Source organism: Bradyrhizobium sp. CCGUVB14 (genome assembly GCF_024199935.1).
GTDB lineage: Bacteria > Pseudomonadota > Alphaproteobacteria > Rhizobiales > Xanthobacteraceae > Bradyrhizobium.
Genome location: NZ_JANADS010000001.1, coordinates 3,020,789 through 3,130,794 on the forward strand (window position 1 = coordinate 3,020,789; position 110,006 = coordinate 3,130,794).

116 protein-coding genes, 1 tRNA gene and 1 riboswitch (2 of these 118 running past the window's edge) are annotated in these 110,006 nt (G+C 63.3%); of the genes, 59 read left to right on the forward strand and 58 right to left on the reverse strand.

The genetic code is table 11. From position 1 onward, the window contains the following. The 6 genes from NLM32_RS13840 to NLM32_RS13865 form a co-directional block, all read left to right on the forward strand. Positions 1–403 carry the 3' end of a form I ribulose bisphosphate carboxylase large subunit gene (locus NLM32_RS13840; RefSeq protein WP_254129526.1) on the forward strand. 1,058 nt of this gene lie to the left of the window's left edge, so only the last 403 of its 1,461 coding nucleotides appear in the window; its start codon lies off the left edge, out of view; its stop codon occupies positions 401–403. Positions 404–414: 11 nt separating this feature from the next. Next, entirely contained in the window at positions 415–822 is a 408-nt protein-coding gene (locus NLM32_RS13845; protein WP_254129527.1) for a ribulose bisphosphate carboxylase small subunit, read from the forward strand. A gap of 99 nt (positions 823–921) precedes the next feature. Next, positions 922–1,854, forward strand: a complete 933-nt coding sequence (gene cbbX, locus NLM32_RS13850) for a CbbX protein (RefSeq protein ID WP_254129528.1) — start codon at positions 922–924, stop codon at positions 1,852–1,854. Beyond that, positions 1,851–2,588 (forward strand): ribulose-phosphate 3-epimerase, encoded by a 738-nt coding sequence (rpe, locus tag NLM32_RS13855; protein ID WP_254129529.1) that lies wholly within the window; start codon positions 1,851–1,853, stop codon positions 2,586–2,588. Before cbbX ends, rpe begins: the two co-directional genes overlap by 4 nt. A 267-nt stretch (positions 2,589–2,855) precedes the next feature. Then, positions 2,856–4,712, forward strand: coding sequence for a bifunctional diguanylate cyclase/phosphodiesterase (locus NLM32_RS13860; RefSeq protein ID WP_254129530.1), 1,857 nt, complete (start codon positions 2,856–2,858; stop codon positions 4,710–4,712). Between the two features lie 176 nt (positions 4,713–4,888). Then, entirely contained in the window at positions 4,889–5,101 is a 213-nt protein-coding gene (locus NLM32_RS13865) for a hypothetical protein (RefSeq protein ID WP_254129531.1), read from the forward strand. Between the two features lie 22 nt (positions 5,102–5,123). Here the strand turns inward: NLM32_RS13865 and NLM32_RS13870 are convergent, their stop codons facing one another. Further along, positions 5,124–5,960 carry a universal stress protein gene (locus NLM32_RS13870; protein WP_254129532.1) on the reverse strand — a complete coding sequence of 279 codons (837 nt, stop codon included), beginning with the start codon at positions 5,958–5,960 and terminating at the stop codon, positions 5,124–5,126. A 212-nt stretch (positions 5,961–6,172) separates the two neighbouring features. On the opposite strand from NLM32_RS13870, the gene NLM32_RS13875 reads away from it, so the two are divergent. Both NLM32_RS13875 and NLM32_RS13880 read left to right on the forward strand, forming a co-directional pair. Continuing rightward, on the forward strand, positions 6,173–7,720 hold the full coding sequence (locus tag NLM32_RS13875; RefSeq protein ID WP_254129533.1) for a Do family serine endopeptidase: 1,548 nt from the start codon (positions 6,173–6,175) through the stop codon (positions 7,718–7,720). 276 nt (positions 7,721–7,996) lie between these two features. Further along, positions 7,997–8,359: a hypothetical protein gene (locus NLM32_RS13880; RefSeq protein ID WP_254135299.1), complete on the forward strand. Its 363-nt coding sequence runs from the start codon at positions 7,997–7,999 to the stop codon at positions 8,357–8,359. A 12-nt stretch (positions 8,360–8,371) separates the two neighbouring features. Here the strand turns inward: NLM32_RS13880 and NLM32_RS13885 are convergent, their stop codons facing one another. Further along, on the reverse strand, positions 8,372–8,647 hold the full coding sequence (locus NLM32_RS13885) for a DUF6496 domain-containing protein (RefSeq protein WP_254129534.1): 276 nt from the start codon (positions 8,645–8,647) through the stop codon (positions 8,372–8,374). Between the two features lie 72 nt (positions 8,648–8,719). Beyond that, positions 8,720–8,914: a DUF3072 domain-containing protein gene (locus NLM32_RS13890; protein ID WP_200472691.1), complete on the reverse strand. Its 195-nt coding sequence runs from the start codon at positions 8,912–8,914 to the stop codon at positions 8,720–8,722. A 115-nt stretch (positions 8,915–9,029) separates the two neighbouring features. Here NLM32_RS13890 and NLM32_RS13895 point away from each other — a divergent pair, with 115 nt between their 5' ends. The 3 genes from NLM32_RS13895 to NLM32_RS13905 are packed head-to-tail and all read left to right on the forward strand — an operon-like array spanning position 9,030 to position 9,719. Continuing rightward, positions 9,030–9,239, forward strand: a complete 210-nt coding sequence (locus NLM32_RS13895) for a hypothetical protein (protein ID WP_254129535.1) — start codon at positions 9,030–9,032, stop codon at positions 9,237–9,239. Between the two features lie 34 nt (positions 9,240–9,273). Further along, positions 9,274–9,483: a hypothetical protein gene (locus tag NLM32_RS13900; RefSeq protein ID WP_254129536.1), complete on the forward strand. Its 210-nt coding sequence runs from the start codon at positions 9,274–9,276 to the stop codon at positions 9,481–9,483. 35 nt (positions 9,484–9,518) lie between these two features. Beyond that, a complete protein-coding gene (locus NLM32_RS13905) occupies positions 9,519–9,719 on the forward strand; it encodes a hypothetical protein (protein ID WP_254129537.1) in 201 nt (66 codons plus the stop codon). Positions 9,720–9,821: 102 nt separating this feature from the next. Here NLM32_RS13905 and NLM32_RS13910 read toward each other — a convergent pair whose 3' ends face one another. Then, positions 9,822–10,061: a hypothetical protein gene (locus NLM32_RS13910; RefSeq protein WP_254129538.1), complete on the reverse strand. Its 240-nt coding sequence runs from the start codon at positions 10,059–10,061 to the stop codon at positions 9,822–9,824. A gap of 98 nt (positions 10,062–10,159) precedes the next feature. Then, complete coding sequence (locus NLM32_RS13915) at positions 10,160–10,363, reverse strand: hypothetical protein (RefSeq protein WP_254129539.1); 204 nt, start codon at positions 10,361–10,363, stop codon at positions 10,160–10,162. A gap of 7 nt (positions 10,364–10,370) precedes the next feature. On the opposite strand from NLM32_RS13915, the gene NLM32_RS13920 reads away from it, so the two are divergent. Next, entirely contained in the window at positions 10,371–10,805 is a 435-nt protein-coding gene (locus NLM32_RS13920; protein WP_254135300.1) for a hypothetical protein, read from the forward strand. On the opposite strand, the gene NLM32_RS13925 is transcribed toward NLM32_RS13920, so the two are convergent. The 3 genes from NLM32_RS13925 to NLM32_RS13935 all read right to left on the reverse strand — a co-directional run bounded on the left by NLM32_RS13925 (position 10,802) and on the right by NLM32_RS13935 (position 19,443). Next, complete coding sequence (locus NLM32_RS13925; protein WP_254129540.1) at positions 10,802–12,295, reverse strand: sensor histidine kinase; 1,494 nt, start codon at positions 12,293–12,295, stop codon at positions 10,802–10,804. The two genes, NLM32_RS13920 and NLM32_RS13925, sit on opposite strands and share 4 nt — an antisense overlap. Positions 12,296–12,308: 13 nt before the next feature. Next, positions 12,309–18,605, reverse strand: coding sequence for a HAMP domain-containing protein (locus NLM32_RS13930; protein ID WP_254129541.1), 6,297 nt, complete (start codon positions 18,603–18,605; stop codon positions 12,309–12,311). A gap of 325 nt (positions 18,606–18,930) precedes the next feature. Next, positions 18,931–19,443, reverse strand: coding sequence for a DUF4142 domain-containing protein (locus NLM32_RS13935; protein ID WP_254129542.1), 513 nt, complete (start codon positions 19,441–19,443; stop codon positions 18,931–18,933). A gap of 95 nt (positions 19,444–19,538) precedes the next feature. On the opposite strand from NLM32_RS13935, the gene NLM32_RS13940 reads away from it, so the two are divergent. The 3 genes from NLM32_RS13940 to NLM32_RS13945 all read left to right on the forward strand — a co-directional run bounded on the left by NLM32_RS13940 (position 19,539) and on the right by NLM32_RS13945 (position 20,274). Then, a complete protein-coding gene (locus NLM32_RS13940) occupies positions 19,539–19,733 on the forward strand; it encodes a hypothetical protein (protein ID WP_254129543.1) in 195 nt (64 codons plus the stop codon). 119 nt (positions 19,734–19,852) lie between these two features. Further along, entirely contained in the window at positions 19,853–19,984 is a 132-nt protein-coding gene (locus NLM32_RS45810) for a hypothetical protein (protein ID WP_256561251.1), read from the forward strand. A gap of 83 nt (positions 19,985–20,067) precedes the next feature. Beyond that, a complete protein-coding gene (locus NLM32_RS13945) occupies positions 20,068–20,274 on the forward strand; it encodes a hypothetical protein (RefSeq protein WP_254129544.1) in 207 nt (68 codons plus the stop codon). 212 nt (positions 20,275–20,486) lie between these two features. Here NLM32_RS13945 and NLM32_RS13950 read toward each other — a convergent pair whose 3' ends face one another. Continuing rightward, entirely contained in the window at positions 20,487–20,723 is a 237-nt protein-coding gene (locus NLM32_RS13950) for a hypothetical protein (RefSeq protein WP_254129545.1), read from the reverse strand. Positions 20,724–20,896: 173 nt separating this feature from the next. Here NLM32_RS13950 and NLM32_RS13955 point away from each other — a divergent pair, with 173 nt between their 5' ends. The 3 genes from NLM32_RS13955 to NLM32_RS13965 all read left to right on the forward strand — a co-directional run bounded on the left by NLM32_RS13955 (position 20,897) and on the right by NLM32_RS13965 (position 21,700). Beyond that, the gene (locus NLM32_RS13955) at positions 20,897–21,055 is read left to right on the forward strand and encodes a hypothetical protein (protein ID WP_254129546.1); all 159 of its coding nucleotides are present in this window, start codon (positions 20,897–20,899) and stop codon (positions 21,053–21,055) included. Then, entirely contained in the window at positions 21,039–21,233 is a 195-nt protein-coding gene (locus tag NLM32_RS13960; protein ID WP_254129547.1) for a hypothetical protein, read from the forward strand. The genes NLM32_RS13955 and NLM32_RS13960 overlap by 17 nt, the downstream gene beginning before the upstream one ends. Before the next feature lie 92 nt (positions 21,234–21,325). Continuing rightward, positions 21,326–21,700, forward strand: coding sequence for a PRC-barrel domain-containing protein (locus NLM32_RS13965; protein ID WP_254129548.1), 375 nt, complete (start codon positions 21,326–21,328; stop codon positions 21,698–21,700). Between the two features lie 74 nt (positions 21,701–21,774). Here NLM32_RS13965 and NLM32_RS13970 read toward each other — a convergent pair whose 3' ends face one another. Beyond that, on the reverse strand, positions 21,775–22,242 hold the full coding sequence (locus NLM32_RS13970; protein ID WP_254129549.1) for a helix-turn-helix domain-containing protein: 468 nt from the start codon (positions 22,240–22,242) through the stop codon (positions 21,775–21,777). Positions 22,243–22,399: 157 nt separating this feature from the next. Between NLM32_RS13970 and NLM32_RS13975 the strand changes: the two genes are divergently transcribed. From NLM32_RS13975 to NLM32_RS14000, 6 genes are all read left to right on the forward strand, one after another. Next, positions 22,400–23,137 carry an SDR family oxidoreductase gene (locus NLM32_RS13975; RefSeq protein ID WP_254129550.1) on the forward strand — a complete coding sequence of 246 codons (738 nt, stop codon included), beginning with the start codon at positions 22,400–22,402 and terminating at the stop codon, positions 23,135–23,137. Positions 23,138–23,200: 63 nt separating this feature from the next. Further along, positions 23,201–24,202, forward strand: a complete 1,002-nt coding sequence (locus NLM32_RS13980) for a nitronate monooxygenase family protein (RefSeq protein ID WP_254129551.1) — start codon at positions 23,201–23,203, stop codon at positions 24,200–24,202. Positions 24,203–24,310: 108 nt separating this feature from the next. Then, the gene (locus tag NLM32_RS13985; protein ID WP_254129552.1) at positions 24,311–24,730 is read left to right on the forward strand and encodes a hypothetical protein; all 420 of its coding nucleotides are present in this window, start codon (positions 24,311–24,313) and stop codon (positions 24,728–24,730) included. A 336-nt stretch (positions 24,731–25,066) separates the two neighbouring features. Next, on the forward strand, positions 25,067–25,999 hold the full coding sequence (locus tag NLM32_RS13990) for a transposase (RefSeq protein WP_254127844.1): 933 nt from the start codon (positions 25,067–25,069) through the stop codon (positions 25,997–25,999). A 247-nt stretch (positions 26,000–26,246) separates the two neighbouring features. Further along, positions 26,247–27,812, forward strand: a complete 1,566-nt coding sequence (locus NLM32_RS13995) for an alkaline phosphatase (RefSeq protein ID WP_254129553.1) — start codon at positions 26,247–26,249, stop codon at positions 27,810–27,812. 344 nt (positions 27,813–28,156) lie between these two features. Further along, positions 28,157–28,975, forward strand: coding sequence for an aldo/keto reductase (locus NLM32_RS14000; RefSeq protein WP_254129554.1), 819 nt, complete (start codon positions 28,157–28,159; stop codon positions 28,973–28,975). Positions 28,976–29,230: 255 nt separating this feature from the next. Here the strand turns inward: NLM32_RS14000 and NLM32_RS14005 are convergent, their stop codons facing one another. Further along, positions 29,231–29,449: a hypothetical protein gene (locus NLM32_RS14005; protein ID WP_254129555.1), complete on the reverse strand. Its 219-nt coding sequence runs from the start codon at positions 29,447–29,449 to the stop codon at positions 29,231–29,233. A gap of 178 nt (positions 29,450–29,627) precedes the next feature. Then, positions 29,628–30,080 (reverse strand): hypothetical protein, encoded by a 453-nt coding sequence (locus NLM32_RS14010; RefSeq protein WP_254129556.1) that lies wholly within the window; start codon positions 30,078–30,080, stop codon positions 29,628–29,630. A gap of 158 nt (positions 30,081–30,238) precedes the next feature. Here NLM32_RS14010 and NLM32_RS14015 point away from each other — a divergent pair, with 158 nt between their 5' ends. Continuing rightward, positions 30,239–30,511, forward strand: a complete 273-nt coding sequence (locus NLM32_RS14015) for a helix-turn-helix domain-containing protein (RefSeq protein ID WP_254129557.1) — start codon at positions 30,239–30,241, stop codon at positions 30,509–30,511. Between the two features lie 7 nt (positions 30,512–30,518). On the opposite strand, the gene NLM32_RS14020 is transcribed toward NLM32_RS14015, so the two are convergent. Both NLM32_RS14020 and NLM32_RS14025 read right to left on the reverse strand, forming a co-directional pair. Continuing rightward, positions 30,519–31,751 (reverse strand): PLP-dependent aminotransferase family protein, encoded by a 1,233-nt coding sequence (locus tag NLM32_RS14020; protein ID WP_254129558.1) that lies wholly within the window; start codon positions 31,749–31,751, stop codon positions 30,519–30,521. A gap of 228 nt (positions 31,752–31,979) precedes the next feature. Continuing rightward, positions 31,980–32,507: a DUF3124 domain-containing protein gene (locus tag NLM32_RS14025; protein WP_254129559.1), complete on the reverse strand. Its 528-nt coding sequence runs from the start codon at positions 32,505–32,507 to the stop codon at positions 31,980–31,982. Positions 32,508–32,574: 67 nt separating this feature from the next. Between NLM32_RS14025 and NLM32_RS14030 the strand changes: the two genes are divergently transcribed. From NLM32_RS14030 to NLM32_RS14045, 4 genes are all read left to right on the forward strand, one after another. Beyond that, positions 32,575–34,305 carry a cation:proton antiporter gene (locus tag NLM32_RS14030; protein ID WP_254129560.1) on the forward strand — a complete coding sequence of 577 codons (1,731 nt, stop codon included), beginning with the start codon at positions 32,575–32,577 and terminating at the stop codon, positions 34,303–34,305. 186 nt (positions 34,306–34,491) lie between these two features. Continuing rightward, positions 34,492–35,568 carry a 3,4-dihydroxy-2-butanone-4-phosphate synthase gene (gene ribB / locus NLM32_RS14035; protein WP_254129561.1) on the forward strand — a complete coding sequence of 359 codons (1,077 nt, stop codon included), beginning with the start codon at positions 34,492–34,494 and terminating at the stop codon, positions 35,566–35,568. A gap of 161 nt (positions 35,569–35,729) precedes the next feature. After that, positions 35,730–36,944 carry an acyl-CoA dehydrogenase gene (locus NLM32_RS14040; RefSeq protein ID WP_254129562.1) on the forward strand — a complete coding sequence of 405 codons (1,215 nt, stop codon included), beginning with the start codon at positions 35,730–35,732 and terminating at the stop codon, positions 36,942–36,944. 158 nt (positions 36,945–37,102) lie between these two features. Beyond that, positions 37,103–38,026, forward strand: coding sequence for an MBL fold metallo-hydrolase (locus NLM32_RS14045; protein ID WP_254129563.1), 924 nt, complete (start codon positions 37,103–37,105; stop codon positions 38,024–38,026). 7 nt (positions 38,027–38,033) lie between these two features. Here NLM32_RS14045 and NLM32_RS14050 read toward each other — a convergent pair whose 3' ends face one another. Both NLM32_RS14050 and NLM32_RS14055 read right to left on the reverse strand, forming a co-directional pair. Further along, positions 38,034–38,888 (reverse strand): DUF1499 domain-containing protein, encoded by an 855-nt coding sequence (locus NLM32_RS14050; RefSeq protein WP_254129564.1) that lies wholly within the window; start codon positions 38,886–38,888, stop codon positions 38,034–38,036. 214 nt (positions 38,889–39,102) lie between these two features. Continuing rightward, positions 39,103–40,731, reverse strand: coding sequence for a fatty-acid--CoA ligase (locus tag NLM32_RS14055; protein WP_254129565.1), 1,629 nt, complete (start codon positions 40,729–40,731; stop codon positions 39,103–39,105). A 65-nt stretch (positions 40,732–40,796) separates the two neighbouring features. Between NLM32_RS14055 and NLM32_RS14060 the strand changes: the two genes are divergently transcribed. Then, positions 40,797–41,918 (forward strand): extensin family protein, encoded by a 1,122-nt coding sequence (locus NLM32_RS14060; protein WP_254129566.1) that lies wholly within the window; start codon positions 40,797–40,799, stop codon positions 41,916–41,918. 38 nt (positions 41,919–41,956) lie between these two features. Here the strand turns inward: NLM32_RS14060 and NLM32_RS14065 are convergent, their stop codons facing one another. Further along, the gene (locus NLM32_RS14065; protein ID WP_254129567.1) at positions 41,957–42,640 is read right to left on the reverse strand and encodes a L,D-transpeptidase; all 684 of its coding nucleotides are present in this window, start codon (positions 42,638–42,640) and stop codon (positions 41,957–41,959) included. A gap of 326 nt (positions 42,641–42,966) precedes the next feature. Between NLM32_RS14065 and NLM32_RS14070 the strand changes: the two genes are divergently transcribed. Beyond that, complete coding sequence (locus NLM32_RS14070; RefSeq protein ID WP_254129568.1) at positions 42,967–43,944, forward strand: magnesium transporter CorA family protein; 978 nt, start codon at positions 42,967–42,969, stop codon at positions 43,942–43,944. Between the two features lie 206 nt (positions 43,945–44,150). Further along, positions 44,151–44,387 (forward strand): hypothetical protein, encoded by a 237-nt coding sequence (locus NLM32_RS14075; RefSeq protein WP_254129569.1) that lies wholly within the window; start codon positions 44,151–44,153, stop codon positions 44,385–44,387. 82 nt (positions 44,388–44,469) lie between these two features. On the opposite strand, the gene NLM32_RS14080 is transcribed toward NLM32_RS14075, so the two are convergent. From NLM32_RS14080 to pdxH, 3 genes are read right to left on the reverse strand one after another with little or no spacing between them, the layout of a single operon-like run. After that, positions 44,470–45,240, reverse strand: a complete 771-nt coding sequence (locus NLM32_RS14080) for a class I SAM-dependent methyltransferase (protein ID WP_254129570.1) — start codon at positions 45,238–45,240, stop codon at positions 44,470–44,472. 24 nt (positions 45,241–45,264) lie between these two features. Continuing rightward, on the reverse strand, positions 45,265–46,017 hold the full coding sequence (locus tag NLM32_RS14085; protein ID WP_254129571.1) for an SDR family NAD(P)-dependent oxidoreductase: 753 nt from the start codon (positions 46,015–46,017) through the stop codon (positions 45,265–45,267). A gap of 26 nt (positions 46,018–46,043) precedes the next feature. Continuing rightward, a complete protein-coding gene (pdxH, locus tag NLM32_RS14090) occupies positions 46,044–46,685 on the reverse strand; it encodes a pyridoxamine 5'-phosphate oxidase (RefSeq protein ID WP_254129572.1) in 642 nt (213 codons plus the stop codon). 113 nt (positions 46,686–46,798) lie between these two features. On the opposite strand from pdxH, the gene NLM32_RS14095 reads away from it, so the two are divergent. After that, positions 46,799–47,206, forward strand: coding sequence for an RT0821/Lpp0805 family surface protein (locus NLM32_RS14095; RefSeq protein WP_309144843.1), 408 nt, complete (start codon positions 46,799–46,801; stop codon positions 47,204–47,206). Positions 47,207–47,365: 159 nt separating this feature from the next. Beyond that, entirely contained in the window at positions 47,366–48,331 is a 966-nt protein-coding gene (locus NLM32_RS14100) for a DnaJ C-terminal domain-containing protein (RefSeq protein WP_254129574.1), read from the forward strand. A 318-nt stretch (positions 48,332–48,649) separates the two neighbouring features. On the opposite strand, the gene NLM32_RS14105 is transcribed toward NLM32_RS14100, so the two are convergent. Continuing rightward, positions 48,650–49,423: an anti-sigma factor gene (locus NLM32_RS14105; RefSeq protein WP_254129575.1), complete on the reverse strand. Its 774-nt coding sequence runs from the start codon at positions 49,421–49,423 to the stop codon at positions 48,650–48,652. A gap of 106 nt (positions 49,424–49,529) precedes the next feature. After that, the gene (locus NLM32_RS14110; RefSeq protein ID WP_128953175.1) at positions 49,530–50,018 is read right to left on the reverse strand and encodes a sigma-70 family RNA polymerase sigma factor; all 489 of its coding nucleotides are present in this window, start codon (positions 50,016–50,018) and stop codon (positions 49,530–49,532) included. Positions 50,019–50,189: 171 nt separating this feature from the next. Here NLM32_RS14110 and fabI point away from each other — a divergent pair, with 171 nt between their 5' ends. From fabI to NLM32_RS14135, 5 genes are all read left to right on the forward strand, one after another. Then, complete coding sequence (fabI, locus tag NLM32_RS14115) at positions 50,190–51,011, forward strand: enoyl-ACP reductase FabI (protein ID WP_254129576.1); 822 nt, start codon at positions 50,190–50,192, stop codon at positions 51,009–51,011. 12 nt (positions 51,012–51,023) lie between these two features. Beyond that, a complete protein-coding gene (locus tag NLM32_RS14120) occupies positions 51,024–51,623 on the forward strand; it encodes a histidine phosphatase family protein (protein ID WP_254129577.1) in 600 nt (199 codons plus the stop codon). Positions 51,624–51,711: 88 nt separating this feature from the next. Further along, entirely contained in the window at positions 51,712–52,800 is a 1,089-nt protein-coding gene (gene aroC, locus NLM32_RS14125; protein ID WP_254129578.1) for a chorismate synthase, read from the forward strand. Positions 52,801–52,940: 140 nt separating this feature from the next. Continuing rightward, complete coding sequence (locus NLM32_RS14130; protein ID WP_254129579.1) at positions 52,941–54,131, forward strand: adenylate/guanylate cyclase domain-containing protein; 1,191 nt, start codon at positions 52,941–52,943, stop codon at positions 54,129–54,131. A 16-nt stretch (positions 54,132–54,147) separates the two neighbouring features. After that, positions 54,148–54,642, forward strand: a complete 495-nt coding sequence (locus NLM32_RS14135; RefSeq protein WP_254129580.1) for a GNAT family N-acetyltransferase — start codon at positions 54,148–54,150, stop codon at positions 54,640–54,642. A gap of 2 nt (positions 54,643–54,644) precedes the next feature. On the opposite strand, the gene NLM32_RS14140 is transcribed toward NLM32_RS14135, so the two are convergent. The 3 genes from NLM32_RS14140 to leuC form a co-directional block, all read right to left on the reverse strand. Continuing rightward, positions 54,645–55,958: a 2-hydroxycarboxylate transporter family protein gene (locus NLM32_RS14140; RefSeq protein WP_254129581.1), complete on the reverse strand. Its 1,314-nt coding sequence runs from the start codon at positions 55,956–55,958 to the stop codon at positions 54,645–54,647. Between the two features lie 61 nt (positions 55,959–56,019). Beyond that, a complete protein-coding gene (leuD, locus tag NLM32_RS14145) occupies positions 56,020–56,622 on the reverse strand; it encodes a 3-isopropylmalate dehydratase small subunit (protein ID WP_254129582.1) in 603 nt (200 codons plus the stop codon). Beyond that, the gene (gene leuC / locus NLM32_RS14150; RefSeq protein ID WP_254129583.1) at positions 56,619–58,043 is read right to left on the reverse strand and encodes a 3-isopropylmalate dehydratase large subunit; all 1,425 of its coding nucleotides are present in this window, start codon (positions 58,041–58,043) and stop codon (positions 56,619–56,621) included. Before leuC ends, leuD begins: the two co-directional genes overlap by 4 nt. Before the next feature lie 112 nt (positions 58,044–58,155). On the opposite strand from leuC, the gene NLM32_RS14155 reads away from it, so the two are divergent. After that, positions 58,156–59,115: a LysR family transcriptional regulator gene (locus tag NLM32_RS14155; protein ID WP_254129584.1), complete on the forward strand. Its 960-nt coding sequence runs from the start codon at positions 58,156–58,158 to the stop codon at positions 59,113–59,115. A gap of 3 nt (positions 59,116–59,118) precedes the next feature. On the opposite strand, the gene clpS is transcribed toward NLM32_RS14155, so the two are convergent. The 5 genes from clpS to NLM32_RS14180 are packed head-to-tail and all read right to left on the reverse strand — an operon-like array spanning position 59,119 to position 61,862. Continuing rightward, the gene (gene clpS, locus NLM32_RS14160) at positions 59,119–59,424 is read right to left on the reverse strand and encodes an ATP-dependent Clp protease adapter ClpS (protein ID WP_148752581.1); all 306 of its coding nucleotides are present in this window, start codon (positions 59,422–59,424) and stop codon (positions 59,119–59,121) included. Positions 59,425–59,468: 44 nt separating this feature from the next. Further along, positions 59,469–59,810 carry a DUF190 domain-containing protein gene (locus NLM32_RS14165; protein WP_254129585.1) on the reverse strand — a complete coding sequence of 114 codons (342 nt, stop codon included), beginning with the start codon at positions 59,808–59,810 and terminating at the stop codon, positions 59,469–59,471. Between the two features lie 2 nt (positions 59,811–59,812). Next, positions 59,813–60,238, reverse strand: coding sequence for a fluoride efflux transporter CrcB (gene crcB, locus NLM32_RS14170; RefSeq protein ID WP_254129586.1), 426 nt, complete (start codon positions 60,236–60,238; stop codon positions 59,813–59,815). A gap of 6 nt (positions 60,239–60,244) precedes the next feature. Further along, the gene (crcB, locus tag NLM32_RS14175; protein WP_375143556.1) at positions 60,245–60,634 is read right to left on the reverse strand and encodes a fluoride efflux transporter CrcB; all 390 of its coding nucleotides are present in this window, start codon (positions 60,632–60,634) and stop codon (positions 60,245–60,247) included. Positions 60,635–60,650: 16 nt separating this feature from the next. Beyond that, entirely contained in the window at positions 60,651–61,862 is a 1,212-nt protein-coding gene (locus NLM32_RS14180) for an MFS transporter (protein WP_254129587.1), read from the reverse strand. An 87-nt stretch (positions 61,863–61,949) separates the two neighbouring features. Continuing rightward, positions 61,950–62,028, reverse strand: a riboswitch (Fluoride riboswitch). A gap of 221 nt (positions 62,029–62,249) precedes the next feature. On the opposite strand from NLM32_RS14180, the gene NLM32_RS14185 reads away from it, so the two are divergent. Further along, a complete protein-coding gene (locus NLM32_RS14185) occupies positions 62,250–63,128 on the forward strand; it encodes a DUF1194 domain-containing protein (RefSeq protein ID WP_254129588.1) in 879 nt (292 codons plus the stop codon). Between the two features lie 126 nt (positions 63,129–63,254). Beyond that, positions 63,255–63,890 (forward strand): hypothetical protein, encoded by a 636-nt coding sequence (locus NLM32_RS14190; protein ID WP_254129589.1) that lies wholly within the window; start codon positions 63,255–63,257, stop codon positions 63,888–63,890. Between the two features lie 4 nt (positions 63,891–63,894). Here the strand turns inward: NLM32_RS14190 and NLM32_RS14195 are convergent, their stop codons facing one another. Together NLM32_RS14195 and NLM32_RS14200 are read right to left on the reverse strand one after the other, a co-directional pair. Then, a complete protein-coding gene (locus tag NLM32_RS14195; RefSeq protein ID WP_254129590.1) occupies positions 63,895–64,740 on the reverse strand; it encodes a nucleotidyltransferase domain-containing protein in 846 nt (281 codons plus the stop codon). Between the two features lie 16 nt (positions 64,741–64,756). Next, entirely contained in the window at positions 64,757–65,404 is a 648-nt protein-coding gene (locus NLM32_RS14200) for a carboxymuconolactone decarboxylase family protein (protein ID WP_254129591.1), read from the reverse strand. Positions 65,405–65,533: 129 nt separating this feature from the next. Here NLM32_RS14200 and NLM32_RS14205 point away from each other — a divergent pair, with 129 nt between their 5' ends. Continuing rightward, positions 65,534–65,917: a glyoxalase superfamily protein gene (locus tag NLM32_RS14205; protein ID WP_254129592.1), complete on the forward strand. Its 384-nt coding sequence runs from the start codon at positions 65,534–65,536 to the stop codon at positions 65,915–65,917. Positions 65,918–65,945: 28 nt separating this feature from the next. Here NLM32_RS14205 and NLM32_RS14210 read toward each other — a convergent pair whose 3' ends face one another. Further along, the gene (locus NLM32_RS14210; RefSeq protein WP_254129593.1) at positions 65,946–67,004 is read right to left on the reverse strand and encodes a methyltransferase domain-containing protein; all 1,059 of its coding nucleotides are present in this window, start codon (positions 67,002–67,004) and stop codon (positions 65,946–65,948) included. 253 nt (positions 67,005–67,257) lie between these two features. On the opposite strand from NLM32_RS14210, the gene NLM32_RS14215 reads away from it, so the two are divergent. After that, complete coding sequence (locus NLM32_RS14215) at positions 67,258–67,845, forward strand: hypothetical protein (RefSeq protein WP_254129594.1); 588 nt, start codon at positions 67,258–67,260, stop codon at positions 67,843–67,845. 4 nt (positions 67,846–67,849) lie between these two features. Here NLM32_RS14215 and NLM32_RS14220 read toward each other — a convergent pair whose 3' ends face one another. From NLM32_RS14220 to NLM32_RS14255, 8 genes are all read right to left on the reverse strand, one after another. Continuing rightward, on the reverse strand, positions 67,850–69,094 hold the full coding sequence (locus NLM32_RS14220) for a methyltransferase (RefSeq protein ID WP_254129595.1): 1,245 nt from the start codon (positions 69,092–69,094) through the stop codon (positions 67,850–67,852). Beyond that, on the reverse strand, positions 69,087–69,821 hold the full coding sequence (locus NLM32_RS14225; RefSeq protein WP_254129596.1) for a TlyA family RNA methyltransferase: 735 nt from the start codon (positions 69,819–69,821) through the stop codon (positions 69,087–69,089). The genes NLM32_RS14220 and NLM32_RS14225 overlap by 8 nt, the downstream gene beginning before the upstream one ends. Before the next feature lie 27 nt (positions 69,822–69,848). Continuing rightward, positions 69,849–70,403 (reverse strand): nucleoside 2-deoxyribosyltransferase, encoded by a 555-nt coding sequence (locus NLM32_RS14230; RefSeq protein ID WP_254129597.1) that lies wholly within the window; start codon positions 70,401–70,403, stop codon positions 69,849–69,851. A 38-nt stretch (positions 70,404–70,441) separates the two neighbouring features. After that, a complete protein-coding gene (gene dxs / locus NLM32_RS14235) occupies positions 70,442–72,370 on the reverse strand; it encodes a 1-deoxy-D-xylulose-5-phosphate synthase (RefSeq protein ID WP_254129598.1) in 1,929 nt (642 codons plus the stop codon). A gap of 596 nt (positions 72,371–72,966) precedes the next feature. Next, a complete protein-coding gene (locus tag NLM32_RS14240; protein ID WP_254129599.1) occupies positions 72,967–73,218 on the reverse strand; it encodes an exodeoxyribonuclease VII small subunit in 252 nt (83 codons plus the stop codon). Between the two features lie 74 nt (positions 73,219–73,292). Next, positions 73,293–74,222 (reverse strand): histone deacetylase family protein, encoded by a 930-nt coding sequence (locus tag NLM32_RS14245; protein WP_254129600.1) that lies wholly within the window; start codon positions 74,220–74,222, stop codon positions 73,293–73,295. Between the two features lie 135 nt (positions 74,223–74,357). Beyond that, positions 74,358–76,013, reverse strand: coding sequence for a bifunctional UDP-sugar hydrolase/5'-nucleotidase (locus NLM32_RS14250; protein ID WP_254129601.1), 1,656 nt, complete (start codon positions 76,011–76,013; stop codon positions 74,358–74,360). Between the two features lie 62 nt (positions 76,014–76,075). Beyond that, a complete protein-coding gene (locus tag NLM32_RS14255) occupies positions 76,076–76,834 on the reverse strand; it encodes an enoyl-CoA hydratase-related protein (protein ID WP_254135302.1) in 759 nt (252 codons plus the stop codon). 298 nt (positions 76,835–77,132) lie between these two features. Here NLM32_RS14255 and NLM32_RS14260 point away from each other — a divergent pair, with 298 nt between their 5' ends. Continuing rightward, entirely contained in the window at positions 77,133–78,392 is a 1,260-nt protein-coding gene (locus NLM32_RS14260; protein ID WP_254129602.1) for an MFS transporter, read from the forward strand. 27 nt (positions 78,393–78,419) lie between these two features. Here the strand turns inward: NLM32_RS14260 and NLM32_RS14265 are convergent, their stop codons facing one another. Beyond that, complete coding sequence (locus tag NLM32_RS14265) at positions 78,420–80,198, reverse strand: acyl-CoA dehydrogenase (RefSeq protein WP_254129603.1); 1,779 nt, start codon at positions 80,196–80,198, stop codon at positions 78,420–78,422. 241 nt (positions 80,199–80,439) lie between these two features. On the opposite strand from NLM32_RS14265, the gene NLM32_RS14270 reads away from it, so the two are divergent. Continuing rightward, positions 80,440–80,514, forward strand: a tRNA-Gln gene (locus tag NLM32_RS14270). 287 nt (positions 80,515–80,801) lie between these two features. Here NLM32_RS14270 and NLM32_RS14275 read toward each other — a convergent pair. The 6 genes from NLM32_RS14275 to NLM32_RS14300 all read right to left on the reverse strand — a co-directional run bounded on the left by NLM32_RS14275 (position 80,802) and on the right by NLM32_RS14300 (position 87,451). Next, complete coding sequence (locus NLM32_RS14275; protein ID WP_254129604.1) at positions 80,802–82,127, reverse strand: hypothetical protein; 1,326 nt, start codon at positions 82,125–82,127, stop codon at positions 80,802–80,804. A 399-nt stretch (positions 82,128–82,526) separates the two neighbouring features. Continuing rightward, positions 82,527–83,126, reverse strand: a complete 600-nt coding sequence (locus NLM32_RS14280; RefSeq protein ID WP_254128703.1) for a UPF0149 family protein — start codon at positions 83,124–83,126, stop codon at positions 82,527–82,529. A gap of 41 nt (positions 83,127–83,167) precedes the next feature. Then, positions 83,168–84,718 (reverse strand): IS66 family transposase, encoded by a 1,551-nt coding sequence (locus NLM32_RS14285; protein WP_254128702.1) that lies wholly within the window; start codon positions 84,716–84,718, stop codon positions 83,168–83,170. Between the two features lie 50 nt (positions 84,719–84,768). Further along, positions 84,769–85,125, reverse strand: coding sequence for an IS66 family insertion sequence element accessory protein TnpB (gene tnpB / locus NLM32_RS14290; protein WP_254128701.1), 357 nt, complete (start codon positions 85,123–85,125; stop codon positions 84,769–84,771). Further along, entirely contained in the window at positions 85,122–85,544 is a 423-nt protein-coding gene (locus tag NLM32_RS45815; RefSeq protein WP_256568227.1) for a transposase, read from the reverse strand. The genes tnpB and NLM32_RS45815 overlap by 4 nt, the downstream gene beginning before the upstream one ends. Positions 85,545–85,936: 392 nt before the next feature. Further along, positions 85,937–87,451: a DUF2235 domain-containing protein gene (locus tag NLM32_RS14300; RefSeq protein WP_254129605.1), complete on the reverse strand. Its 1,515-nt coding sequence runs from the start codon at positions 87,449–87,451 to the stop codon at positions 85,937–85,939. A gap of 648 nt (positions 87,452–88,099) precedes the next feature. Between NLM32_RS14300 and NLM32_RS14305 the strand changes: the two genes are divergently transcribed. Beyond that, complete coding sequence (locus NLM32_RS14305) at positions 88,100–88,864, forward strand: endonuclease domain-containing protein (RefSeq protein WP_254129606.1); 765 nt, start codon at positions 88,100–88,102, stop codon at positions 88,862–88,864. Between the two features lie 26 nt (positions 88,865–88,890). On the opposite strand, the gene NLM32_RS14310 is transcribed toward NLM32_RS14305, so the two are convergent. Further along, positions 88,891–90,729, reverse strand: coding sequence for an ATP-binding protein (locus NLM32_RS14310; RefSeq protein WP_254129607.1), 1,839 nt, complete (start codon positions 90,727–90,729; stop codon positions 88,891–88,893). 427 nt (positions 90,730–91,156) lie between these two features. Between NLM32_RS14310 and NLM32_RS14315 the strand changes: the two genes are divergently transcribed. From NLM32_RS14315 to NLM32_RS14330, 4 genes are all read left to right on the forward strand, one after another. Further along, positions 91,157–91,816 (forward strand): hypothetical protein, encoded by a 660-nt coding sequence (locus NLM32_RS14315; RefSeq protein ID WP_254129608.1) that lies wholly within the window; start codon positions 91,157–91,159, stop codon positions 91,814–91,816. 86 nt (positions 91,817–91,902) lie between these two features. Beyond that, positions 91,903–92,553 (forward strand): hypothetical protein, encoded by a 651-nt coding sequence (locus NLM32_RS14320; RefSeq protein ID WP_254129609.1) that lies wholly within the window; start codon positions 91,903–91,905, stop codon positions 92,551–92,553. Beyond that, positions 92,550–93,329 (forward strand): hypothetical protein, encoded by a 780-nt coding sequence (locus NLM32_RS14325; protein ID WP_254129610.1) that lies wholly within the window; start codon positions 92,550–92,552, stop codon positions 93,327–93,329. Before NLM32_RS14320 ends, NLM32_RS14325 begins: the two co-directional genes overlap by 4 nt. A 7-nt stretch (positions 93,330–93,336) precedes the next feature. After that, the gene (locus tag NLM32_RS14330; protein ID WP_254129611.1) at positions 93,337–94,413 is read left to right on the forward strand and encodes a hypothetical protein; all 1,077 of its coding nucleotides are present in this window, start codon (positions 93,337–93,339) and stop codon (positions 94,411–94,413) included. Positions 94,414–94,596: 183 nt separating this feature from the next. Here the strand turns inward: NLM32_RS14330 and NLM32_RS14335 are convergent, their stop codons facing one another. Further along, positions 94,597–95,523, reverse strand: coding sequence for a DUF4238 domain-containing protein (locus NLM32_RS14335; RefSeq protein WP_254129612.1), 927 nt, complete (start codon positions 95,521–95,523; stop codon positions 94,597–94,599). A gap of 268 nt (positions 95,524–95,791) precedes the next feature. Between NLM32_RS14335 and NLM32_RS14340 the strand changes: the two genes are divergently transcribed. Next, entirely contained in the window at positions 95,792–96,238 is a 447-nt protein-coding gene (locus tag NLM32_RS14340; protein WP_254129613.1) for a hypothetical protein, read from the forward strand. A 22-nt stretch (positions 96,239–96,260) separates the two neighbouring features. Here the strand turns inward: NLM32_RS14340 and NLM32_RS14345 are convergent, their stop codons facing one another. Genes NLM32_RS14345 through NLM32_RS14355 form a run of 3 tightly spaced genes read right to left on the reverse strand, consistent with a single transcriptional unit; the run spans position 96,261 to position 98,991 of the window. Further along, positions 96,261–97,295: a CBASS cGAMP-activated phospholipase gene (locus NLM32_RS14345; protein WP_256568451.1), complete on the reverse strand. Its 1,035-nt coding sequence runs from the start codon at positions 97,293–97,295 to the stop codon at positions 96,261–96,263. After that, positions 97,292–97,744, reverse strand: coding sequence for a hypothetical protein (locus tag NLM32_RS14350; RefSeq protein WP_254129615.1), 453 nt, complete (start codon positions 97,742–97,744; stop codon positions 97,292–97,294). Before NLM32_RS14350 ends, NLM32_RS14345 begins: the two co-directional genes overlap by 4 nt. Beyond that, on the reverse strand, positions 97,744–98,991 hold the full coding sequence (locus NLM32_RS14355; RefSeq protein ID WP_254129616.1) for a nucleotidyltransferase: 1,248 nt from the start codon (positions 98,989–98,991) through the stop codon (positions 97,744–97,746). Before NLM32_RS14355 ends, NLM32_RS14350 begins: the two co-directional genes overlap by 1 nt. Positions 98,992–99,178: 187 nt before the next feature. Here NLM32_RS14355 and NLM32_RS14360 point away from each other — a divergent pair, with 187 nt between their 5' ends. The 4 genes from NLM32_RS14360 to NLM32_RS14375 are packed head-to-tail and all read left to right on the forward strand — an operon-like array spanning position 99,179 to position 103,053. Beyond that, positions 99,179–99,499, forward strand: a complete 321-nt coding sequence (locus NLM32_RS14360; protein WP_254129617.1) for a helix-turn-helix domain-containing protein — start codon at positions 99,179–99,181, stop codon at positions 99,497–99,499. After that, positions 99,496–100,419: an ImmA/IrrE family metallo-endopeptidase gene (locus NLM32_RS14365; protein WP_254129618.1), complete on the forward strand. Its 924-nt coding sequence runs from the start codon at positions 99,496–99,498 to the stop codon at positions 100,417–100,419. The genes NLM32_RS14360 and NLM32_RS14365 overlap by 4 nt, the downstream gene beginning before the upstream one ends. 19 nt (positions 100,420–100,438) lie before the next feature. Further along, positions 100,439–101,071: a hypothetical protein gene (locus tag NLM32_RS14370; protein WP_254129619.1), complete on the forward strand. Its 633-nt coding sequence runs from the start codon at positions 100,439–100,441 to the stop codon at positions 101,069–101,071. Positions 101,072–101,073: 2 nt separating this feature from the next. After that, positions 101,074–103,053 carry a tetratricopeptide repeat protein gene (locus NLM32_RS14375; protein WP_254129620.1) on the forward strand — a complete coding sequence of 660 codons (1,980 nt, stop codon included), beginning with the start codon at positions 101,074–101,076 and terminating at the stop codon, positions 103,051–103,053. 18 nt (positions 103,054–103,071) lie between these two features. On the opposite strand, the gene NLM32_RS14380 is transcribed toward NLM32_RS14375, so the two are convergent. From NLM32_RS14380 to NLM32_RS14400, 5 genes are all read right to left on the reverse strand, one after another. Beyond that, complete coding sequence (locus NLM32_RS14380; protein WP_254129621.1) at positions 103,072–104,268, reverse strand: hypothetical protein; 1,197 nt, start codon at positions 104,266–104,268, stop codon at positions 103,072–103,074. Between the two features lie 56 nt (positions 104,269–104,324). Then, positions 104,325–105,464 carry a hypothetical protein gene (locus NLM32_RS14385; protein ID WP_254129622.1) on the reverse strand — a complete coding sequence of 380 codons (1,140 nt, stop codon included), beginning with the start codon at positions 105,462–105,464 and terminating at the stop codon, positions 104,325–104,327. 722 nt (positions 105,465–106,186) lie between these two features. Then, positions 106,187–106,912 (reverse strand): SOS response-associated peptidase, encoded by a 726-nt coding sequence (locus NLM32_RS14390; protein WP_254129623.1) that lies wholly within the window; start codon positions 106,910–106,912, stop codon positions 106,187–106,189. A 3-nt stretch (positions 106,913–106,915) separates the two neighbouring features. Beyond that, positions 106,916–107,365, reverse strand: a complete 450-nt coding sequence (locus NLM32_RS14395) for a hypothetical protein (protein WP_254129624.1) — start codon at positions 107,363–107,365, stop codon at positions 106,916–106,918. Between the two features lie 45 nt (positions 107,366–107,410). Then, positions 107,411–107,806: a hypothetical protein gene (locus NLM32_RS14400; RefSeq protein ID WP_254129625.1), complete on the reverse strand. Its 396-nt coding sequence runs from the start codon at positions 107,804–107,806 to the stop codon at positions 107,411–107,413. Between the two features lie 144 nt (positions 107,807–107,950). Between NLM32_RS14400 and NLM32_RS14405 the strand changes: the two genes are divergently transcribed. The 3 genes in view from NLM32_RS14405 to NLM32_RS14415 are tightly spaced (at most 45 nt apart) and all read left to right on the forward strand, a layout consistent with a single transcriptional unit that may run on beyond the window. After that, positions 107,951–108,883, forward strand: coding sequence for a Ku protein (locus NLM32_RS14405; protein ID WP_254129626.1), 933 nt, complete (start codon positions 107,951–107,953; stop codon positions 108,881–108,883). Between the two features lie 4 nt (positions 108,884–108,887). Continuing rightward, positions 108,888–109,556, forward strand: a complete 669-nt coding sequence (locus tag NLM32_RS14410) for an HAD family hydrolase (protein ID WP_254129627.1) — start codon at positions 108,888–108,890, stop codon at positions 109,554–109,556. A 45-nt stretch (positions 109,557–109,601) separates the two neighbouring features. Continuing rightward, positions 109,602–110,006, forward strand: partial view of a cell envelope biogenesis protein TolA gene (locus tag NLM32_RS14415; protein WP_254129628.1) — the 5' portion only. 213 nt of this gene lie beyond the right edge of the window; only the first 405 of its 618 coding nucleotides appear in the window; its start codon is at positions 109,602–109,604; the stop codon falls past the right edge of the window.

Genomic DNA, 110,006 nt, shown 5'->3' on the forward strand with positions numbered 1-110,006 from the left:
TTTCAATCCGACCAGGCTCGAGCACGGCATTTTCTTCGACCAGTCCTGGGCGAGCCTGAACAAGATGATGCCGGTGGCCTCCGGCGGCATTCATGCCGGCCAGATGCACCAGCTGCTCGATCTGCTCGGCGAGGACGTCGTGCTGCAATTCGGCGGCGGCACCATCGGCCATCCCATGGGCATTGCGGCAGGCGCGATCGCCAACCGCGTGGCGCTGGAGGCGATGATCCTCGCCCGCAACGAGGGGCGCGACTACGTCCACGAGGGTCCGGAGATTCTCGCCAAGGCCGCGCAGACCTGCACGCCGTTGAAGTCGGCGCTCGAAGTCTGGAAGGACGTGACCTTCAACTATCAATCCACCGACACGCCGGACTTCGTGCCCACGGCGCTGGAAACCGTCTGAGGAGAAAGAATATGAAACTGACCCAGGGCTGCTTCTCGTTCCTGCCCGATCTGACTGACGACCAGATCTATAAGCAGGTGCAGTACTGTCTTGCCAACGGCTGGGCGGTGAACATCGAGTTCACCGACGACCCGCATCCCCGCAGCACCTATTGGGAGATGTGGGGCCTGCCGATGTTCGATCTCCAGGACGCCGCCGGCGTGATGATGGAGTTGGCCGAATGCCGCAGGGTGTACGGCGATCGCTACATCCGTGTCAGCGGCTTCGATTCGAGCCACGGCTGGGAATCGGTGCGGATCTCCTTCCTCGTCAACCGTCCGCCGCAGGAAGCCGAGTTCGAGCTGGTGCGGCAGGAGGTCGGCGGCCGCGCGATCCGCTACACCACCGTGCGCAAGCCGGCCGCCCACGCCTCGCAATAGCCTCTCCCTTCCGCACGGAGCACTCCCTGCTCCGTTTCCTTGGCGGACCACTGCTTCGCCGCATCCCCCCGCGGCGAAGCTCTTTTCTTCGAGGTGCCCATGCTCGACGTTCCCCATGCAGCAGCCGCTGAAGGCGGTGAGACCCATTTCGATCTTCGCAAGGAGGCCGAAGCGGCCGGGATCACCGACACGCTGCAACAGCTCGAGCAGGAGCTGATCGGCCTGAAGCCGGTCAAGAGCCGGGTGCGCCAGATCGCGTCGCTCCTGCTGATCGAGCGCATCCGCCAGCGTGCCGGCCTCGCTTCGGCGCCACCGACGCTGCACATGTCGTTCACCGGCAATCCCGGCACTGGCAAGACCACTGTGGCGTTGCGCATGGCGAAAATCCTGCACGGCCTTGGTTTCGTGCGGCGCGGACAGGTGATCTCGGTGACGCGCGACGATCTCGTCGGGCAATATATCGGCCACACCGCGCCGAAGACCAAGGAGATCCTGAAGAAGGCGATGGGCGGCGTGCTCTTCATCGACGAGGCCTATTACCTGCACCGGCCCGACAACGAACGCGACTACGGCCAGGAGGCGATCGAGATCCTGCTCCAGGTGATGGAGAACCAGCGCGAGGACCTTGTGGTGATCCTCGCCGGCTATGGCGAGCGCATGACGAGTTTCTTTGCCTCGAATCCCGGCTTCCGCTCACGCATCGCCCATCACATCGAATTTCCGGATTATGCGGAAGCCGAGCTGCTGGTCATCGCCGAGCTGATGCTGAAGGAGCGTGGCTATCGCTTTTCGGCTGCGGCGCGCGAGGCGTTCGAGAAGTACATCGCGCTGCGCCAGACCCAGCCGTTCTTCTCCAATGCGCGCTCGATCCGCAACGCGGTCGATCGCATTCGTCTGCGGCAGGCCGATCGCCTCGTGTCTGATCTCAATCGTATGCTCGACGTCGCCGACCTCGAGACGATCGATCCCATAGACGTCCTGGCGAGCCGTGTCTTCAGCGGCGGAGCCGATGCGCGGAGTGCAAAGCCATGACCAAGGAGATCGTGATCGCCCCCTCGATCCTGGCGGCGGATTTCGCTCGCCTCGGCGACGAGATCGCGGCAATCGATGCGGCCGGCGCGGACTGGATCCATTGCGACGTCATGGACGGCCACTTCGTGCCGAACATCAGCTTCGGCGCAGATGTCATCAAGGCGATCCGGCCGGTGACGAAGAAGGTGTTCGACGTGCATCTGATGATCGCGCCTGTCGATCCCTATCTGGAGGCGTTCGCGAAGGCGGGCGCCGATGTCATCACCGTCCATGCCGAGGCGGGGGCGCATCTCGACCGTTCGCTCCAGGCCATCCGCGCACTCGGGAAGAAGGCCGGCGTCAGCCTGTGTCCGGCGACGCCCGAAAGCGCGATCGAATATGTGCTCGACCGTCTGGATCTCGTGCTGGTGATGACGGTCAATCCGGGTTTCGGCGGCCAGTCCTTTCTCGAATCCCAGCTCGAGAAGATCGCGCGGATTCGAAGCATGATCGGCGAGCGGCCGATCCGGCTCGAGGTCGACGGCGGCGTCACGCGTGACAATGCCGCTGCTGTCGCCGCTGCGGGGGCTGACACGCTGGTGGCCGGTTCCGCTGTGTTCCGCGGCAAAAGCAGTGCCGATTATGCCGCCAACATCGCGGCCATTCGCGTTGCCGCGGAATCCGGCCGGGTTCCGCAACGGCAGGATAATTCCGCGCTGCCGATGCGGGTCGGAGAGAGTGCGTTGATCCGGTAGACTACGGATGATGAGACCGGTGATGCCGCCGTCGCTGCTCCGGTTGCGCCGAGGCGTGCCACATTTCTCCGGGGTTCCACGGAGAGTGTTGAACAAGCCAATCAATCGTTTCAGGCCGGAGTAACCAACGCGCCCGAGACGAAGATTCGATTAACACCCACGCAATGCGAGGCATCGCAGTCTCCGGTTCGGGACTACGAGAGAGCGTGGGATGCTGATCCAGGATACCTGCAGGCATGAGGCCTGCACGCCGCAAGAGGCGATGGCATGAGCATGCATCGCTTGTTCGCCGAGCAGCTTCGCTGCGCCACGGACGCAACCGGACAGGTCGACGTCGTCAGGCTGGGCGAGCTCGTCAGCGCGGCCTATGAGGTGAGCGATCGCGAGCGGCAGCGCATGATCGATGCACGCGCGCAGACGCACGATGAGGTCGCGCTGGATCTGCTGCGGACCCAGGAGTTCCTCGATACCATCGTCGAGAACATCCCGATCGCCGTGTTCGCGAAGTGCGCAAAGGATTCGCGCTACATCCTGCTCAATCGCGCCGGCGAGGAGTATTACGGCGTGCCTCGCGAGCAGATGCTCGGCAGGACGCCCGAGGAGATTTTCCCGGCTGAGGTCGCCCGCATGGTCAACGAGCAGGACCGCCGCGTCGTCGCCAGCGGCATGCCGATGTTCCTCGAGGAGCACCTGCTCGAGATCGGCGTCAAGGGCCACGACCGCGTCGTCAATTCGCGCAAGATGCTGATCAGCGATGATGCCGGCGATCCGCAATATCTGGTCGGCGTGATCGAGGACGTCACCGAGCGCGTCAATACGCAGGAGCGCATCAGCCACCTTGCGCATCATGACGCACTGACCGACTTGCCGAACCGCAGCGCATTCAATGCGGCGCTGGGCGAGCGGCTGCAGCACGCGCAGCAGGCGTCGGCCGGTTTTGCGGTGCTCAGCCTCGATCTCGACCGCTTCAAGGATGTCAACGAATTGTTCGGCCATCCGGTCGGCGACATGATGATGCGCGCGGCGGCCGAGCGGCTCGCTGCGGAAGCAGATGGGGCCTTCGTCGCCCGTATCGGCGGCGACGAGTTCATGATCCTGATGCCGGACGATGTCTGCCGTGAAGAGGTTCTTGCAACCAGCGAGCGGCTGGTCGAGGCGATCGGCAACGAGCTCGAGGTCGACGACTATCTCTCCCATGTCGGCCTCAGCGTCGGTATCGCGCTCTATCCCAATGACGGCGTAGATGCGGCAACGCTGCTCGCCAATGCCGATTCCGCGCTGTATCGCGCCAAGCGCGAGGGCCGGGGCAGGGTGTGCTTCTTCGAATCCGAGATGGACCGGGAACTGCGCGATCGCAGGCTGCTGCTGCACGATCTGCGGCAGGCCGTCGAGCAGAACGAGCTCCTGCTCTACTTCCAGCCGCAGGCGCGGATGGACGGCGAGATCATCGGCTTCGAGGCGCTGTTGCGCTGGAATCATCCGACCCGCGGCATCGTGCAGCCGGACCAGTTCATCCCGCTGGCCGAAGAGAACGGGCTGATCATCCAGATCGGCGAATGGGTCTTGCGCGAGGCGTGCCGCGAGGCCGCGTCCTGGCCGCGGCCGCTGCAGGTCGCGGTCAATCTGTCGCCGGTTCAGTTCCAGACAGGCGACCTCGAACGGTCGATCCACCGGATCCTGTTGGAGACGGGACTTGCGCCGACACGGCTCGAGGTCGAGATCACCGAGGGCGTGCTGATCGGCGATTTCGCCCGCGCGCTCAATCTGCTGCGGCGGCTGAAGGCGCTCGGCATCCGTATCGCGATGGATGATTTCGGCACCGGGTACTCGTCGCTGTCCTATCTCCAGTCGTTCCCGTTCGACAAGATCAAGATCGACCGCAGCTTCATCTCCGATCTCGAGACGACGCCGAAGTCGGCCGAGATCGTTCGTGCGGTCCTGAGCCTGGCGCACGCCCTGCACATACCGGTCGTCGCGGAAGGGGTGGAGACGGAGGCGCAGCGTGCCTTCCTCGAGTGCGAGGCCTGCGAGGAAATGCAGGGTTATCTGATCGGCCGGCCCGAACCGATCGAACGCTATTTCGATTTGATCGGCATCAACGTCGAACGCCGCCGTTACGCCTAAACCCATCACGAGTTTCAGGCTCGGGTTCGCCCGATAGGAACCAATGTGCGTCGTCCGGTTTCCCTAGAGTTAACCAAGGTTAAGCCGGCTGTGTACGCAGAAAATGTTTTGCACAACCGCCATCGGCGTGACGCAAATCAGGATAATAAGCCCGTGTGAATGCGAGGGAGGGTCTCATGGAGAACGTACGTCGCTACCGCGCGCTGGCGTCCCTCTGTCGCCAGCAGGCGGCCTATCGGCCGCTCCAGAACTGGCAGCTGCTCGGCCAGGCCGAACATTTCGAATATCTTGCCGAGATCGCGCTGAAGGCGCATTTCGACGCGTGCAATGCGCAACGCGAAGACGACGCCATCGCAGCCGCAGCATGGGAGCGACCCGCGGCGGCGTGAGCGTGGGTCCGTTCCGCCCTCGCTAATGCGACATCAGCGTCGGGACCGTCATGGCTTCCAGCATGGCGCGGGTCACGCCGCCGAGAAAGCGCTCATGCAATCGGGAATGGCCGTAGCCGCCCATCACCAGCACATCGAGGCTCTCGTCCGCCGCCAATGACAGGATGGTCGGCTGGATATTGGCGCGCGTGGCCGAAAGGCTGTCCGTGCGCGTCGACAGGCCGCGCCGGCCCAGATGTCTCGCCAGATTGCTCGCGGAAGCCTCCTCGGGAGCGGTGTCGGACTCGTTGATCGCAATGATCACGATCTCCTCGGCGCGTGCCAGCAATGGCGCTGCGTCGCGCATCGCGCGGCTCGCAAGCCGGCTGCCATCCCAGCAGATGCCGACCCGCTTCGCCCTGAATGTCCCGCGGAAGGTGTGGGGAAGGAACAACACCGGACCGCCCGCCTGGAACAGGATTTCGCCCGGCACGTCGTTGTCGAACGACGCCAGCGCCGGATCGGGCTGCAGCACGATGCTGAGATCATGCAGCCGTGCCATTTCGCCGAGGGAGGCAGCTGCATCGACCGGGATCGCACCGAGCGGGTGGCAGGTATAGGAGATCCCGGCGATGGCCGCTCCGCTTTTGAATACCGCGAGCGCCGCCTCGGCCCGTTCCATCGCGCGCTCGCGTTCCATCTCGAACACGGCTGCCACGGCAGCACCACCCTCCATGGCATAAGCAGCCGTGCCCGCGACATAGCCAACGGCGACCGCGTCGATGTGGGCGTTGAGCTTGGCCGCAAGCGAGATCGAGCCGTCGATCAGGGCGCGCATCGGGCGCTCGGTCGGAATGTGGACGAGAATATCCTTGTACATGGTGCGCCTCCGATGGCCATCATCCAATGGGCGCAGTTTTTCACTGCGCGGGGGGCTCGCGTTGAGCTGCATCAAGTGCGCGGCGAGGAAATTTAGCCTGCGGCCGCCCGCCGCGCTTTCTTTGCCAAGATTTAATCGCGTGGACGGGACGCCGTAAGGTGACGGTGTCCATGTTGGGTGCAAGGCGACTTACCCAACATGGACATTTCGACATGATCGATCGCGTCAATTCCGACACCAAAAGCACCCGTACAATTCTCAGGCCGCGCCGGCTCGCGCTGCTCGGCACTGTGGCCGCGCTTGGCGTGGCCGTGCTGGCTGCGTCTCCGGCTTCGACGCCGTTCGGCGTGAACTCCCTGATTTCGCCGGCGCAGGCCGCTGAGAGCGCCGCGACGCCGCCGGGCTTCGGCGACCTCGTCAGCAAGGTCAAGCCCGCCGTTATCTCGGTGCGGGTGAAGATCGACCAGGATAACGACAAGAGCGCGATGCTGCAGCAGAACCGGATGGATCAGGACGAGGATTCTCCGTTCGACCAGTTCCAGCGGCAGTTCGGCTTCCGCGGCCAGGGTGGCATGAATGGCATGCCGCGCCAGCGCCACCAGGTGATCACGGGCGAGGGCTCCGGCTTCTTTATCTCGGCCGACGGCTATGCCGTGACCAACAACCATGTCGTCGACCACGCCGAGTCCGTGCAGGTGACGATGGATGATGGCACGATCTACACCGCGAAGGTGGTCGGCACCGATCCGAAGACCGACCTCGCGCTGATCAAGGTCGACGGCAAGAAGGACTTCCCGTTCGTGAAATTCTCCGACCAGAAGCCGCGGATCGGCGACTGGGTGGTCGCGGTCGGCAATCCCTTCGGCCTCGGCGGCACCGTGACGGCCGGTATCGTCTCGGCCAGCGGCCGCGACATCGGCAACGGTCCCTATGACGACTACATCCAGATCGATGCGCCGATCAACAAGGGCAATTCCGGCGGTCCGGCCTTCGACATGAACGGCAACGTGATCGGCGTGAACACCGCGATCTTCTCGCCCTCGGGCGGCTCGGTCGGCATCGGCTTCGATATTCCGTCCTCGACCGCCAAGCTCGTGGTCGCGCAGCTCAAGGACAAGGGTGCCGTCACCCGTGGCTGGCTCGGTGTGCAGGTGCAGCCGGTGACCGCGGAGATCGCCGACAGCCTCGGCCTGAAGGCGGCGCGCGGCGCCATCGTCGACAACCCGCAGGATGGCAGCCCGGCAGCGAAGGCCGGCATCGAGGCGGGCGACGTCATCACCGCCGTCAACGGGACCGAGATCAAGGACTCACGCGATCTCGCCCGCACCATCGCCACGCTGGCGCCGGGCACGTCCGTAAAGCTCGACGTCGTTCACAAGGGCGACACCAAGACGGTGACGCTCGCGCTCGGCGAACTGTCGAACGAGCGGCAGGCCAAAGGAGGCGATAGGTCTGGTGACGGCAAGGCGCAGCAGGCTCCCGGCACGCCGCGCCTCGGCCTCAGCCTGGCACCGGCCGGCGAGGTCCAGGGCGCAGGTCAGAAGGGCGTCGTGGTCACCGAGGTCGACCCGCAGGGACCGGCAGCGCAGCGCGGCATCCAGACCGGCGACGTCATCCTCAATGTCGGCGGCAAGGCGGTCTCCAATGTCGGTGACGTCCGTTCCGAGCTGGCGCAGGCCAAATCGTCCGGCAAGAACAGCGTGCTGCTGCAGGTGAAGAGCGCTGAGGCGACCCGCTTCGTCGCGGTGCCGCTCGCCTGATTTCCGGATCCAAACGGCAAATTCAAAAGGCGGCCTACGGGCCGCCTTTTTCGTGCATACCTCTCGAGATACCCACAGGCCGCCGATAACATTCTCGTTAACGGCAGCATTGGTGACGGGTTCGTCCGAAAAAGCCGCGTTCGCTCGTCAGACTTTGGAATCGCGTGTTGTGCCTTGGCGGCAATGACGGCGCCGAGGCAAATTGCTGGGGTGGAACTTCGGACGTCCGGCAGCTTTATGGAACCGGCCGGTGGTCCGCATTTGATCGGTGCCGACATGGATCGATTGAAGCTCTCGCTGAAGCTTGCGCTGCTGCTGGCGCCACTCGTGCTGTCGACCGGAAATGCCCTGGGGCGCGACGACGGCCGCTTCACCGACTCACCGCTAAAACCCTGGTTCGACAGCCTGCGCAGCCATCTCGGTCCATGCTGTTCGGACGCGGACGGCGTTGCCGTCGCCGATCCCGACTGGGACTCGCACAATGGACATTACCGGGTTCGTCTTGACGGGGAGTGGGTCGAGGTCCCCGACGAAGCCGTAATTACCGAGCCGAACCGCGCAGGCCGCACCATGGTCTGGCCGGTCAAAACAGCGTTCGGCGTTTCGATTCGCTGCTTCATGCCCGGCAGCATGATCTGACGCCGGGCGGCGTCAGCGCTTGGCGGATTTCCGCTTCGAGCTCTTCTTGGCCGTCTTCTTCTTTGACGTTTTCTTTGACGTTTTCTTGGATGCCTTCTTCGGCACCTTCTTGCCCTTTGCGCGTGCCTCCGACAGGCCGATTGCGATCGCCTGCTTGCGGCTCTTCACGCGACCGCCGCGGCCGCCGGGTCCGCTCTTCGCGGTCCCCTTCTTGTAGCGCCGCATCTCTCGTTCGACATCACTGCCGGCACTGCGTGAGTAGCGGCGTTTCTTTGCCTTGCGTGCCATCAACTCTCTCCCTTGGCCTCGGAAGAGAACAGGAGGGCTGACGCAACGTTCCAAAGGCGCCGGCCGCGGGCCTCAGAAGGAGTTCGCGAGCTCGATCTCCGCTTCAAGCACCTGGATGCGGCGTGCGGCTTCGGCCGAGGACAGGCCGCGATCGTATTGCGCGGGCTGGTAGGCCTCTTCGCTCAGCCGCTTCAGCCGCAGCCCTTGCGCCCGGGTCATCTGCTCCATGAGAAAAGCCTTGGCGTCGTATTTACCCTGAACCTGCATCTCTGCTCTCCACTCTGAATTCGTGACTTGACTATATGTTCTTATTTTGTTCTAACAAGCCATGGACAACAGAATTAATGAAATTCGACGCAAAATCAGCGCCTTGAGGCTGGAGATGGCCGACGTCGAGGCGTCCGTGCGCGATCTCGTCAATCGCGATCGCGACTGCACCGAGCGGGCTCTGACGCAGATGGAGCTGCGCCGGAAAATCAATCTGCTGATCGGCGAATGGAAGGCCGCCGGCGGTGGCGGGGTGTTGCCCGACATCCGCGACCGGGTGCGTCTTCGTGCGCAGAAGAGCGAGAGCAGGGCCGCGCGCCGTTGAGACATGCCACGTCGGTGGCGGATGGAGGCTGGCGGTGGAAGAAGACCCGGACGCCTACCGGATTCTGAAACTCCGCGCCGAGATCCTCGAATTGGGCTCCGCGATCCGGCAATTGCAGCGCGAGGGCCTCGACGATGCCGCGGCCCAGCTCCTGATCACGCGCAAGCGGGCGCGGCTCGACCACCTCGTGAAGACAGCTCCCACAGGCGGCCACCTTAACATCACTGACATTCGACGCAGCTAAAGCGGTCGCGCAACGCGACATGCCGGAGCTCGTCCGTGCTGGAAGCCGAAATGGCCGCCCTGCTGAGGGCGGTGCTCGATGAAGTCTGTGCCGACCTTGCGCCGTCCGAAATGGCGATGCGCGAACGAATTGCCGCACGACTGGGTGATCTTGCTCGGTCGGGGCAATGTTCGGTCGACGATTTGAAGCGCGCCGGCCGGAACGTGCTGACCCGCGCGCCGACGATGTGGCGCTGAGCTCGCTGGCCATGTGCCTCGACTGCCGATCTAGACCGGCATGGCGAAAGCAACGAAAAGCCCCGCGTCGCCGCGGGGCTTCGCATTATATTGAGCCCGCGCTTACTTGCTCATTCCGTTCTGGGGCTTGGTCATGCTGCCACCCTGATCGCTGCCAGGGCCAGCACCGCCTTGGCCTGACGCGTCGGCAGGTACGGTCTTCTTCATGTTGGCGCCTGTCGTCTGCGACGACGAGGTCGATGATTCATGCTTCGCCTTGTGCGACTTGGCCTGCGCGGCGAAGGGCGCGGCAGCGAGGCCGGTTGCCAACATCACGGCGAGAGTGAGCTTGGTCGTGTTCATGCGCGGGAACTCCCTGAGTTGAATTGACGCAGGCAGAGCCAACCGCTCATTGCCGAGGGAGTTCCGAACCAAAGAGCGCATTGCGCTTCACGCGCGCTTCAAGATTCCTTGTCCTCGTTGAGGATGAACACGACGCCCGTCAGCGCCGCACCGATGGCAAACGTCGTCACCATCGTGCCGACAAAGACGAAGGCTGCCGCATGGCCGCCGTGATTCAGCAATTCTGCGACCGCGGGATTGGCCAGGATCAGTGCAAGTGTGAAGACCAGGCCGAGTGCCGCGCCCATCATCGCGTGTGTCATCAGCTTGATGATGCCGGTGGGAGAGATCAGGCTTGGCGATCTATTTGGCGACCTGTTTGGCGACTTTTTTGTGCGCATGGAACTGCCGATCGATCTGGCACGCCAACGCGCGTCGTCGTCGCGGGTTCCATTTTGCATGAAGGAATTGTCATCCCCCGCTTCATCCGACGTTCATGCCGATCTTGCCAGGATGAACGGCATCAACACGGGAACATTCGCTATGGGTAAGGTGGTCTTTCTTTATCGCTCGCTGGCCTACCGTAACGCAGCGGCCGACATGTTGCGCAAGGCGCGCAAGCTGCCGCGCGGTGCAGAGCGCAGCGCAGCCCGCCGCTACGCGACGGCGTTGCGCGATCTCGCGCAAACGGAGGCCTGGCTCGAGGGGCGTGTCGCCGATGAACCTCAGCCGATGTTACGGCTGAAGGTCGCTGCGTCGCGCTAACCCGACGCGCGCTGAAGTGCGGGGGAGGTGCTGGCCTCGAACTTGTCCTGCGTTGCCGATGTTGCCGCGCTCTTGCGTATCAACGGCACATTGAGGCGGCACAACAGGCCCTCCGAACGCCAGTCGAACTGAGCCTGTCCGCCGAGCTGGGATTCGACACTGGCCAGCAGGCTTCTCGTGCCGAAGCCTCGCGACTTCGGCGTCCTGACCAGCGGCCCTCCGGTCTCCTCCCAGGTCAGGATGAGAAGATCGTTCTCGACCTGCCAGCCGATCGCGAGCCGCCCCGACCGGGTGGAGAGCGCGCCATATTTCGCCGAATTGGTGAAGAGCTCGTGCAGCGCAAGCGCCAGCGTCTGCGCTGTCGCCGGCAGTAACTGCACCTCGGGACCCGCGAGCTCGATCTGTCCGCCGAGCGAGTAGGGCGCAAGCTCCTCCTCGATCAGCTTGGAGAGCTCGGCGCCCTGCCAGCTCGACAGCGACAGGATGGTGTGCACGCGCGCGAGCGCATTGATGCGCCCCTCGACGGCATGGACGTAAGCCTTGACCTCGTCGGCACGGGTGAGGCGCACGATCGACTGTGCCAGCGCCAGCGCATTCTTGGCGCGGTGATCGACTTCGCGCGCCAGCAGGTTCTGCCGTTCCTCGGCGCGCTTGCGTTCGGTGATATCGACCGTGACGCCGCTCACCCGCACCACGCGGCCGCCCGGATCCACCGTTGCGGCCGCCGTGCCGACGCACCAGCGCACCTCGCCATCGGGCCTGCAGACGCGAAACTCTCCTTCATAGGCGTGCGCACCGGTATTGAACGCGGCAATCGCCTGGCCGAACTGGTCGACGTCATCGGGGTGCAGCAGCGCCTGGATGTTGGCCGAGGTGACGTTGAAGGTCTCCGGCGTCACGCCGAAAATGCGGTACTGGCCTTCGTCCCACATCCAGTCGCCATTGACCCAATCCCAGTCCCAGGATCCCATCTTGCCGGCGGCAATCGCCATGCTGCGCCGCTCTTCGCTCTCGCGCAGCTTTGCGGTGGAATTCTCGAGCTCGGCCGTGCGGGCGCGGACGCGATCCTCGAGATCCTGGTTCAGCCGTTCGAGCTCGCGTGTCTTGCGATAGAGCTCGGCAAAGACCTTGACCTTGGCCCGCAGCACTTCCGGCACGACGGGGACCGGCACGTAGTCGACCGCGCCCATCTCGTAGCCGCGCAACCGGTCGATGTCGCTGACCTGGATTGCCGAGATGAAGATCATCGCGGTCTTCTGGAAACGCGGATGCTCGCGGATCATCGCGGCGAGTTCGAAGCCGTCGAGCTCGGGCATGCAGACGTCGACCAGGATCACCGCGATCTCGGTCTTGAGCAGAACCTCCAGCGCGTCGCGGCCGGATGAGGCGATCACGAGGTTCTCGCCGAGTTCCTTCAAGATCACCTCATAGGCGAGCAGCTTGGCCGGCTGGTCGTCGACGAGGAGGATATTGACCTTTTCGTGGTCCATTCTCGGATCCAGCTCAGCGGTGCAGCCACATGCGGATCGCAAGCAGCAATTGATCGGTGTTGACGGGTTTGGCGAGGTAGTCGGACGCGCCGGCTTCCAGGCATTTTTCGCGGTCGCCCTTCATCGCCTTCGCCGTCAGCGCGATGATCGGCAGGCGGAGGAAGGCCGGGTTCTCCCGGATCACGCCGATGGTCTGGTAGCCATCCATCTGCGGCATCATGATGTCCATCAGCACGATGGCGATTTCCGGATTGGATTCGACCAGCGTCACCGCCTCTCGGCCCGTGGTCGCCGTCAGCACCTTCATGCCGCGCCGTTCCAGCACGCTCGACAGTGCGAAGATGTTGCGGGCGTCGTCGTCGACGAGCAGCGCAGTCTTGCCGATCAGATCCTCGTCGGAACTGTTCAGCTTCTCCAGCATGCGCTGTTTCTCGACCGGCAGTTCCGTGATCACGCGATGCAGGAACAGCGCGGTCTCGTCGAGCAGGCGTTCGGGCGATTCCACGCCCTTGACCACGATGCTGCGCGCCATGGTGTGAAGTTCCGCATCCTCTTCGGCCGAGAGTTCGCGGCCGGTGAACACCACCACGGGAACATTCGATAGCGTGTCGTCGCGGCGGATCTGCTCCAGCACCTCGAAGCCGCTCATGTCGGGCAGCCGGAGGTCGAGCACCACGCAGTCGCAGGGCGCCTCGCGCAGCGTCGAGAGCGCACCTGCGCCGGTGTCGGTGGTCACGATCTCGATGTCGTCGTGATGCAGCAGCTCGCGGATCGACAGCTGCTCGGCCTCGTTGTCCTCGACGATCAGGAGCCGCTTGCGTCGTGGCTGCGCATATTCCTTGATCTGGGTCAGCGCGGCGGAAACGCCCTCGGTCGTGGTCGGCTTGTTGACGAAGGAGAAGGCGCCGCGGGCCAGCGCATGCTGCCGGTCCTCGTCGAGCGTGATGATCTGTACCGGAATGTGACGCGTCAGCGGGTTGTGCTTGAGCTGGCTCAGCACCGTCCAGCCGAGCATGTCGGGCAGGAACACGTCGAGCGACACGGCGCGCGGCTGGTACTGTTTTGCGAGTTCGAGCGCCTCCGCGCCGCGCGCGGCGACCAGGACCTTGAAACCCTTGTCACGCGCGAGGTCGACCAGGATGCGGGCATAGTGCGGATCGTCCTCGACGACCAGCAGGATGCTGTCGCCGGGTTCGAGATTGAGCCGGTCGTCGGGCAGCTGCTCGATGACGCGCTGCTGCTCGGGGACAGCGGGCTGCAGTGCCGGCGGCTGGTTGTATTGTTGCGGCGCCGGCGCGGCACGCGGCGCCAGCGTCGGGCCGGAATATTTCAGCGGCAGATACAGCGTGAAGGTCGAGCCCTTGCCGGGGGCGCTGCGCAGGTGGATTTCGCCGCCGAGCAGGCTCGCGAGCTCGCGGCTGATGGCAAGGCCAAGGCCGGTGCCGCCGTATTTGCGGCTGGTGCCGGCGTCGGCCTGCTGAAACGCCTCGAAGATCAGCTTCTGCTTCTCCAGGGGAATACCGATGCCGGTATCGGAGACCTCGAAGGCGATGACGGCCGGCGCGGAGTTCAGCACCGGATGATCCGTGCCCCAGCCGCCGAGCGCGCCGGCGACCTTGAGCCGCACTTCGCCTTCACCGGTGAACTTGAACGCGTTGGAGAGCAGGTTCTTCAGCACCTGCTGCAAGCGTTTGGAGTCGGTGACGATGCTGCGTGCGAGGTTCGGATCGACGTCGATCTGGAACGACAGATTGCGGTTCTCCGCCTCATGCCGGAACGGCCGCCCGACCGTCTCGAGCAGGTTCGCGGTGAGGATCTCCTCGGCCTCGACCGTCACCGTGCCGGACTCGATCTTGGAGAGATCGAGAATGTCGCTGATGAGGTTGAGGAGGTCGGTGCCGGCGCCGTGAATGGTGCGGGCGAACTCGACCTGCTTGGCGGAAAGATTGCCGTCCGGATTGTCGGTGAGCTGCTGGCCGAGAATCAGGATCGAGTTCAGCGGCGTCCGCAGCTCGTGGCTCATATTGGCCAGGAATTCCGACTTGTACTTCGACGTCAGCGCGAGCTCGGTCGCCTTTTCCTCGAGCGCGCGGCGGGCCTGCTCGATCTCCTGGTTCTTGCGCTCGACCTCGACGTTACGTTCGGCGAGCTGCTGCGCCTTCTGCTCGAGCTGGTCGTTGGTCTGCTGCAATTCGCGCTGTTGGGTCTGGAGCTCGCCGGCCAGCTGCTGCGACTGCTTCAGCAGGCCTTCGGTCTGCATCGTCGCTTCGATCGAATTGAGCACGATGCCGATGGAATCGGTGAGCTGCTCCAGGAAGGTCATCTGCGAGGTCGTGAACGAGGTGAGCGAGGCGAGCTCGATCACCGCCTTGACCTGGCCCTCGAACAGCACCGGCAGCACCACGAGGTTTTTCGGTGCGACGCGCAGCAGCGCCGAGTTGATCGGCACGACGTCGGCGGGAATATCGGCAACCACGCGCGGGCGCCTGTCGAGCGCGCACTGGCCGATCAGGCCGTCGCCGAATTGCAGCACGCGCTGATAGGGGTAGACGCCGTCGCCGGCATAGGAGGCGAGCAGCAGGAGCTGCGGATTGTCCTCGTTCTCGACCTGGTAGATCACGCCGGTATGCGCGTTGACCAGCGGCGACAGCTCGGTCAGCAGCAGCCGGCCGACGGTCGTGAGATCGCGCTGGCCCTGTAGCATGTTGGTGAATTTGGCGAGGTTGGTCTTCAGCCAGTCCTGCTCGGTGTTCACGTCCGTCGTGAGACGGAGATTCGTGATCATCGTGTTGATGTTGTCTTTCAGCTCGGCGAGTTCGCCGCGGGCGTCAACCTGGATCGACGGCGTCAAATCGCCCTTGGTCACTGCGGTCGCCACTTCGGCGATCGCGCGCACCTGCGAGGTGAGGTTGGCCGCGAGCAGGTTGACGTTGCCGGTGAGGTCCTTCCAGGTGCCGGCCGCGCCGGGCACGTCGGCCTGACCGCCCAGCCGTCCTTCGACGCCGACCTCGCGCGCCACCGACGTCACCTGGTCGGCGAAGGTCGCGAGCGTCTCGGTCATGTTGTTGATGGTGTCGGCGAGCGCTGCGACTTCGCCCTTCGATTTCACGGTGAGGTTCTGCTTGAGGTCGCCGTTGGCGACCGCGGTCACCACCTTGACGATGCCGCGGACCTGCTCGGTGAGGTTCGCCGCCATGAAGTTGACGGTGTCGGTGAGGTCCTTCCAGGTGCCGGCCACACCGGGCACCTGGGCCTGACCGCCGAGCTCGCCTTCGGTGCCGACTTCGCGCGCCACGCGCGTCACTTCGCCGGCGAACGCGTTGAGCTGGTCCACCATGGTGTTGATGGTGTTCTTCAGCTCGAGGATTTCGCCCTTCACGTCGACGGTGATCTTGCGGGACAAGTCGCCGCGGGCCACGGCGGTCGTCACTTCGGCGATGTTGCGGACCTGCGTGGTGAGGTTCGCAGCCAGCAGGTTGACGTTGTCGGTGAGGTCCTTCCAGGTGCCGCCGACGCCGGGCACGACGGCCTGACCGCCGAGCCGGCCTTCGGTGCCCACTTCGCGCGCCACGCGCGTCACTTCGGCGGCGAAGGAGCGGAGCTGCTCGACCATGGTGTTGAGGGTGTCCTTGAGCAGCAGGATCTCGCCGCGCACGTCCACCGTGATCTTCTTCGACAAGTCGCCGCCGGCGATCGCGGTTGCGACCTCGGCGATGTTGCGGACCTGGGCCGTCAGGTTCGAGGCCATGAAGTTGACGTTGTCGGTGAGGTCCTTCCAGGTGCCGGCGACGCCGGACACCTCGGCCTGACCGCCGAGCTTGCCTTCGGTGCCGACTTCGCGCGCGACGCGGGTGACTTCGCCGGCGAAGGCGTTGAGCTGGTCCACCATGGTGTTGATGGTGTTCTTGAGCTCGAGGATTTCGCCCTTCACGTCCACGGTGATCTTGCGGGACAAGTCACCGCGCGCCACGGCGGTGGTCACCTCGGCGATGTTGCGGACCTGGGCGGTGAGGTTGCCGGCCATCGAGTTGACGGAGTCGGTCAAATCCTTCCAGGTGCCGGCGACGCCGGGCACGTTGGCCTGGCCGCCGAGCCGGCCCTCGGTGCCGACCTCGCGCGCCACGCGCGTCACCTCGCCCGCGAAGCGGTTGAGCTGGTCGACCATCGTGTTCAGCGTGTCCTTCAGCTGAAGGATCTCGCCGCGCACGTCCACCGTGATCTTGCGCGAGAGGTCGCCGCCGGCGATCGCGGTCGCGACCTCGGCGATGTTGCGGACCTGTGCGGTGAGGTTGCCCGCCATCGAGTTGACGGAGTCGGTCAAATCCTTCCAGGTGCCGGCGACGCCGGGCACGTCGGCCTGGCCGCCGAGCTTGCCGTCGGTGCCGACCTCGCGCGCGACGCGGGTCACTTCGCCGGCGAAGGCGTTGAGCTGGTCCACCATGGTGTTGAGCGTTTCCTTCAGCTGAAGGATCTCGCCCGAGACGTTCACGGTGATCTTCTTGGACAAGTCGCCCTTGGCGACTGCGGTCGCGACTTCGGCGATGTTGCGGACCTGGCCGGTCAGGTTCGACGCCATCGAGTTGACGGAGTCGGTCAGGTCCTTCCAGGTGCCGCCGACGCCGCGCACGACGGCCTGGCCGCCGAGCTTGCCTTCGGTGCCGACCTCGCGCGCGACGCGCGTGACTTCGCCGGCGAAGGCGTTGAGCTGGTCCACCATGGTGTTGATGGTGTCCTTCAGCTCGAGGATTTCGCCACGGACGTCCACGGTGATCTTCTTCGACAGGTCGCCGCCGGCGACCGCCGTCGTCACCTCGGCGATGTTGCGAACCTGTGCGGTCAGGTTCGAAGCCATCGAGTTGACGCTTTCGGTGAGGTCCTTCCAGGTGCCGGCGACGCCCAGCACGTTGGCCTGGCCGCCGAGCCGTCCTTCGGTGCCGACCTCGCGCGCGACGCGCGTGACTTCGCCGGCGAAGGCATTGAGCTGGTCGACCATGGTGTTGAGCGTTTCCTTCAGCTGAAGGATTTCGCCCGACACGTTCACGGTGATCTTCTTGGACAAGTCGCCGCCGGCGATGGCGGTCGCGACGTCGGCGATGTTGCGGACCTGGGCGGTCAGGTTCGACGCCATGAAGTTGACGTTGTCGGTGAGGTCCTTCCAGGTGCCGGCCACGCCGGGCACCTGGGCCTGGCCGCCGAGCTTGCCTTCGGTGCCGACCTCGCGCGCGACGCGCGTCACTTCGGAGGCGAAGGAGTTGAGCTGGTCCACCATGGTGTTGATGGTGTCCTTCAGCTCCAGGATTTCGCCGCGCACGTCCACCGTGATCTTGCGGGACAAGTCGCCGCGCGCCACGGCGGTGGTCACGTTGGCGATGTTACGCACCTGTGCGGTGAGGTTGCCGCACATTGCGTTGACGGAGTCGGTCAGGTCCTTCCAGGTGCCGGCGACGCCGGGCACGATGGCCTGGCCGCCGAGCTTGCCGTCGGTGCCGACCTCGCGGGCGACGCGCGTCACTTCAGAGGCGAAGGAGCGCAACTGGTCCACCATCGTGTTGATGGCTTCCTTGAGCTGCAGGATCTCGCCGCGGACGTCGACCGTGATCTTCTTGGACAAGTCGCCGTTGGCGACCGCGATCGTCACCTCGGCGATGTTGCGAACCTGGTTGGTCAGGTTGTTCGCCATCGAGTTGACGCTCTCGGTCAGGTCCTTCCAGACGCCGGTCACCTCCGGCACCTGGGCCTGGCCGCCGAGCTTGCCCTCGGTGCCGACCTCGCGCGCCACGCGCGTCACCTCGGAGGTGAAGACGCCGAGCTGCTTGATCATCGTGTTGACGATGGTCGCCGATTGCAGGAATTCGCCGCGCAGCGGGCGGCCCTCCACGTCGAGCTTGACGGTTTGCAGCAGGTCGCCCTGCGCCACGGCCGCGACCGCACGGGTGACCTCGCGCGTCGGCCACAGCAGATCGTCGATCAGCGTATTGACCGAGCCTTCCATGTCGGCCCAGGAGCCCGAGGCGAGGCCGAACTTCACGCGCTGGCGGGTCTTGCCCTCGCGGCCCACGACCTGGCCGACCAGCTCGAGCTGCTGCGCCATGCGCTGGTTGGCCGCGATGATTTCGTTAAAAGTATCGGCAATCTTGCCGTCGATGCCGAGATATTCGCCGCTCATCCGCACCGAAAAATCGCCGCTGCGCATGGCCTGTAGCGCGAGCAGCAATTCCGACCGGGAATCCGGCTCCGAGATACCGTTGGGTTTGGGTTTTGGGACGCGACGACCGGAGCGTGATGCTGTTCCGGAATCGAGGTCGCTCATACTAATTCCCCCGCAGGCGCCGGCCGAATCTTTGGCGTGACGCATCTGGTCAAAATAGAGCGTCAGCCAAATTCGAAATCAAGCGCCAAGGTTGCGACGCTAGGAATTGGAACCTGCCGTGCTCAGCCCGGCCAAACTAACGACGAAGATTGACGAGAGTTCCATCCGATTACCTAAAATGTCTCAGCCCTTAGGAGGGGGCGTGGGGGGATGTTCCGATCTTGAAACTTCCGGCGGGGCGGCAAGGATGCCAAGGCCGCTGCCGGCCCGGACGCGCCGTCCGCCCGATCGAGCGGCAGAATCACTCGGAGGACAAGGAGGGCCGCTACTTGTCGGCCATGGTGCGCTCGGCGTCCTTCAACTGCGCGCGCAACACTGGCAGGTGCTCGCGCGCGAACGCGGCGAGCCCGGGATTGTCGGGCGTCTTCAGATAATTTTCGAGCAGGGTGATCGTGGATTCGTACTCGGGAATCTGGGCTGCATAGAAAGTTCTGACATAAGCGGGCCCCTCGGCGTCATCGGGCTTGGCGAGGCTGAGGCCGGCTGACGTCGTCTTGCTCACGCGCGGCTCGGTGCCGATGGCGTCCTGAATTTGCTTCAGCGCCTTGTCGCGCTTGGCCGCTTCTTCGGCGCGAAGGGCGGCAAGATTCTTGACCTCGGCATTGCCCTTCAGATCGGTGCTCTCCAGCAGGCCCTGCTGGAAGCGGCTGAAGGCGTAGAGGCCGCTGATGACGTCCGTGGCGTCGGGCGCGCGATCGCTGCGGATTTGCTCGCCGGTGCTGTCGGCAAGCGCCGCGGTGCTGATGAAGGCTAGGACGATCGCGACCAATATACGCATGGATATCCAATGACCCGCAGCGTGCAAAGTTCCGCGGAGGTTACGATCCTGTAAGGGCGGTTGCGGGGCAGGGGTTCCGTGCCCACGTCTTATCGATGAAACAGTCTGACATCTTCAGGGACAACGCCGAGAACTGCCTGCAATTGGCCGAGCGCTCGGAAGGGCGACCCGCCTATAATCGCTATTCGCGGATGGCGGATGCCTGGACGGCCCTGGCGAAGGAGCAGGACTGGCTCGACGGCGAAGTCCCGCCCGTGAAGGTCGGCATCCGGCGCAGCCGGGGCGTTTGACCGCTCCCTTTTTTGTGAATCCGCGTGTGAGACCGCTCACGGAATGAGCGGCACCAATCAACGATCATCCGGGAATAGTCGATCGCGTTGATTTACCCATTCCAGAAGGAGGTTTTGCGATGGCTCCACGTCTGGCACTTTTCTCACTCATCCTCGCCTTCGGCGTCTCGGTCGCGTTCGCGACGGTGACGACGGTCCGGCAGGTGCATCAGGAAAACGCATCCGTGGCGGTGCATGCGGCGCATAGTTAGCGTCGCACGGTTCTCGCACGTTCGGAACATTCGACGCACCGGAGCGTAAGCGCTCCGAGGCATCGGAGACGCGAGAGGACATCATGGCACATTCCGACCACGGCATCGTCAAGGACAAGCGTGCGGAAGATCAGCCGCGCGACAAGCAGCGCGCGCAGACCGTGCACCAGACGGACCAGAAGGGCTCGCCGTCGCGAGAGGCGACGCGCGATCCCAAACTCAACGACGACAGCAAGACGCCGGGCTCCGGCATGACGCCGGATGATTCCGGCGCGGCGCCGAGTGGCTAAAGCATGATCCGGACCCGAAGGGCCGCGTGCGCGCAAAGTGTGAAGCGGTTTTCCGAACAGATCATGCTCAACGAAACGGCGCGAGGAACGAATCCGCGCAGGAGGAGTCGACAGATTGCTTCCGGCGACATGCCCCCGGTGCTCCGGAAGTAATCTCCAAGAGCGGCTCCGGCACCCACCGTGCCGGGGCCGTTTTGTTTTGGAGGAGGGGATCAGTCTTCGGTGCCGCCCTCGGTGTGTCCCTCAGGGCCGCGGCCGAACACACCGAAATTGCTCGACTTCACGCCGGCCGCGGCATCGACGCCCACGGCGGCCAAGCCGAACTTCAGCAGTTCACGGACTGCTGCCGCTCTGGTCGGCATGCGATGTTTGAACCGGAAATCATCAACGGCGGCCAGTTCTTCCGGCGAGAGCATGACCTGAAGGCGCTCGGCGCGAAGGTCGTTCATGGTCGATCACGCAAAATGTGCAGGTTGAGTAATTTACTCAACGGATGACCTTGGCTTGGGTTCCACAAGAGTCGGAAAGATCGCCAAATGAGTAAAATAATTCAACAAAATCAATAAGTTAATATTGAAACGACTCGCCTGGTGGCGCATTCTCTTGGAAAGGGAGATAGGCCATGACGGAAGAAGTCAGGTTACCCCGCAAGCTTTCCGAAGAGCTTGAGGCGCAAAAACCGATGCGTCCGAGCCATCAGAAGGTGATCGAGCAAGTCGAGCGCTGGGCCAACAGCCCGGGCCTGCAGCCACCGAGGACGGACAATGCGAAGACGATCTGAGCCACATACTTTCGAACAACGTCTCAACGCGCAGAGGCTGCGGCTCGAGCACGAGCTGGCGGGCTTGCCGGATGGTAGCGAGCGTGATGCCGTCGCTGCGCGTATCGAGCAACTCCAGACGGCTGCCGCGATGTACGACTTCCTCTCGCCACGCGATACCGGCGCAGCGGCAAGTTAGGCCTGAGGCCAATTCGCGCAGCACGTGTTGCTAGGAACGATCGCCATCGCGTCCGGTTGGTCCTTCACACACTGGCTGAGTGGAGAATCGAAATGTTGAATCAAGGCGAACTGGACCGCGGCGAGATGGGTCGATTGATCGGCAGCGACAAGGTCGAGGGAACATCGGTCTATGGCGTCGATCGCAACAAGATCGGTTCGATCGAACGCGTGATGATCGACAAGGTCAGCGGCAAGGTATCTTACGCCGTGCTCGGCTTCGGCGGTTTCCTGGGCCTCGGCAACGATCACTATCCCTTGCCCTGGCAGTCGCTGAAATATGACACCGAGCTCGGCGGCTATGTCACCGGCATCACCGCCAAGTCGCTCGAAGGTGCGCCGAAATACGCTGAGCGCAGCGATTGGAATTGGGGCGACGACGCCGCCATGCGCGGCATCAACTCCTATTACGGCGTCCCCTTCGCTTAGAGGTGTCAGGCACGGGTCATGAGTGAGGCGCGGCACTTGGAGCCGCGCTTCTTTTTTGCGCAATGCATTGACGATTAGGCAGCGTCAGCGCCTCGCCGTCCCGGTCCCGCATGCACGTGCACCTGCTTGGCATGCAGCGGCTCGCCGCATTCCGAGCACACCATCACGGGATCGAACAGCTTGCCGCAATGCTTGTGCTCGTGCAGCAGCGGGCGGCCGCGCTCGTCGCCCATGTGGGTGTCGCCCCAGTGCACCATCGCCATGATGATCGGGTAGAGGTCGAGCCCCTTCTGCGTGAGGATGTATTCGTAGCGCTTCGGCGCCTCGGAATAGGGGACGCGACGCAGGATGCCGAAGCGGACCAGCTTCTTCAGACGCTCCGAGAGAAGATGCCGCGTGATCTGGAGCGAAGACTGAAACGCCTCGAAGCGACGCACGCGCAGAAAACATTCGCGCAGGATCAAGAGCGTCCAGCGGTCGCCGACCACGGCGACGGTGCGGGAGAGCGAGCAGGGCTCCTCGTCGAGCGTATCCCACTTCATGATCCGATCTCCGGCCTTGCCATAAGTCTGAAAAAGGAACTGACTTGAATGATCAGAGGTATTTCTATCTCAGCCTAGCATTCGATCGACGAATTTGACAGTTCTATTTTAGAACTATAGCCTCCAATTCAATCAGCTCTCATCGGAGGAGGCGACCTTGCCCAAGCGAAACGCGACTGCGGCCGTGATCGGGGCCGGCGATTTCATCGGCTCGGAGATTGCCAAGAAATTCGCTGCCGAAGGCTTTTCGATCTATGCGGGCCGCCGCAACGGCGACAAGCTCGCACCGCTGGTGACGGACATCGAAGCGGCCGGCGGCGAGATTCATGCGCGGTCGCTGGACGCGCGGAAGGAGGAGGAGGTCATCTCCTTCCTCAACGACGCCGACAAGCACGCGCCGCTCGAGGTCTGCATCTTCAACGTCGGCGCCAACGTCAATTTCCCGATCCTCGACACCACCGAGCGCGTATTCCGCAAGGTCTGGGAGATGGCCTGCTACTCCGGCTTCCTGGCCGGGCGCGAGGCGGCGCGGCTGATGCTGCCGCGCGGCGGCGGCAAGATCTTCTTCACCGGCGCGACGGCGTCCTTGCGCGGCGGCAGCGGTTTTGCGGCCTTTGCCAGCGCCAAGTTCGGACTGCGCGCGGTGGCGCAGGCGATAGCGCGCGAGCTCGGGCCGAAGAACATCCACGTCGCCCATCTCATCATCGATTCCGGCGTCGACACCGAATGGGTGCGGCAGCGCCGGCTCGAGTCGCTCGGGCCGAATGCGCTGGATAATCCCGATCTGCTGATGCCGCCGGCGGCGGTGGCGGATTCCTATTGGCAGCTCTATCAGCAGCCGAAGAGTGCCTGGACCTTCGAGATGGAGATTCGCCCCTTCGGCGAGAAATGGTGACCGCGGCACGAGACTACGGCTAGACTGATCCCAACATCAGCAAAATTCCGGGAGGAGAACTAAGTGAAGACCGCGATCACCGAACTGTTCGGCATCGAGCATCCCATCATCCAGGGCGGCATGCATTTCGTCGGCTTTGCCGAGCTTGCCGCCGCCGTCTCCAATGCCGGCGGGCTCGGCATCATCACCGGCCTGACGCAGAAGACGCCGGAGCTGCTCGCCAAGGAGATCGCGCGTTGCCGCGACATCACCGACAAGCCGTTCGGTGTGAACCTCACCTTCCTGCCGACCTTCTCGGCACCGCCTTATCCGGAATACATCGCAGCCATCGTCGAGGGCGGCGTCAAGGCCGTGGAGACCGCGGGACGCAGCCCCGAACAATACATGCCGGCGCTGAAGGCCGCCGGCATCAAGGTGATCCACAAATGCACCTCGGTGCGTCATTCGCTGAAGGCCGAGCGGATCGGCTGCGATGCCGTCAGCGTCGACGGCTTCGAGTGCGGCGGTCATCCCGGCGAGGACGACATTCCCAACATGATCCTGCTGCCGCGTGCGGCGGAGGAATTGAAGATCCCGTTCGTGGCCTCCGGCGGCATGGCCGACGGGCGCAGCCTCGTCGCAGCGCTGTCGCTGGGCGCGGCCGGCATGAACATGGGCACGCGTTTCATCGCCACGAAGGAAGCACCCGTCCATCAGAACGTGAAAAATGCTCTGGTCGCCGCGACCGAGCTCGACACCCGCCTGATCATGCGGGCCCTGCGCAACACCGAGCGCGTGCTGAAGAACGCCAATGTCGATCGCCTGCTCGAGATCGAGCACGCCAAGGGCGACAAGCTGACGATCGACGACATCCATGACCAGGTCGCGGGCGTCTATCCGAAGGTCATGCTCGACGGGCAGATGGATGCCGGCGCCTGGAGCTGCGGCATGGTCGCTGGCCTCATCCACGACATTCCCACCTGCAAGGAACTTGTCGATCGCATCATGAGCGAGGCGGAACAAATCATCCGCAGCCGGCTGATGGGGTTCCTGGATGGGACAAGTGCGACGCGAAAGGTCGCTTGACACCGCAAAACTTCTTAACCACGGCGGGAACTGACCGCTGGAATTGCACGCGGCGCCTCCTAAATACAGGTAGAGAACTCCTTTAATCTTCAATTTCAGGAGGCGTCCGTGGTCCTGAAAAGCGTTCCTTTTGCGATTGCCATTGCCCTCGTATTTGCAGTGGGCGGCATCGCGCGCGCTGACGACTACAAGCCTGACGAATATCTCGGCCTCGATCTCTCCAAGGCTGTCCTGTCGCCGAAGCGGCTCGGGCCGGAGACGCAGTTCGCCCCCGTTGCGCTGGAGGCGAAGGGCGGCAACGAAGCGCAAGCTCGAGCCGAACCGGTCGACGTGCCGAAGAAGGTTGCGGCCGAACGCGTGCGCGTGTCGGAGCCGAAGGTCGCGCAAGGAAAGAGCGCACAGCCGCGTGGCGCAGCCCGCACCAAGCTCGCGCATCGCCACGGCAATCCGCTGGACGCGCAGGCGATGGACACCCGTATCCAGACATGGCCGTGTCGTTCCGGCGGCATCTGCAACTGGAAGCACTAAGAGCCGTGCAGAGGTCGCTTCACCTCTCCCCGTAAGAACCAGGCGGGAAGCTCGCCCGTAGCCATCCTTCGAGACGCCCGCCTCCGGCGGGCCCTCAGGATGAGGACGGAGTACGTGGCAACAATTTCGACAGGCAAAGCTGCCGGTCAGCCTCATCCTTGTAAGTCAGATCGTGCCGGATCGGCTAAGATAGCCGGCGCGGTAACGGACGGGAGACCGCTTCATCCAAGGGCCGCGAAGCCCGTGCCTCAGCGCGGCGCCCCGTCCGTTGTTCCATCGAACCCGAACAGTCGCGAGGGCCGCCTGGCGAGCCCGGTTGCGCAAGGAGGGGTGCAGATGGACGCGATCTATGTTGGCATTGATGTGTCAAAGGACCGGCTGGACGTGCATGTACGTCCAAATGGAGAAGCCTTTGCCGTCGCGCGCGACGGCAAAGGCTTGGAAGAGTTGGTTACGCGTCTTGCGGCTTGTTCGCCAACGCTGATTGCGGTGGAGGCGACAGGCGGGTTCGAGACCATCGTTGCGGCAGCGCTGGCCGGCGCCGAATTGCCGCTGGTGGTGGTCAATCCGGCCCAGATCCGGCACTTCGCCCAAGCCGTTGGTCGGCGTGCCAAGACCGATCCGATCGATGCGGCGGTCATCGCACGGTTCATCGAGGCCGTGAGACCAACGCCGCGCGCTCTGCCGGATCAGCAGGCGCGGCTGCTGGCGGAGCTGGTCAGTCGCAGGCGGCAGATCATCGAGATGATCGTTGCCGAACGCCAGCGCGAGAAGCGGGTCGAGAATGTGCGCGTTCGCAAGAGCCTTGTTCGCCACATCAAGGTTCTCGAGAAGGAACTACCGGAGATCGACAACGACATCGACACCTTGGTGCGCGGATCGCCGGTCTGGCGCGACAAGGAGGAACTGATGATCAGCTTTCCGGGAGTGGGCAACACGCTCGCTCGCACGTTCTTGGCCGAGGTGCCCGAACTCGGCACCCTCAACCGTCGCCAGATTGCAAGCCTTGCCGGCCTTGCTCCGTTCACCCGTCAGTCCGGCCGCTGGAAGGGCAAGAGCATGATCGGGGGCGGAAGAGCCGCGCTGCGCGCTGGGCTCTATATGGCTGCTCTATCCGCTAGCCAGCATCATCCGCAGCTCAAAACGTTCTATCGACGCCTGCTGGCCGCCGGAAAGCCCAAGATGGTTGCCCTCATCGCGGTCGCGCGCAAGGTTCTCACCATCCTCAACGCCATGCTCAGAGACCAAAAACAATGGCAATCCGCTTGACAAAGAACACAGTCGCTGAGGAGCGCGGTACGCGCGTCTCGAAGGACGAGGCGCTCGCTCAGGCCTCGCCAAGCCCATACGCGTTAGCCCTACCGTAAGAACGGGGCGAGGGAGCGGACCGTCGCCGCGGCTACATCTCGCCCGTCATCTCCACGTCGTAAAACCGTAGGCGTGGAGTCAAGAAACCGTAAGCCGGTAGTCAAACGGCGCAGGCACCTTCCGTCGCGATTCGACGAAGGTCTCCTGAATGGCAACGCTCCGCGCTTCGCGCGCATGGACCCGGCGACAGTTCCTGGTCCGCTCTGCTTCCACCCTTGCCGTCGCCTCGCTCGCAAAGCCACGCATCAGCCGCGCCGCCGATCGCCCGCAGATCGCGGGCGGCATCCAGTCCGGCGACGTCTCGGATGGCTCCGCCGTGATCTGGGCGCGGGCGGATCGGCCTGCTCGCATGCAGGTGGACTACGCGACCGTCGAAAGCTTCAAGACCATCATCGCATCGAGATCGCGCGACGCGCTGGGCGATGCAGACTTCACCGCTAAACTGCAGCTCGACGATCTGCCGGCCGGGCAGGACATCTTCTATCGCGTGCGCTTCGACGACATCGCCACCGGCATCGCCGGCGAAAGCCGCATCGGCCATTTCCGCACCGCCCCGGCCGAGCGGCAGTCGATCTCGTTCCTGTGGTCGGGCGATGTCGCGGGGCAGGGCTGGGGCATCGACATCTCCCGCGGCGGCTATCGCAGCTATCGCACCATGCGCGACAACCGCCCGGATTTCTTCATCCACTCCGGCGATCACATCTATGCCGACTGCACGATCCCGTCCGAGCAGAAGCTGCCGAACGGCGAGATCTGGCGCAACGTCGTGACCGAGGAGAAAGCGCAGGCCGCACACACGCTGGCCCAGTTCCGCGGCAACTACAAATACAACCACCTCGATGAGAATTTCCGCGCCTTCCATGCGGAGGTCCCCATGTTCGCGCAATGGGACGATCACGAGGTCACCAACGACTGGTCGCCCACCGGCAGCTATGACGAGGCCGGCTATGAGGATGACGGCACCCCGCGCCTGGTTGCCCGTGCCCGGCGCGCGTTCTTCGACTTCATGCCGATCCGGGACATCGGTGCGCGGCAGGGACGGGTCTATCGCAAGATCCCGTACGGCCCGCTGCTCGACGTCTTCATGATCGATATGCGCAGCTATCGCGATGACACCTGGAACAAGGGCGACGATCATCGCGGCTGGATTCTGGGCGCCGAGCAGCTCGCCTGGCTGAAGCGGGAGCTCGCCGCCTCGCGCGCGACCTGGAAGGTGATCGCGGCCGATCTGCCGATCGGGCTGATCAGCCTCGACGCCGTCGCGCTCGGTGACGGCCCGCCCGACCGGCGTGAGCATGAGATCGCCGATCTCCTCGCCTCGATCAAGCGTGCTTGTGTCCGCAACATCGTCTGGCTCACCGCCGACATGCACTACACGGCCGCGCATTACTACGATCCGAACAAGGCGCAATTCCAGGACTTCGACCCGTTCTGGGAGTTCGTCTCCGGCCCCTTGCATGCAGGCACATGGGGGCCCGGCGAGCTCGACAACACGTTTGGCCCCGTGGCGATGTACCGCAACGGGTGCAGCGAGGCCCAGGGCGAGAACCTCGCGCCTTGCTTCGGCCTGCAGTTCTTCGGTCGCGTCGACATCGATGGCATAAGCGGCGTGATGACGGTGACCTTGAAGGACGTCGATAACCGCAATCTCTGGTCCGTCGACATCGTGCCGCAGCCGCAGGCGCGACCCGCGGTGGTCGCGCAGCATTCGTGAGGAGCGGGTGGTCTTGCCTAACCTCTCCCGCTTGCGGGAGAGGTCGGCGCGTCCCGGGCGATGCGAAGCATCGTCCCGCGCGCCGGGTGAGGGTTCTATCCTCTGGGGGGCTCGCCCAGCGGAGACACCCCCACCCCAGCCCTCCCCCGCAAGCGGGAGAGGGAGCTCACCTCGCTTGTGGTGACGGTCAGGCCTAATCACCCCTAACCCGATCTTGATTGGCCGTAGCGCGCCTCCCGCGCTATAGTCACCATTCCCGCCACCTCTTTTCCATCACCGAAGAGTCTGTCCCCTCGCGGCCCCACCGCGTGTCTGGCGGGATGAAAGACGTCAGGAGTTGATCCATGGATAATCTGAAAACACAGGGCATCAGCATGCCCAAGCTCGGCCTCGGCACCTTCCGCATGCAGGGCGATGCCTGCCGCGCGGCTGTCGAGAGCGCGCTGTCGATCGGCTATCGCCATATCGATACCGCCGAAATGTACGCCAACGAGGAGGCCATCGGCGCCGCGCTTGCGGCAGCCTCCGTGCCGCGCGGCGAGCTGCACGTCACGACCAAGGTCTGGCACGAAAACCTGACACCGGATGCGATCCGTCGCGCCTTCGATGCCAGCCTGAACAAGCTGAGGCTCGACCATGTCGATCTCTATCTCGTGCACTGGCCGTCGAAATCGGCGAACTGGGGCGCGGTGTTCGAGACCCTGATGAAGCTGAAGCAAGAGGGGCGCACGCGCGCGATCGGCGTCGCCAATTTCACCACGGCGCTGCTCAAGGTCGCGGTCGAGGACGTCAAGGCGCCGATCGCCTGCAACCAGATCGAATATCACGCGATGCTGGATCAATCGAAGGTGCTGGCCTATCTCAACGCGAAGTCGATCCCGCTCGTCGCTTATTGCCCGCTGGCGCAGGGCCGCTTCGCCACAGATCCGGTGCTGGGCGAGATCGGCGCCAAGCACAATGCGAGCGCCGCGCAAGTGGCGCTGAAATGGCTGCTCGACCAGGATGGTGTCGCCGCGATCCCGAAAGCATCCCGCCGCGAGAGCCAGCAGGCCAATCTGGACGCGTTGAAGATCACGCTCGACGATGCCGACCGCAAGAAAATCGCCGCGCTCCCTAAGGACAAGCGTTGCGTCAATCCCGGCTTCGCGCCGGCCTGGGATTAGGTTGCTCTTCCCCCTCTCCCCTTGCGGGAGAGGGTGGCTCGCCGCGAAGCGGCGAGACGGGTGAGGGGTATCTATCCTCCTACACACATCCAACCGTATCGATAGATACCCCTCATCCGGCGCCATAGCCGAAGCTCTGCTTCGGCGTTCTTAGGAACGGCGGCCGAAGGCCGCCTATGCCACCTTCTCCCGCAAGGGGAGAAGGAAGAAAAAGAAATGGCCCCGCGAGGGGCCATTTCCAGTTCGCGCTGCGCATTAGTCCCAGTGGCGATGACTGCGCTTGACCACGACGACGCGGTCGTGATGGTGCCAGCCACGATGCCAGCCGTTGTCGCGATGCTCGCGGAATTCGGCGCGGGCGCCGTACGGGCCGTGATGACCGTGCTTGACGATGACAGTCTCAGCACTCGCCAGCGTCGGCGCCGCAACCGCGAGCGCACCCAGAGCGGCAACGACATAACCAAGTTTCTTCATGATGTCCTCCTCCAACGTAATGCAATTGAGAACGACGCATACGTGCGAACGTTCCGGAGGAACGGGAAGAGAATTCTGAATGGATATTCAGGATCAGAGCATGATCCGGAGCCGAAGGGTCGCGTTAGCGCAAAGTGTGCCGCGGTTTTCCGGAAAGATCATGCTCAAACGCAAATCGTTAATCGCAGCGCTGCTGCGGAAGCGTCGGCGCGCCGGTCTTGACGTATTTGCCATCCCTGATCGTGTACTCGCCACGCTCGCCGCGATTGTAGATCGCGCGCAGGCCGCCATCCTTGGTAAGTATCACGCCAAATTCGCGCGTCTGACGCAGTGATGGGAAGAACACCATCAGGTTGAGCACGCCTTCGGCGTCGACCGTCGCGGAGACCACCTCGTTCTCGTCCTTGGCGTCACCGAAATTGCGCCGGTACATCACCCGGCCGTCCTTCCGGATTTCGTAAGTCAGCAGCGCGCCCTTGTCGCGGTCGGGACTGACAGCGCAATCGACCGCCCATGAGCCGAGCAAGCCCCATTGCTCGACTGTTTCCGCGAGCGTCTCCGCATGCGCCAGCGACGTCAGCGCAATCCAAAGCACCGCCGCCGTCATCCAGCGACTCAAACAACACGTCATGTCCTGAAAAGCCCCGCCTCGAACAGTTCCAAAGTGTAGCATCCCGCGCGCGGTCGTCCACGCCGGCCGTCAATCGCGCGCGAATTTGATCCGCGTCAATGAGGCCGTCCACGCCGGGGGGCAAGATGGCGCTCCCGAAGGCGAATGTGGTGAGAGCGATGCTGAATCAAGTGATGGATTTCGCGGGCGAGGTGCTGCCGGGAAGCCGTGCGCTGCCGCCTTACTCCGAGACTGCGTTTCTGGCCGAGCTGGGCGAACGCCTGAGGTCCTCGCGCGCGCGTTGCGAGCTGTCGCGCCGGGAGCTCGCCCGCCGCTCCGGGATTTCCGAGCGCTACATCGCCCAGATCGAGGCCGGCAAGGGCAACGTCTCGATCGTCCTGTTGCTGCGGCTGGCCTCCGCGATCCACGGTAGCCAGCCCCAGGTTGCTTAGGCGAACATCACGCCCGCTTCTCCACATTGGCGCTGCGGGCCGGCACGCCGAACTCCTTGCGGCAAACCTCGGCCAGCACCGCGACGCCCTCGCGGATCTGCTGATGCGAAGGGCTCCCGAAACACAGCCGCAGCCGCGAGCCTGAGTGGCCCTTGTTGGTCGACCATTCCGGCCCGGGATTGATCGCGACGCCCGCAGCAAGCGCAGCCTGATAGAGTTTCAGCGTGTCGACCTGGTCGGGCAGCTTCACCCAGAGGAAGATGCCGCCCTTGGGCGCCTCGAACTCGGCGGCGGTCCCGAACTGCTCGTTGAGGGCTTCCATCAGCGTATCGAGCTTGGTGCGCAACGTTTTCGTCAGCGCCGGCACGTGGCTGGCGAAATGCGGCTTGCAATAGGTAGCGAGCACCATCTGCTCCAGCGCGCCGGAGCCGGCATCCGTCTTCAGCGCCAGCATCCGCGACATCACATCCCAGGGCGCGACGATGAAACCGACGCGCAGCGCCGGCGCGATCGACTTCGAGAACGAGCCGATATGGATCACGCCGCCATTTTTGCTCATCGCGTAGATCGCAGGCGGCCGTTGCCCTGACCACACCAGGTCCGCATAGCAATCGTCCTCGAAGATGGGCACGCCGTGTTCGGCCGACAGCTTCAGCAATTCGGCGCGGCGCGTCTCCGGCATGATGCTCCCGGTCGGATTCTGCACGGTCGGGATGGTGTAGATGTATTTCGGCCGGATGCCGCGGCCTTTCAGATCGGCGAGTGTCGCGGCCAGCGCGTCCATGCGCATGCCGTCGTCGTCGAGGGGAATGCCGACGACGTTGACGCCCAGCCGCGTCAGCCGCTGCAGCGCGCCCTGATACGTTTCCTGCTCGACCAGCACGGTGTCGCCGCGCGTCAGCAGCGTGTTGTTGACGAGGTCGAGCGCCTGGAGCGAGCCGGAGACGATCATGAGATCGTCGACCGTGCAGCTGATGCCGCCGTCGCGCTTCAGTTTTGTCACCAGGAATTCGCGCAGGGGCAGGTAACCTTGTGGACCATGCGCCAGCCCGTAAGTGGCGAGCGAGCGGCCCTCGCGTTGCAGGGCCTGATTGGCGGCCTCGATCAGCCCGTCGAGCGGCAGCTGCTCGGAATCATTATTCCCGCCGACAAAGCTGTATTTGGCAAGGCCCGTCCAGCGCGCAGAAGGGGCCGGCAGCCCTGCGGGAAACAGGGGCGCGAAATCGAAGCTGGACGTCATGGGAGCGTTCCTCGTTGTTTTTATTGAGCGACCGGCCTGGTGCCGACCGGGCGCTATGATTTTGATGATGTCATCATGCCAGTGTTTTGCCCGACGCGTCAAACCAAATTCGTAAAATCCGTATCCACGTCGGGGTGGACCGTCAGGCCATCGATGTTCCGGATCGGGCTACTGTGCATGGGGTTGTTTTCGGCTTTTTCAATTGGCGGTCGCGACAGCGCCGCCTGCTTACTTCTTACCCGCCGTCCTGGTCGGACGGCCCTGGCTGATGAAAGCGTAGTGCGCATTGGCGACGCCGCCAACCATCAAGGCTTCGACCACCGGCTCGGCGATCTCGCTCGCTGCGGCCCAGTCGACGATGAAATTGGCTCCGGTCCCCCCGCGCACGTCGTCGGTCGGAATGAAGATCGAGATGGTCGCGAGCGGCTTTATCGCGACCGGCGCCTTCAAATAGCTCTCGACCTGCTTGCCGGCCGTGTCGAAATAGGCGATGCGTTTGACCACCAGTGCTTGCGTCTCGGAGGCGTTGTGGACGCTCAGTGTCACCGAGAAATCGACCCGCAGCTTGCCCTGGCTCATCGCGACGCTGGAATAGGCCGGCACGTAGAAGCCGCCGGAGACCGCGAGTTCCTCCTTCGGCATCGCCGAGAGCGAGTCGGCGAAGGCCTGTTCGAGGTTCACTTTGGGCTGCGCGACCGCCGTCCCGGCGATGGCAAGGGGGCATAGCAGCATTGCAACGGCGAGCCCCGTCAGCATGTGACGAATTGCTCGCTTGCCGCGCTGCACTCGGTCTCTAGGGTGCGGCAAAACGGACCGGTCTGGCATGCACGAGCTCATTCGCGACATCACTCTCTGTATCTTGTTTGCCTGGATGCTGGGCCTGCTCGCCCATTTTTCCCGGCAACCGCTGATCCTGGCGTACCTTATCGCCGGCTTCTGCATAGGTCCATTCGGCGCCGGCTGGGTCAAGTCGCAGGAATCGATCAGCGTCATCTCCGAGCTCGGCCTGATCTTCATGCTGTTCATGATCGGGCTCGAGATCGACCTGAAGAAGATCGTGCGGGCCGGCAAGGTGATCCTGTTCGCGGCCGGTGGCCAGCTCATCGGCGGCTGCCTGCTCGGCATCCTGTTCTTTGCCGGCATCGGGCTCTCGCTCGGCGGCGGCCATTTCGACGCGCTCTATCTGTGCATCGCCTGTGCGCTGTCCTCGACCGTCATCATCGTCAAGGTGCTCTACGAGAAGCGCGAGCTCGACACCTTGCCAGGCCGCATCACGCTCGGCGTGCTGGTGCTTCAGGACATCTTTGCCATCCTGTTCCTGGCGGTGCAGCCGAGTCTCGCGAACCTGCAGGTCGGCGTCATCCTGCTCTCGATCGGCCGCGTCGCGGTGCTGGTCGCGGCCGCGCTGCTGGTCAGCCGCTATGTGCTGCCGCGCCTGTTCCACCAGATCGCCCGCCGGCCCGAGCTGATCCTGCTCGGCGCTCTCGCCTGGTGCTTTTTCGTCGCCGAGACGGCCGAGCAGCTCTCGCTCTCGCGCGAGATGGGCGCGCTGATCGCCGGCGTCTCGCTCTCGACCTTCCCTTATGCGCTCGACGTCACGGCCAAGGTCACCACGCTCCGCGACTTCTTCATCACGCTGTTCTTCGTGGCGCTGGGCATGACCATTCCCGTGCCCGGCCTCTCGGTGATCGGGCTGGCCTTGATGATTGCCGCCTTCACCGTGGTGAGTCGCCTCGTCACCACCTTCACGCCGCTCTATCTGATGAAGCAGGGTCTGCGCGCGAGCCTGCTGCCGGCGATCAATCTGGCGCAGATCTCCGAGTTCTCGCTGGTGGTGATCCAGACCGGCGTCGCGGACAATCACATCGCAGCCGAAACGGCCAATGCGGCGTCCTTCGCCTTCGTGGTGCTGGCCGTGCTCTCGACCTTCGTCATGACCCGCAGCGACGAGATCACCCGCTGGGCCATCGGCCCGCTCAAGCGGCTCGGCCTGCGCGATCTCGACCATGGCAGCGGCCATGCCGAGGAGGGCCACGAAGGCGGCCACAGCGAAGCGCGCCGCATCGTCATCCTCGGCTTTTTCCGTGCGGCGAGCGCGCTGCTGGCCGAGATCGAACGGCAGACGCCGGTGCTGCTGGAACAGATCACGGTGATCGACTTCAACCCCCATGTGTACCAGACCCTGCTTTCGCGCGGCCTGCACGTGATCTATGGCGACATCAGCAGCGCCGACACGCTGCTCCATGCCGGGATCGGCAAGTCCGAGATGATCATCCTCAGCGTGCCGGACGCGCTGTTGAAGGGCGCCAGCAACGAGAAGCTGGTCCGTCACGTCCGCACCCTCAACCCCAACGCCCTGATCGTGGCCACCGCCGATCTGCTGTCCGACGTCGGCGAGCTCTACGCGGCCGGCGCCAGCTATGTCACCGTGACCCGGCTCAGCGACGCCCATGAATTGTTTACCGTGATCGAGGCCGCCCAGGCCGGCCTGCTGACCGACAAGCGCGCCGAACTCGATGCCCGGCTCGGCGAGCGGCGCGAAGTGCTGCCCTGAGGGCGCGCCCCCGGCTGCCTTCCGCCCGGGCCGGGCGCGCCTATATGCCTGGTATCTTCGGTGCAAGCCTCATCACCAGGTCTGCCTCCGGACATGTGCGGTTGCGTCCAGGACACTAGCGCTGGAGCCCAAGTCCAGCTAAGGCGTCCGCTGAGCCTCCGGCCCGTAACCAATAGAGATTGGGACATGCCCGATACCGTTCAGGAAGTTTTGCAGGCCTTTGCCCGGGGCGAACTCGTCGTCGTGACCGACGATGACGATCGCGAGGGCGAGGGCGATCTGATCGTCGCCGCCTCATTCTGCACGGCGGAAAAGATGGCCTTCATCATCCGCCACACCTCCGGCATCGTCTGCGCGCCGATCACCACCGAGGACGCGCGGCGGCTGCGGCTTGATCCGATGGTTGCCCACAACGATTCCGCCCACACCACGGCCTTCACGGTCTCGATCGACTACAAGCCCGACGGCGGCACCGGCATTTCGGCCGAGGAGCGCGCGTCCTGCTGCCGTGCGCTGTCCAATCCCAATGTCGGCGCCAACGACTTTGCCCGTCCGGGCCACATCTTCCCGCTGATCGCCAAGGACGGCGGCGTGCTGCTGCGCTCCGGCCACACCGAGGCCGCGGTCGATCTCTGCAAGCTCTCGGGGCTCCCGCCGGTCGGCGTCATCAGCGAGTTGATGAATGACGACGGCAGCGTGATGAAGGGCGAGCAGGTCGCCCAGTTCGCCGCCCGGCACAAGTTGAAGCACGTCACCATCGCCGACATGATCGCCTATCGCCAGGCGCGCGAAAAGCTGATCGAGCGGGTCTCGACCTTCACCACCGAAAGCCCGATCGGGCCGCTCCAGGGCTATGCCTACCGCTCGCCGTTCGATTCCATCGCCCACGTCGCCTTCGTCTACAACGGTGTCGGCGACGGCAAGAACGTGCTGACGCGCTTCCACAAGCCGAACATCGTCAAGGACACCTTTACCGGCCATAAGCGCATGGCGGTCGTGCTCGAGCACTTCAAGAAGTCTGGTCGCGGCGTGCTGGTCTACCTGCGCGACGGCGCCGCAGGCGTTCCCGTGGCGCCGTTGCCTGATGAGAGCGCGACGGAAGCCGACCGCAACCGCCAGTGGCGCGAAGTCGGCGTCGGTGCGCAGATCCTGCGCGATCTCGGCGTCACCTCGATCCGGCATCTCACCTCGTCGGTGCATGACTACAAGGGCCTCTCCGGCTTCGGCATCGAGATCGTCGCCAACGAGCAGCTCGAAAGCTAGCGCTGTCATTCCGGGGACGCGCCTCGCATCCCCCGGGGTGCGCGGTGCGCATCCCCGGGATTCACGCAAGGCCCCACATCTGCAATGCAATTGCACTTGTTGCCGCGGCGATTTAGTTTGTCCGGCAATTTTTAGACGGAACCAGACCGAAAGGACGTTTCATGAGCGTGCGCCCTCAGACCAAGGACAAGCCGGCAGCGGCTTCCTTCCAGTGGGACGATCCGTTCCTGCTCGACGAGCAGCTGACCGAAGACGAGCGCATGGTGCGCGATACGGCGCGCGCCTATGCCCAGGACAAGCTGCTGCCGCGTGTCACCAAGGCCTATCTGGAAGAGAAGACCGACCGCGAGATCTTCAACGAGATGGGCGAGCTCGGCCTGATCGGCATCACGTTGCCGGAAGAATATGGCTGCGCCAATGCGAGCTACGTGGCGTACGGCCTCGTCGCGCGCGAGATCGAGCGGGTCGATTCCGGCTATCGTTCGATGAACTCGGTGCAGTCGTCGCTGGTGATGTACCCGATCTATGCCTATGGCGACGAGAACCAGCGCAAGAAGTACCTGCCGAAGCTCGCCAGCGGCGAATGGGTCGGCTGCTTCGGCCTGACCGAGCCCGATGCCGGCTCCGACCCGGCCGGCATGAAGACCCGCGCCGAAAAGGTCTCCGACGGCTATCGCCTGACCGGCAGCAAGATGTGGATTTCGAACGCGCCGATCGCCGACGTGTTCGTGATCTGGGCCAAGTCGGCCGAGCACGACAACCAGATCCGCGGCTTCGTGCTGGAGAAGGGCATGAAGGGCCTTTCCGCACCAAAGATCGGCAGCAAGCTCTCGCTCCGTGCTTCGATCACGGGCGAGGTCGTGATGGACGGCGTCGTGGTGCCCGAAAGCGCGCTGCTGCCCAACGTCTCCGGCCTGAAGGGCCCGTTCGGCTGCCTCAACCGCGCCCGCTACGGCATCTCCTGGGGTGCGATCGGCGCGGCCGAGGACTGCATGCATCGCGCCCGCCAGTACACGCTCGACCGCAAGCAGTTCGGCAAGCCGCTCGCCGCGACCCAGCTGGTGCAGAAGAAGCTCGCCGACATGGAAACCGAGATCGCGCTCGGCCTCCAGGGGAGCTTGCGCGTCGGGCGCCTGATGGACGAGGGCAAGTTCGCGCCCGAGATGATCTCGATCATGAAGCGCAACAATTGCGGCAAGGCCCTCGACATCGCCCGAGTCGCCCGCGACATGCATGGCGGCAACGGCATCTCCGCCGAATTCCACGTGATGCGCCACGTCCATAACCTCGAGACGGTCAACACCTACGAGGGCACCCACGACGTCCACGCCCTGATCCTGGGCCGCGCGATCACGGGCATTCAGGCGTTTTTCTGAGGACGCACCTCGGCTTGGAAATGCGTCATGGCCGGGCAAAAGCGCGAAGCGCGTCTTCGCGCTAGGTGTCCCGGCCATCCACGTTCTAGGCCACGAGAAGAACGTGGATGCCCGGCACACGGCCGGGCATGACGAGGTCCGCAAGGTATGAGCCAGCCATGTCCGACAACGACGACGTCCCGTTCAACCGCAACTTTCCGCTTCACCCAGGCGTCGTCGAGGAAGTCCGCCCCGGTGTTCGGCGGGTGCTCTGTAACAATCCGAGCCCGTTCACCTTCACTGGTACCGTCAGCTACATCGTAGGCACCGGCAACGTCGCGATCATCGATCCCGGTCCCGACGACGAGGCTCATGCGGCCGCACTGCTCGATGCCGTGCGCGGCGAGACGGTGAGCCATATCTTCGTCACCCACACCCACCGCGACCACTCGCCCAATACACCGCGCATCAAGCAGGCGACCGGTGCGCCGGTCTATGCCGAGGGCCCGCACCGCGCCTCGCGCCCGCGCTTTGAGAGCGAGAAGCATAATCCGGAATCCGGCTCCGATCGCGACTTCGTCCCCGATGTGAGGATCGCCCATGGGGATGTCGTCGAAGGCGCCGGCTGGCGGCTCGAGGCCGTGGCCACGCCCGGTCACACCGCCAACCATCTCGCCTTTGCCTGGCCCGAGCGAAAGTTCAGCTTCGTCGGCGATCACGTCATGGGCTGGTCGACCTCGATCGTGGCGCCGCCCGACGGCTCGATGATCGACTACATGGAATCGCTCGACCGGCTCGCTGCGCGCGAGGAGGACCTGTATTTCTCCGGCCATGGCCCGGAGATCCCGGAGGGCCAGCGTTTCGTGCGTTTCCTGATCCGCCATCGCAAGGCGCGCGAGGCCTCGATCCTGCACCGCCTCGCCAAGGGAGAGACCGACATCCCGACCATGGTGCGCGCGATCTATATCGGCATCGATCCGCGGTTGACGACGGCCGCCGGCTATTCCGTGCTGGCGCATCTGGAGGACCTCGTCGCACGCGGCGTTGTCGCGACGGACGGCGATCCCGTGATCGGCGGGACGTACCGGATGGCGAACGGCTAGCGCGCGGTCACTTCTTCACCGTCTTCGCCGGCGCCTTCGGCGGCGCGACCGGGGTCTTCTTCACCGGTTTCAGCGCGTCCGCGTCGGCTGCGGTGTTGAGGTCGTCGATGAATTTCGTCACGCGCGCGGCGTTGCTGCCGAGGTCGCTCTCGAAATAACGCGAGGCGGAGCGGATATCGACGCGGGAATCGTCGCCGTCAGGCACGACCCTGATCGAGATGTCCTCGCGAAACCCCATGATCGGCGTGCGCGCCACCGCCTCGATGCGGCCCATGCGGCGCGGCGGCTGCGGCTCGCGTTCGTCGATGACGGTCCATTTGCGCTTGATGACGAGCTGGCGTGCGATCGCATAGGCGCGGTCGACGGGGATCTCGAGCTCGATCGGCTCGATGTCGGGATAGTAGTGGCGCTGCTGCTCGGCCGAATAGAGGCCGGCATAAACGGCGGTGTTGGTGCCGTCGCCCGTGCGCAGGCGCGACAGCGCGTCGAAGCGCGGCGGGTCGATCGGGTCGGTGGTGATGTCGTGGATCGGCGGCAGCTTGCGGTACAGCAGGGCTTGATACGCGGGATAGGCGAGGATCGCCCCGTCGATCAGGAAGGCGAGCAGGATACGCGCCATGCCGCGCGAGCCGTTCTGCCAGATCGCGGCAAAGCCGGCGAGGCCGAACAGGATGGACAGGGCGGCAATCGCGAGCCCGCCGAAGAACGTGGCCAGCGCCGGCTTCATCTCCAAAAAGTCGAAGCGGACGATGATGATCGACACCACCACCGCCACCACCGCGAACACGGCCAGATTCCGCGCCCAGGTCGCGAGGCTGGACACGGGCTCCGACTGGTAGGGAGCGGAAAACCTGCGGGCCATCGAGTGAGCTCTGCCGGGGTTTTGGGGCTTGCCGGCCGGTTTGGCGCGACGATGAACCGTTGAGACCACGGCCCGGGGGCAAATTCAAGGGTTCCACAGGCTCTTGCATGGTCACGGCCGGGCTTGTCCCGGCCATCCACGTTTTTCTTGCCGCCAAGACGTCGGGCAAGACGTCGATGCCCGGGACAAGCCCGGGCATGACGGTGGTGGTGATTTACGCCGCCGCGTTCGGGAAACGATATTCCTTGAACTGGTCGCGCAGCGCGGTCTTCAGGATCTTGCCGGTCGCGGTGTGCGGGATGCCGTCGACGAAAGCGACGTCGTCGGGCATCCACCATTTGGCGATCTTGCCGTCCATGTACTTCAGGATGTCATCGCGCGTGGCCTGCTGGCCTTGCTTGAGCTGCACGATCAGCAGCGGCCGCTCGTCCCATTTGGGATGGAAGACGCCGATCACGGCGGCCTCCGCCACGGCCGGATGGCCGACCGCGAGGTTCTCGAGGTCGATCGAGGAAATCCACTCGCCGCCGGACTTGATCACGTCCTTGGAGCGGTCGGTGATCCGCATGTAACCGCCCTCGTCGATGGTCGCGACGTCGCCGGTGTCGAAGAAGCCCTCCTCATCGAGGATGTTGGCATCGAGACGGAAATAGGCCTTGGCCACCGCGGGGCCGGAGACCTTGAGGCGGCCAAAGGTCTTGCCGTCCCAGGGCAGCTCCTTGCCGGCATCGTCGGTGATCTTCATTTCGACCGCGAAGGGCGCGTAGCCCTGCATCTGCAGCACGTCGAGCCGCGCATCGCCGGTCGCGTTCTGGAACGGCGGCTTGAGCGCCGAGACGCTGCCGATCGGGCTCATCTCGGTCATGCCCCAGGCGTGACGGACGTTCGAGCCCATGTCGAGGAAGGCCTTGATCATCGAGCGCGGCATCGCCGATCCGCCGCAGATCACCATCTTCAGCTCCGGCAGCTTCAGATTATTGGCGGTCATGTGCTGGAGCAGCATCAGCCACACCGTCGGCACGCCGGCGGTGTGCGTCACCTTCTCGGTCGAGAGCAGCTCGTAGACCGAGGCGCCGTCGAGCTTGGGGCCTGGCATCACCAGCTTGGTGCCCTGCGAGGGCGCAGAGAAGGCGATGCCCCAGCTGTTGGCATGGAACAGCGGCACCACCGGCAGCATTGTCTCCGAGGCACTGGTGCCGAGCGCGTCGACATTGTTGGCCATCAGCGCATGCAGCACGTTGGAGCGATGCGAATACAGCACACCCTTTGGATCGCCCGTGGTGCCGGACGTGTAGCACATCGCTGCCGCCGTGTTCTCGTCAAAGTCCTTCCATTTGAATTTGCCGTCGGCCTCGGCGATCCAGTCCTCGTAGGCCACGACGTTCTTCAACGTGGTCTCGGGCATATGCGCCTTGTCGGTGAGGATGACGTACCGTTCGACGCTCGGAAGCTTGTCGGCGAGCTTCTCCAGCACGGGCACGAAGGTCAGGTCGACCATCACGATGCGATCCTGTGCATGGTTGATGATCCAGGCGATCTGCTCGGGGAAAAGCCGGGGATTGACGGTATGGCAGATGGCGCCGATGCCCATGATGCCGTACCAGACCTCGAGATGGCGCCAGGTGTTCCAGGCGATCGTGGCGACGCGGTCGCCGAGCTTGATGCCGTCGCGCTCCAGCATCTGCGAGACCTTGAGCGCGCGCTGGTGGATTTCGGCGTAGGTGGTGCGATGGATCGGTCCCTCGACCGATCGCGTCACGACCTCCTGCTTGCCATGAATCTTGGCGGCGTGTTCGATGATCCGGTGGCAGAGCAGGGGCCAATCTTGCATCAAGCCGAGCATTCAGACGTTCCTCCGAGAAGTCGCTGGGCGCATTATCGCTCTCAGCGCAGGGCCAAAGAATTGTCATGAGTTTTAGCCTGCCGGACTTTCGCCGCAAATGGTCTTATCGCGGCAATATGTCCGCCGGCGCGGCAATGGTTACCGCTGCGCTCGGGCTACTTGTGCTCGCGGATCGCGTGGAAGCGCGAAACTATGCTGCGCCGCTCGATATCTTTGGTCTTGGTACACCACGGCCGCGCGCGAGCACTCATTCCGCCAGGATGCCGCTTAGGATACCGCTACCAAAGCCTCGGCCTGAGGACGCTCCCAAAGCAACGGATGAGGCGGCGCCTGAGGCCGACGGCAAGCCTTCGCCTGACAAGCCTTCCCCGGATAAACCCGGCAAACCCGCCGAGGCGGCTCCGCCGCCCGAGAAGCAGCTCTCGGCCTGCCGTCTCGCGCTCACCGAGGAGATCGCGGTCGCGCCGTCCATTCCCGATATCCGTGGCCCCGGCGCCTGCGGCGGGGAGGATCTGGTGCGGCTGGAGGCGATCGTGCTGCCGGACAAGCGCAAGGTCGCCGTCAAACCGGCGGCAATCCTCCGCTGCACCATGGCATCAGCAATCGCCAATTGGGTGCGCACCGACATGGTGCCGCTGGCCGCGAGCCTCGGCTCGACCATCACCGACCTCGACAATTTCGATAGTTTCGAGTGCCGCGGCCGTAATCGCATCGTCGGTGCGATGCTGTCCGAGCACGGCAAGGCCAACGCACTCGACGTGCGCGCGCTCAAGCTTGCCAACGGCCAGTCGATCGGCCTGACCGACCGCACCATGTCGCGCGACGTGCGCGAGCGCGTGCTGCATTCGGTCTGCTCGCGCTTTTCCACGGTGCTCGGCCCAGGCTCGGACTGGTACCACGAGGACCATATCCACCTTGACCTCGCGCAGCGGCGCAACGACTACCGGATCTGTCAGTGGAACGTCTGGGATCCCTTGCCCCAGGTCGCGCCCCTGCTGCCGGCCGAGCGCCCCGAGGAGGCACCGCCGCGCGAGGTCGCGGCCAAATCCGAGGGGACCAAGGAGGGGGCCAAGGATGAGCCCAAGGACGGCGCCGACGATCAGGAGAGCGCGAAGCCTGCCGCGCCGGCGGACAAGCCAGCGGCCAACTCCAGCAAGAGCAAGTCGACAACAAAAAAGCGCCGGTAAAACCGGCGCTTTTCGAAAACCATCAGATCAGACCGTGATCAGTAGTTGCTGGTCTGAGAACCGCCGCCCTGCAGCGCGAGGCGCGAATTGTAGGGCGAGTCGCCGTGCTTCGGCTCGAGCACCACGACGATGGTGCCGACCTTGACGCGGCTGTAGAGGTCGATTGCGTCCTCGTTGGTCAGGCGGATGCAGCCCGACGAGATCGAAGCGCCGATATATTCCGGCTGGTTGGTGCCGTGAATGCGGAACAGCGTGTCCTTGCCGCCCGAATACAGGTACATCGCGCGCGAGCCCATCGGATTGTCCGGACCGGGGGCGACGTAGGTCGGAACGCCAAGGCGCGAGATCTCGCCCGGGGTCGGGTGCCAGGCCGGCCATTCGGTCATGCTGCCGACCTTGGCGATGCCGGACCAAGCCATGGCTTCTTCGCCGACGGTGATGCCGTAGCGGATCGCCTTGCCGCCATCCATCACGTAATAGAGGTAGTGGTTGTCGGAATCGACCACGATCGAGCCCGGCGACTCCTTGCGGTGATAGTCGACGATGGCGCGACGGAACGGCTCTGCCACCGGCGTATTCTCGTACCGGATCTTGGCAAGGAGTTCCTTGTCCTTCGGCTTGAAATTCTGGGTGTTGGTGGCTTCGAAATGCGTAGCCTGCATGCAGCCCGACAGCGTGAAGCCGGCGGCCAGAATTCCCAACATAACTTTCAGCGACGACATGGTTTGGTTCCAATCAAACAAATACCGCGCAGGTCCTGAGCTAGCACCCAAGGCCTTCGACTCCGTGGATTTCATTATGGTTGAAATCTGCCACAATTCCAGCGTTTAGGGACTTTTCCCGCGCTGCAAGACCCAACCTGTGGCTTTTTTGCCGCAAGTTTTGCGCGCCCAGACCCGTTTTTGGACGCGAAAAGCCGGACTGTCGATTTCGCGCCACAGTTGGGCCACAAATGCAAACGCTCCGTTAATGTGCTTGTCATCATGAACTTGTCAGAATCGCGCTAAGGGCCTGTCATTCTGTCGCAGGCCCCCTCCCGGAGTTGTTCATGTTTTCTGTGTTCGTTCCCACCGACTCCACCCTGAAGAAGGCCGTTGTCGACGATCTCGCGGCCGTGCCGGAGCACGCGGTGTGGGTCGACCTGGTCAACCCGACCGCGGCCGAGGACAAGGCCGTGGAACGGCTGCTGGGGATCGCGATCCCGACCCGGGAGGACATGCAGGAGATCGAGATCTCCAGCCGCCTCTACATCGAGAACAGCGCGCGCTACATGACCGCGACCCTGATGTGCCATTCCGACACCGACATGCCCCGGACCACGGCGGTGACCTTCATCCTCGGCGACCATCGCCTGGTCACGGTGCGCTACGACCAGCCCAAGCCGTTCGCCCTGGTCGAGGCCAAGCTGGCCCGCACCTGCGCCCCCGCGATCACCGGCGAAATGGTGCTGATGGAACTGCTGGACGCCGTGATCGACCGCTGCGCCGACATTCTGGAACGCTGCGGCATGGAGATCGACCAGGTCAGCCACGACATCTTCGAGCCCGAGAGCGAGCGCCACGGCCACGCCAAGCAATATTCGCAGATCCTGATCTCGATCGGACGCAAGGGCGATCTGACCTCCAAAGTTCGCGAGAGCCTGGTGTCGATCGGCCGCGTCGTCACCTTCCTCTCGGCGGTGGTGGAGGGCGTGAAATGGTCGAAGGACATGCGCGAGCAGCTCAAGACCATGCAGCGCGACGTCGCCTCGCTGACCGACCACGCCTCCTATCTCTCCAGCAAGATCACCTTCGTGCTCGATGCCATGCTCGGCGTCGTCAATCTCGAGCAGAACAACATCATCAAGCTGTTTTCGGTCATGGCTGTTGTCCTGATGCCGCCGACGCTGATCGCATCGATCTACGGCATGAACTTCAAGTCGATGCCGGAACTCGAATGGACGCACGGCTATCCGTTTGCGCTCGTGCTGATGGTGATCGCGGCGATCGTGCCGTACTGGATCTTCAAGTGGAAGAAGTGGCTGTGAGCCGGCCTGCGCTCTGAAAATAGTGACCGAGACCTTACGCCGGTCGCAGAGACAGGGCTGATGGTGTCGCAGAATAGAGCGTCATTGCGGCGACGCCGTGATGCGTGTTCTGCGCCCCAATTCCTCCGGTAAAATTTGAGCGGTGGGCTGAACGTTTGCGCGAAACTTGTCTGCGATAAGCAGCGGGTTAGCCGCGAGGAATAGCCATGGTTGAAAAACACATAACGACGCCCCGCAACGTCATCGATCTGACGAGCTATCGTCAGGCCGTGGCGAGCGGCAAGGCGCCGTCGTTGTCGGCGCGCATGTGCCGGCACTGTGGTGCTCCCCTGCTCGATGGCGAGAACGATGACGATTGTTCGACTGCATTCAACGCAGCTGCCGCTCCAACTGCTGCAACGTTGAGGCTACGCGAACGGTCGCGTCGGATTCGAGTCGATTGAGGAGTGGAAGGAAGGGCGGGCGATCCAGTCTTGCGGCGGCGTTGCTGGATCGCCTTGCTTCCCGCCCTTCGCAGTAGATGAACTAGCGCTTCACGATCTGCGCCGTCGAGACGATGGTCTCGGCGATTGCGCCATCGCGGCTGAACGCTGCCAGATGGCTCTCGACATCCCGCAACATCGCCTCGACATTGTCGCCCAACGCTTCCGGTGAGGACGACGAGTAGGTGAGGGTGCGTTGCGCCAGGTCCTGCATGCTGACCGTGTGGCTGGTCTCGACCGTGACAAGCTCGGTGGGCGTAAAGGCGCTGCCGCGGAAGAACGCGGGAAGGTCGCGATGGGTGCGCGTGCCCTTGCCGGCTTCCTCCCAGAGCTTTGTGGGTGACCAGCGGCGGCGGATCTCGTTGTAGCCATCAAGCCATGGATTGCGGCCGTCGGTGACCGAGAACGAGGCGCAGATCAGGATCGCGCCGTCGTCTGCGACCAGCCTGTCGAGCCGCACGAGCGTCGCATCGCGATCCATCCAATGCAGCGCGCGGCCGATCGTGACGATGTCGAACGTGCCGATGTCGGAGCCAAGTGTCTCGGCTTTGCCTTCGATCAGCGTGAGCGCTTGGCCTGCACGCGCTGCCGCCTGTCGCGCAGCCTCGAGCATCGCGGGTTCAGGGTCGACGCCGACGATACGGCCGACATGGGGCGCAAAGCCAAGTGCGAGCAGCCCGGGGCCGGTGCCCAGATCAATCAAGGCGCATCGTTCGGAGAGGCCGAGCTCGTGCGCCATGCTGCGGAAGAACTCGCCGGGGTAGGGCGGCCGCAAATGCTCGTAAGTTGACGCCGTGCTCGCAAACCGGCCCATCGATCACCTGACGCGTCACCTGGCCTAGACGTGCTGGCCGCCGTTGATGTGGATCTCGGCGCCGTTGACGTAGGAACTGGTGTCCGTGCACAGCACGTAGATGATCTTGGCGACCTCGTCAGGCGTGCCGAGGCGGTGCATCGGAATCTGCTGATCGACGATCTTCTCGGTGCCCGGCGACAGGATCGAGGTGTCGATCTCGCCCGGTGCGATCGCGTTGACGCGCACGCCGACGCGGCCGAAGTCGGACGCCATCTCGCGCGTCAGCGCGGCAAGCGCCGCTTTCGAGGTGGCGTAGGCCGCACCCGCGAAGGGATGCACGCGCGAGCCCGCGATCGAGGTGACGTTCACGACCGAGCCCTTGGCCGCCTTCAGTTCCTCGATCAAGCCGCGCGCGATCATGATCGGGGCGAAGAAATTGACGTGGAAGACGTGCGTCCAGGTGTCGAGCTCGGTGTCGACCGAGCCGAGCCGGGCGCCGCCGGGACCTTTCGGCGAGATTGCGGCGTTGTTGACCAGCGCGTGCAGCATGCCGCCTTCGAGGCGATTGCGGATTTCGGATATCGCGCGCGCGGTGTCCTGGGGATCGCCGAGGTCGACCTGGATGTGATCCTCGGGGCCTGCGTCCCACGGACAATCCTCCGGGAAGGGATGCCGCGAGCAGGTGATGACGCGCCATCCTGCCGACGAGAAGCGGATCACGGTGGCGTGGCCGATACCGCGGCTTGCTCCGGTCAGGAGCAGCGTGCGGCGCGGCGCATTGGACGAATGCGGCATGGACATCTTTCAGGTCGGCCTAAAGCTTAGGGGTACATCCGCGTCTTGGACCACGGCTGGCCGGCCGCGTCACGGCGAAATTCGATGCGGTCGTGCAGGCGGAATGGGCGGTCGTGCCAGAACTCGATGCGCGAAGGCGTGATGCGCCAGCCGCTCCAGCCGGGCGGCCGCGGCACGTTGCCGACGATGTACTTGGCGGCGATCTTGGCGATCGCCTGCTCGAAGGCGAAGCGGCTTTCCAGCGCCTCGGATTGCTTGCTGGCCCAGGTGCCGATCTGGGCTTGCTTCGGCCGCGTCGCGAAATAGGCGTCGGCCTCGGCATCGGTCACCGGCGTCACGTTGCCGCGGATGCGGACCTGACGGCGCAGCGACTTCCAGTGAAAAAGTAACGCTGCCTTAGGATTTGCGGCGAGTTCGCGGCCTTTCTGGCTCGCGATGTGGCTGTAGAAAACAAAACCTTCGGTATCGAAGCCCTTCATCAGCACCATGCGCACGTCAGGCAGGCCGTCGGGATCGACGGTTGCGAGCGCCATGGCGTTCGGATCGTTCGGCTCGCTCTTGATCGCCTCGTTCAGCCAGGCCTCGAACAGCGCAAATGGCTCGTCGGCGGCGGTGAAATCACCGGATGTTAAGGGTGTCTGGTGTTTCATCGAGGTCGTGTCGGTCATGTCTGGAGTCCGAATTGCGTCCCGCGGCCCAAAGCGCGCTGTTGTCTGCACCTGCCCTATATAGGGCATGGGGACGCGTTGGCCTATCGGCGATGCGGTCCTCCAGCCTTGCGATGACGATGATTTTGATCGGGCTCGGCGCCGGCGGCTGCAGTCTGTCCCGCACCGACACCAATGCCTATGCCAAGGCCGACGACAACGATCTCACCGGTTCGATCGCGCGGCCGGCGAAGGACGCCCCGCCGACCGAGACCGATCTCGCCTTCGCCCGCAACGCCGCCTCCGACGTGCTGAGCAAGGGCGACAAGGATGCCAGCCAGCACTGGGAGAATCCGGAAACCGGCGCGCGCGGCTCGGTGACGCCGATCGCGCAATCCTACGCCGCCGAGGATGGCCGCAAGTGCCGTGATTTCCTTGCGAGCTACGTCAACGGGACGACCGAAAGCTGGCTCCAGGGCGCCGGCTGCCAAAGCAGCCGTGGCCGTTGGGAGATTCATACGCTAAAGCCGTGGCGGAGCTGAGCATGATCCGGGAACCGGTTTTCCGATAAGATCCTGCTCGAATCGGAGCGGGTCGCTTCACTCGACTAGTTGCAAAAATACCACTCACCCCCCACATAAGGCTCAGTTGGGGCGGGGAGCCCTTTGAACATTTCGATTTCCCGAGAGGAGACGTGACGGATGCGCGACCCCTATGAGGTCTTGGGGGTGCCGCGGAGCGCCAACGCTGCCGCGATCAAGAGCGCCTATCGCAAGCTGGCCAAGAAGCATCATCCCGACAGCAACAAGGATGATCCCAAGGCCGCCGAGCGCTTCTCCGAGATCAATTCGGCCAACGAGATCATCGGCGACGAGGACAAGCGCAAGCAGTTCGACCGCGGCGAGATCGATGCCGAGGGCAAGCCGCGCTTCCAGGGCTTTCCGGGCGGCGGCGGCCCACGCGGTCGCGCGGGTCCCGGCGGATTCGAGAGCTACAATTTCCGTGGCGGCGGGGCGGGCCCCGGCCAGGGCGCGGGCGCGTTCGAGGATATCCTCAACAGCATGTTCGGCGGCGGGATGCGCGGCGCGCGTCCCGGGGCCGGTGGCGGTGCCCAGTTCGAATTCGACACCGGCGGGGTCGGGATCGATCTCGACGTCAACGTCGCGATGTCCGTCTCGCTGGAAGAATCGGTCAAGGGCGGCGAGAAGCGCGTCCGGCTGCCGAACGGCAAGGAACTCAACGTCAAGATTCCGGCGGGCGTCGTCGAGGGCCAGCAGATCCGGCTGCGCGGCCAGGGCGAGACCGCGCAAGGACATCCGCCCGGCGATCTCCTGATCACCATCGGCATCGCGCCGCACCCGTTCTTCAAGATCGAGGGTGCCGACTTGCGGATCGACCTGCCGGTCACGCTCTACGAGGCTGTGCTCGGTGGCAAGGTCCGCGTGCCCACGCTCGGCAATGCGGTGGAATTGTCGGTTCCGAAAAACACCTCCAGCGGCCGGACCTTCCGCCTCAAAGGTAAGGGCTTGCCGAGATCCGGCGGGACCGGGGATCTCTTCGTCACGATCAGGATTATGCTACCGGACGGGAACGACGCCGAGCTTGAAGCATTGATGGAGAAGTGGCGGGACCAACACCCCTACAATCCACGTAGCGGGCTGGGTTAGGGCGGTGAAGAACTGAAGGGGGTTCTCCTCACAGGCCTGGCGCATCTCCGAACGGATGATGCTCGTCATACACGCAAAGCGTGGTAGCGCTTCGACGCTCCACGTGTCGGCTGTCCGGCGGGGCAGCCGATAAAAAGGTGCGGCCTCGAGAGGGGGACCAGCGCGGTACCAAAAACCCCAATCGAGGCCGCCCGCGTCGATCGGCGGATCGAACGCTGCTCATAATCGCGTGAACACCCGGTGCGATAATGAGACGCACACATGTCTTGATTCCAAATTTTCAATGACGGAATCGAGGCACCGCGTTCGTGCGGTTGTTCAGCCGCCGTTTTTCTCTGCTTGGTCGTACACCGCCTGCGCAACCTTGGTCAGCCGGTCGCGGTCGGCGCCGCCGCCGCTGACGACGTAGCCGACGCCGCGCTCGGCCCAGAACAGCGCTCCGTCCTTGTCCGTCCTGGCGTATCGCATCTGCGTCGCGCCGGTCTCGGTCTTGGCGGTGTAGATCGTGTAGCGCTCGCCCGAGGCGCCCTCATACATCAGGAAGGACGCCGGCCCGTTCGGCCCCGGCAGCAGCCGGCCGCCGACCAGTTTCAGTCCACTCGCCTCCAGATTGGGGGCGAACACGGTCCAGCCGCAGCGCCGGGTCAGCCAGGCCTGGAGGTGGTCGCGCTCGTTGCCGCCGACCTCGACCGGATGGCGGACCTCGACGACATAGAGGCGATGGGCATCGAGCGCATCCGCCGTAAAGCTCTGGAAGGTCGAGGGCGCGTTGGCGGCGCCATGCGCCACCCAGCCGGCCGTGCCGCCGGCGACGAAAGCGACCAGCGCGGCCGCAACCGCGCCGTAGAGCCATTGCCGCGGACGGCGCTCCAGCCGTTCGAGCTCCAGCCGGGCCGGCACCGGCTCCTGGGCGACGCCGTCGTAGCGGGCGTGCAGCATCTCGGCCATGGCGCGCCAGGACTGCACCCGCTCGGCATCGTCGGGATGGGCGGCAAGCCAGGCCTCGATGTCGGCGCGGCGCTCGGTCGGCAGCTCGCCATCGACAAAGGCGTGCAATTCGTCTTCGGTCACTGGAATATTGCGGTCGTTCATATCGGTCGTCTCTGGCTCTGCGGCCCAAAATATCTAACGCGGTTCAACTGCGCTGCTTCTCTCTCCGTGCAGCTGACGCGGTAAGCGCGATGCATCAATCCTGCCATCATTTCACCCGCCTGAGCGCTGGGCGCTCACCCTCCAGCGACGCTTTAACGTGGGCACGGGCGCGCGCCAGGCGGGACATGACGGTGCCGATCGGCACGCCCTGGATATCGGCGACCTCGCGGTAGCTCATGCCTTCCAGCATCACCAGCAGCAGCACCGAGCGTTGCTCCTCGACCAGCGTCGAGAGTGCCCGTTCGATGTCGCGTCCTTCGGCCTCCGTCCCGCTGGCATCCGGATTATTCTCCGTCAGCTGCATGAATTGCGGCCGCCGCGCCAGCGACCGCCGCCGGTTCTTGTTGAGGTTGGTCAGGATCGTGTAGAGCCAGCTCCTGACGTCGCCTCCGAGAAACAATCGCTCCGAGCGCAACGCACGCACCAGCGTGTCCTGCACCAGATCGTCGGCCGCATCCGCGTCGCGCGTGAGCGCGCGGGCATAGCGGCGCAACGCCGGGATCATGGCTTCTACACTCTGGCGAAACGCACTCATGCCGTATTTGGTGTCCTGCCGTTCGGCGCACGCGCCTATAGCGATCATAACACCCGAACGGAACGGCTATTCCGGCGCTGGAAACAGCGTTAACGCCGCGTATTAGGACTGTACCGCAGGGGAGGGCTGGTGTACCTCCAGACCTTAACGAGAGCTACAGGACGTTAGCAAATGGCGCAGAATTCAGGTCTGATGCAGGGCAAGCGCGGGGTGATCCTCGGCGTCGCCAATAACCGCTCGATCGCCTGGGGCATCGCCAAGGCATGCCAGGCGGCCGGTGCCGAGATCGCGCTCACCTACCAGGGCGATGCGCTGAAGAAGCGGGTCGAACCGCTTGCCGCCGAGCTCGGCGCGCTCATGCTCGGCCATTGCGATGTCACGGATGCCGCGACCATCGATGCCGTGTTCGACGTGCTGAAGGAGAAGTGGGGCAAGATCGATTTCGTCGTGCACGCGATCGCGTTTGCGGACAAGGATGAGCTCGAGGGCCGCTACGTCGACACCACCGCCGACAACTTCTCCAAGTCGATGCTGATCTCCTGCTACTCGCTGACTGCGGTCGCGCAGCGCGCCGAGAAGCTGATGACCGACGGTGGTTCGATCATCACGCTGAGCTATTACGGCTCCGAGAAGTGGATGCCGAACTACAACGTCATGGGTGTCGCCAAGGCGGCGCTGGAGGCGAGCGTGCGCTATCTGGCCGCCGATCTCGGCGAGAAGGCGATCCGCGTCAACGCGATTTCCGCGGGACCGATCAAGACGCTGGCATTTGCCGGCATCGCCGATTCACGCCTGCTGCTGAAATACAATGAGGTCAACGCGCCGCTGCGTCGCAACGTGACGATCGAGGAGGTCGGCGACAGTTCGCTGTATTTCCTGTCCGACCTGTCGCGCGGGGTCACCGGCGAAGTGCATCACGTCGACGCCGGCTACCACGTGCTCGGTATGAAGCGCCCCGACGCGCCGGATGTGTCGATCGGCGGCAAGGACTAACCTTCACCCGGAATGCCCGTGCCCACGATCTATTATCTTCGCCACGGCGAGACCGAATGGAATGCGCTCGGCAGGCTCCAGGGCACCAGGGACATTCCGCTGAACGCGCGGGGCCGCGGTCAGGCGGTGCAGGCGGGCCTGATCCTGGCCGATCTCCTCAAGCGCGATGGCAAGGACAAGACGGCGCTGCCCTACGTGTCGAGCCCGCTCGGCCGCGCCCGCCAGACCATGGAACTTGCACGCGGCAAGCTCGAACTGCCGGTCGCGGATTATGCGCTGGACGATCGCCTGCGCGAGATCGGCTATGGCGCCTGGGAAGGTCTGACGCTGGCCGAGAGCGAGGCGAAAAATCCCGACATCTACGCCAGGCGCCTCGCCGACAAATGGACGGTGGGGCCTGCGGGTGCGGAGACCTATGCCGACGTGCAGGTCCGCGTGCGTGCCTGGTACGACGAGCTTCGGACCGACACCGTCGCGGTCGCCCATGGCGGCACCTGCCGGGCTCTGATGGTCTCGCTCGGCCTGGAGACGCCGGCCAGCGCCGCGGAGCTTTATATCGAGCAGGGCACCGTCTACGTGTTCCGCGACGGCCGGCTGGACAAGCATAGTTAGGCCTTGAGGACCTTCCGGGGCTGTAGCCGGGTTTGACCCCCGGCGCCGCGCGCGTTACCACACGCCGGAACCGAGCCAGCGAGCAGCAATGTCCTTCAACACCTTCGGCCACATGTTCCGCGTCACCACCTTTGGCGAGAGCCACGGGGTGGCGATTGGCTGCGTGGTCGACGGCTGCCCGCCGATGATCCCGCTCACCGAGGCCGACATCCAGCAGGACCTCGATCGCCGCAAGCCGGGCCAGTCGCGCTTCACCACCCAGCGCCAGGAGCCGGACCAGGTCAAGATCCTGTCCGGCGTGATGGCGCATCCGGAGACCGGGGTGCAGGTGACCACGGGCACCCCGATCGGGCTCCTGATCGAGAATACCGACCAGCGCTCGAAGGACTATTCGGAGATCAAGGACAAGTTTCGTCCCGGTCACGCCGACTTCACCTATGAGGCGAAGTACGGCCTGCGCGACTATCGCGGCGGTGGCCGCTCCTCGGCGCGCGAGACCGCGATGCGCGTCGCCGCCGGTGCGATCGCGCGCAAGGTGCTGCCCGACGTGAAGGTGCGCGGCGCGCTGGTGCAGATCGGCCCGCACAAGATCGACCGCGAGAAGTGGGACTGGGACGAGATCGCCAAAAATCCGTTCTTCTGTCCGGACAAGGACAAGGCCGCGTTCTTCGAGACCTATCTCGACGGTATCCGCAAGAGCGGCTCCTCGATCGGCGCCGTGCTCGAAATCGTCGCCGAGGGCGTGCCCGCGGGCCTCGGCGCGCCGATCTATGCCAAGCTCGATTCCGATCTGGCCGGCGCGATGATGACCATCAACGCTGTGAAGGGCGTCGAGATCGGCGCCGGCTTTGGCGCCGCCGAATTGACCGGCGAAGAAAACGCCGACGAGATGCGCACCGGCAATGACGGCACGCGCTTCCTGTCCAACCACGCCGGCGGCGTTCTGGGCGGCATCTCCACGGGACAGCCGATCGTGGTGCGCTTCGCGGTGAAGCCGACCTCGTCGATCCTGCAGCCGCGCCTCACCGTCGATCGCAAGGGTGCGGACACCGAGATCTTCACCAAGGGACGCCACGACCCCTGCGTCGGCATTCGCGCAGTCCCCGTCGGCGAAGCCATGATGGCCTGCGTGCTGGCCGACCACTTTTTGCGGGACCGCGGGCAGGTGGGGCGCTAGCGCATGATCCGGACCCGGAGGGCCGCGTTAGCGCAAAGCGTGAAACGGTTTTCCGGCAGGATCATTCGCCAGCTATATTGTCGCGGTACTAGCCCACCGCGCAGCTTGACGATTCCACAACTTCGTCGGCAAATGCACGCATGCAGAATTCCGAGCTCCAACGGATCATCAACTGGCTGATCGACGGCGCCCGGTCGTCGCGCGGGCCGGCAGAGATGATCGCGGATGCCTGCGAGCAGCTCGTCGCGGCCGGCCTGCCGCTGTGGCGGTTCGGCGTTTTCATCCGCACGCTGCATCCCGAAATCTTCGGCCGCAACTTCATCTGGCGGCAGGGCGAGGAGGTCGAGATCGGCACCGTCGATTTCGAGATTTTGGACACGCCAGAATTTGCGCGGAGCCCGCTGCGTGTCGTGTTCGAGGAGGGGTTGGAAGTCAGGGGACGTATCAACGAGGTCGATACCAAGCGGTTTCCGTTCCTGGCGGACATGCGCGCCGAGGGCGTCACCGACTACCTCGCGACGCCGATGCGATTTCTGGACGGCTCGATCCACGCCATCAGCTGGACCACCAAGCATCCCGGCGGCTTCAGCGAGGACGACATCGCGACGATCCGCTCCATCGTGGCGCCGCTCGCGCGCGTCAGCGAAATCGTCACCCTGCGCCGCACCGCAGCGACGTTGCTCGACACCTATGTGGGAAATCGCGCCGGCGAGCGCATCCTCGGCGGCCAGATCCGCCGCGGCCACAACGATACCATGCAGGCCGCGATTTGGTTGTCGGATTTGCGCGGCTTCACTGCGCTGTCGGACCGGCTGCCGGCCGAGACGGTGGTCGAGATCCTCAACCGCTATTTCGACTGCCAGGTTACCGCGATCCGCGCGCATGGCGGCGAGGTCCTGAAATTCATGGGCGACGGCCTGCTTGCGGTGTTCCCGATCGACGAATATGTCGGCGATGCCGCCCACGTCTGCACCAGCGTGCTGGAAGCAGCCCGCGAAGCCCGTGCCAGCGTCGACGCTCTCGCGCATCCCGTCGGCGACGTCGTCGAACGCTTCCGCTTCGGCGTTGCACTGCATGTCGGCAATATCCTCTACGGCAATATTGGCGGGGGCAACCGGCTCGACTTCACCTGCATCGGCCCGGCCGTCAATCTCGCGGCGCGGATGGAAAAGATCGCGGGCCGGCTTGGTCGCACCGTCGTCGCATCAGAAGCCTTCGCCCATGTCTGTCAGCACGATTGGCGCGATCTTGGCGATTTTCCGATCGCGGGATTTTCCAGGGCGCAGCGTGTGTACGGGCTCGCCGAGGAGACGCCCGTGGTGATGGCGTGATGCGACGAGACTGCCGATGACCGTCGAATTCCGCCAGATCCAGGTCGCCGACACCGACGCTTTCCGCGCCGCCGTCGATATCGTTGCCCGCGAGCGCAAATACATCGCACTGGTGGAAGCGCCCCCGATCGAGCAGGTCCGCACCTTCGTCGCGCGCAATGTCGAGCGCGGCTATCCGCAGATCGTCGCCGTCGCGGGCGGCGCCGTGGTCGGATGGTGCAACGTGCCGCCGGCCGGCCGCGCCGTCTCGGCGCATGTCGGCGACCTCTTCATGGGGCTCGTACCGGAGTTCCGTGGCAAAGGCTTTGGCGAACTGCTGTTGCGGCAGGCTGTTCAGGCGGCGGACGTGTTCGGCTTCCGGCGCATCGAGCTCGGCGTCTTCGCGACCAATACGGCCGCGGCGGCTCTCTATCGAAAAGCCGGGTTTGTCGAGGAGGGCACCAAGCGCATGGCGATCCTCCTCGACGGCATCTATCACGATGAAATCATCATGGCGCGCCTCGCAGGCTGATCTCAGTACGCGATCTTCATCGCCAACGTCGCGATCACGATCATGATGGCGCCGCCGACGCGGGTTGCGATCTGGGCGAAGGCCATCAGGCCCATGCGGTCCGCGGCGCCGAGAATGGCGACGTCGCCGGTGCCGCCGAGCCCGGAATGACAGGCGGTGACGATCGCGGCCTCGACCGGATACATGTTGAGCCACTTGCCGACGAAGAAGCCGGAGGCGACCATCGCCAGCACCGTCGTCGTGCAGATCGCGATGTAGCCGGGATTGAAGGACGCCACGAGTTGCTGCCACGAGACCAGCAGCGTTCCCATCGCGACCAGGATCGCGAAGGTGAGGTTGGTCGACATGAACTTGTTGATCTGGTAGGCGCCGAGCTCCATCTCGGCCGGCAGCAATCTGGTCAGCTTGAGCGCGACCGCCGCGATGATCATCAGGATCGGGCCGGGAATGCCGGTGTATGGCGCGAGCACCATGCCGAGCACGAACAGCACGCAGGACAGCATGATGCCGGCACCCAACAGGCCGAGGTCGATCGGATGGTCGGATCGCGCCGGGCCCAGGATGTCGTCATCGCCTGTTTTCACCAGCATGCCCTGGCCGTTGAGGTCGCGCCGTTTCTCGGCGAGGCGCGCGAGAAGTCCGGCGGCGACGATGGCGACGACGTTGCCGAGCAGCGCCGCAGGCACCATCTGCGCCACCAGCTCGGCCTGTGGCCGGTGCAGCATTTCGGAATAGGCAATGGACAGCGGCAGCACGCCTTCGGCGAGGCCGCCGCCGATGATCGGGATGATGACGAAGAAGAACGTCTCCTTCGGACTGTGGCCGAACAGCAGCCCGATCGTGACGCCGATCGCGATCGCGCTGAGCGTGCCGACCAGCAGCGGCACGAACATCCGCAAGAAACCCTGCACCAGGACGCGATGGGGCATGCCGAGGATCGAGCCGGCGACGAGGCAAGCGATGAAGAAATACTGGAAATTGGCGGTGCGGAACGTCGTCGTGATTGCCTTCAGCGCCGTATCCGGCATCAGGCCGTAGGCGACCATCGCTGCCGGCACGAACAGGCACATGATCGCGGTGCCGCCGATCCGCCTCACGACCGGAATGGTCTGGCCGAGCTTGCCGAGCAGGAAGCCGAGCAGCATCAGCACCGACAGCCCGCCGATCACGTCATTGGGCAGCTTTCCGGAATAGACCGCAGCAGCGCAGACGAGCGCTGCGGGAACATAGACGGTGATCGGCAGCGGGCCGATTTTCAATGCCGTGAGCGCGGATGATTGCGTCGTCTCCGCGAGCTTGATGGTGGTGTCGGTCAAGAATGCCTCCCTCTGTCGTTTTGTGTTTGTTTGCCTGCCGGTCCGCGCGCTTCACGCGCGCTCAGAACCAGGGATTGTCCGCCCGGTGCCGGGCCTCGAAAGCGCGGATCTCATCGGCAAACACCAGCGTCGAGCTGATCGCATCGCGCCCCGTGAGAAACGCCTCCTTCCGCGCCGGCTCGATCGCGAAGGGGATCGTCCCGCCGCCCTCGATGCGGATGGTCTGCTGTTCGAGATCGACGGTGAGCTTGTTGCTCGCAGGGTTCGCGACGATGCCGGCGAGCGTGCCGATGGTGGCGGCATCGAGACTGATCGTCAGCAGGCCGTTGTTGGCGCAATTGTCGTTGAAGATGCCGGCGAAGGTGGTGCCGATCAGGGCGCGAATGCCGAGCTGCTGGAGGCCCCAGACTGCATGCTCGCGGCTCGACCCGCAGCCGAAATTCGGGCCGACGACGAGGAAGCGGGCGTCGCGATAGCCGTCCTTGTTCAGCACGAAGTCGGGATTAGGCCGACCCGCGCTGAAGCGGAGTAGGTTGAAGGCGCCGTCGCCAAGACCGCTGCGATCGACGCCCTTCAGGAACATCTTCGGCATGATCACGTCGGTGTCGATATTGGGCGTCGTCATCGGCGCAGCGGCGCCGGAGACGCAATGAAATGGCGTCATTGCTGCTTTCCTCCGATCAGGTAGCGCACATCGGTGATGCGGCCCGTGACCGCGGCGGCCGCGACCATCGCCGGGCTCATCAGATGCGTGCGCGCCCCGGGCCCCTGGCGACCCTCGAAATTGCGGTTGGTCGAGGAGGCCGAGCGCTGCCCCGGTGCGAGAATGTCGTCGTTCATCGCAAGGCACATCGAGCAGCCGGATTGCCGCCACTCCACGCCCGCATCTATCAGGATCTGAGCGATCCCTTCCGCCTCGGCCTGCGCGCGGACTTGTGTCGATCCGGGAACGACGATGGCGCGAACGCCGGTCGCGACGTGACGGCCTCTGAACACGTGCGCCGCATCGCGCAGATCTTCGATGCGCGAATTGGTGCATGAGCCGATGAAGGCGAAATCGATCGGCACCGACTGGATCGGTGTGCCCGGCGTCAGGCCCATATAGGCGAGCGCGCGCATCGCCGCCGTCCGGCGATCGGTGGTGGGATTGCTGTCGGGATCGGGCACGCGATCGGTCACGGCAATCGCCTGGTCCGGGCTCGTGCCCCATGTCACCAGCGGCGCGACCTCGCCGGCATCGATCGTCATCTCCCGGTCGAAGCTGGCGTCCGGATCGGAGCGAAGCTGCAGCCAGGCTGTGGCGGCACGGTCCCACATCTCGCCTTTCGGCGCACGGGGCCGTGCCTTGAGATAATCGAGCACCTTCTGGTCGGGTGCGATGACGACGCCGCGTGCGCCGGCCTCGACGATCATGATCGACATCACGATGCGTCCCTCGACGCTCATCTCGGTCACCGCGGGGCCGGCGAACTCCACCGCATAGCCGGTGGCTCCATCGGCGCCGATGCGACGGATGATCTCCATGACGACGTCCTTCGACGTGACGCCGAGCGGCGGATGCCCGGTCACGTTGATGCGCATCGTCTTCAGGCGGCGGTAGCGTACCGTCGAGGTCGCCAGATAGTGCTCGATGTCGGAGGTGCCGATGCCGTAGCCGAGCGCGCCGAAGGCGCCGTAGGCGGTGGTGTGGCTGTCACCGGCGGCGATCACCATGCCCGGCATGACCAGCCCTTGCTCGGGCGCAACGACGTGCTCGATGCCCTGACGCGGATCGAGGATGTCGAAATATTCGATGCCGAAATCGCGCGCATTGTCGGCGAAGTAGTCGACCTGCCGCGCCGCGTCGGCATCGGGCATCTGCCGCGTGCGCCGCGCTGCGGTCGGGTTGACGTGGTCGACCACCATCAGCGCTGCGGATGGATTCCACACCTTGCGCCCGGCGGCACGCAAGCCGGCAAAGGCCTGCGGGCTGGTATATTCGTTGAGCACGGTGCGATCGACATAGAGCAGCACCAGCCCGTCATCGTCGAGGCGCCGAACCACATGCGCATCGATCAGCTTGTCGTAGAGCGTGCGCCCGGACATTCGGCCTCCAACAGGAATGTGACTTTCCTCGAAGGTGCAGGCCGGGCCGGTGGAAATCCAATGTCACCTCATGATATGATTATGCAGGATTTGCATAAGCGGGATGGACGCGATGGAGATCAACTGGCTGCACGATTTCATCGTGGTGGCGTCGACCCGTAGTTTTTCGCGCGCTGCCGAACAGCGCAATTCGTCGCAGCCGGCGCTGAGCCGCAGGATCAAGGCGCTGGAAGTATGGGCCGGGGCGGCGCTGTTCGAGCGCACGACGCATGCCGTCAGCCTCACGCCTGCCGGCGATGCGTTCCGCCTGACCGCCGAGGATATCATCCGCCGCCTGTCCGCCGGGCGCCTGGAGGCGCAGGAGCTCGCGCGCGGCGCCTCCGACGTGCTGAAATTCGCATCGACCAATGCGCTGTCGTTGACGTTCTTTCCGGATTGGCTGCGCCAGGTCGAGGCGACGCTGTCGTTCGTGCCGAATGTCCAGCTCGTCGCCAACCACATGGAGGCGTGCGAGCGCATGTTGTTGGCGGGTGAGGTGCATTTTCTGCTTTGTCACCATCATCCCGCCGTCGTCACGGCGCTGACGACCTCGCAATTCCGCTCGGCGCATGTCGGCGACGATTGCCTGATCCCGGCCTCCGTGCCGGCGTCGCGATCAGGCAAGGCTGCGCGCTTCAGGCTTCCGGGAACGGAAGCAGCGCCGGTGCAGGTCCTGAACTACCGTCAGGAGTCCGGAATGGGGAAGATCCTCGATGCGGTCCGCGCGACCTCGCCGCTTGGTGCGCATCTGAAGCCCGCGTTCACCTCACATCTTGCAAAGCTTCTCGTCACCATGGTGCAGGCCGGCCGCGGCATGGCCTGGCTTCCGCAAAGCCTCATCGCCGACCAGCTCGCATCGGGCGAATTGGTGAAGGCCGGCGGACAGGAGTGGGAGATACCGATCGAGATCCACGTGTTCCGCCCGCGATCGCGGCTGACGCCGGCGGCCGAAGCATTCTGGACACATGTTCAGGAGCATCCGCCCGCGAGCAACCCGCGCAAGGCGGTGCGCCTCCGTCGCGGTCGCGGCTAGTGGCTATTCCTCCGGCTCCGTCGTGAACAGCAGCGGATAGCCTTTGGTGCGCGCGGCATCGGTGGCGCGCGTCGCCTTGGTTTCGGCGACGTCCTTGGTGAACACGGCGACGACGCAGGCGCCCAGCTTGTGCGCGGTGATCATGACCTTGTAGGCCTGATCCTCGGTCATGCGGAATTCGGCCTTCAGGATCATGGTGACGAACTCGCGCGGCGTGTAGTCGTCGTTGATCAGGATGACCTTGTGCAGCTTGGGCCGCTCGACCTTGGTCCTGGTCCTGGTTTTCGGCGTGGTAACAGTGTCGTTCATTCCGCCTCCTGAACACGGCGGGCCTTGGTTCCCGGCCGGAGCGATCAGCTCGCGGCCTTCGTACCATATTGCAGGACCTGTACCTTCTCCAAGGTGATGAGGCCGCTCGACATCATGCCATCCAGGATGGGCAGGAATGCGTTGATGTTGTCCTCGCTGTCGACGATCTCGATCAGGAGCGGCAGGTCTTCCGAGAGCCGCAGGATCTTCGAGGTGTGCAGCCGGCTCGACTTGCCGAAGCCCATGGGACCGCGCAGCACGGTGGCGCCGGCGAGATGCCGCTCGCGCGCGGCCAGAACGATGGCTTCATAGAGCGGCTTGCCGTTGTAATGGTCGTTCTCGCCGATGAAGATCCGGAGCGAAACAGCCTGATTGGGGATTTGCATGGTCAGCTCCTCTTCAAGCGGTTGTAGCGGCTCGCCATCATATGCCCCGCCCATACCGACACCAGCCAGCAGACGACCGAGGCGGCGATATAGGCGAGGGCGGTGTATTTCATGCCGCCGTGGAACAGTCGGAAGGTCTCGAGGCTGAAGGTCGAGAAGGTGGTGTAGCCGCCGCAGAAACCGGTCATGACGAACTGCCGGTGCTCCGGCCGCGCCAGCACGCGGCCGTCGGGCCCGGTCAGCGTCGCGTAGAAGCCGATGATCAGCGAGCCCGTCGCGTTGATGAACAGCGTCGCGAAGGGAAAACCGGGGCCGGTGTCGAGGGCGAGCCCGACCAGATAGCGTGTCAGCCCGCCGAGGATGCTGCCGGCAGAGACCCAGGCATAGAGGATCGCGGTACGCCAGCGGTCAGCAGAGGAAGCCTTCATCTGCCGCTAGCTCCCAAAATTGTCCGCGAGGAGAAAGCCGCAGCTCACGGCCGCGAGGCACAGTCCGACCGAGAACACGATATTGCCGAGTGCGTGCGCCGGCTCGCCGTTGCGCGCCAGGGTCAGCGTCTGCAGGCTGAACGAGGACACAGTGGTGTAGCAGCCGAGGAAGCCGGTCACTGCGAACAGCCACGGATTGGGCGTCGCGAACACCGAGTCCGGATGGGTTGCCAGCGCCCCGAAGATGCCGATCAGGAAGGCTCCGGTGACGTTGATGGTCATGGTGCCCCAGGGAAAGGTCTCGCCCAGCCGCCGCGCGACGGCGCCGGAGACGAAATAGCGGGCGCAGCCGCCCAGCACACTGCCGGCCACGATAGCGATCAATCCGCTCAGCACGATGAACAGTCCTCCGTCATTGCGTCTTCTCCGTTGCCAGCCCGTCGCCGACGGTGAGCAGTCCCACGAGTGCGGCCACCGCAAAGCCGAGTCCTGCGAGGAAAGTGCCGGCCGGGCCGTAAACGTCCCACAGTGCGCCGGCGATCACGCTCGCGGCCAGCAGCGCCAGGCCCGTGAACAGGTTGAAATAGCCGAAGGCGGTGCCGCGCAGGCTTGGCGGTGCAGTATCGGCGACGAGGGCCGAGAGCACGCCTTGCGTCAATCCCATATGCAGACCCCACAGCACGACGCCGAGCGCGAGGCCGGGCAGACTCGGCAGCAGCGCCAATGCGAGGTCGGCGCCGGCGAGGAAAACCAGGCCGAGCGCGAGCAGGGCGGTCCGGTTGATCCGGTCCGACAGCGCGCCGGCCGGATAGGCCGAGAGCGCGTAGGTGATGTTCATGAGCACCAGCACCGCCGGCACCCACATCGCATTGAGGCCGATGTTCTGCGCACGCAGGATCAGGAAGGCCTCACTGAAGCGGGCGAGCGTGAAGGCGACGCCGACCGCGACGACGCGCCAATACACGGGCCCAAGCTGCCGCATGGCGGCGGTGTCGAGCGGATTTCTTGCGGGCTCCCGGCTGGCATCCGGCTCCGGCTCGTTCACCGCGAACGCAATCAGGCCGAAGGACAGGAACGCCGGCACCACGGCGACCCAGAACACCGCGGCAAATTGGTCCGCCGTCCACCACATCAGGCCGATCGCGGCGAGCGGTCCGACGAAGGCGCCGATCGTGTCGAGCGACTGTCGCAGGCCGAAGCTCGCGCCGCGCAGGCCCGCCGGCGAGATATCGGCGATCAACGCATCGCGGGGCGCGCCGCGGATGCCCTTGCCGACGCGGTCGATGAAGCGCGCCGCCACCAGCCAGCCGACGCTGGGCGCGAGCGGGAACAGCGGCTTGGTCAGGGCGGCTAGGCCATAGCCGAGGGCGGCGAGCAGCTTGCGCCGGCCGAGCCAGTCCGACAGCGCGCCGGAGAAGATCTTCGTGATCGAGGCGGTCGCCTCCGCGATGCCCTCAATCAAGCCTACGGTGAGCGTGGAGGCGCCGAGCACGGTGACGAGATAGACCGGCAGCAGCGCGTGGATCATCTCGGAGGAGACGTCCATCAGCATCGAGACGAAGCCGAGCACCCAGATTCCCCTGGGTAGCTTGGTGCGCGCAGCATTCGGTGCGGTCGTCGTCACGTCCCTCGGCCTCGTTTCAGGCAACAAAAAACCCGCCATTGGCGGGTTTGTCCATGCTCCCGCCAAAGGCAGAGGCTGATTGCCTCACCTCCAGCAGGAGTCATCAGCCCACTACGGTCGTTCGACCGCCGGGCGGTTATCGGGGGACTCCATCCCCATCTGTATGGTCAGCCTAGCATGGAAATCACGGGGAACAAGTAGGCGCGGCGCACTGTCCCGCGGCGCGATCGCGTGGCGGCGCAAGCGTGGCGACACGGCGGCGATTTCGCGCAACACACTAAAAGACTAACTCGCAATCCCTAACCTGAATGTGAAGCACAAGCGATCTTCGCGCTTTGCGGCAAGGCGTTTGCATGTCACCATCGCGTCATACGACGGGAGACTGCGATGCGGTTGCTGTTCTCGATCGGGGCTGTGCTGGTGGCCGGCGTACTTGCCGGAGGGGACGTCGCGGGCATCGCGGCACCAAGTTCTAAACTCGAACCGCCGAAGTTTGAACCTTCAAGATATCAGCGGCAGGCGGCCGACGGCGATGCACAGTCGGTCGATGTCGAGCTGATCCTCGCGGTCGACGTCTCCTACTCCATGGACATGGACGAGCTCGCGATCCAGCGCGAGGGCTACGCGCAGGCGATCCAGTCCAAGGAGTTCCTGCAGGCGCTGAAGGCCGGGCCGAACGGCAGGATCGCGGTGACCTATTTCGAATGGGCTGCATCCTCCGATCAGAAGATCATCATTCCGTGGCGCCTCATCGACGGACCGGAGACGGCGGACGCGGTCGCGGCCGAGATCTTGAAGACGCCGATCCGGCGTGCCTCACGCACCTCGATCTCCGGCGCGATCGGATTTGCGATGCCGTTGTTCGACGAGGATCCCTATCACGGCATTCGCCGCGTCATCGACATCTCCGGCGACGGCCCCAACAACAATGGCGGCCCCGTCACCGTCGCGCGTGACGCCGCGCTCGAGAAAGGCATCGTCATCAACGGCCTGCCGATCATGGTCAAGGAGCCGTCCTATTCGACCATGGATATCGACAATCTCGATTACTATTACGAAGACTGCGTTGTCGGTGGTCCCGGCTCCTTCGTCATCTCGATCAAGGATCGCGACAAGTTCAAGGAAGCCATCCGCACCAAGCTGCTGATGGAAGTTGCCGGACGCACGCCCGAGCGCCCTGTCGTGCGCGTTGCGGACAAGGAGAAGGAGCCGCGCGTGAACTGCCTGATCGGCGAGAAGATCTGGTCGGATCGCTGGGGCCGCTAGGGGCCCATCCCGATGAGACCGTTTGCCTCATCGCATCAGGCATTCCAAATTAACCGCTCGTTAACTGTGGCATGGTCCTAATCGAATTGTTTCTGGATATTTCTGACGCTGCTCCCGAGCAGATTCATGCCCATCGTCACGCAGAGCACCAGCCAGATTTCGCCCGCCAATGAGCGGATGTATCACCAGAGCGCTCTGCTCGGTGAATGGAAGGGCAATTGGGCGGGCAACAATCAGCCCGTCGGCTTCAAGGTCGTGAATATCAGAGGCAGCCGCGCGCAAGTCGAGTACACCCATAACGGGCACACCGAGCGTGGTTTTGCCCAGATCAGCGGTTCGCTCATCACCTTCGGCTCGGTCACGGTCGGCACCAAGGACGGCAAGAACCTCGTGCTCCTGTTCTCCGCGGGCGGCGCCGGCAAGCAGACTGCGACCTTGGCGAAACAGGCGCCGCCGGCCTCCGACAGCCGCCTGATGGGAAGCTGGGGCGGCTATTCCAGCGACAACGGCAAGAGCGCGAGTTTTCGCGTGCTGTCGGTGAACGGCAACGAAGCCCAGGTCAGCGTCACCACCGACGGCATCACCCGCCAGGGCACCGGCATCGTCTACAAGAACGTCATCATGTTCGGGCAGTCGCAGATCGCGACGGATGACGGGCAGAACGGCAAGATCATCTACCAGGTCGGAATGAAGTCCTTCATGGTGCCGGTGACGAAATATCCCCCGGCGGATTCTTCATCCTCGGTCGACGTGACGGCGTAGTCGCTCAACGCTGCTTCCCGTTCGACTGTGTCAGCACCTGCAATTGCCGATCGATGTCCCGCAACACCTGGCAGGCTGACGCAAGCGCGCCGTCGCCGAACAATTGCCAGACCTCGTTTGCCCGTTCGGCCAGATGCGGAATCGTCAGCGGCAAGCGCGCGGCTTCGAGCAGCGCGCCCTTCTCGTTGATGAGATAGCGTGCGTTCAGCGCGAACAGGACCTGTGCAGTGCAGGCGAGCGATCGGTAGATGCATCCGGCGACATGGGTCTGATCGTCGCGGGCGATGGCAAGCTCGGCGTTCTCGATGCCGAACAGCACCTCCCACCGAAAGCGCCGGATCAGAGCATCGCGCAACGCTTCGGGATAAGGCTGCGCGATCGATTTCAGCCGGGCGATCAGGCCCTGCGGATCATGCATCGGTTCGCAATACGCAATCTCGCCCATCCAGATCGCCGAGCAGAAGCCGTGCGGATGGCCGGGCTGATAGTCCATGGTGACGGCCCCGGCATGGCAGGCTTCCATCACGGCTTCGACGGCATCGGCGTTGCGGTAGAGCAGATCGACCTTGTGTCCTTCGACCGACAACCACGCACCGCCGATGATCCACGGTCCCCACTCACCGATTGGTGTCACCGAAGCGACCGCGGGGTTGTCGGCGACTGCTTTTGCGGCCGCCAGCAGCCGTTCCGTATCGAGCGGCGCGGCCGCCGTGAAGTAGAGGCCGATATCGTAGTCGGACGTCGGATGCGCGCTGCCTCGCGCACGCGAGCCGCCGAGCACGATGGCCGCGATGCCCGGCACCTCGGCAAAGGCGGACGTCAGGCGCGTGAGCAACGGATCGTGCGGCATCGGCGGTCGGGTTCAGCTATTTCGCCGCGAGCGGTGGCAATGGCGGCACGCTGTCATTCGGGGCTTCCGCCTGCATCGTGATCAGCGTCATCGAGACCAGATCGTAATAGCCGATCAGGCCGATGATATCCATGATGCCGCGCTCGCCGAATTTCTGCTGCGCGGCGCGATAGACGTCGTCGGAGACCTTCCTGTCGCGATAGAGCGCCGTCGCGAGGTCGTAAAGCGCGGCCTCGTCGTCCTTCATCGCCTGCGGCCGTACGCCGTTTGCGAGGTCCTTGGCGACCTGCGGATCGAGACCGGCCTTCATCGCGAGCGGATAATGCGCGAACCATTCATATTGCGCCGTCCACTGGCGCGCCGTGATCAGGATGGCGAATTCGCTTAAGCGCGCCGGCAGCGACGAATTCCAGCGCAGATAATCCGACATCGCCGAGAGCTTCGGCGCGAGCACGGGATTGCGGATGTAGGCGCGATAGGGTGGGTTGGTGAATTTGGCATTGCGCGGCGGCACCGCGATCGCGTCCGCCCATTCCTTCTGCGGTGCCGAAAGCTCGTCGGGCTTCAGCGGCACGAAGCGGGTCGGCTCGGCCGCGCGGGCCGCTCCCGGGATCGTCACAGCGAGCAGCGCGGCCAGCGCCAGGCCGGAATATTTCATCGTCATCCTCCCATCCCGGCGGACTTGTGCCGCCTTGTTCGATCGCCAGCTTACGGTGCGGCGCGACCCGTGCAAGATGTCCGCTGCGCATGCTAGGCTGCGTGCTGGAGATCGCTTGCAGGATGGGAGAACCTCATGACCGACGAAACCGCGATGATGGTCGGCTCCGCGACCGTCTTCGTCGTCTCCGACATCGAAGCGAGCCTCGCTTATTACCGTGATGTACTCGGCTTTCAGGTCACTTTCGAATATGGCTCGCCCTTGTCTTACGCTTGCCTGTGCCGCGACGAGGTGGCCCTGCATCTGCTCGCGGCGGCGGCAACGAAACGACTGCCCGGGCAGGGCGGCCTCTGCATCTTCGTCCGCGACGTGGACCGGCTCTACACCGAGCTGTCCGGACGCGGCGCGAGGCTCATCAACCGGCCGGAGGACCGCGACTACGGCATGCGCGATTTCGATGTCGTCGATGCCGACGGCAATCAAGTCACATTTGGCATGGGCACGGACGCGGCGGCCTGACGGCCGGCCGCGCCCGTCGCGATCAGGCTCAGATCCGTGCTTCCAGGATCAGGTTGAAGGGCGTCTCGGCGGCCCGGCGGAAGCGCGATAGGCCGCCTTCGCTGGCGACCTTGCGCAGCCGTGCTTCGCCGGCTTGCGCGCCGAGTGCGAGGCCCACCTCCTGATCGAGCGAGGCCGGGGTGCAGATCATGGTCGACGCCGCGTAATAGACGCGCCCGACCGGATTGAGATTGTCCTCGAGGCGGTCGCCCGCGAACGGTTCGACCAGCATGCAGGTGCCGTCCTTCGCCATGGTCTGTCGCACGTGGCTGATCGCGCCGACGGGATCGCCCATGTCGTGCAGGCAATCGAAGAAGCAGACGAGATCATAGCCCTCGGCCGGATAGGTCTTGGCCGAATGAACCGCGAAGCTGACGCGATCACCGAGCTTCGCCTCGGCTGCCGCCTTGCGCGCGGCCTCGATCGAACCCTCGTGATAGTCGAAGCCGTAGAAGCGTGACTTCGGGAAGGCCTCGGCCATCAAGCGTGTCGAGACGCCATGGCCGCAGCCGACATCGGCGACCTTGGCGCCGCGCTTCAGCTTGTCCACGACGCCGTCGAGCGCGGGCAGCCATTCCTGCACGAGGTGGTGCATGTAGCCGGTGCGGAAGAAGCGGGCCGTGCCGCAGAACAGGCACTCGCTGCGCCGGTTCCAGCCGACGCCCTTGCCGGACTTGAATGCGTCCGAGACCTTCGGCTCGTCGAGAAACGCCGATGCGATGACGTTGCCGAATGCACCGAGGAAAACCGGACTATCCTCGTCGGCAAGCGCCATCGCCTGCTCCGGCAGCATCGAAAACTTTCGTGATGCGGAATCGTATTCGATGTAGCCGGATGCCGCCTGGCTCGACAGCCATTCGCGGATATAGCGCTCCGTCGTTCCGGTGGCGCTCGCGAGCTCGGACGAACTCATCGGCCCCTTGGCGGCGAGGGTCCGGTAGAGACCGAGCTTGTCTCCGAGCAGCACCAGCGATGCATTCATCGCCGCGCCGAACTCGGTGACCATCTTGCCCATAAAGGCATTCAACCTGTCGGCATTGACCTCCATGACGACCTCCTTACAAAGGTTGCGTATTTTCAAGGGTCTGCGCAATCGCGCTGCGGGACGGCGCCAGGCATTCGCGGTCAAGCCCGCGGCCTGAACTTGCGCGTCCTCTCAATGGGTCAATTCGCCACGGAGGAGGTTCAAAGCGTCAGGAAGAGGTGATCCGGGAACCGGATGGCGCAGTCACCGGCATCGCATCGCTGGTATTGGAGCGGGCCCCGGCGTATAATTTGTGACCATTCTGACGGTTACCTGAATGCCCAGCCTTGTACGTTCCTGCGGTCTCGCAACTCTCTTCGCGGTGCTCTGCTTCGGTGGAGCACCGGCTCATGCGCAGGTCGCCCCCCTGCAATATTGGATTCCGGGCGGGGCTTTCGGCTTTGGCAACAGCGCCGACAGCTACGGTAATTTCCCGGCCTTCAATGCCGGCGATGCGAGCGGCTATGGCTTTCGTCCCGGTTTCTTTGTCGGAAGCCAGAGCGGCAATCTCGGTCTGAGCGGTTTCAGCCAGCCGGGTCCGGCCGGTAATTTCAGCGCGCTGTCTTACGACAGCACGCAGTTCGGCTACAACATGAAGAGCGCCGGTGGCATGCCCGTGACGTTCTTTGCCGGCTTCGACACGCTGAAATATGGCAACGGCATCGGCAGTTCGGTTGCGCCGCTGACCTCCGGCGCTGCGCCCGGCTATGGCGGCTTCGCCGGTGTCGAGTTCAAACCGACGTCGAACCTCAGCCTGTCGTTCGGGGCCGGTTTTTCCCAGCGAGGCTCGGGCCGCATGGATAGCGATATCAGGTCGGACATGCTGCCCGGCGAGTCGCCGGCGCTCGGTCAGCTACGACACTAGGGCTTCATCGCGTAAATCGCGCCACCAGCTCCACGTGCGGGGTGTGGCGGAACTGGTCGACCGGGACCACGGCGTCGATCTTGTAACCGCCATCGATCAGCAGCCTCGCGTCGCGTGCGAAGGTTGCGACATTGCAGGACACCGCGATCACGACCGGTACCTTGCTCGCCGCGAGTTTCAGCGCCTGCGCTTGTGCGCCCTGGCGCGGCGGATCGAACACCACGGCATCGATATCGCGCAACTCCGGCGGCACCAGCGGACGGCGGAACAGGTCGCGCGGCTCGGCCTTGATCGGCTTCAGCCCCGGCGTGCGCGCGGCCTTCGCGAGCGCGGCGATCGCGCCGGCGTCATTGTCGTAAGCGGTGACGCGGGCCTTCTCGGCGAGCCGCAATGCGAACGGGCCGACGCCGCAGAAGAGATCGAGGACCTCCTTCGCCTTGCCGAGGCGCTCGGCAACGAGTGCAGCGAGCGTCTCTTCTCCCGCCACCGTTGCCTGCAGGAACGAGCCCGGCGGCAGCGTCACCTCGGCACGGCCCATCCTGATCGTCGGCGGCAGGCGTTGCAGCACCAGCTCACCATGCCGCGTCAGCCGCGCCAGGTCATGCTGCTCGGCGACGCGCGATAGCGCCGTGACCAGAGGCGTCGGCAGCGGCCCGGAGCCGCGCACGTCGACATCGAGACCATTGGCGGTCGCGGTCACCTGGATATCGAGCGGTTTCGTCACCGGCATTTTTGACGTCAGCGGCTCCGCGAGCGCCCAGGCGGCATCGAGCGCACCGTCGAGCGCAGGATCGAGGATCGGGCAGCGATGGATCGGGATCACGTCGTGCGAGCTTGCGGCCGAGAAGCCGACCTTGAGCACGTCATGCGTGCCGAACCTTCCGTGCAGCGTCACGCGCCTTCGGCCGGTGCCGTGGGCATCGACCAGCGGCGCCACCTCGCAATCGAGGCCGGCCTGCGCCAGCGTCTCGACCACGATGTTGCGCTTCCACGCGTGATAGGGCTCGGCCGCCCAATGCTGGATGGCGCAGCCGCCGCAGATGCCGAAATGTGGGCAGAACGGCTCAACGCGCTCGGGGCTTGCGACGTCGACCGCGAGCAGCTTGCGGCGGTCGGGATGACCGGCGACATGGTCGACCTCGACGCTCTCGCCGCCAAGCGTGTAGGGCACGTAAACCGCATCGCCGGTCGTGAGCGAGACGCCATCGCCGCGATGGCCCACATGATCGATCGTGATGCGTTCAACCACGGCGCGCGCCCAGGAAGAATTCGATGTTGCCGTCGCCGCCTGCGATCGAGGAGGGAAACACCGCGATGTCGGTGCAGCCGAGCGACGCGGCAAAGGTCGCGATGTCGTCGCAGATTTCCTGATGCACCGCGGCGTCGCGGACGATGCCCTTCTTGTTGTGCTTCCGATCGGCTTCGAACTGCGGCTTGATCAGCGCCAGCAGGCTCATCGGCGCGGCGGCCAGCGACAGCGCCACCGGCAGCACGGTCTTCAGCGAAATGAAACTGACGTCGATCACGACGACATCGGGCCGCGCCGGCAGTCGCTTGCCCTCATAGCTGCGAATGTCGGTCGCCTCCATCGATACGATCTTTGGATGATCGCGCAGCGAGGCGTGCAGCTGGCTGGTGCCGACGTCGATGGCGAACACCAGGCTCGCGCCATTCGCCAGCAGCACTTCGGTGAAGCCGCCGGTGGAGGCGCCGACGTCGAGGCAGACATGGTCCTCGATGTCGATCGGATACCGCTCCAATGCGCCCGCGAGCTTGACGCCACCGCGCGACACATAGGGGTGCGCCGGCTCGGCCTGGATCACGGCGTCCTCGGCGATCGTCTCCGAGGGTTTGGCGACCTGCTTGTCGTCGGCCGTGACGAGGCCGGCCTCGATCGCCGCGCGCGCCCGCGCCCGGCTCTCGAACAGGCCGCGCTCGACCAGCAGAACATCCGCACGCTTGCGGGCAGGGGACATGATCTCTCCGAGAGACGATTGAAACGTCTATGATGCGATCAATCGCGCGGCTGCGATCCGGACGCAAGTCTCGAACGCGGCGAGATCGTGCCAGGCGTCGGCCGGCGGTTCTGCGGGCGTCACCAGTGGGCAGCCGTGCAGATCCAGCGCGTGGATCATCATGAGATTGTCGACGAGGCCGAAATCCTCGACCGTCAGCCCCTGTGCGTCGACCAGCCGCCCGTCCTCGGAGGTGACCGCCGTGAAGCGCCTGACGCGGTCGGCATAGCTGGCGCCATCGTTGGAATAGGCCAGGCAGAACTTGCGGCGCCCGGCCATGTAGCCGAGCTCGTAGACGGTGCCGGGATCGGCACCGGCGCCGCGGAACGGGGTGAGATTGGCGATGATGGCGTCGGCCCCGTCCATCATGGCCTCGTTGCCGCAGAAAATCTGCCGCGATGCATCAGGCGCGGTGAGGTCGATGGCGTTGTCGAGGGGATAAAGGCCGGTGAGGCCGTGGGCAGCGCAGATCGCGGCTTTCTGCCGGCCGATCTCAACCGCATCCGGCAGGAACACGTCGGGACCTGCCAGATAGATTTTCATGAACGCCGCGCCGCTTCGCGTGAGGTCGAAGCTCGCCCTCAGGCGAGCTTGACCGTCTCGGTCTTGACGTCCTTGCCGAGCGCTTCGAACACCTTGGCGACGATGCCCTTGGCGTCGAGACCGGCGCGGGCGTACATCGCGTTCGGCGTGTCGTGATCCTGGAACACGTCGGGCAGGACCATCGTGCGGAACTTGAGCATGCCGGTGTCGAGCACACCCTGATCGGTCAGGAACTGCGCGACATGCGAGCCGAAGCCGCCGATCGAACCTTCTTCCACCGTGATCAGAACGTCGTGGTCGCGGGCGAGCTTGAGCACCAGCTCGGTGTCGAGCGGCTTCATGAAGCGCGCATCCGCGATCGAGGTCGAGAGGCCATGGGCGGCGAGTTCGTCAGCCGCCTTCTCGCATTCGGCCAGACGCGTGCCGAAGGAGAGCAGGGCGATCTTGTTGCCCTGGCGGATCATGCGTCCCTTGCCGATCTCGAGGGGAACGCCGACGTCGGGCATCTCGATGCCGCGGCCTTCGCCGCGCGGATAGCGCAGCGAGCTCGGACGGTCGTCGATCGCGACCTGGGTCGCCACCATGTGCACGAGTTCGGCTTCGTCGGCTGCCGCCATGATCACCATGTTCGGCAGACAGCCGAGATAGGCGTTGTCGAACGAGCCGGCATGCGTCGCGCCGTCGGCACCGACGAGGCCGGCGCGGTCGATGGCGAAGCGCACGGGCAGGTTCTGGATCGCGACGTCATGGACGATCTGGTCGTAGCCGCGCTGCAGGAAGGTCGAGTAGATCGCGCAGAACGGCTTGTAGCCTTCGGTCGCAAGACCGGCGGCGAAGGTCACCGCGTGCTGCTCGGCGATACCGACGTCGAAAGTGCGGTCGGGGAACGCCTTGTTGAAGATGTCGACGCCGGTGCCCGACGGCATCGCCGCGGTGATGGCGACGATCTTGTCGTCCTTCTGGGCTTCCTTGACCAGGCTCTGGCCGAACACGTTCTGGTAGGCCGGCGCGTTCGGCTTGGCTTTCGCCTGGGTGCCGGTCGCGACGTCGAACTTGACGACGGCGTGATACTTGTCGGCGGACGCTTCCGCCGGGCCGTAGCCCTTGCCCTTCTGCGTCACGACGTGGACCAGGATCGGGCCGGTCTCCATGTCGCGCACGTTCTTCAGCACGGGCAGCAGATGGTCGAGGTTATGGCCGTCGATCGGGCCGACGTAATAGAAGCCGAGCTCTTCGAACAGCGTGCCGCCGTCCATCATGAAGCCGCGGGAATATTCCTCGACGCGGTTGGCGCGGTTGGCGAGGATCTTCGGCAGGCGCTTGTTGATCTGCTTGGCCGCATCGCGCAGCGTGCGATAGGTCTTGCCGGAGTAGAGGCGCGACAGATAGGCGCTCATGGCGCCGACCGGCGGCGCGATCGACATGTCATTGTCGTTGAGGATGACGATCAGGCGCGAGTTCATGGCGCCCGCATTGTTCATGGCCTCGTAGGCCATGCCTGCCGACATCGCACCGTCACCGATCACTGCGATAACGTTGTTCTTGCCACCAGCGAGGTCGCGCGCGACGGCCATGCCGAGGCCGGCGGAGATCGAGGTCGAGGAATGCGCGGCGCCGAACGGATCGTAATCGCTCTCGCTGCGCTTGGTGAAGCCGGAGAGGCCGCCGCCGGTGCGCAGGGTGCGGATGCGGTCGCGGCGACCGGTGAGGATCTTGTGCGGATAGGCCTGGTGGCCGACGTCCCAGATCAGCCGATCGCGCGGCGTGTCGAAGACGTAGTGGATCGCGGTGGTGAGCTCGACCACACCGAGACCCGCGCCGAAGTGACCGCCGGTCACCGAGACGGCATCGATGGTCTCCTGACGCAGCTCGTCGGCGACCTGGCGAACCTGCTCGACCTTGAGCTTGCGCAGGTCTTCCGGCGTCCGGATGGTGTCGAGAAGCGGCGTTTTACTATATGCGTTCACGGCGATTTCCAATTTGTCAGCGCCGGAAGGTCATTCCGGTGCGCGATGGGTTTGCACAATGTCGGCGCAGCGCGAGTCCTCAAACCGTCGGAGCCACCTGCATGGGGCAAGGCCCCGTCTTCAAGCTTAGGTGAGCTTAAGTGCGCTCCGGTTCAGTCTCTGTGATCCCTGTCACGTAGATCGGCTTCGTCCGTCCCAGCCAATTTCATTAGCGATTTGAAGCTCTTGTCGTCGGAAATCGGTCCCCACGTCAAAGCTAACAAAAAGCCACACTCCGCGCAGCTTTACACCAAAGCTTCGGCCAAAGCCAACCCGCCCGACCGCTTACGGGTATGCAGGTGCAACCGGCGGGCCAATTTGGTTAATCGCGGCGCCGGCGGGGAAGTTCCAATCTTGCCCGGTTCCTTGGCAGGATTCTGGGCGAAAGAACAGCCATTTTCACGGGATTCGCCGGGCGAAAACGCGTCAGCGCGGGAACTCGTCAATTTTGGTGCCCGGCTGCTCGCTGCCGGGAGCAGAGATAGCGGCGTGCGATCTTGAAAAAATGCAGGCGACCGATGCTCGGGACGGGCAGCTTTGGGAAAGAGAGCGCCCTTTTACTGCACGTCGAGCGGTGCGGTTCCGACCGCTTGGCCGCTGGCGTCGGTGGTGATCTTGTCGACCCGAGCTTCGGCCTGGCGCAACAGTTCCTCGCAGCGGCGCTTCAGGGCTTCGCCGCGCTCGTAGATCGTGACGGATTCCTCGAGCGGCACCTTGCCGTCCTCGAGCCGCTTCACGATCGTTTCGAGTTCCTCGATCGCGCGCTCGAAGGTGAGCCGGGAGACGTCGACTTGGGTATTTTCGGCCATATCCGTTTCCGATTGCCCGATTCGCTTGCCATCTCAAACAGCAGGGTTTTGCGGGCTTAATGTGGCGGGTCCGTCTAGGCGCCCATCAGGGCGCCGACATGCGCCGTAACAGATTCTTTCAGTCCTTGCAGGTCGTAGCCGCCTTCGAGCACAGAAACAACGCGGCCGCCAGCGGACTTGTCGGCGAGGTCCATCAGCTTGCGCGTAACCCAGGAATAGTCCTCCGCGCGCAAATTCAGCGAAGCCAGCGGATCGCGGTAATGCGCGTCGAACCCCGCGGAGATGATGAGCAGCTCAGGGCTGAATTTCTCGAGTTGCGGCAGGATCAGATTCTCGAACGCGCTGCGGAATTCGGGCCCGCCGTCTTCCGAGGCGAGCGGTGCATTGACGATGGTGTCGTGATCGCCGCGCTCGCCCTTGGCGCCGGTGCCCGGAAACAGCGGCATTTGATGCGTCGAGCAGTACATCACGGTCGGGTCCGACCAGAAGATGTCCTGGGTGCCGTTGCCGTGGTGAACGTCGAAATCGACGATGGCCGCGCGCTTGATGCCGTATTTGCGCTGCGCATGGCGCGCGGCGATCGCGACATTGTCGAAGAAGCAGAAGCCCATCGGCTTGCCGATCTCGGCGTGATGGCCGGGCGGGCGCACCGCGACGAAGGCGTTGCGGTGCTCGCCGTTCATCACCGCTTCGGTCGCAGCCACCGCACCGCCGACGCCGCGCATCACCGCTTCCCACGTGCCGGGGGACATCGAGGTGTCGCCGTCGATATAGACCTGGCCGCTGGTCGGCGCGATATGGCGCAGCTCGGTGACGTAATGCTCGTTGTGGCACAGCGTGACGAGATCGAGATCGCCCTCCGGCGCGAGGTCGCGCGCCAGGAACTGGAAGCGCTCGACCGACAGCGCCTCCTCCACCGCGCGCAGGCGGTCGGGTCTTTCAGGGTGTCCCGGCGGCGTGACGTGGTCGAGGCAGGCCTTGTGGGAAAGGAGGAGCGTGCTCATCAGGTCGGCCTCACAGGGAACGAACTCTCGACGTCGCTTGGCGCATCCGGCGCCAAAACGCAATGCAAAACCCAATCTATGCGTTCCACCGCGAATGGCAAAGGGTTGTCCCGTTCCGCGCCGGCTTCATCCGCATCAATTCACGCGCAGGATGCGGGTCGGCGGCAGCGGGCCGATCGGACCATGTGCCTTGAAAAAGGCAAACAGCGCATCGGCGTCATAGCCGCCATATTGCGGCGAAGCGCCCTGTTTCGCGACCGTAAACCCGTCGCCGCCGACGGCGAGGTAATCGTTGACGGTCACGCGGTAGCCGGTACCCGGCTCGATCGGTTTGCCATTGAGCGTCATTTTGTCGGCCATCACGCGTTCGCCGAACTGCTTTGACGCATCCCAGCTGTAGCTGAATCCGATCGACACCTGGAGGATCCGCGGCCGCTTCGGATCGAGCCATTGCTGCTCCAGCATGTCCTTGAGCTGGTTGCCCGTGAGCGTCATCGTGACGAGGCGGTTGCGAAATGGCTGGCTCGCGAACAGCTCGCCGTAGGAGACCGCGCCGTTCTCTTTCGGAATGATGTCGGTGCGGATGCCGCCTGGATTGGTGAGCGCGATGACAGCGCTGCCATCCTTGGCGTCCCTGGTTGCGGCGAGCTGTGCATCGGCAATGACGTCGCCGAGCGCGCTTTCACCGGCCTCGTTCGGGACGCGCGACAGCGTCTGCGTCACCGATCCGGCCGGCCGGTTGGCAATCGGCGCCGAGAGCTTGTCATAGGCGTCGATCAGCGCGGTCTGCTCGGGATCCTTGGCCAGCGACGCGTTGGCGACGATGACGTTCTCGGCCTTGGCGCTGACGATGTCGCGCGTTGCCGGATCGAGCTTGAGGTCGATCGCGGTGACCAGCGTGCCGTATTTGTCGCCGCTGGTGACCAGCCTGCCGTCGATGTTGCAAACATAGGCACGATGGGTGTGGCCGCTGACCACGACGTCGACGGCGCGGTCGAACTTCTTGACGATGTCGACGATCGGCCCGGTGATTGCCGGGCATTCGTTGTAGTCGCCGGAAGGTTCGCCGCCCTGGTGGATCAGCACCACGATCGCCTCGACGCCGCGCGCCTTCAGTTGCGGCACCAGCGCGTTCACCGTCTCGGCCTCGTCGCGAAATTCGAGCCCGGCAATGCCCGACGGAGAGACGATGCCGGCGGTCTCCTTCAAGGTCAGCCCGATAAAGGCGACCGGGATGCCCTCGAACTCCCTGATCTCGTAAGGCGGCAACACGCTCTTGCCGGTCGCGGTCTCGATGGTGGAAGCCGCGAGGTAGTGGAATTTTGCTCCGGTGAACGGATGCGGCCCCTGGCATCCATCTTCCGGATGGCAGCCGCCGTTCTGCATCCTGAGCAGCTCGGTCTTGCCCTCGTCGAATTCGTGATTGCCGACCGAGGTGATCGCAAGCCCCATCATCGAGAGCGCCTCGACCGACGGTTCGTCGTGAAACATCGCCGACAGGAACGGGCTCGCACCGATCAGGTCGCCGGCGGCGACGAAGATGGTGTTCTTGTGCCCCTCGCGCAATTGCTTCACCAGCGTCGCCATGTACTCGGCGCCGCCGGCGGCGACCATCACCTTCTTGCTCTTGTCCTCGGGATCGTTGATGCGGATGCCGCCCGGCGGCGGACGGAGATTGCCGTGGAAATCGTTGATCGCGAGGATGCGCAGCTCGACGGGCGCCGCGGTCTGGGCCGCGGCGGGCAGGGCGAAGATGAGCGCGAGCGCAGCAAGGACGGATTGGTATCGCATGGAATCAGAGTAGTCGTTCCGCGCGAAGATTTCACGAAGCATTGTCGTGATCGCGCCGAGGCCTACCGCTTCTTCCTGTTCGCAAACGCGTTGAACGCGGCGATCGCTTCGTCGGACTTCAGCCGCTCGCCGAACAGATGGCCCTCCTGATCGATGCGGCGGGTGAGTTCTTCCGGCGGGGCACGCAGCAGCTTGCGCGAGGTCGCGACCGCTTCGGCCGGCAGCCGGCAGATCTCGCGCGCCACCTTGCGGGCCTCGACCTCGGTATGTCCCGGCGACACCACGGTGTTGACGAAGCCGGCGGCATGGGCCTCCGCGGCGGTGAAGCTGCGCCCCATCACCAGCATTGCAAAGGCGCGCTGGTATCCCATCGTGTGCGGCATCAACAGGCTGGCGGCTCCGACCGGCACGAGTCCGAGATGGATATAGGGCGCGGAGAATGTCGCAGCGGTGGAGGCGAGCACATAGTCGCAGTGGAACAGCATCACCGTCCCCACGCCGATCGAGGCACCGTCCACGGCGGCAATGATCGGTTTGACGTTGAGGGTGAGCGAATAGAGAAATTTGGCGCCGTCCGACAAGGTTTCCGGACGCGAAGTATCCGCGTGCATGAAATCGTCGATGTCATCGCCGGCCGTGAACACGCCGGAGCCGCCGGTGATGATCATGCAACGGATATCGGGATTGTTCTGCGCGGTGTCGATCGCGCGGCTCATCTCGCGATACATGTCCTGGGTGATCGCGTTCTTCTTGCTCGGGCGGCGCAGGGTGATGACGCGCGTTCCACGCTCTTCGGTGACGACGATATTGCCGTTCGGCATGAACACTCCCTGCGGCCGCCGCGGCGCCTGCCATCGGCGAGTCTTAGCATAGCTCAGCCTACATGATCCGGCCGGCGTGCCAATCCTGCGGCTCACCAATTCGGTGGGGATGCCGGTGGGCGGTTGCATGACACCCGTCCGACATTGCATTCGTACGGGGGAACCGAGGCGCGAAAGCTGCCTCCCATGTGCTGCGGCGTTTTGCGCATTGCAACAATTGGCTACAATGTTTAATTTGAAAAACCGGTGGTTGTGCGGCACGATCAGCCGTCTCGTTCAGGAGGCCGACACTTGATCGATGATTGCCGCAACGGGCGTTGACGAATCCTCGGTTCACTACCGCGGCTGGCGCGTGGTGCTGGCCTGCTTCCTGATGGCCTTCTTCATGTTCGGCTTTGGTCTCTATGGCCAGGGCGTCTATCTCGCCGAGCTCCAGCGCGCGCATGGCTGGCCCGGTACGCTGGTGTCCACGGCCAGCACATTCTCGTTCCTGCTGACCTCCGTCCTTGTCATCTTCACCGACGATCTGCTTGCCCGCATCGGGCTGCGGGCGTTGATCCTGTGCGGGCTGGCCGCGCTTGGCGCATCGACCGCGCTGCTGGCATTGATGCAGGCGCCCTGGCAGCTCTATCTTGCCTATGCGCTGATGTCGGTCGGCTGGACCGGCATGGGCTCGGTGGTGATCGCAACGGTGCTGAACGCGTGGTTCGTGCGGCGCCGCGGGCTTGCGCTCAGCCTCGCCTTCAACGGCGCGACCTTCGGCGGCATCATCCTCGTCCCGGTCTTGCTGGCGCTCAGCAGCAGCATCGGCTTCCGCTCAGCCATGCTGGCGGCCACCATCGTGATGGTGGTGCTGGTGCTGCCGGTCGTCGTCGTCTTCACCGGCTGGCCGGTCGATGCGGCACCGAATGCAGCCGGTATATCCGGGGCCAAGGCCGCGGGTCATTCGCGCAAGGATCTGCTCGCCAACGCGTCATTCTGGACCATGGTCCTGCCGATCGCGATCGCGCTGCTCGCGCAAATGGGATTCATCATCCATCAGGTGACGTTTCTCGAGCCGCTGATCGGCCGCGCCAGTGCCGGCCTGGCGGTCACCATCATGGCCGCGATGGCGGTGGTCGGCCGGCTGTCGCTCGGCCTGTTCGTCGACCGGCTCGATCCGCGGCTTGCCTGCGCGGCGTCGATGACGAGCCAGGCGGCGGCGCTGTTCGTTCTGCTGCAAAGCCAGAGCCCGACCGTGCTGCTCATATGTTGCGCCGTCTATGGCTTCTCGATCGGCAACATGATCACGTTTCCGCCTTTGATCATCCAGCGCGAGATCGGCAGCACGGCTTTCGCAGCCGCGATGGGGTTGGGGACGTCGATCAGCGGCATCGTCAGCGCCTTCGGCCCCGGCATTGTCGGCCTCGTGCGCAGCGTGAGCGGCGATTACACCATGGCGTTCGCGATGTGCGTGGTGCTCGATGTCATTGCGGCCGGCATCGTGCTGTGGCGGCCGGGAAGACGGGCAGCCGTCACGCGCGATCTATCGCCCGAGCAGGATCGTAAGGTGGGATAATCCACCCGACGTGTCCACGCTTTCAGGTTACCCCAGCAACACTGCATCCGCCGCGGCGACCGACTCCGCGCTCTCCGTTACGATGCGCTCGAGCGCGGGCGCCTGCACCGTGATGTTTTCGGCGAAGAAGCGTGCGAGCGAAACGTAACGCGCGGCTTCCGTGTTGCCGTCGGCCTTGGCGGCGAGCGCCTCGGAGGCCAGCATGCAGCCGCCGAGCGTCGCGCCGAACTGCTGCAGATACGGCGTCGCGCCGGCGAGCGCCTCGTTCGGCGCAGAAGTGACGCGCTCCAGCAGCCACTTGCTCGTGCGCGTCAGCGCCTCCAGCGCCTCGCGCAGTTTCACGCCCGTGGTGCCGAAGGCAGGATCGTTGGAAGCTTCGACCTGCTTCACGGTGGCGGAGAGCTCGTCGAGCAGCGCCCACACCGCCGCGCCGCCATTGGCCGCAAGCTTGCGGGTGACGAGGTCGATCGCCTGGATGCCGTTGGTGCCCTCGTAGATCGCGGTGATGCGGGCATCGCGATAATGCTGCGCGGCGCCGGTCTCCTCGATGAAGCCCATGCCGCCATGGACCTGCACGCCGAGATAGGCGACCTCGTTGCCGATATCGGTGGAATAGCCCTTTGCCATCGGCGTCAGCAGCGCGGCGCGCGCAGCAGCATCGGCGCGCACCTTCGGATCCTTGGCGCGCAGGGACACGTCGAGCGCGACCGCGGTCGCATAGCAGATGGTGCGCGCGGCCGCGGTCTGCGCCCGCATCCGCATCAGCATTCGCTTGACGTCGGGATGCACGAAGATCGCATCCGACCCGTCGCCCTTCTTGCCGACGGCGCGGCCCTGCTTGCGCTCCTGCGCATAGGCCAGCGCCTGCTGATAGGCGCGATCGGCGACGCCGACACCCTCCAGGCCGACGCCGAGACGGGCCTGGTTCATCATCGTGAACATGCAGCGCATGCCCTGGTTCTCTTCGCCGATCAGGAAACCGATCGCGCCGCCATGGTCGCCCATGGTCATGGTGCAGGTCGGCGAGGCGTGCATGCCGAGCTTGTGCTCGACGCCGGAAGCGAAGATGTCGTTGCGCGCACCGAGCGAGCCGTCGGCATTGATCATGAACTTGGGAACAAGAAAGAGCGAGATCCCCTTGGTGCCGGCGGGCGCGTCCGGCAGGCGCGCCAGCACGAAATGCACGATGTTGTCGGTCATGTCATGCTCGCCATAGGTGATGAAGATCTTCGTCCCCTTGATGCGATAGGTGCCGTCGGCCTGCCTGTCGGCGCGGGTGCGCAGCGCACCGACGTCGGAGCCGGCCTGCGCTTCCGTGAGCTGCATGGTGCCGGTCCATTCGCCGGTGACGAGCTTTTCGAGATAGATCGATTTCAGCTCGTCGCTGCCATGCGCATCGAGCGCCTCGATTGCAGACGCCGTCAGCAGCGGGCAGAGGCCGAAGGCGACGTTGGAGGCGCTCCAGATTTCGGTGCAGGCGGCGTTGATCGCCATCGGCAGGCCCTGGCCGCCGAAATCTTCCGGCCCGGACACCGCGTTCCAGCCGCCGTCGGTCCAGCGCTTGTAGGCATCCGGCCAGCCCGGCGCGGTCGTGACCTTGCCGTCGTCGAGCTTGATGCCGTGCTCGTCGCCGACCTTGTTGAGCGGCGCCAGCACGTCGGTCGCGAACTTGCCGGCTTCCTCCAGCACCGCCGACACGATGTCGCCGTCGAAATCGCCGTAATGGCCGGCGTCCACGGCGGCCTTGAGGCCGGCGCCATGGTTGAGCGACAGCAGCATGTCAGAAATCGGCGCGCGGTAGGTCATGGCTCACTCCCGTGGACAGGTTTGGCGCCGTATTCCCATGAAACGCCGGAGGTCTCAATGGGCGGGAGGGCCGGGGCCGGGCGGGGATCGAGCCTATAATAGAGTGTGGCCGGGCCGGCCCCGGGCCCGCGGTATTTTGCCCCTCCAGGCGGTTGAAATGCTGCGCCGCTCCCTATAGACCGGCTGCGACCAGAGGGAATCTGCGGTTGCCGGTTCTTCCGCCGTTCCCCTTGTCGCCTGATGGGGCGTAGCCAAGCGGTAAGGCAGCGGATTTTGATTCCGCCATTCGGAGGTTCGATCCCTCCCGCCCCAGCCAGCGCCAATGCCCTGATTTTGTTGCGAAAATGGTCCTGCTCAAAGCAGAATTTCCAGCGCGTTTGGAAATTCCGTTTGCCTCGCATTTGGAAATTCTGTGCTGGTTTCGTTTTTAATCGGCGGCAGATGAAAGTCGTCGCGCGTTGAACGTCGCTCAACTTATCGAAATACGAATTGAGCGGATGAACGGCGTCTGCCCGTTGAAGACTTCCCACCGTCGACGTCGCGCGCGCGATCAACAATTGCAAAACCCCGCTGCCCCGTGCGGCGTTCAACGGAGCGCGAAGTCTATCCTTGAGATCGAACGCCAGTCTTCGAAATTGGGGAGGTCTGCGCTTCGTCTCGAGGTGATGCTGCTCCATCAGCATTCTGCTGATCGAGCTCCTTCTGTGCCAAGAGATGTGCATGCCGCTTACGGGTCGCAGCCAACGCTCGCATCATCGTCTCCTTGGCATAGCCGCGATAGGCCTGTGCGGTCTTGTGGCCCGAGAGCGCACGACCCTGGCCGTCTGTCAGCTCCGCTTCCTCGAGTTCGGTCATGCCGCCGTGTCGACAGGAATCAAGCGTGAACAGCTTTGACACGCCGTCGATCTTCTTGCGCATCTGCTGCACTACTTTTTCCATGCCAGGGTAGGACCACACTTTGGCATCACCCTTGCGTTCACCCTTTTGGATCCGACGCATGATCATCGGGACGCCAAGCTTTGGCAGATGACTCAAAACGTCCTCCGCTTCGGCATAAAACTTGACGGTCTCTCCATCGAGAGTTTCTTCGAGCGGATGCCAGACCAGCGCCTTATTCTTGTGGTGCTCGATGCGTACAGCGTTTGGCCAGTTCTTGCTGCGGTAGTCCGGCCACGTCAAAAACCCGGCCACCACGTTCTCCGGCCGCTGCAACCATTCAAAGCATATCACGGCGACGGCTGCGGGTTCAGGCCGCCCTTCTTTGATGCAGCCCCATGCAAATTTATAAACCTCTTCTCGAGTCACCGCGTGCTTCTTGGTCTTGGTGCGGCTCTTGAGGGTGAAATCGTCCCAGGGGTTCGGATGCTTCTTGTCGAACAACTCCGGGTGTAGACGACGCATGATCCGCCACGCCTTTCGGCAGAGGCCGACGACCTTTTCTCCCTGCCGCAGCCTGATGCCGTTCGGCCCGTTGATGATTTTGTCGTAGATCTTATCGGCAGCTCGTGGCGTAACCTCCATGATCTGCCGTTCACCAATCCGCCGTCCGTTCTTGTCGACCGTGTCGCAGATCATTTGCATGATCCGTTCGTAATCGGGGCGGGACCGAGGTGAGACTTTCTCGGAATAGGCCTTCTCCGTCTTGTATTGCCGGAATAGCCAATCGATCGTGCCATAGCGCGCGATCTTTGCCTGTTCGCCGGGCTCCCCCCTGCGGTGATTGTTCCATTCATCAAAGAGGGCATTGAGCGTGGCAGCGCGTCCGCCTTTTCCCTCTTCACCACATGCGACTTCGTAGCTCGTTCCAAGTGGCTCATTCGCCATCTCGCAGCCGAGCTTGCGGTAATGGGTGGGAATCCGGAAATAGAACGCGACCGAACCGCGGGCAAGCCGACGCACCTCCACAAAGCGTGGAAGCGGCCGCTCCAAGGTCACAAATCCTCGGCGAGGTCGCCCGGCACCATGTCCGGCGCGATAGCCCGGTCCAGATCGTCCTTCAACCACAGCTGACGCCTTCCTTCTTTCACACGTGGTCGAGGATACTCCTTACCGACTCGTTTGAGAAAGGCTTCTACAGTTGTTTCGCCGCAATACCCGGCTGCGATTGCGGCTGGCATACGACGCGGCCAAGAGCCTGCGGGAACTACGGCAGAACGTGGCATTGCGATCGGTCTAAGCGCGAGTTGTGGAGGCGGCTTCAGCAGTGTGGTGTGCCGGGCATCATGCAGAAGGCCGCGGACACTTGAAACCGCGACAGCAGCGAGATCGCGCGGGAAGGTAGAAGATCGGTTAGCGGTACGAGCAGACCACGGATTTGGCGTGGACGGCCTACGCGCCACGCTTGAAGCGCATAGGCATCCAGAACTGCCGCAGGGCCTCAACGGCTACTGGAATGTCACGCCAGGCGTTTTGAGCGACGGGCAGCGTTCCCAGCGTGTGCCGGGCCGGGGGTAGCAAGGGCCGACCGGCGTCATCGATGCAATGGATCAGGATCGGCCGCAGCATAAGGTGTTCAGTGCCGTTCGGAGAGAGAAGGCGCCACCAGACGAGAAGCCGAAGCTTCATGACGGCGTAGAAGCCCATGCACCAGGGCCGCGGGTCGACTTCGCCGTCCGGCGATCGCACGAACAGCGGCTCGAAGCTCTCCGGTCTCGTCGACAGCGTCTCGCTGATCGCGTTGTGGCGCATCAGCGTGGCGGCGATCGCCGAGAACTCCTCGGTATCGTGATTGAAGGCGTCGGGATCTACGCCAAGGAGCGGGCATACCCATTCCTCGGACGCCATTGAGACCGGCCCGGCGACGACCGCGGCCACTGCGCCGTCGAGCATGGAGAGCGATGTCGCCCGCGGATGCCGAAGCGCCGGCGCCCTGGCGCGCTCGCTTATCCATTGCCCGAGCTGTTCGAACGACATGGCATAGTCCGCCATCGTCGTCTTGGCCCGTTTTCCTCGCCGTTGCTTCGGCTTTGTCATGCTGCGGCCCGCTTTTCGGCTTCGCGTGCGGCCTTCCAGTTCCAGGCCAGAAGTTCGTGCAGCTGGTTGGCCTTCGTGGTGCCGCTCACCATGCGCTCGAGAACGTCGACGAGATAGGCCTCGGGGTCGAGGCCATTCAATTTTGCCGTGTTAAGAAGCGAAGAAAGTATCGACCAAGTCTCGCCTCCTCCTTCGTCACCACTGAACAACGAGTTCTTTTTTCCGATGGCAATCGGTCTGATTGATCGTTCGACTGTGTTGGTGTCCGGCTCGAGCCGCCCGTCGTCCAGGAATGCCGTCAGGCCCTGCCAGCGTTCGAGCATGTAATCAATCGCCTTGATGAGCGTCGAGCGGCGGGAGATTCCGTCTTTCACCGCGATCAGACGGGCCTTCAACGCCTCCATCAGCGGCTTCGTCTCGGCCTGTCGCGTCGCGCGGCGTTCCCCGGCGTCGAGACCGCGGATCCTCTCCTCGATCGCGTAGACGGCTGCGATGCGCTCGATGACCTCCGCGGCGAAGGGAGAGTTCGTCGTCTTGTGCACCCTCACGAAGTTACGGCGCGCGTGAACGAGACAATATGCCAGCTGGATCTTGCCCGGCATCTTCGCATCGCCCGCCAGCGAGACGTAGGCGGCATAGCCGTCGACTTGCAGCACGCCTTCGAAGCCGGCCAACTGCGCCACGATCTCCTTCTTGCCGCGACCGCCCGCGAACACGTAGGCGACCGCCGGCGGTGCCGGCCCCTTCCACGCCCGATCGTCCGTCGCATGCGCCCAGAACTGGCAGATCCTCGTGCGGCCGCGTCCCGGGTCGAGCACCGGCATCGGCGTCTCATCGCAGAACAACCGCTCGAAGCCGTGCATGGTCTTCAGTTGCAGATCGTAGAGGCTTCTTACCAGCCATGCCGCACTTCCCATCCAGCGCGCCAGCGTCTGACGGTCGACGACGACACCTTGGCCCGCCAGGATCTGCGTCTGGCGGTAGAGCGTCGATTGCCAGGCATATTTGGCCGCGGCGATATGCGCGATCAGCGCCGTCGTCGCCATGCCGCCTTCGACGAGCCGCGCCGGTGCCGGCGCCTGGACGATCGGGCCCTCACAGGCGCGGCAGGCGTATTTGGGACGGATCGTGCGCAGCACACGCAGCCACGCAGGAACCCGATCGAGCGCTTCGCTGCTCTCCTCGCCGATCCGATGCATCTGACCCGTGCAGCACGGGCACAGCGTGGACGCCGGCTCGATCACCCGCTCGACCCGGGGCAGATGCGCCGGCAGCGCGCCGATGTTGCGCCTCGCTTTGCGCCGCTTCGGTCTCGGCGCGTCCGGTTTGTCGTCATTGGCCGGAGGCTGCGCGCCCGCGGTCCGTTCCAGATCGAGCGCGATCTGTTCAGCGCAGACGATTGCCGAGCGCTCCGATCGCGCGCCGAAGATCAGGCTCTTCAACGTGGCGATCTCTGCGCGCAGATCGTCGTTCTCGCCTTCGAAAGCCAGCACCATCTCGGCGAGAGCCGCAGGGTCAGAGGGGAGATCTTCAGGGCGAAGCGCCATATCGCAGAGCTACACGAATACACTCGCAATCGCCAGCAAAACAAGACGATTCAGGCGACTTTCGTCGGCCGCTTCGTCATCTTCGGGACCACACGCGACCACTCGGAAAGACCTTCGATCAGCATCGCCAGTTGCGCTCCCGTCACCAGCATCGTCCCCTCGCGAACAGTTGGCCAGGCGAAGCCCCCACTCTCGAGCCACTTCGTCGCCAGAACTATTCCAGAGCCGTCAAAAACGAGAAGCTTCAAACGATCCGATCGCTTCGATCGGAAGACATACACGTCGCCGCTGTAGGGCTGACCGCCCAATCCCTCCGCCACCAGCGCGACCAGGCCATGAACTCCTTTGCGAAAGTCAATCGGCTGCGTCGCGACGAACACACGGACCATTGGACCGAACGAGATCATCGCGTCGACCTCACCGCCGCCAGCACGCGCTCCAGCGTCGCGGCGTCGACGCCGGTGGGCACGCGCACCGTCGCGCCCGCGATCATCACCTCGATCCGTTCGACCGGACCCGCCAGGACGCGAGGCTTGCCGACCGCATTCGGCCGAGCCCCGACGGCCTCGTCGAGCCTGACCTGTACGAACTGCGGCGCTTCACTCGACACGAGCCGCGCGTGGCGCCGCCACACACCGAGCAGTCCCCGGTTGACCCCGTTGCGCCGCGCCACCTCGGAAATGCTCGTCTCCGGATCCGCGCTCTCGGCCACGATCCGCGCCTTCTCGGCGTCGCTCCAACTGCGTCGTCGCCTCTCCCCTGTGATCACTTCGATCCGCTGATAGGAGTCGGCTCCATTCCTGTCTTGATGCCTGGCTTGATCCATTGAAATGAGTGTCCCTCGCGTTGCCTGTCCACGCGCGAGTCTCGCTCATCCAGTCGTCGTATACCAGGTGGGGCCGTCGTACCGTTTACGAAGATCGTACGAAAGGGATGCGTTGACAGCAGTCGCAGGTCACAGAGAGGCTGGAACGCTCATGCCGAGGCATTCCGCACGGTTCGGTCTAAGCTAATTCTCGATTTTGCGGACTCTTAATCAGCGGGTCCCAGGTTCGAGCCCTGGTGCGCCCACCATATAAATCAAGACCTTAGCGAGAGAAACCGTTTGAGAGAGCCGAACTAAAACGGTTTTTCAAACGGTGTTTTTAGCGGCCCGTCGGCGAGCCCACTCTCGGCATTGTGATCTGCATCAGTGCGGCGGAGACGGGGACGATTCGCTCAAAGCCGCCCTACATGGCCTGCACTCTCCCACTTCCGTTCAATGTCATCGGCGACGCCTTGGTTCGGTTGCGCCGTGCTTCCGTCGAAATAGTGCTTGAAGTCGACGTGGACCCTCATGTTGTCCGGTCGGTAGGCCGCCATGCGATCGTAAAGAAGAACGGACGCGGCCTCGAAACGCCGATAGACCGATTTGTGCATCGGTGATCTCGATTCTTCCGTCTCGGGATCGATCGGCAGGTCACGAACTCCGGCCTTGAGGAAGCCTCCCGCCTGCTCGTTGTGCTGGGGGCCGGCGGGATCGGGCGACAGCCGTAGCACACCGCCGTCGTGTTTCAGCCCGTCCGGAATGAGCGAAGCTCCGGCGAGCAGCCAGTTCAGCGCGACGTCTGAGCGCCGAGCCTCATTCTCGAGATAGCCGCCGCCGACATCGGCGTGCACGCCCGGAAACCAGACCTGTTCGAAGTAAAGATTGCTGTGCGCGTCGCGTTGGTCCTGCTTCTCGGCTGTCGGGGACCAGCCGACGCGCGTGAAGTCGGCGCGGTTCTCGTCAATCGAGATCGCATGCTTAGCGTAGCCGACATTGGGATTGAGGGTTGTGTCGTAGAATTTGTGCTTCGGCGGGGCCAAATGCACCGTCCGGAGGCGCTTTATGAACCCATAGCCGGGCAGAGCTGGAGCGATCTTAAGATAGTTCATGAGAAAGACGATCAGCGCTGTGGCGACGCCGAGGTAACTCAGAATCTGGGCCCCCCATCCAGCCCATGGAAAGACCGGCTGTAGGAAGCCACCGAGCCAATGAAGCCCGATCAGTAACGCAACGCCGGAGGTCACGAGCGCCGCGCCCAGATATTTGTGGCCGAGGGCGGCAACGGTATCGAACACGCCGATGAAGTAGGGAAAGACGTTCGCGTGCTCGGCGCCGTTGACGGTGATTGTGCTGCCGTACTGCTGCCTGAATTGGGCGGCGATGGCGTCGCGCGTCTCGAGCAGGAATTGGCGGTACCCACCAATCTTGCGTGAGTACGATGGGCAGAATTGATAGACATCCTTGACGGCGTGCTCGGCCAGCCTGTGGATGCTCTTTGGGTCGCGGCGCAGGGGCGAGCCGTCCGGCATATGGCGCGGGACCCCGCAATAGGTCATGACACCGGCAACCGATCGGACCGTGTAGGCGCCCCGGCTGAAGCCGATGAGAAATATCCGATCGCCTTCCTCATACAGGGCTATGATCGCGGCATAGCAGTCGACTATGTTCCGGGTGATCCCAAGGCCCGTCGCCATACTGGCGAGGTTGTAGAGCCACCGCATCCAACCGATCTTGAAGTGACCGCCGTCGGACGCTGAACCAAGACCGGCGTCGTAGAAGGCGACCTGTTCTGATGGCTCGACCTTCGTGTCTGGGCCGACCCGGCAGGCGCGGTAGAGCTTGTAAACATTCGTGCGGGCTTCGTCGAAATTGATGCCGCCAGCCTGGCCTGTGCCGTCGGAAAAGATCACGATATTCTTCGGCATTGCACACCACCCCCCAAAGTGCGCCAAAGGCCAATCTATATCACAGATTGTGCGTGTCGAAATGTGAGCTGGCCCACTTGCGTGTCCTCCTTACTTTGAGTCATCTAAGCTTCAACTCACGGCGGTCGCGTAACAGCTTGATCGGTATTGCCGCTTACGCGCGCAATAATCTTGTTCAGTCTGCAAGCGGAAGGCATCACGAGCAGCCCCGCGAAGCGCTTTGCTGCAGACATAGCGGCGTTAGAACGCGAGTCTCGACGCGCTGCCGCTGATATTAAGGATTCGATCCAAGGCCTAAAGCCGCACAGAGCGGACGCGTACGAACGTGTAAAGGACGCGTTGGGTGAGGGCCGCTTTATTCAGATCGACGGGGAAACAGGCTGCGGCAAGTCAGCGCTTCTGAAGCGGTGCGTCCAAGAGTCTGAATCCACTGGGCCCGCTTTTTTTGAAGGACTCCCGAATTCACACCCGCGGGTGGAGCTACTACGCATCGACAATCGGTATTTCGGACGACATCGCAACGCTATTGCGCGAGTTTGCCCGACGCTGGGCGCGGCGCTCGCGTCATAATTCATCCACCTTCTCCCTTACTTCTACCGAGAGGAGTGCTTATGTCCTCGTGCACCTTATTCACCTCGGACAGAAATCATGAGTTGGGCTCTTTGGAATAAGCTCCCGCGCGGCCTGCTGAAGAAGCAGTTCAAGGCGTGGGACCGGCTTGGCCCGGACGTCAAGCGGCTGGTCGTGAGGCTCGCCGAGGAGCAGAAGTTCAAATGCGTTCACTGTCCGCGCGAGCGCAATCTCATCATCGAACATGATCACGATCCGATATTCGGCACCGGTGATAGGCTGACCGCGTTCAATATCCGGGGGCTCGTCTGTCAGCGGTGCAACTGGCACCTCATGATCTACGAGAAGGATCTCAACGGCGAATATCGGGGATTCGACGACGTCTCCAGCTACATTTCCGACAGCGAATGGGAGACCTACATCTATGCCTACGACACCCGGGTTGTCAGGCTATACGAGAGCCAACTCGAAGAGCGGATGGGCACCCTCAAATACCTGAAGCGGCGGATTTTTCTCGACAAGTTCGATGATTGGAAGGAGTGGGGGCCCCGCAAGCGGACTTACCCCTGGCTTTGGGGCTTTGACGAAATCAAGGAACGGCGGCGCAATATCATCCGGACGCCTGAGCAGTTCTTCAAGGTACTGGCGGCTATCGCCGAGTACATAAAGAACCAGATTGCAAAAGACCCGGGCTGGAGGCCGCCTCAGGAGATGATGCCTATGCTCGGCCGGATCGTTGAGTTCGTGGAGGGGCTCTGGCCTGAAATCGAGGAGCGCTACAAGGCCCTGCAAGCAGGACGGAGCGAAGCCGTGCAGCCGTCGGTGGTGGCGGCGACCGCGTGAAACCAGGTTTCCTTACGCATCGGCTGTCAGTGACGGTTATGCGCCATGTTGAACCGTAGCACCTCCTCGAAGACGCGATTTCGCGCCTTTGCATCTGTGATCAATGCCGAGGCGGGCATAACGTAGAGATGCAGTGGAATATCGTCCGATGCTCCGATGACGAAGTCATCGTAGACAACTCGTTCACTCAAAGAGAATACGTCTTTGAACCCAGTTCTCTTCATGTCTGTGTAGAATTCGTCGTCAATCTCAACCACTGAGAAGGCAAAGACCTCTCTTACCGTTTTGATCCGGTCAACGAGTTCAGTGGCGTACAAGCGGCACTGGAGGAGAGCCTTGTTGTTCTCAAAAATATCCGCGCCGGGCTTCTTAAATTCGACGATGACAAGCTTGTTTGGGCGGCCTTCGTTGTCCTTAGAAAAGAACGCCGCAACGTCGGGCTTGCGTTGCTGCTTCGATTCCGTCTCCGCACCAACTTCGCGGACTATTCTTGCCAAGGTCTCATCGCTATAGATGCTGCTGTAGGACAGGAATTTGTCGTCCACCAGCCAAACGTTGTTTTCGCGGATGTCGTCTCCGTCGCTTCTCTTGCGAAGGATCGCGTTGTGGAGAACGTCTTCCGCTGACTCTCGCGGCATTTTGGCGAGTGAATCGATCAGCAGAGCGCGATGGATGATGAACCGCGCCAGGTCGTCACTGGCGAGGTGGGAAATATCGTCGAAATCGACCTTCCGGCCTTCTTCTATGGCCTCGACGATCTGGTCTTCGCGTCTCGCTTGTTGCGCTCTGTAGGTTTTGACGATTTCGTCCGCGTCAAGCATGGCGGCATCCCCGTGCAGCGACTCGATCGTGATGAACGGGTAGTATTTCTTCAATTTGTCAATGTTTCCGAGTTTAAACGCGTCAATATCCCCTTCCGCCGTCTCGTTGATCATGGCTAGGCATTCCTCGTGAATACGCGGCATGAGCTTTTCGCGGCTAATCTGCGACACAAGATCTGTATCTGCATCGGCCTTTGGTATTTCGAGTTTCTGGCGTTCGATATTGGAGCTTCGGTTGAGATAATTCGAAGTGATCGAGATCAGGTAGCGGCAAATGTCGAACCGCTTGCTAATCTGATATTCCTCTACGCAAAGTTCATCCGCGCAAAGCATTGCAACGATGCCTTTTCGCGGCGCATCTTCCCGAAAGAGGTAACAATCGAAGATCTCACCGCTGACCTCAAAGGTCCTAGTCTTCAAGGCCTCGATGTGTTCGCCCGAAAATATGAAATCCTCAGTGAACGGCTGCTTGGAGTTATGAGTGAACTTGATCGCTATAATTTGGCCAGCCTGTTTCTTCAGAAACAGCAAAAGCCGCAGATCGTCGCACATCGAGTTGACGAGCTTAGCGACCTGTGTGTTGATCTTCTCCCTCAGGTCGGTGAGGGTGATCGTCGTTTTCTGCGACCCGGATGAGGTCGTTCGCTTAACATCGTCCGGCTTGAAGTCGGGCGTATAGCGAAATTCGACTAGCTGTGTTGAAAGCTGGCTCCGGATCTCGACCCGATTGGCATACTTGAGGAACGCAAGGCGGCCGACACCTTTGCCGCCGATATCGTCCTTGTGGCCCGTGCAGATCTCGTCGAAATAATTAAGATTGTCCTGCGTGAAGCCCTCGCCGTCGTCGGAAATAGTTATCCTGTCGAGGACCGTGCGCTCTTCGTCGCCGAACAACCCCGACTGCCTCTCGAACCACAGATCGACTGAAATGGTTCTTGCGCCGGCGTGGATCGAATTCGTGACGCCCTCGCGGATGACGTCCCGCGCTGTGACGCCGCCCTTATAGTGTTCGGCAATAAATTTCTTTAGATTGATCCGGGCCATAACGACTGTTTAGTGAAGCGGACTAGGGCAGGCAAGTGCACCGCCAGAGTGGCAACAAAAACTCCATACTTCAGATGAATCATGATCATAACATGCAACGGGCGAACCTGGCAGCACAAGAGCTGTGTGCCGGCGGCTGGAGGGCGCGGGCCACCTCCGCCTTCCCATGTCACCCGGCTTCACTACCCGGGTCTGGCGCTCATAGCTGCCGCGCTCAACATGGCTGCGGTCATAGCCCCCACGACGGGCCCACCGCGCAGGCACTTTAGGCCAGGCCCGAATTGAGCGGACTGGGTGTCGATGACATGCGTCCCACTTGGCGACCCCATGCTTGCGGGCAAGACGGTTGCGCAGAGCCTTTCCCGAAATATGTATAGTGGAACGGCAGAAGGGCTGAGGCGCGCCGCAGGCGGCGGCAGAACGGAGCATGATGGCCGATCTCAATCTTGCCGATCGACTGAAGCGGATTGAGCAGCTCGAGGATGAGCTGATGCGAAAAGGTGCGGGGATCCTCGGCGCCGGGGCCGGCCTCTCGCATGCCGACTTCTTCATTTTTGGCGCGATGCGCCGGACGTTGGCGCACGGCCGCGGTTTCCGAGACCTTATCAATGCTCGCAATTTTCCCTGCGCCGCCGCTATTTTGCGTCTGCAGCTCGACACGGCAATGCGGGTCAATGCGCTGTCGATTGTCGATGACGTGGATTCGGCGTGCAGGGCCGTTCTTGACGGCGAGCAGTTCAACCGGCTCAAGGACCGGGACGGGAACAAGCTATCAGACGCGCATATTCGTAAGAAGCTCGCGGAAACGCATCCGTGGATCAGCCCGGTGTATGAACGCACCTCGGACTTCGTGCATCTATCGGGCAAGCATTTCGAAGTGTCGATCGCCCACACGGACGATGAAATGCGCATGGCGTACTTCCAGATCAGCGGACATGATCCTCAACGACGTGACGAAACCTACTTCGAGGCCGTCGACACTTTCTTCGACGCGACTAAACTGGCGGGGATGTTGCTTCTCGCCTTCTGGACGGCGCGCCATCGGCGGGAAACTGTGATGGCCTCGATGCCGGAGGACGGCGCTTGAATCGTCGTGAGCGGCAACGTCCTGACATTCACGTCGCAGATTGGCACGAGGACTGCTTGCCGTCCCCGGGCCAAAAGGGGGGGATATTGCAAACAAGCGATCAGTTGCCGCGCATCTTCCAGGCCAATCTCGCGCGGCTTTTTGAGCGGGTGATTCAGCCCGCAATGGAGGCGCTGCCGGTCCACGCGTCGCTCGAAAGCGGCGAAGCGGCGACGATGGAGCAATTTCTCGATCGCGCCGCAGCGCAGGTCGATAACTATACCGCCAACGAGGCGGCTAAGGCGTTCAGCCTGACGCTCGCCGCGATCTTCGAGCGCCAACTGAGCATCTGGGCGCGGGCCATCGATCGCGGCGATGCTATCGACCCGCCGAAGTCGCGCGGCTTCCAGGATTTTCTGACGCTCTGCGCTGAACACGCCGGCATTGACCTCGAGCAGGGCGCGTTGGGGGCTGATCTGACCGAGATGTTCATGGCCGCCAATGTCGTTCGCCATGGGGAAGGCCCTTCTTGCGAGAAACTGAAGACGATCGCACCCGCGCTGTGGGACGATGCTGCCAACGACTATCGCGATCTCCTGGCGGAGCCGCGGATCGCGAGCGAGCACCTCAGGATCCGGATGCGCGACCTGGTTCGCTACATTTGGGCGACCACGCGGTTCTGGGGGTTGGCCGATCCTCTGCCGATGGCCGTGACCGATCCGCCGTATCGGGTCGCAAGGGGCGGGGACATCTCATGACCGACGCCGAGGAATTTGACGATGAGCGAGACGATCAGCCCCGCTATCGCGCGGTCGCCGAGATCGGGACGAGTGATCTTTATGAAGCTTTGATCAGTTTGGCCGGCTTTGCCGAGAATCCTTACCTTGCGATGCAGGCGAGCCAGCTTTGCCTCGTCGACAATACGCTGAACGCGCTCGAAGATGAGGTCATGAGCCATCAGTTCGATGACGAGCTCCCGCGCGGGAAGATCGCGTTGCTGGGCGCGCTCTCGCCGATGTGGATCTATGCCGCTTACGAGTTACAGCGGACCTGGCGTCAACGATGCGAGGAGGTCATCAAGCTCGCCGAGAATTCGGGTATCGACCTCAAGGCTGCCCATCTGGAACGAGCACTGGGATATCGCCACTACGATCGCGAGCTGCGCGCGCAGCAACTGCGGGACGCCCAACAGCGGCCCGAGCTTGTCGAGCAGATGCGGCTCGACCTGCGGCGGACGGAAATGGGCTTCACCACGCTCGAATTCATCCGGGTGGCGCTCGCTAAGCATGAGGTGAGCAAAAAGGGCAACAAGAAGCCAATCGCGTTCGCGCCAGGTCTTGCGCGTCTGAATCGCTGGTGCGGCTCGATGGAGTATGAGTTGAGCAATGGTGGTGCGATCATCAGCTACGTCACGCGCCGAGACATCGCCGAGACCATCCGGTTCATCCCAGAGGCGGAGAATCCGAGCGACGAGGATCTGGCCGGCTTCCGAGCCTATATGAACCCGCCCGATGTCGAAGCGCTTGGCGGTTGATGGGATCATGAGCGACCAGCTACCACCACGACCCGGGAAGACCAAGGCGTTCGACTTGCTCGCGTCGGTGGCCGCTTTTGCGCGCGAACACGCCATCGCGCTGAACGATCCGTCGCTGGTGGAGCGATTCATCGCCGACGCTGGCCCCAAGCTGAAGGAGGCATTGGCAGACCCGACTCTGATCCATGGCTCGCGAACCGAGCGCCTGTTCGAGGCGACGGTCCTCAGCCTGGGGCGTTTTCGTTTACTGAAGACTGAGGACGCCGGCCGCGTTCATGCCACTGGTACCTTCCGCGCTCCGGATTTCCGGGTGGTCCTCAACAAGGGCGAGCAGTGGCTGGTCGAGGTCAAGAATGTCCGGAGCAAGGAGCCGTTCAAGCAGGAGACGCGGATGTCCGCGGCCTATCTGGCTTCGCTGCAGGCCTATGCGGACATGGTCGGAACACCGCTGAAGCTGGCGATATTCTGGTCGCTGTGGAACATCTGGACGGTCATTTCGCCGGATCGCTTTCGCACTAAAAATGGCGGTCTTCGAGTCACGATGAAGGATGCGGTTCTCGCCAACGAGTCCGAGCGGCTCGGCGAGGTAATCATCATGACCAAGCCGCCGCTGCGGCTTGTGCTTGGGGCTGCGACCGATATGCCGCGTTCGCTAAGCCCTGAGGGGTTGGCCAACTTCATCATCGGATCCGCGAAACTCTTCAGCGGTGACGTCGAGCTGACCGATCCCCGGGACCGAAAGCTCGCAGAGGTGCTTCTGTTTTATGGCGAGTGGTCCACCGAAGGTCCGCTTGCAGTTATCGACGGCGGCGAGTTCGCAGGTGTCGAAATCGTCGCCACGCCGGAAGAACCTTCCGACCAGGGTTGGGATGGCATTGGCTGGGCGAGCCGGATTTTCAGCCGTTATTATGCCGCGCAGACCATCGATGGCGACCAGGTCATCCAGCTCCATGGCGAGGCGGCGCCGGAATGGTTTGCGCCGCTATCGGATTGGGATTTCAAGAATAGCAAGTTGCCGCTTTTGCTGGGCCGGGTTCAAGCGCCGGGCGATCAGGCGGCCTGCGATCCGGAGTTGTCTGCATGACCCCCCATTTCTGCGGGCATCGTCTGGCCGGGCTGCTTTCCCGCGTCGGCTTAGTCGTCATCAGCCGGCGGCTCAGGGGGCGGCGGCACCCAGCCGTCGGACTGCAGGAAGGTGAGAACGGAGTATGTCGAGATCTACAAATCCAGAGTCCATGGTTTTCTATCCAGGGAGTGGGAGTGGAAATCAAGCCTTGTGGCCTTCGCTAACCTCGGCCTGCGCGGATCGCTGTTTAAAGATCATCTTAGCCGGAGTGTCTGACGCGAGTTCGAATGGCGCCCACGTCATGTCATCGATGAGTCGGTCCCGCCCACATATCATGTGCCGGACTTTTGGAAAGTGCGCGAACTGGCCCACGACGCTACGGTTGAAGCCGTGCGCCAGCTCGATCGGCATCTCCCCGTTCACGAAGGCTCCGCCGAAGTCGCCGACTACGACCAGGATCAGCGTGTGCGGGTCGACCGCCAGCATGCGCTGGAACGGCACCATTCCCGGGAGGGGCAAATCCATCGCGGCATGTGCAGGAGCGGGCGCGGGCAGCACGGGTGTGGTCGAAGACCGAAGCGGGATCGGTGACCGTGCCACCTGGATCAGCGAACGGTCATAATCGTCTGCGAACGAGCGCAAGGCCATCGCGTTGAACATGAGCTTCGCAAGGTCCGGGTTGGCGCGCAGGGTCGTGTACATCTCCCGTTCTTCCTCGGTGAACTCCATCTCGGAAGAAGGATCGGCCGCCATCGCGGCGAGCTCTGCGCTCGTTTGAAGATAGTGGGGTGTGCGGGCCTCGAGATGCCGAACGAGAGAATAGAGAATAGGCCGGTCGGTCTGGTCGAGGTCTGCGGAGCGTCCAGCGACGATCTTGGCCCAGGTATCGCTCCGACTGATCGGCGTCTCGACCGTCCGGTTGATATCCGTCTCGACCGAAATCGGGCGATTGCCCTGCATGTGTACGTAGAAGTCGCGCTCGTACCCGATGCTCTTGATCGAGCGCTCCATCCACACGGCGACGGTTCCCTCCTTAGCCAGAGTGGTTACCTTCGTGCGCGCCTCGTCGATGGCGAAGTTACGGAGGAAGAATTGTGGAACGACGTGATGGTCGCGTGGATCGTCCATCGGAAACTGCCCCCCTCATCCCAACGTTGATAGGACTTCTCCTGACCGATCCCTGATCGGCCGCAGAAACGCCTGTTACTCCGGTCCCGTTGTCCTTCGAGCGGGAGCGTCGCTACGACAACCGCCGGCTCTACGGCGAACGCACCATTGAGGGTGCGACCAGCGTCGGTAAAGCCAAGTGGTCGCCCCGTGGGCGGTCGCGCTTTGAACTGTATATCCCGTCGCGACTGTGATTGCGCGAGCCACGAACCATTGGTTGAATAATCGAATGGTTATGCACCGTCTCACGCTTGGCTACGTCTGGAACCAGAAGCAAATACCCGTCGTGCTGCGTCGAACCGGACGTGGTGAGAAGCTCCGGGTGCGACTGCCATTCGCCGAAGGTAATCGGCAATGGCTGCAGAACGGCCGGCGAACGGAGCCTGAATGGATCGGCGGCGATCATGCGTATTGGGAGCTGCCAAAGGCATGGTTCAACGACTGCGTCGATCAAGCGCTGCTGCGATACGGCAAAGTCTATATTATCCAGCCCTACCGCGAGCAGGAGATCTGCGCGCGGGCGTGCCAGGAAGCACTGGGACATGAATGCCAGTGTTCTTGCATGGGCGCCAATCACGGCATCGGCAATGATGGAAGCTGGTTTGAGGTTTCCGACACGTTCTCGACCCGCTGGGGGGCGCGCGAACTCGCCTGCCGTTTGCTCACGGCCCGGTAAGGATGAATAGCTGATGAGCCGCCTACGTCATCGGGCAACGGATGAATTTCTCGACCGCGCCATCGAGAAACACCCGCTCGATGTGATGTCCGGCGCCTTCAACGAGACTGCGTGCCACCATCGGCAGCTCCCGAACCGACCGCTGGACGTCATCCATCGCGATCGGTGCGTCGCTTTCCGGCAAATCGATCCGTGTGACGTTGTTTTTGCCGACAAGCAGATAGGCCTGGCCGAGCGCATTGCGGGATTGCGCGCGGGCGGCCGCATTGAATGAGCGCATGAACGCCCAATCCTTGATGCCGCCGTTGCGCGCCCGCTCATCGACAGTAAAAGTGGACTCACCTGTTCCCAGGCTCAGGATACGCACGTCCTCGCGCGCAATGTTGAAGCAGGCCAGGGCGTCGACCAGGGCATTCACGACCGGATTGTTGGCCCAAATGCCGCCATCGATCATGATGTACCCGTCGTCCTCGACACCGGGGTAGTAAGACGGGGCCGCTGTCGTATGGAGCGCCACGTGGGCGAACTTCTTGTGGCGGTCCTTCTGGTAGTCCGGGTGGTGCGGCGTCTTGTAGAGGAACGGCTCGCCGTGGCGCCCTTCGAAGCTCGGGATAACCAGACGGGTGACGGCATCGTCGAGCACCTTGTCGCCAAAGATCCGCAGCAGCTCCTCTCTGAGCGCGGCCTGGTCGTGCTTCGGCTTGAACACCCAGCGCAGCGCCCTCGACACCTTGCCGAGCCCAGCAGCCGGCGGAAAGATACGCTCACCGCGCTCAAGATAGATGTTCAAGGCCTGCCCAGCCGTCATCCCATGGGCAAGGGCGAGCGCGATGATGCCGCCCGTCGAGGTGCCCGCGATCATGTCGAAGTGATTGGCGATGGAGGCGCCGCTCAGGAAGCGGCTTTCGAGTTCGGCCAAGACGGCTGCGGGAAAGACGCCGCGAATTCCGCCACCGTCGATCGACAGGATGCGGAACGGGCGGCCCTGCGGCCACGGCTGCTTCAGGCGAGCATGTTGGATCGTGCCGTCGGATCGGCGCGGCGGAATATAGTTCATCGCATGGTCTCCCTTGCCTCGCCGAGGTCCTGTCCGGCGTGGCGACCACCGCCGGTCCAGCGCCCGGTCATCAACCAAAGTTCGTAGCAAGCGAGCCAGTCGAGCGCCCAAGGCACGGTTGTGCTTGCGATTGTCATCGCCGGTGTCCATTCCCTTTCACGGGGGTCGAAGAGGCAAAGGGTCGGATCCTCGGCCGGCGGATAGACATGGGGCAGTTGCCCCTCGGAATTGCCGGGTAATCGGATCAGCTCCGGCGTGAGCACCCGCACCTCGGGAAACTCCCCAAGCTCGTAGCGGATCTCCAGCGAGTAGCCTGAATATTGCGGCCTCACACTTCCCACCCACCGCGCTGACTGAGCGCGGCGGTTGACGCGGCGCGCAGCGAACTGCGGCCAGGCCGCCTTCATCGCGGCGACCTGCTCGTCGATGGAGAGGATCGCCTCCACCATCAGATCTTCCGCCCGAAGAAGGTGTGCGGGCGCGCCACCGAAACCGCCGGATTGACGATGGGTGCCGCGACGGCGGCGGCCGAGGGCAACAGCACACCGCCCCGCCGTGTGTAGAGCTGATGGGATTGCTGGATGCCGCCACCGATCTCGGTGGCGATCTGGTCGGCGGCCCGGGTCACAACGCGGTCTCCGAAGTTCTCGCGCAACGCGTCCATCATCGTGTTGGGGAACATCTCGCCCTTTCGCATCGCCTCAAGCGAGCGGACCATCTCGCGCAGATGCCCGGCGAATTCGTCCTGCTGAGCAATGGATTCCGGCCAGCGGTCGGTAAAGACGTCGGCCTCGCAGACCGGATTGGCGATATGCAGGAGCCGTCCGTAAAGCGAAGCCTGCTCAATGTCGCGGATGATCCAGCTCGCGAGGCGAACGAGCATGGTGCTGAGCGACATGTTCGGCTGCGCGGCGAGCCCGGCGTAGTAGGAGAGCATCACCGACGGCGGAATGCGGCCGGTGTAGCTGGCGTAGCGAATGTTGCGGAAGCGCTTGAGGAGCTGGAGGGCGAGCGTCGCAGTGTTCTTGACGATGAAGTCGCACTGATCGGGAACGTCGTCCACATCTGCGTCGGCGCGAGCGGCAAGGCCGGCATGGTCGAGCCACCGTCGGTGAAACTCTCTCGCCATGCGCAATTCGAGAGGCGTCCTGCTCGCATACCATTGCGCGAAGCCGTAGGCGTTCATGTCGACGAACCGGTCGTCGACAGTCCTGCGCGGACCCTTGGCGTGGGTGATCAGGCTCTCGCGATCGAGCCTGCCGTAGACGCGTTGCGACGGTGTGATGTCGAGGTGCATCTTGTCCGCGTAAAACAGGGTAACGCAGCGCGTCTGCCGCAGCACCCGCTGCACGGGATAGTCGGTGAGCGCGGCCTCGAGCTCGGTCAGGATTTCAAGCGGTGCCATGCCGCGAAAGCGGCCGCCGAGCTGCGAGACGATGTCGAGATCATACTCATCGTCGGTGCCGCGCGTTGAAATCGTGGCATCGATCGCCATGGAGCCCTGCGGGTAGAAGTGCTCGATCTGGTCGAAGAAGGCGGTCGTCGCTTCGAGATAGCGGCGGACAGCCTCGTAGCGCGACTTCGCCTTGTCATGCAGCGAGGGCGGGAGCTGAACGCTGAGTGCAATCTCCGCGAGGATGCGGTCGAGAGGGTCGTCGAAGGGATTGAGGCCGGTCAGCGCAAGCTGGATGTTCACATTGGTCTCCGCGGCGGGCTGGGTTGCGTCTATGCATCTCGGGACCGCCCCGCGCGGTGTTCGGGATGATATATATCTTTGTGCGTCTACTCCGAACAAGATGGCCAGCTTGAATGCGCCTGTCAAGGGACATACAATATCGCTACTCCGAACACGAGGCGGGGTGGATTGATTGGAAGGACTTGCTATGAAATTTGGTCAGCGGATCAAGGACTTACGAACGAAGAAAGGCCTGACCCTCGATCAGCTCGCGCAAGAGACCGGCTCGTCGAAGAGCTATATTTGGGAGCTGGAAAACAAGAATCCCCCTCGGCCGTCCGCCGAGAAGCTGTCTGCGATCGCTGGCGCACTCGGGGTGACCGTTGACTACCTATTCGGCGCCGACAAGCAGACGCTCAGCGAGGCGGAGGATACCGCCTTCTTCCGGCAGTATAGCGGCCTCCCGGAGGAGACGCGCCGGCAGATTCGGGAGATGGCCCGGATTCTGGACACAAAGACGCGCAAATGAGCGAATCGAGCCGTTTCCGGCCGCTGAAAGAGGCGGCGCGCATCACGCAAATGCTCGACCTGGTCCTTGGATCGGATCGGTTCGATCGCGCCCCTGTCGACGTGATCGGTCTTGCGCTCGAGTACTCTCGCAAGGTCGCGCCCAACAGCCCCATCCACGAGGTCGTCGAGCGCGACATCCCGGGCTGCGTCGGTGCCTTAGTATATGGGGAGGCTCGACCGCGGCAATGGGCCATCATGTACCACGTTGGTCAGTCCGACGGGCGCCGCTCGTTTACAGTAGGACATGAGTTCGCTCACTACGTCCTGCACCGAGAGTTGATCGAAGAGGATGGGCGGTTCGACGGCGGCATTTATTGCGACGAGAACGTGGTGGTTCGTCGGGACGGATCCGGCATCGAGCAGGAAGCCGACGAGTTCGCCGCCGCGTTGCTGATGCCGTTTCATGACTTCCGTCGCCAGCTGCCCGCCAAGGCTCGCGCCGATTTCGAAGCGCTCGGTCGACTGGCAAAGCGCTACGGCGTTTCGCTGACAGCGGCGATCCTGCGCTGGCTCGAATACACCGAGACGCGGGCAATGATGGTGGTATCGAACGAGGGGTTCGCCCATTGGGCCAAGCCCAGCAAAGCGGCGCTTCAGTCTGGGCGCTATATCCGCACAAGGGACGCTGTGTTCGAGCTCCCGCTGCAGGCCTTTGCGGCACGACGCGACTATTCGGACGCGGCGCTGACCGGCGTCATGCAACAAGCCGGCGTGTGGTTTCCGGAGCCGGTATACGAGATGTGCCTTCGCTCCGACCGCTACGATCAAGAGATCACGGTGCTGCAGTTTGAAGCGGACAGCCCACGCTTTCAGGAGGAAGAAGAGCAGAATGACGTCTTCGACCATTTTATGCGGAACGGACAGGTTCCGGATCGCTAACGCTTGAGCGGATCAGCTTATGGATTTTGTTCATATCGCCATTTCTGCCCGCCTGGCCCACGGCGATCTCGTCGCCGGCGACGCTGCCCTTGAAGCCCGCCCTACCGATGACGGCATCAGGCTCATTCTGTTGAAACAGCTTCTGCTGTCCTGCGCGAACGTCGCCGATCTCGAGCTGATCTGTCGTGCGCTCTACAAGGACCATCCGGCCATTTCCGAGATCATCACGCCGCATCGGCGCAACTTCGAGTTCGCCAAATACATCCGGAATATCGCGGTTGGTCACGTCAACCCGGCGCTCAGTCAGAAGACCCTTGAATGGCGGCCCGAGCTCAACGCCGTTCTGACGAAACCCGGCGCGCCGGCCGAGGCGTTTCTTGGCTATGCGGTGTTGGAGAGTGCGATCAACACCTTCGTGGATCGCGAACGACACCGTATTTTCGACAGCGACACGGACCTGGCATACCCGCCGGACTTGACCCGATTCCTCAATTTCTTGGGGGCGACCGTGCATGTCGGAATCGCTTACTGCGCTGCGGTGGCCGCCGCGGCGCTCGGGCACGCCAACCTGCCCGACTTCAATGAGAACTGGCTGGAGTTGTCCGCGAATGCAGGCGCCACGGACTTCGCCTTCATTACGCGCAAGGGATAGGGATGGTTGACGACTTGGACCACCTCGACGACCTGCCGAAGCATGACGCCAATCATGTCGCGGAAGAGAAGGCGGAGACGGCCTTCCAGGGACGGCTTACGGCGAGCGGCCGCTTTATCCTCCAACGCGCCGACCGCAAGGACTATGGAACAGACTTTGAGATCGAAGTCGTCGATCAGGAGCAGGCGACCAACGTCAGAGTCCACGTGCAGCTCAAAGGGACCGAACGCCCGCTCAACGCGGATGCCTCTCTCAGCATCGAGGTCAGCCGCTCGAATCTGAATTACCTGCTGATGCACCCGCACAGCTTCTACGCCGCTTATCACATCCCGACGTCGTCGCTACGCATCTGCCCAGCGGAGGCTGTTCTCCACCAATACGAGCACGCGGGAAAAAACTGGACCCACCAGCAATCGCTCACTGTCAATTTCAGTGACGAGCTGACGAACGCGCGGCTGGATCGGCTGGCAACTTTGGCTAGATCTGCGGCGCGGGCGGCGCGCGATCGTCGGATCGAGCAGACCCGGGCGGCAACTGGCGACGTCGCTGGTCTCGTTCGGCGCAGGATTCCCGATATCCATGTTCCGGACGATCCGGCCCTGGCCGGTCAAATCCTTGAGCAACTCTACAATCAGGACGCCGACGCAGTGATCAGCGCGGCCTTCGATCGGTTTGAGGCAGTGTTCGGGGTGGGCAACGAAGCCATGGCCCCCGCATACATGGCTGAGGTCAATCTGGGGATGGCCGGGTTAAGTCGGTCGCGCGCCCGGATCGAAGACGCCGTGACGTTCTTCAGGAATCAGCTCGACCTGGGCCGCTACGAGCGGGGCAGCCTTTCCTACACGATCGGCAACGCCTTCTCGGCGCTCGGCCAGGAGGAGGACGCCAAGGCGGCCTACGAGGCGGCTCTCGCCGATCTCGCGTTCGCCAATACGCCGGACCTGGCCTCCCAGGGTCACAAGAACCTCGGTACGAGCTTTGAGCGGCTTGGAGACGAGAAGCGAGCAGTCGAGCACTATCGCGAAGCCTTGCGGCTGAACCCGCACCTTCCTGAAGGCCACAATGCCTTGGCCCAATTCCACGTGCGCCAGGGCGAGTGGAAGAATGCCCTCGCGCATCTGGATCAGGCCATCTTCACCGACCCTACACGCGCTAAGGCGGCTCGCGTTGCAGGTTGGAGGGCCAACGTGCTCTTCAACATGGGAGAGGGGAGCACGGCGTTCCGCGAGATCAACAGCCTCCTGGTGCAAGCTGACTGCGAGCTATGGATCTGGCCGTTTTTCGCACGGCTGGTCGCGAGCTTCGGTCGGACAACGACGGAGAATGCGCGCCAGGCGCTCGGTTTCTGGCACCGCTATGTCGGCGCTCACCCCGAGAGCTCCGGAGGTCGTCGCGAGCTGCTGTTAGCGACCTTGTACCTGCGAGCGGAGGGACAGGATGTTGGCCGGACCTACGCGGAATTCCGGGCTGAGTTCGAGCGCCAAATAGAGCATATCGATGTCCAGGATGAAGCCGCCTTCTTATGGGATCGCCTTGGGCACTGGGCTCAAGATGAATCGGGCTGGGCCGAGGCGGAGCGCTGTTTTCGGAAGGCCTACGATCTAGCGGGCGGTCACTACGGCTACTGTCTCGGGACAGCCCTCAACTTTCTCGGTCGGTTCGAAGAGAGCCTGCCGATCTTGCGCGAACAGGCCGAGCGCATCCAGTCTGACGCCATGAGCTGGTTTCAGCTCGGCGCGGCCTACGGCGATCTTGGCCAGTCCGCGCAGGCCATCGACGCCTATGAGAAGGCGCTCGCGCTCGATCCCGACTATGACTTGGCGATGTTCAATCTCGGCGGCGCTCACTGGAACAGCGGGGAGAAGATTGAGGCGTTGGCGGTTTGGACCTCAGCCATCGATCGCTACCCAGATCACGAGCTCACTGCCAAACTCCGACGTGATATGCCGATCTTCTTTCCGCCTAAGGGACGCGCGTCCTGACAGCGCGATCGTGGATTGTTAATCGAAGTTCGGGTCCGGATAGCGCTCCTCGATGACGTTGCGCATGATGTTCCACCAAACGTTCTCAATTGTGTAGTCCATCGGCTTCATCTTGCGAGGCGCCCAATCGTCGAGAGTGCTTGCCATTCGAACGTGCCCGAGAGTTTTGATCGGCGACTCCCTCTCGGAGGGCTTGCCCGAGCTGACCGACAGATTGGAAACGGTGAGCGTGCTCGGATCGTATTCGAGAGATGCCTGCAGGAAATCGCCCTTGTCGGTCAAAGGATGATCTGTGGTGTGCGAGAGGAGAGCCTCCTGCAGCTTCTCTCCCATGGAGATGTAAGGTTCTAGGAGGCTCTCCGCTTGCAGGCCCTTGCGCCAGCGATCGTGCGTATCGAGAGCATCGGGAAAGTCGCCCCAGTGGAAGTCGGACCTCCCTCCGAAGGTGATCTTACCGTATCCATCGATATGGTATCGGAGGTTATCCATCAGTTCGAGCGCGCGGCGTGGGTCCTTCTCGACCAGCACGGCATCGATAGCTGCCAACACCTCTTCCATTTCGAAGACGATCTTCCGCAGGCCTTCCTTTTGCTCCACGAACATCTTCGGAATTTCGCCGACCGGATTTGGAAGCGGAAGTGTCCAGGAGAAATCAATGTCGTCTTCGCTGAAGCGTCGATAGGGGATGTTGAGCTGGTCCAAGAACGCGGCGGACTGATAGTAGGTCTGGCTCTTCAAGCTGTGCTCGATTTGATCGAGTGCGAGTTTGCGCGATTTGACCCGGTAGCTTTCCTGGAGCGCCGCGGTACCGACGACGTAGCTTTCGGGTGAGTGGCTCGCGCTGAGGGACAGCGTATCGGCTATCTGCCGCGCTGACAGGAGATACATCTCGCCGTCATCCTCTTTTCCAACGTGGAGAAGCGCGAAGAATCCTTCGAGCGGAGTGCCGCGGGCGTCGACGACATAGCTCTTCGGTATGTGATGTGTGGTGCGGCGGTCCTGCAAGTATTTGGCTTGGATCACGCCGACCCGAGGCGGAACCTTGTCCGTGAAGCGCTGTGTCGTGGTGCGGCGTTGGATGAGGAAATCGGCGCCGTCGGTGTCGACGCTACGCTCTAGCACCCAGAAGCGGTCGATCAGAAAGGAGCGCGTGCGCGCTTCGCCGACCGTCCCATTTTCCATCACCTTGAGCCAAGTTGGCCAACTATCTTCCATGGTTGAGTCCTATGCCTCGCCAAACGCCGATCACTAACGGTCAGGGAGCCCGTCCACTAGGGTTGTTCGGCTTTCCACCGACGATGAAGCTCGCGAAGCTTTGCTTCAGTCGAAGCGAGCTGGTCATCGTAATCCAGCCCATTGGGGCTTCGAGACGCTATCTCAGCGGAAGCGATAACGAGGCGCCATGCGGCGTACTCATGAAAGGGATTGAGCCCGATGACATTGCCAAGCGCGAGGTTGCGGGGTTCTGGCGCCAACAGGAGCTTCGCGAACGCTGCAACGGCTGTGTTCATATCCCAATCGGAGACGAACAACATTAAAGCGCACAGCGCGAGCAACGCGACTGACGGGCTTTTCCAGCGATATACTTCCATCCGACCCTTGCCGAAATCGATGCCACCGTTTGTGGTGACGAAGGCGCAGAGCGAGATCGCGGCCTCGTAATAGGGCTGGAGTACGTTGGCATTGAACACCTCGCGGCCATGGTTTTTCCGGGCGAGCTCGCTCGCCTGCCGCCATGTCGCGTCCTCGAAAGGTATTATGCCCCCCTTCACCAGATCAAACAGATGAAGGTGGTCCTCTGTGAATTGCTTTTTCGCGGCGGCCTTCCAATTGAAGGCCGGCATCTCCGCCTGGGATGGGTGAAACTGCCAGCGCTGATGGTAAGGATGGCGCTGAAGCGCGTGTGCCCAGGAAATCGCCTCTAGCGGCATCGATACTGTGAAACGGGTGTCGGATTTAAGGTCGAAGAACCACTGCCGCATGTCCCGGATACGACGTTGGTCAAATATTCCTTGCTCGATGCCTTTGCAGACGAGGAGGCGCACGGCTCGCGTTTCCGCGCTTTTCTCCGATCCGAAGTCGATGAGGCTAACCTGGGTCGTACGAGTTTCGTCGTCCCCGTAGAATTCGCAGAAAGGATGGTGGGCGTCGCCGCCGTCAGGGTCGACAAACCTGAAATGGACTTGACGGAGAATTGCCCTAGATGCTCGCGACCGTGCCGCGCGAACGATGCGAGCTCCAAATTTGCCGCATGATGAACATTGAATGTCGGCGCGGATCGCATCGCCAAACGCGGTGAGAATTTCAGCTCCGTCGTGATCCTGGGTTGGTTGTGTGCCGGTCATCAGGACCGCGAGTTGGTCGACATCGAGTTCGCGCGCGAACCTCACAGAATATGCAGTTGCTGGCATTGGCCCCCCAGCCACGTATCGTTATGCGACGGGCGACGAATCGAACGACGCGGAGATATAATTTATCGATTTCAGCGTTGAAATCAGTATCGGCTACTATTTCGAGCATTCCTTGTGCTGCCATCAAGTCAAGTACAAGATTCAGGGCTTTGGTGACGGGCAGCGGCGGTCTTTGCTTTAGATCCCTGACGAAGGCGGTGTAACTCTGCGCATCAGGAGCAGTGGCCGGATTCGGTGTCCTCGCGCGGCGAGGGGCGGGGTTCTACGGCCGAGACGTCATGCCGCCGCGTTTAAGGGCTTCGCGCAGGTATTCGAGCTTCAGGAGCGCATCCCCGGCGCCCGCATCGGGACCGTGGACAAGTTCAAAGACCCGAGGCCCCCCCCCGTGATCTATTCGATGACGACATCCAGTTACCTGGACGCTCCCCGCGGAATGGAGTTTCTCTACAGCGCTTATCGATTGAACGTTGCGACTTCTCGAGCAGAAATGCATCTGCGTCAGTAGCGTCTCCTCGATTGTTCGAGGTGGAATGCAGAACACCCCGCCAGATGCAACTTGCCAACGCGTTTTGTCGGTATCTCGAGCTCGCGACGCATCTCTAATCGGCTTTAAGCTCTGCGGAGCCTCCTGCTCCCGGCACACTGGCAGTCCCAGATGTAAAGAAAGGCGGATTTTACAGCCGTTTCCGGACGATGGCCCAGCTTGGTGTCGGTTTCGTCAGTCAAGCTGCCGGTCCGAGCTGATCTTCCTTCACGCCGCGGGCAACGATCTGGAGCGCTCCATCCGGAAGCGGCCGCTGCAACTTTAGGGCCTCGTCCACAGGTGCCGTCATCCATGTTTCGACTTCCTCCGGCGTCGTCAAGATCACCGGCATCGCCTTGGGATGGACGGCGCTGACCTCGGCGTTCGGCTCCGTCGTCAGGAACGCGTAGAGGTCGTTCGTGGTCTCGCCTTCCTTGACCTTCCGGACCGAAGTCCAGTTGGTCCAGATGCCGGCGAAGCAGGCGAGGGGACGGCTCTCGTCGAGCGCGAACCAGATGTCGCCGCCTTCGGCCTTATTGAACTCGCTGAAGGAGTTGAACGGCACTATGCAGCGATTTTCGATTCCGAGCCAGCGGACCCAGTGTTTGCTCTTCACGTTGCGGATGTTGGTCGTGCCGCCGTCCGGCTCCATCCGCAGAAGTTCCTTGAAATCGACCGGCTTGCCCTTGGCCTGCAGCTTTTCGGCTCGTTTCTTGGTGGCGTCCATCAGCGCCTTCGATGACGATGGCATCCCCCATCGCGCCGTGGCGAGCTCGCGGCCGTCGGCTCCGTTCCGCACAATCGGTGCTGTGTAGTCGGGAAACACGCCGGGCATGGGGGCCAGATTGCCAACGTATCGGTTAACGATGCGAAACAGCGCACTAATGGCGGCCTGGTTTGTCGTGATCGAATAGAGATTGCACATCAGTCAAGCTTCGGTTCGAGGATGGCGAGGCTGCCAAGCCAGTTGTAGCAGAGTCGCGGATGGACGCCGGCCCGCCTTGGCGCATTTGCGGCAGCGCAAACGGCTGGCGAGATCGTGCACGAAGGTGGTCGGCGGGTGCTTCATCGCCGCAAGGTCGACGTCACTCGGCGTCTTGCAGCGCGTGCACCTGATCTCGAGCCAAGGGAAGCTTCCGTTCACCGCCTGGTCGATGGTAGGCGACGGATCGATCGGTTCGCCGTCGCTCCACATCCGCTCGTTCCAGCTTTCGCAAAGCAACCTGTCTGCTTGCTGAATCATGGCCTCGCCTTTGGCTCGCATCTCCGCCGATTGGGCAGCAAGCATGTTGGCCATCGCGCGTGCTTTGCCGAGCTCCTTTGCCAGAGCCTTGCGATCGCCGCCCGACAGGGGCGTAGGGTGATACTTCGGGGCCATCCGGACCATCCAGGCGCAAGAGATCGGATCGCGTTCCGGAACGGGCTAGGACGTCTCGAACGCCGGCCAGCACCCGTCTTCTTCATGCCTGCCGGTACGCTGCTGGCAGGTGTTGTCGAGCAACCGCTGCGCCACGTCCTTCCAGACCGCGTTGCCGCCATACAATCGGACTGCATCGGCGGTCTGGATTTCCACGGTCCGCTCGCAGCGACGGCACGAGATACGCAGGACATGGCGTTGAATCTCGGAAAGACGTCGCTGCCTCTTCTCGGCTCCGGTCGCGGCGAAGCGAGGGTCTTTCAGCACCGATTCCCAATATTCCGCCGGGAGCGGCGCATCCGGAGCCGCCGTCGAGGGGCCCGGTCTACGGGCAGCTTCAGCGGCCAGTTTATCCATCTGCTTCGGGGTCGGCATGCGCCAGCTCGCGGGTCGATCGGTCATTCCGAATTAGAACATAACAAGAACAAATGTCGAGTCCGCCCGGACCCTCATCGTGAAAAAATCATCCTGTCGGAGGGGGCGAGGTGTCGGAACCAAGCCGTGCCGTTCGTCTTGAATCCACATGAGTAACGGAGTTCCCCCGCGATGGCCCCCCGCGCTAACTGGAAAGGCTTCCTGCGTCTTTCCCTCGTCACCTGTCCGGTAGCGCTCTATCCGGCCACCTCGGAATCCGAAAAGGTTTCGTTCAACCAGCTCAACCGAAAGACCGGCCACCGCATCAAGTACGCCAAGGTGGACGCTGATACCGGCGAAGAGGTCGACAACGAGGACATCGTCAAGGGCTACAAGGTCGACACCGACACCTTCATCGAGGTGACGAAGGAGGAGCTTGAGAACGTCGCGCTGGAATCGACGCGAACGATCGAGATCGACGAGTTCGTCGACCGCAGCGAGATCGATCCCCGCTATCTGATCCGCCCTTACTACCTGACTCCAGATGGCAAAGTCGGGCACGACGCCTTCGCCGTTATCCGCGAAACCATCCGAGAGATGAACAAGGTCGCGATCGGTCGTGTGGTGCTGACCAACCGAGAGCACATCATCGCGCTCGAGCCGCTGGACAAGGGGTTGATGGGGACGCTGCTGCGCTATCCCTACGAAGTCCGACCCGCGGAGGAATATTTCGACGATATCCAGGACGTCAAGGTCACCAAGGATATGCTCGATCTGGCTAGGCACATCGTCAATCAGAAGGCTGGCCACTTCGAGCCGGACAAGTTCGAAGACCAGTATGAAACGGCCCTCATCGACCTCATCAACCAGAAGCGTGCCGGCAAGCCCATCACCGCGAAAGCGCGCCCTCGAGGTGAGAACGTAGTCGACCTGATGGACGCGCTGCGCAAGAGCATTGGAAGAGACGGGGCGGCAGCAACAGAGGCTCCGAAGAAATCAGGCAAGAAGCCGCGGAAGGTAGCGGCCGGGCAGAAGGAAATGCTGATGCCGATCGCGGGCAAGAAGCCGGCGAAGGAGGCTGCGGCGAAGAAGCCGGCAGCCAAACCGCAGCGGAAGTCGGCTTAGTGTCGTGAAACATCCAAAAGCCGCTATCTTCGATCTCGACGGTACTCTTCTCGACTCGGTGGATCTCCACGCGCTGGCATGGCAGGAAGCCATGCTCTACTTCGGTCACGATGTGAGTTTCGAACAGGCGCGAAGCCAGATAGGAAAAGGGGGAGACAAGCTCATTCCCGTTTTCCTGTCCGCTGACGAACAACGCGACCATGGCAAGGACCTGGAGGAGTGGCGCGGCAAGCGTTTCAAGGCTAAATATTTGCCGCTTGTGCGCCCCTTCTCTGCGGTCCCTGACCTGTTGCGACGCGTTCGCGACGCCGGACTTCAAATCGCAGTTGCTTCCTCAGCCAAGAAAGACGAGGTTGATAAGTACCTCAACATCGCTGGCATCACGGACCTGGTAGATGTGACGACGTCGTCTGAGGATGCCCAGGAATCGAAGCCGGCGCCGGACATTTTCGAGATCGTTCTCAAGAAGCTCAAGATCGAAGGACCAGACGCCGTCGCAATTGGTGATACGCCATACGATGCCGAAGCAGCCGGGAAGGCCAAGATCACCACCATCGGTGTACTTTGCGGCGGTTTCACCGAGAGCTCGCTGAGGCAGGCCGGATGTGCCCAGATCTATCCCGGGCCGGCAGCGCTATTCGCACGCTTCGAACATTCCTTGCTTGCGCGGTAGGCGAAACGGCGCATCGTATCGCGTCGGCGGGCGGGGATGCGTAGCATGGCGAGAAAACTGAAAACCTACCAGACTTCGCTGGGCTTCTTCGATCTGGCGATCGCCGCTCCTTCCATGAAGGCGGCTCTGGAAGCATGGGGCGCAGACAGCAATCTCTTTCACCAGGGCGCGGCGAAGGAAAGCGATGATCCGGACGTCATCGCCGCAACCATGACAAAGCCTGGCGTCGTGCTCAAGCGTCCCGTCGGATCCGACGGATCTTTCAAAGAGCATGCCGAACTGCCCACCGATCTTGGCGACGGCCGACCAACGAAAGCCGCCCGCAAGTCGAAAGGCTCCAAGGCGAGGAAGCTTTCTACTCGCCCCGTCGACAAGGCCGCGGAGCGAAAGGCCGCTGTTGACTACGACCGGGAACAGAGGCGTCGCGAACTTGAACGAGCAAGAGAGGAG

Bases quoted from the DNA above. Each gene is read 5' to 3' on its own strand.
- NLM32_RS13845 (WP_254129527.1), top strand. From the start codon at position 415: ATGAAACTGACCCAGGGCTGCTTCTCGTTCCTGCCCGATCTGACTGAC.
- cbbX (WP_254129528.1), top strand. From the start codon at position 922: ATGCTCGACGTTCCCCATGCAGCAGCCGCTGAAGGCGGTGAGACCCAT.
- rpe (WP_254129529.1), top strand. From the start codon at position 1,851: ATGACCAAGGAGATCGTGATCGCCCCCTCGATCCTGGCGGCGGATTTC.
- NLM32_RS13860 (WP_254129530.1), top strand. From the start codon at position 2,856: ATGAGCATGCATCGCTTGTTCGCCGAGCAGCTTCGCTGCGCCACGGAC.
- NLM32_RS13865 (WP_254129531.1), top strand. From the start codon at position 4,889: ATGGAGAACGTACGTCGCTACCGCGCGCTGGCGTCCCTCTGTCGCCAG.
- NLM32_RS13870 (WP_254129532.1), bottom strand. From the start codon at position 5,960: ATGTACAAGGATATTCTCGTCCACATTCCGACCGAGCGCCCGATGCGC.
- NLM32_RS13875 (WP_254129533.1), top strand. From the start codon at position 6,173: ATGATCGATCGCGTCAATTCCGACACCAAAAGCACCCGTACAATTCTC.
- NLM32_RS13880 (WP_254135299.1), top strand. From the start codon at position 7,997: ATGGATCGATTGAAGCTCTCGCTGAAGCTTGCGCTGCTGCTGGCGCCA.
- NLM32_RS13885 (WP_254129534.1), bottom strand. From the start codon at position 8,647: ATGGCACGCAAGGCAAAGAAACGCCGCTACTCACGCAGTGCCGGCAGT.
- NLM32_RS13890 (WP_200472691.1), bottom strand. From the start codon at position 8,914: ATGCAGGTTCAGGGTAAATACGACGCCAAGGCTTTTCTCATGGAGCAG.
- NLM32_RS13895 (WP_254129535.1), top strand. From the start codon at position 9,030: ATGGCCGACGTCGAGGCGTCCGTGCGCGATCTCGTCAATCGCGATCGC.
- NLM32_RS13910 (WP_254129538.1), bottom strand. From the start codon at position 10,061: ATGAACACGACCAAGCTCACTCTCGCCGTGATGTTGGCAACCGGCCTC.
- NLM32_RS13915 (WP_254129539.1), bottom strand. From the start codon at position 10,363: ATGACACACGCGATGATGGGCGCGGCACTCGGCCTGGTCTTCACACTT.
- NLM32_RS13920 (WP_254135300.1), top strand. From the start codon at position 10,371: ATGATGCCGGTGGGAGAGATCAGGCTTGGCGATCTATTTGGCGACCTG.
- NLM32_RS13925 (WP_254129540.1), bottom strand. From the start codon at position 12,295: ATGGACCACGAAAAGGTCAATATCCTCCTCGTCGACGACCAGCCGGCC.
- NLM32_RS13930 (WP_254129541.1), bottom strand. From the start codon at position 18,605: ATGAGCGACCTCGATTCCGGAACAGCATCACGCTCCGGTCGTCGCGTC.
- NLM32_RS13935 (WP_254129542.1), bottom strand. From the start codon at position 19,443: ATGCGTATATTGGTCGCGATCGTCCTAGCCTTCATCAGCACCGCGGCG.
- NLM32_RS13940 (WP_254129543.1), top strand. From the start codon at position 19,539: ATGAAACAGTCTGACATCTTCAGGGACAACGCCGAGAACTGCCTGCAA.
- NLM32_RS45810 (WP_256561251.1), top strand. From the start codon at position 19,853: ATGGCTCCACGTCTGGCACTTTTCTCACTCATCCTCGCCTTCGGCGTC.
- NLM32_RS13945 (WP_254129544.1), top strand. From the start codon at position 20,068: ATGGCACATTCCGACCACGGCATCGTCAAGGACAAGCGTGCGGAAGAT.
- NLM32_RS13950 (WP_254129545.1), bottom strand. From the start codon at position 20,723: ATGAACGACCTTCGCGCCGAGCGCCTTCAGGTCATGCTCTCGCCGGAA.
- NLM32_RS13955 (WP_254129546.1), top strand. From the start codon at position 20,897: ATGACGGAAGAAGTCAGGTTACCCCGCAAGCTTTCCGAAGAGCTTGAG.
- NLM32_RS13960 (WP_254129547.1), top strand. From the start codon at position 21,039: ATGCGAAGACGATCTGAGCCACATACTTTCGAACAACGTCTCAACGCG.
- NLM32_RS13965 (WP_254129548.1), top strand. From the start codon at position 21,326: ATGTTGAATCAAGGCGAACTGGACCGCGGCGAGATGGGTCGATTGATC.
- NLM32_RS13970 (WP_254129549.1), bottom strand. From the start codon at position 22,242: ATGAAGTGGGATACGCTCGACGAGGAGCCCTGCTCGCTCTCCCGCACC.
- NLM32_RS13990 (WP_254127844.1), top strand. From the start codon at position 25,067: ATGGACGCGATCTATGTTGGCATTGATGTGTCAAAGGACCGGCTGGAC.
- NLM32_RS13995 (WP_254129553.1), top strand. From the start codon at position 26,247: ATGGCAACGCTCCGCGCTTCGCGCGCATGGACCCGGCGACAGTTCCTG.
- NLM32_RS14000 (WP_254129554.1), top strand. From the start codon at position 28,157: ATGGATAATCTGAAAACACAGGGCATCAGCATGCCCAAGCTCGGCCTC.
- NLM32_RS14005 (WP_254129555.1), bottom strand. From the start codon at position 29,449: ATGAAGAAACTTGGTTATGTCGTTGCCGCTCTGGGTGCGCTCGCGGTT.
- NLM32_RS14010 (WP_254129556.1), bottom strand. From the start codon at position 30,080: ATGACGTGTTGTTTGAGTCGCTGGATGACGGCGGCGGTGCTTTGGATT.
- NLM32_RS14015 (WP_254129557.1), top strand. From the start codon at position 30,239: ATGCTGAATCAAGTGATGGATTTCGCGGGCGAGGTGCTGCCGGGAAGC.
- NLM32_RS14020 (WP_254129558.1), bottom strand. From the start codon at position 31,751: ATGACGTCCAGCTTCGATTTCGCGCCCCTGTTTCCCGCAGGGCTGCCG.
- NLM32_RS14025 (WP_254129559.1), bottom strand. From the start codon at position 32,507: ATGCTGACGGGGCTCGCCGTTGCAATGCTGCTATGCCCCCTTGCCATC.
- NLM32_RS14030 (WP_254129560.1), top strand. From the start codon at position 32,575: ATGCACGAGCTCATTCGCGACATCACTCTCTGTATCTTGTTTGCCTGG.
- ribB (WP_254129561.1), top strand. From the start codon at position 34,492: ATGCCCGATACCGTTCAGGAAGTTTTGCAGGCCTTTGCCCGGGGCGAA.
- NLM32_RS14040 (WP_254129562.1), top strand. From the start codon at position 35,730: ATGAGCGTGCGCCCTCAGACCAAGGACAAGCCGGCAGCGGCTTCCTTC.
- NLM32_RS14045 (WP_254129563.1), top strand. From the start codon at position 37,103: ATGTCCGACAACGACGACGTCCCGTTCAACCGCAACTTTCCGCTTCAC.
- NLM32_RS14050 (WP_254129564.1), bottom strand. From the start codon at position 38,888: ATGGCCCGCAGGTTTTCCGCTCCCTACCAGTCGGAGCCCGTGTCCAGC.
- NLM32_RS14055 (WP_254129565.1), bottom strand. From the start codon at position 40,731: ATGCTCGGCTTGATGCAAGATTGGCCCCTGCTCTGCCACCGGATCATC.
- NLM32_RS14060 (WP_254129566.1), top strand. From the start codon at position 40,797: ATGAGTTTTAGCCTGCCGGACTTTCGCCGCAAATGGTCTTATCGCGGC.
- NLM32_RS14065 (WP_254129567.1), bottom strand. From the start codon at position 42,640: ATGTCGTCGCTGAAAGTTATGTTGGGAATTCTGGCCGCCGGCTTCACG.
- NLM32_RS14070 (WP_254129568.1), top strand. From the start codon at position 42,967: ATGTTTTCTGTGTTCGTTCCCACCGACTCCACCCTGAAGAAGGCCGTT.
- NLM32_RS14075 (WP_254129569.1), top strand. From the start codon at position 44,151: ATGGTTGAAAAACACATAACGACGCCCCGCAACGTCATCGATCTGACG.
- NLM32_RS14080 (WP_254129570.1), bottom strand. From the start codon at position 45,240: ATGGGCCGGTTTGCGAGCACGGCGTCAACTTACGAGCATTTGCGGCCG.
- NLM32_RS14085 (WP_254129571.1), bottom strand. From the start codon at position 46,017: ATGCCGCATTCGTCCAATGCGCCGCGCCGCACGCTGCTCCTGACCGGA.
- pdxH (WP_254129572.1), bottom strand. From the start codon at position 46,685: ATGACCGACACGACCTCGATGAAACACCAGACACCCTTAACATCCGGT.
- NLM32_RS14095 (WP_309144843.1), top strand. From the start codon at position 46,799: ATGACGATGATTTTGATCGGGCTCGGCGCCGGCGGCTGCAGTCTGTCC.
- NLM32_RS14100 (WP_254129574.1), top strand. From the start codon at position 47,366: ATGCGCGACCCCTATGAGGTCTTGGGGGTGCCGCGGAGCGCCAACGCT.
- NLM32_RS14105 (WP_254129575.1), bottom strand. From the start codon at position 49,423: ATGAACGACCGCAATATTCCAGTGACCGAAGACGAATTGCACGCCTTT.
- NLM32_RS14110 (WP_128953175.1), bottom strand. From the start codon at position 50,018: ATGAGTGCGTTTCGCCAGAGTGTAGAAGCCATGATCCCGGCGTTGCGC.
- fabI (WP_254129576.1), top strand. From the start codon at position 50,190: ATGGCGCAGAATTCAGGTCTGATGCAGGGCAAGCGCGGGGTGATCCTC.
- NLM32_RS14120 (WP_254129577.1), top strand. From the start codon at position 51,024: ATGCCCGTGCCCACGATCTATTATCTTCGCCACGGCGAGACCGAATGG.
- aroC (WP_254129578.1), top strand. From the start codon at position 51,712: ATGTCCTTCAACACCTTCGGCCACATGTTCCGCGTCACCACCTTTGGC.
- NLM32_RS14130 (WP_254129579.1), top strand. From the start codon at position 52,941: ATGCAGAATTCCGAGCTCCAACGGATCATCAACTGGCTGATCGACGGC.
- NLM32_RS14135 (WP_254129580.1), top strand. From the start codon at position 54,148: ATGACCGTCGAATTCCGCCAGATCCAGGTCGCCGACACCGACGCTTTC.
- leuD (WP_254129582.1), bottom strand. From the start codon at position 56,622: ATGACGCCATTTCATTGCGTCTCCGGCGCCGCTGCGCCGATGACGACG.
- leuC (WP_254129583.1), bottom strand. From the start codon at position 58,043: ATGTCCGGGCGCACGCTCTACGACAAGCTGATCGATGCGCATGTGGTT.
- NLM32_RS14155 (WP_254129584.1), top strand. From the start codon at position 58,156: ATGGAGATCAACTGGCTGCACGATTTCATCGTGGTGGCGTCGACCCGT.
- clpS (WP_148752581.1), bottom strand. From the start codon at position 59,424: ATGAACGACACTGTTACCACGCCGAAAACCAGGACCAGGACCAAGGTC.
- NLM32_RS14165 (WP_254129585.1), bottom strand. From the start codon at position 59,810: ATGCAAATCCCCAATCAGGCTGTTTCGCTCCGGATCTTCATCGGCGAG.
- crcB (WP_254129586.1), bottom strand. From the start codon at position 60,238: ATGAAGGCTTCCTCTGCTGACCGCTGGCGTACCGCGATCCTCTATGCC.
- NLM32_RS14185 (WP_254129588.1), top strand. From the start codon at position 62,250: ATGCGGTTGCTGTTCTCGATCGGGGCTGTGCTGGTGGCCGGCGTACTT.
- NLM32_RS14190 (WP_254129589.1), top strand. From the start codon at position 63,255: ATGCCCATCGTCACGCAGAGCACCAGCCAGATTTCGCCCGCCAATGAG.
- NLM32_RS14195 (WP_254129590.1), bottom strand. From the start codon at position 64,740: ATGCCGCACGATCCGTTGCTCACGCGCCTGACGTCCGCCTTTGCCGAG.
- NLM32_RS14200 (WP_254129591.1), bottom strand. From the start codon at position 65,404: ATGACGATGAAATATTCCGGCCTGGCGCTGGCCGCGCTGCTCGCTGTG.
- NLM32_RS14205 (WP_254129592.1), top strand. From the start codon at position 65,534: ATGACCGACGAAACCGCGATGATGGTCGGCTCCGCGACCGTCTTCGTC.
- NLM32_RS14210 (WP_254129593.1), bottom strand. From the start codon at position 67,004: ATGGAGGTCAATGCCGACAGGTTGAATGCCTTTATGGGCAAGATGGTC.
- NLM32_RS14215 (WP_254129594.1), top strand. From the start codon at position 67,258: ATGCCCAGCCTTGTACGTTCCTGCGGTCTCGCAACTCTCTTCGCGGTG.
- NLM32_RS14225 (WP_254129596.1), bottom strand. From the start codon at position 69,821: ATGTCCCCTGCCCGCAAGCGTGCGGATGTTCTGCTGGTCGAGCGCGGC.
- NLM32_RS14230 (WP_254129597.1), bottom strand. From the start codon at position 70,403: ATGAAAATCTATCTGGCAGGTCCCGACGTGTTCCTGCCGGATGCGGTT.
- NLM32_RS14240 (WP_254129599.1), bottom strand. From the start codon at position 73,218: ATGGCCGAAAATACCCAAGTCGACGTCTCCCGGCTCACCTTCGAGCGC.
- NLM32_RS14245 (WP_254129600.1), bottom strand. From the start codon at position 74,222: ATGAGCACGCTCCTCCTTTCCCACAAGGCCTGCCTCGACCACGTCACG.
- NLM32_RS14250 (WP_254129601.1), bottom strand. From the start codon at position 76,013: ATGCGATACCAATCCGTCCTTGCTGCGCTCGCGCTCATCTTCGCCCTG.
- NLM32_RS14255 (WP_254135302.1), bottom strand. From the start codon at position 76,834: ATGCCGAACGGCAATATCGTCGTCACCGAAGAGCGTGGAACGCGCGTC.
- NLM32_RS14260 (WP_254129602.1), top strand. From the start codon at position 77,133: ATGATTGCCGCAACGGGCGTTGACGAATCCTCGGTTCACTACCGCGGC.
- NLM32_RS14265 (WP_254129603.1), bottom strand. From the start codon at position 80,198: ATGACCTACCGCGCGCCGATTTCTGACATGCTGCTGTCGCTCAACCAT.
- NLM32_RS14280 (WP_254128703.1), bottom strand. From the start codon at position 83,126: ATGGCGGACTATGCCATGTCGTTCGAACAGCTCGGGCAATGGATAAGC.
- NLM32_RS14285 (WP_254128702.1), bottom strand. From the start codon at position 84,718: ATGGCGCTTCGCCCTGAAGATCTCCCCTCTGACCCTGCGGCTCTCGCC.
- tnpB (WP_254128701.1), bottom strand. From the start codon at position 85,125: ATGATCTCGTTCGGTCCAATGGTCCGTGTGTTCGTCGCGACGCAGCCG.
- NLM32_RS45815 (WP_256568227.1), bottom strand. From the start codon at position 85,544: ATGGATCAAGCCAGGCATCAAGACAGGAATGGAGCCGACTCCTATCAG.
- NLM32_RS14300 (WP_254129605.1), bottom strand. From the start codon at position 87,451: ATGCCGAAGAATATCGTGATCTTTTCCGACGGCACAGGCCAGGCTGGC.
- NLM32_RS14305 (WP_254129606.1), top strand. From the start codon at position 88,100: ATGAGTTGGGCTCTTTGGAATAAGCTCCCGCGCGGCCTGCTGAAGAAG.
- NLM32_RS14310 (WP_254129607.1), bottom strand. From the start codon at position 90,729: ATGGCCCGGATCAATCTAAAGAAATTTATTGCCGAACACTATAAGGGC.
- NLM32_RS14315 (WP_254129608.1), top strand. From the start codon at position 91,157: ATGATGGCCGATCTCAATCTTGCCGATCGACTGAAGCGGATTGAGCAG.
- NLM32_RS14325 (WP_254129610.1), top strand. From the start codon at position 92,550: ATGACCGACGCCGAGGAATTTGACGATGAGCGAGACGATCAGCCCCGC.
- NLM32_RS14330 (WP_254129611.1), top strand. From the start codon at position 93,337: ATGAGCGACCAGCTACCACCACGACCCGGGAAGACCAAGGCGTTCGAC.
- NLM32_RS14335 (WP_254129612.1), bottom strand. From the start codon at position 95,523: ATGGACGATCCACGCGACCATCACGTCGTTCCACAATTCTTCCTCCGT.
- NLM32_RS14340 (WP_254129613.1), top strand. From the start codon at position 95,792: ATGGTTATGCACCGTCTCACGCTTGGCTACGTCTGGAACCAGAAGCAA.
- NLM32_RS14345 (WP_256568451.1), bottom strand. From the start codon at position 97,295: ATGAACTATATTCCGCCGCGCCGATCCGACGGCACGATCCAACATGCT.
- NLM32_RS14350 (WP_254129615.1), bottom strand. From the start codon at position 97,744: ATGGTGGAGGCGATCCTCTCCATCGACGAGCAGGTCGCCGCGATGAAG.
- NLM32_RS14360 (WP_254129617.1), top strand. From the start codon at position 99,179: ATGAAATTTGGTCAGCGGATCAAGGACTTACGAACGAAGAAAGGCCTG.
- NLM32_RS14365 (WP_254129618.1), top strand. From the start codon at position 99,496: ATGAGCGAATCGAGCCGTTTCCGGCCGCTGAAAGAGGCGGCGCGCATC.
- NLM32_RS14370 (WP_254129619.1), top strand. From the start codon at position 100,439: ATGGATTTTGTTCATATCGCCATTTCTGCCCGCCTGGCCCACGGCGAT.
- NLM32_RS14375 (WP_254129620.1), top strand. From the start codon at position 101,074: ATGGTTGACGACTTGGACCACCTCGACGACCTGCCGAAGCATGACGCC.
- NLM32_RS14380 (WP_254129621.1), bottom strand. From the start codon at position 104,268: ATGGAAGATAGTTGGCCAACTTGGCTCAAGGTGATGGAAAATGGGACG.
- NLM32_RS14385 (WP_254129622.1), bottom strand. From the start codon at position 105,464: ATGCCAGCAACTGCATATTCTGTGAGGTTCGCGCGCGAACTCGATGTC.
- NLM32_RS14390 (WP_254129623.1), bottom strand. From the start codon at position 106,912: ATGTGCAATCTCTATTCGATCACGACAAACCAGGCCGCCATTAGTGCG.
- NLM32_RS14395 (WP_254129624.1), bottom strand. From the start codon at position 107,365: ATGGCCCCGAAGTATCACCCTACGCCCCTGTCGGGCGGCGATCGCAAG.
- NLM32_RS14400 (WP_254129625.1), bottom strand. From the start codon at position 107,806: ATGACCGATCGACCCGCGAGCTGGCGCATGCCGACCCCGAAGCAGATG.
- NLM32_RS14405 (WP_254129626.1), top strand. From the start codon at position 107,951: ATGGCCCCCCGCGCTAACTGGAAAGGCTTCCTGCGTCTTTCCCTCGTC.